Origin of the sequence: Pseudomonas sp. NPDC089996 (assembly GCF_044748405.1) — a bacterium.
GTDB lineage: Bacteria > Pseudomonadota > Gammaproteobacteria > Pseudomonadales > Pseudomonadaceae > Aquipseudomonas.
The window spans coordinates 1-94438 of sequence record NZ_JBIVGA010000017.1 but is presented as its reverse complement, the minus strand read 5'-3'; the positions used below and the strand labels follow the sequence as shown (position 1 = coordinate 94438).

84 protein-coding genes are annotated in these 94438 nt (G+C 62.9%); 34 read left to right on the top strand and 50 right to left on the bottom strand.

Features of this window, described 5'->3' with window-relative positions; genetic code table 11:
• Positions 1 to 293 precede the first annotated feature (293 nt).
• The 7 genes from ACIPW4_RS23940 to ACIPW4_RS23910 all read right to left on the bottom strand — a co-directional run bounded on the left by ACIPW4_RS23940 (position 294) and on the right by ACIPW4_RS23910 (position 11408).
• Positions 294 to 1622, bottom strand: a complete 1329-nt coding sequence (locus tag ACIPW4_RS23940) for a sigma-54-dependent transcriptional regulator (RefSeq protein ID WP_400662232.1) — start codon at positions 1620 to 1622, stop codon at positions 294 to 296.
• Positions 1619 to 3523, bottom strand: coding sequence for an ATP-binding protein (locus tag ACIPW4_RS23935; protein ID WP_400662230.1), 1905 nt, complete (start codon positions 3521 to 3523; stop codon positions 1619 to 1621). The genes ACIPW4_RS23940 and ACIPW4_RS23935 overlap by 4 nt, the downstream gene beginning before the upstream one ends.
• Positions 3524 to 3592: 69 nt before the next feature.
• Positions 3593 to 4327 carry an amino acid ABC transporter ATP-binding protein gene (locus ACIPW4_RS23930; protein WP_400662228.1) on the bottom strand — a complete coding sequence of 245 codons (735 nt, stop codon included), beginning with the start codon at positions 4325 to 4327 and terminating at the stop codon, positions 3593 to 3595.
• Positions 4324 to 4995, bottom strand: coding sequence for an amino acid ABC transporter permease (locus tag ACIPW4_RS23925; protein ID WP_400662225.1), 672 nt, complete (start codon positions 4993 to 4995; stop codon positions 4324 to 4326). Before ACIPW4_RS23925 ends, ACIPW4_RS23930 begins: the two co-directional genes overlap by 4 nt.
• Entirely contained in the window at positions 4996 to 5742 is a 747-nt protein-coding gene (locus ACIPW4_RS23920; RefSeq protein WP_085675218.1) for an amino acid ABC transporter permease, read from the bottom strand. It abuts the gene before it with no gap.
• Positions 5743 to 5884: 142 nt separating this feature from the next.
• The gene (locus tag ACIPW4_RS23915) at positions 5885 to 6802 is read right to left on the bottom strand and encodes a glutamate/aspartate ABC transporter substrate-binding protein (RefSeq protein WP_400662222.1); all 918 of its coding nucleotides are present in this window, start codon (positions 6800 to 6802) and stop codon (positions 5885 to 5887) included.
• A 166-nt stretch (positions 6803 to 6968) separates the two neighbouring features.
• The gene (locus tag ACIPW4_RS23910) at positions 6969 to 11408 is read right to left on the bottom strand and encodes an NEL-type E3 ubiquitin ligase domain-containing protein (protein ID WP_400662220.1); all 4440 of its coding nucleotides are present in this window, start codon (positions 11406 to 11408) and stop codon (positions 6969 to 6971) included.
• Between the two features lie 151 nt (positions 11409 to 11559).
• Here ACIPW4_RS23910 and ACIPW4_RS23905 point away from each other — a divergent pair, with 151 nt between their 5' ends.
• The gene (locus ACIPW4_RS23905; RefSeq protein ID WP_400662217.1) at positions 11560 to 15861 is read left to right on the top strand and encodes an NEL-type E3 ubiquitin ligase domain-containing protein; all 4302 of its coding nucleotides are present in this window, start codon (positions 11560 to 11562) and stop codon (positions 15859 to 15861) included.
• Positions 15862 to 15884: 23 nt separating this feature from the next.
• On the opposite strand, the gene glpD is transcribed toward ACIPW4_RS23905, so the two are convergent.
• The 4 genes from glpD to ACIPW4_RS23885 form a co-directional block, all read right to left on the bottom strand.
• Positions 15885 to 17414, bottom strand: a complete 1530-nt coding sequence (gene glpD / locus ACIPW4_RS23900) for a glycerol-3-phosphate dehydrogenase (RefSeq protein ID WP_400662215.1) — start codon at positions 17412 to 17414, stop codon at positions 15885 to 15887.
• Positions 17415 to 17666: 252 nt separating this feature from the next.
• The gene (locus ACIPW4_RS23895; RefSeq protein WP_400662212.1) at positions 17667 to 18422 is read right to left on the bottom strand and encodes a DeoR/GlpR family transcriptional regulator; all 756 of its coding nucleotides are present in this window, start codon (positions 18420 to 18422) and stop codon (positions 17667 to 17669) included.
• Positions 18423 to 18521: 99 nt separating this feature from the next.
• The gene (glpK, locus tag ACIPW4_RS23890) at positions 18522 to 20021 is read right to left on the bottom strand and encodes a glycerol kinase GlpK (protein WP_400662209.1); all 1500 of its coding nucleotides are present in this window, start codon (positions 20019 to 20021) and stop codon (positions 18522 to 18524) included.
• 40 nt (positions 20022 to 20061) lie between these two features.
• The gene (locus tag ACIPW4_RS23885; protein ID WP_400662207.1) at positions 20062 to 20913 is read right to left on the bottom strand and encodes an MIP/aquaporin family protein; all 852 of its coding nucleotides are present in this window, start codon (positions 20911 to 20913) and stop codon (positions 20062 to 20064) included.
• Positions 20914 to 21215: 302 nt separating this feature from the next.
• Here ACIPW4_RS23885 and ybaK point away from each other — a divergent pair, with 302 nt between their 5' ends.
• Complete coding sequence (gene ybaK, locus ACIPW4_RS23880) at positions 21216 to 21686, top strand: Cys-tRNA(Pro) deacylase (RefSeq protein ID WP_400662204.1); 471 nt, start codon at positions 21216 to 21218, stop codon at positions 21684 to 21686.
• A 124-nt stretch (positions 21687 to 21810) separates the two neighbouring features.
• Here ybaK and ACIPW4_RS23875 read toward each other — a convergent pair whose 3' ends face one another.
• Positions 21811 to 22920, bottom strand: coding sequence for an ABC transporter ATP-binding protein (locus tag ACIPW4_RS23875; RefSeq protein ID WP_400662201.1), 1110 nt, complete (start codon positions 22918 to 22920; stop codon positions 21811 to 21813).
• Complete coding sequence (argF, locus tag ACIPW4_RS23870; protein ID WP_400662198.1) at positions 22917 to 23837, bottom strand: ornithine carbamoyltransferase; 921 nt, start codon at positions 23835 to 23837, stop codon at positions 22917 to 22919. Before argF ends, ACIPW4_RS23875 begins: the two co-directional genes overlap by 4 nt.
• Positions 23838 to 24220: 383 nt before the next feature.
• Here argF and ACIPW4_RS23865 point away from each other — a divergent pair, with 383 nt between their 5' ends.
• Positions 24221 to 26329, top strand: a complete 2109-nt coding sequence (locus tag ACIPW4_RS23865) for a molybdopterin-dependent oxidoreductase (protein ID WP_400662195.1) — start codon at positions 24221 to 24223, stop codon at positions 26327 to 26329.
• A gap of 91 nt (positions 26330 to 26420) precedes the next feature.
• The gene (grxD, locus tag ACIPW4_RS23860; protein ID WP_103449407.1) at positions 26421 to 26756 is read left to right on the top strand and encodes a Grx4 family monothiol glutaredoxin; all 336 of its coding nucleotides are present in this window, start codon (positions 26421 to 26423) and stop codon (positions 26754 to 26756) included.
• 56 nt (positions 26757 to 26812) lie between these two features.
• On the opposite strand, the gene bfr is transcribed toward grxD, so the two are convergent.
• Together bfr and ACIPW4_RS23850 are read right to left on the bottom strand one after the other, a co-directional pair.
• Positions 26813 to 27286 carry a bacterioferritin gene (bfr, locus tag ACIPW4_RS23855; protein WP_400662192.1) on the bottom strand — a complete coding sequence of 158 codons (474 nt, stop codon included), beginning with the start codon at positions 27284 to 27286 and terminating at the stop codon, positions 26813 to 26815.
• 201 nt (positions 27287 to 27487) lie between these two features.
• On the bottom strand, positions 27488 to 27709 hold the full coding sequence (locus tag ACIPW4_RS23850) for a bacterioferritin-associated ferredoxin (RefSeq protein ID WP_346614433.1): 222 nt from the start codon (positions 27707 to 27709) through the stop codon (positions 27488 to 27490).
• A 215-nt stretch (positions 27710 to 27924) separates the two neighbouring features.
• Between ACIPW4_RS23850 and ACIPW4_RS23845 the strand changes: the two genes are divergently transcribed.
• Positions 27925 to 28527 carry a peroxiredoxin gene (locus ACIPW4_RS23845; RefSeq protein WP_027918971.1) on the top strand — a complete coding sequence of 201 codons (603 nt, stop codon included), beginning with the start codon at positions 27925 to 27927 and terminating at the stop codon, positions 28525 to 28527.
• A gap of 187 nt (positions 28528 to 28714) precedes the next feature.
• Here the strand turns inward: ACIPW4_RS23845 and rnt are convergent, their stop codons facing one another.
• Both rnt and pyrC read right to left on the bottom strand, forming a co-directional pair.
• Positions 28715 to 29326 carry a ribonuclease T gene (rnt, locus tag ACIPW4_RS23840; RefSeq protein ID WP_371922801.1) on the bottom strand — a complete coding sequence of 204 codons (612 nt, stop codon included), beginning with the start codon at positions 29324 to 29326 and terminating at the stop codon, positions 28715 to 28717.
• A 59-nt stretch (positions 29327 to 29385) separates the two neighbouring features.
• The gene (pyrC, locus tag ACIPW4_RS23835) at positions 29386 to 30432 is read right to left on the bottom strand and encodes a dihydroorotase (RefSeq protein WP_060484000.1); all 1047 of its coding nucleotides are present in this window, start codon (positions 30430 to 30432) and stop codon (positions 29386 to 29388) included.
• 130 nt (positions 30433 to 30562) lie between these two features.
• Between pyrC and ACIPW4_RS23830 the strand changes: the two genes are divergently transcribed.
• Together ACIPW4_RS23830 and ACIPW4_RS23825 are read left to right on the top strand one after the other, a co-directional pair.
• Positions 30563 to 31525, top strand: coding sequence for an OmpA family protein (locus ACIPW4_RS23830; protein ID WP_400662188.1), 963 nt, complete (start codon positions 30563 to 30565; stop codon positions 31523 to 31525).
• A gap of 168 nt (positions 31526 to 31693) precedes the next feature.
• Positions 31694 to 32911, top strand: coding sequence for an argininosuccinate synthase (locus tag ACIPW4_RS23825; protein WP_400662185.1), 1218 nt, complete (start codon positions 31694 to 31696; stop codon positions 32909 to 32911).
• A gap of 71 nt (positions 32912 to 32982) precedes the next feature.
• Here ACIPW4_RS23825 and ACIPW4_RS23820 read toward each other — a convergent pair whose 3' ends face one another.
• Entirely contained in the window at positions 32983 to 33423 is a 441-nt protein-coding gene (locus ACIPW4_RS23820; protein WP_400662182.1) for a hypothetical protein, read from the bottom strand.
• Positions 33424 to 33728: 305 nt separating this feature from the next.
• On the opposite strand from ACIPW4_RS23820, the gene ACIPW4_RS23815 reads away from it, so the two are divergent.
• Positions 33729 to 34355 carry a response regulator gene (locus ACIPW4_RS23815; RefSeq protein WP_400662180.1) on the top strand — a complete coding sequence of 209 codons (627 nt, stop codon included), beginning with the start codon at positions 33729 to 33731 and terminating at the stop codon, positions 34353 to 34355.
• Positions 34356 to 34399: 44 nt separating this feature from the next.
• On the opposite strand, the gene ACIPW4_RS23810 is transcribed toward ACIPW4_RS23815, so the two are convergent.
• The 7 genes from ACIPW4_RS23810 to metG form a co-directional block, all read right to left on the bottom strand.
• Positions 34400 to 34576, bottom strand: coding sequence for a PA3496 family putative envelope integrity protein (locus ACIPW4_RS23810; protein WP_400662177.1), 177 nt, complete (start codon positions 34574 to 34576; stop codon positions 34400 to 34402).
• A 103-nt stretch (positions 34577 to 34679) separates the two neighbouring features.
• Positions 34680 to 35318 (bottom strand): endonuclease III, encoded by a 639-nt coding sequence (gene nth / locus ACIPW4_RS23805; protein WP_400662174.1) that lies wholly within the window; start codon positions 35316 to 35318, stop codon positions 34680 to 34682.
• 4 nt (positions 35319 to 35322) lie between these two features.
• Positions 35323 to 35841 (bottom strand): Rnf-Nqr domain containing protein, encoded by a 519-nt coding sequence (locus ACIPW4_RS23800; protein WP_400662171.1) that lies wholly within the window; start codon positions 35839 to 35841, stop codon positions 35323 to 35325.
• Positions 35834 to 36436, bottom strand: coding sequence for an RnfABCDGE type electron transport complex subunit G (locus ACIPW4_RS23795; protein ID WP_400662169.1), 603 nt, complete (start codon positions 36434 to 36436; stop codon positions 35834 to 35836). The genes ACIPW4_RS23800 and ACIPW4_RS23795 overlap by 8 nt, the downstream gene beginning before the upstream one ends.
• Complete coding sequence (locus ACIPW4_RS23790) at positions 36433 to 37410, bottom strand: RnfABCDGE type electron transport complex subunit D (RefSeq protein ID WP_400662167.1); 978 nt, start codon at positions 37408 to 37410, stop codon at positions 36433 to 36435. Before ACIPW4_RS23790 ends, ACIPW4_RS23795 begins: the two co-directional genes overlap by 4 nt.
• Entirely contained in the window at positions 37407 to 37955 is a 549-nt protein-coding gene (locus tag ACIPW4_RS23785) for an Rnf-Nqr domain containing protein (protein WP_400662164.1), read from the bottom strand. Before ACIPW4_RS23785 ends, ACIPW4_RS23790 begins: the two co-directional genes overlap by 4 nt.
• An 88-nt stretch (positions 37956 to 38043) precedes the next feature.
• Positions 38044 to 40086: a methionine--tRNA ligase gene (gene metG / locus ACIPW4_RS23780; RefSeq protein ID WP_400662162.1), complete on the bottom strand. Its 2043-nt coding sequence runs from the start codon at positions 40084 to 40086 to the stop codon at positions 38044 to 38046.
• Between the two features lie 156 nt (positions 40087 to 40242).
• Between metG and apbC the strand changes: the two genes are divergently transcribed.
• Positions 40243 to 41337: an iron-sulfur cluster carrier protein ApbC gene (gene apbC / locus ACIPW4_RS23775; RefSeq protein ID WP_400662159.1), complete on the top strand. Its 1095-nt coding sequence runs from the start codon at positions 40243 to 40245 to the stop codon at positions 41335 to 41337.
• Between the two features lie 232 nt (positions 41338 to 41569).
• On the opposite strand, the gene ACIPW4_RS23770 is transcribed toward apbC, so the two are convergent.
• The gene (locus ACIPW4_RS23770; protein WP_003254922.1) at positions 41570 to 41779 is read right to left on the bottom strand and encodes a cold-shock protein; all 210 of its coding nucleotides are present in this window, start codon (positions 41777 to 41779) and stop codon (positions 41570 to 41572) included.
• Positions 41780 to 42107: 328 nt separating this feature from the next.
• Here ACIPW4_RS23770 and dcd point away from each other — a divergent pair, with 328 nt between their 5' ends.
• Together dcd and ACIPW4_RS23760 are read left to right on the top strand one after the other, a co-directional pair.
• Positions 42108 to 42674 (top strand): dCTP deaminase, encoded by a 567-nt coding sequence (gene dcd / locus ACIPW4_RS23765; RefSeq protein WP_012313046.1) that lies wholly within the window; start codon positions 42108 to 42110, stop codon positions 42672 to 42674.
• A 97-nt stretch (positions 42675 to 42771) separates the two neighbouring features.
• A complete protein-coding gene (locus tag ACIPW4_RS23760) occupies positions 42772 to 43002 on the top strand; it encodes a hypothetical protein (RefSeq protein ID WP_400662156.1) in 231 nt (76 codons plus the stop codon).
• On the opposite strand, the gene pdeM is transcribed toward ACIPW4_RS23760, so the two are convergent.
• The 5 genes from pdeM to ACIPW4_RS23735 all read right to left on the bottom strand — a co-directional run bounded on the left by pdeM (position 43003) and on the right by ACIPW4_RS23735 (position 50053).
• Entirely contained in the window at positions 43003 to 43662 is a 660-nt protein-coding gene (pdeM, locus tag ACIPW4_RS23755; protein ID WP_400662154.1) for a ligase-associated DNA damage response endonuclease PdeM, read from the bottom strand.
• The gene (locus tag ACIPW4_RS23750) at positions 43659 to 46109 is read right to left on the bottom strand and encodes a ligase-associated DNA damage response DEXH box helicase (RefSeq protein ID WP_400662151.1); all 2451 of its coding nucleotides are present in this window, start codon (positions 46107 to 46109) and stop codon (positions 43659 to 43661) included. Before ACIPW4_RS23750 ends, pdeM begins: the two co-directional genes overlap by 4 nt.
• Before the next feature lie 68 nt (positions 46110 to 46177).
• Positions 46178 to 47293 carry a succinylglutamate desuccinylase/aspartoacylase family protein gene (locus tag ACIPW4_RS23745; RefSeq protein WP_400662148.1) on the bottom strand — a complete coding sequence of 372 codons (1116 nt, stop codon included), beginning with the start codon at positions 47291 to 47293 and terminating at the stop codon, positions 46178 to 46180.
• Between the two features lie 88 nt (positions 47294 to 47381).
• Positions 47382 to 49040, bottom strand: coding sequence for an ATP-dependent DNA ligase (locus ACIPW4_RS23740; RefSeq protein WP_400662145.1), 1659 nt, complete (start codon positions 49038 to 49040; stop codon positions 47382 to 47384).
• A complete protein-coding gene (locus tag ACIPW4_RS23735) occupies positions 49037 to 50053 on the bottom strand; it encodes a ligase-associated DNA damage response exonuclease (protein ID WP_400662143.1) in 1017 nt (338 codons plus the stop codon). Before ACIPW4_RS23735 ends, ACIPW4_RS23740 begins: the two co-directional genes overlap by 4 nt.
• Before the next feature lie 73 nt (positions 50054 to 50126).
• Between ACIPW4_RS23735 and ACIPW4_RS23730 the strand changes: the two genes are divergently transcribed.
• Positions 50127 to 50306: a hypothetical protein gene (locus ACIPW4_RS23730; protein WP_400662140.1), complete on the top strand. Its 180-nt coding sequence runs from the start codon at positions 50127 to 50129 to the stop codon at positions 50304 to 50306.
• A gap of 49 nt (positions 50307 to 50355) precedes the next feature.
• Here the strand turns inward: ACIPW4_RS23730 and ACIPW4_RS23725 are convergent, their stop codons facing one another.
• The 5 genes from ACIPW4_RS23725 to ACIPW4_RS23705 form a co-directional block, all read right to left on the bottom strand.
• The gene (locus tag ACIPW4_RS23725) at positions 50356 to 52797 is read right to left on the bottom strand and encodes a penicillin acylase family protein (protein WP_400662138.1); all 2442 of its coding nucleotides are present in this window, start codon (positions 52795 to 52797) and stop codon (positions 50356 to 50358) included.
• Positions 52798 to 52971: 174 nt separating this feature from the next.
• Positions 52972 to 53172, bottom strand: coding sequence for an SEC-C metal-binding domain-containing protein (locus ACIPW4_RS23720; RefSeq protein WP_400662136.1), 201 nt, complete (start codon positions 53170 to 53172; stop codon positions 52972 to 52974).
• A 7-nt stretch (positions 53173 to 53179) separates the two neighbouring features.
• Positions 53180 to 53656 carry an LEA type 2 family protein gene (locus ACIPW4_RS23715; RefSeq protein WP_400662236.1) on the bottom strand — a complete coding sequence of 159 codons (477 nt, stop codon included), beginning with the start codon at positions 53654 to 53656 and terminating at the stop codon, positions 53180 to 53182.
• A 2-nt stretch (positions 53657 to 53658) separates the two neighbouring features.
• The gene (locus ACIPW4_RS23710; protein WP_400662133.1) at positions 53659 to 54135 is read right to left on the bottom strand and encodes a YchJ family protein; all 477 of its coding nucleotides are present in this window, start codon (positions 54133 to 54135) and stop codon (positions 53659 to 53661) included.
• A 2-nt stretch (positions 54136 to 54137) separates the two neighbouring features.
• The gene (locus ACIPW4_RS23705; protein ID WP_400662130.1) at positions 54138 to 54632 is read right to left on the bottom strand and encodes a DUF6231 family protein; all 495 of its coding nucleotides are present in this window, start codon (positions 54630 to 54632) and stop codon (positions 54138 to 54140) included.
• A 159-nt stretch (positions 54633 to 54791) separates the two neighbouring features.
• Between ACIPW4_RS23705 and ACIPW4_RS23700 the strand changes: the two genes are divergently transcribed.
• From ACIPW4_RS23700 to ACIPW4_RS23685, 4 genes are all read left to right on the top strand, one after another.
• Positions 54792 to 55481 carry an OmpA family protein gene (locus ACIPW4_RS23700; RefSeq protein ID WP_400662128.1) on the top strand — a complete coding sequence of 230 codons (690 nt, stop codon included), beginning with the start codon at positions 54792 to 54794 and terminating at the stop codon, positions 55479 to 55481.
• Positions 55482 to 55569: 88 nt separating this feature from the next.
• On the top strand, positions 55570 to 56283 hold the full coding sequence (locus ACIPW4_RS23695) for an OmpA family protein (RefSeq protein WP_400662126.1): 714 nt from the start codon (positions 55570 to 55572) through the stop codon (positions 56281 to 56283).
• A gap of 99 nt (positions 56284 to 56382) precedes the next feature.
• Positions 56383 to 56658, top strand: coding sequence for a DUF1145 domain-containing protein (locus ACIPW4_RS23690; protein ID WP_400662123.1), 276 nt, complete (start codon positions 56383 to 56385; stop codon positions 56656 to 56658).
• Positions 56651 to 57409, top strand: coding sequence for a collagen-like protein (locus ACIPW4_RS23685; protein ID WP_400662121.1), 759 nt, complete (start codon positions 56651 to 56653; stop codon positions 57407 to 57409). Before ACIPW4_RS23690 ends, ACIPW4_RS23685 begins: the two co-directional genes overlap by 8 nt.
• Positions 57410 to 57559: 150 nt before the next feature.
• On the opposite strand, the gene ACIPW4_RS23680 is transcribed toward ACIPW4_RS23685, so the two are convergent.
• Positions 57560 to 58024 carry a CopD family protein gene (locus tag ACIPW4_RS23680; protein WP_400662118.1) on the bottom strand — a complete coding sequence of 155 codons (465 nt, stop codon included), beginning with the start codon at positions 58022 to 58024 and terminating at the stop codon, positions 57560 to 57562.
• A gap of 98 nt (positions 58025 to 58122) precedes the next feature.
• Here ACIPW4_RS23680 and dinG point away from each other — a divergent pair, with 98 nt between their 5' ends.
• The 6 genes from dinG to ACIPW4_RS23650 all read left to right on the top strand — a co-directional run bounded on the left by dinG (position 58123) and on the right by ACIPW4_RS23650 (position 66306).
• Positions 58123 to 60267 (top strand): ATP-dependent DNA helicase DinG, encoded by a 2145-nt coding sequence (gene dinG, locus ACIPW4_RS23675; protein WP_400662116.1) that lies wholly within the window; start codon positions 58123 to 58125, stop codon positions 60265 to 60267.
• 81 nt (positions 60268 to 60348) lie between these two features.
• Positions 60349 to 62586, top strand: coding sequence for a beta-galactosidase (locus ACIPW4_RS23670; RefSeq protein ID WP_400662114.1), 2238 nt, complete (start codon positions 60349 to 60351; stop codon positions 62584 to 62586).
• A 144-nt stretch (positions 62587 to 62730) separates the two neighbouring features.
• Complete coding sequence (locus ACIPW4_RS23665; protein ID WP_400662111.1) at positions 62731 to 63876, top strand: serine hydrolase domain-containing protein; 1146 nt, start codon at positions 62731 to 62733, stop codon at positions 63874 to 63876.
• A 99-nt stretch (positions 63877 to 63975) separates the two neighbouring features.
• Positions 63976 to 64953 (top strand): OmpA family protein, encoded by a 978-nt coding sequence (locus ACIPW4_RS23660; RefSeq protein ID WP_400662108.1) that lies wholly within the window; start codon positions 63976 to 63978, stop codon positions 64951 to 64953.
• A gap of 19 nt (positions 64954 to 64972) precedes the next feature.
• The gene (pdxH, locus tag ACIPW4_RS23655; RefSeq protein ID WP_400662106.1) at positions 64973 to 65620 is read left to right on the top strand and encodes a pyridoxamine 5'-phosphate oxidase; all 648 of its coding nucleotides are present in this window, start codon (positions 64973 to 64975) and stop codon (positions 65618 to 65620) included.
• A 221-nt stretch (positions 65621 to 65841) separates the two neighbouring features.
• A complete protein-coding gene (locus ACIPW4_RS23650; RefSeq protein ID WP_400662103.1) occupies positions 65842 to 66306 on the top strand; it encodes a glycine zipper 2TM domain-containing protein in 465 nt (154 codons plus the stop codon).
• A gap of 165 nt (positions 66307 to 66471) precedes the next feature.
• Here the strand turns inward: ACIPW4_RS23650 and ACIPW4_RS23645 are convergent, their stop codons facing one another.
• The 7 genes from ACIPW4_RS23645 to ACIPW4_RS23615 form a co-directional block, all read right to left on the bottom strand.
• Positions 66472 to 68079 carry an NAD(P)/FAD-dependent oxidoreductase gene (locus ACIPW4_RS23645; protein WP_400662100.1) on the bottom strand — a complete coding sequence of 536 codons (1608 nt, stop codon included), beginning with the start codon at positions 68077 to 68079 and terminating at the stop codon, positions 66472 to 66474.
• A gap of 103 nt (positions 68080 to 68182) precedes the next feature.
• Complete coding sequence (locus ACIPW4_RS23640; protein WP_400662098.1) at positions 68183 to 68857, bottom strand: COG3650 family protein; 675 nt, start codon at positions 68855 to 68857, stop codon at positions 68183 to 68185.
• Positions 68858 to 69072: 215 nt separating this feature from the next.
• A complete protein-coding gene (locus tag ACIPW4_RS23635; RefSeq protein ID WP_003254879.1) occupies positions 69073 to 69774 on the bottom strand; it encodes an ABC transporter ATP-binding protein in 702 nt (233 codons plus the stop codon).
• Positions 69775 to 70542 carry a high-affinity branched-chain amino acid ABC transporter ATP-binding protein LivG gene (livG, locus tag ACIPW4_RS23630; protein ID WP_003254878.1) on the bottom strand — a complete coding sequence of 256 codons (768 nt, stop codon included), beginning with the start codon at positions 70540 to 70542 and terminating at the stop codon, positions 69775 to 69777.
• The gene (locus ACIPW4_RS23625; RefSeq protein ID WP_400662095.1) at positions 70539 to 71795 is read right to left on the bottom strand and encodes a high-affinity branched-chain amino acid ABC transporter permease LivM; all 1257 of its coding nucleotides are present in this window, start codon (positions 71793 to 71795) and stop codon (positions 70539 to 70541) included. Before ACIPW4_RS23625 ends, livG begins: the two co-directional genes overlap by 4 nt.
• Positions 71792 to 72715 (bottom strand): high-affinity branched-chain amino acid ABC transporter permease LivH, encoded by a 924-nt coding sequence (livH, locus tag ACIPW4_RS23620; protein ID WP_110639633.1) that lies wholly within the window; start codon positions 72713 to 72715, stop codon positions 71792 to 71794. Before livH ends, ACIPW4_RS23625 begins: the two co-directional genes overlap by 4 nt.
• A 186-nt stretch (positions 72716 to 72901) precedes the next feature.
• A complete protein-coding gene (locus ACIPW4_RS23615; protein WP_008097477.1) occupies positions 72902 to 74017 on the bottom strand; it encodes a branched-chain amino acid ABC transporter substrate-binding protein in 1116 nt (371 codons plus the stop codon).
• Positions 74018 to 74377: 360 nt separating this feature from the next.
• Between ACIPW4_RS23615 and ACIPW4_RS23610 the strand changes: the two genes are divergently transcribed.
• On the top strand, positions 74378 to 74689 hold the full coding sequence (locus ACIPW4_RS23610; RefSeq protein WP_400662092.1) for a DUF2288 domain-containing protein: 312 nt from the start codon (positions 74378 to 74380) through the stop codon (positions 74687 to 74689).
• Positions 74690 to 74849: 160 nt separating this feature from the next.
• A complete protein-coding gene (locus ACIPW4_RS23605; RefSeq protein ID WP_400662090.1) occupies positions 74850 to 75737 on the top strand; it encodes an NAD(P)-dependent oxidoreductase in 888 nt (295 codons plus the stop codon).
• On the opposite strand, the gene ACIPW4_RS23600 is transcribed toward ACIPW4_RS23605, so the two are convergent.
• Both ACIPW4_RS23600 and rapA read right to left on the bottom strand, forming a co-directional pair.
• Positions 75637 to 77901, bottom strand: a complete 2265-nt coding sequence (locus tag ACIPW4_RS23600; protein WP_400662087.1) for a putative bifunctional diguanylate cyclase/phosphodiesterase — start codon at positions 77899 to 77901, stop codon at positions 75637 to 75639. The two genes, ACIPW4_RS23605 and ACIPW4_RS23600, sit on opposite strands and share 101 nt — an antisense overlap.
• 194 nt (positions 77902 to 78095) lie before the next feature.
• Complete coding sequence (gene rapA / locus ACIPW4_RS23595; RefSeq protein ID WP_400662084.1) at positions 78096 to 80942, bottom strand: RNA polymerase-associated protein RapA; 2847 nt, start codon at positions 80940 to 80942, stop codon at positions 78096 to 78098.
• Between the two features lie 132 nt (positions 80943 to 81074).
• On the opposite strand from rapA, the gene ACIPW4_RS23590 reads away from it, so the two are divergent.
• The 7 genes from ACIPW4_RS23590 to ACIPW4_RS23560 all read left to right on the top strand — a co-directional run bounded on the left by ACIPW4_RS23590 (position 81075) and on the right by ACIPW4_RS23560 (position 85886).
• On the top strand, positions 81075 to 81770 hold the full coding sequence (locus ACIPW4_RS23590) for a M949_RS01915 family surface polysaccharide biosynthesis protein (RefSeq protein ID WP_400662081.1): 696 nt from the start codon (positions 81075 to 81077) through the stop codon (positions 81768 to 81770).
• 72 nt (positions 81771 to 81842) lie between these two features.
• Entirely contained in the window at positions 81843 to 82172 is a 330-nt protein-coding gene (locus ACIPW4_RS23585; protein ID WP_400662078.1) for an aspartate-semialdehyde dehydrogenase, read from the top strand.
• Positions 82173 to 82239: 67 nt separating this feature from the next.
• Positions 82240 to 82401, top strand: a complete 162-nt coding sequence (locus ACIPW4_RS23580) for a hypothetical protein (protein WP_165837386.1) — start codon at positions 82240 to 82242, stop codon at positions 82399 to 82401.
• A gap of 135 nt (positions 82402 to 82536) precedes the next feature.
• Positions 82537 to 82653: a cytochrome c oxidase subunit CcoM gene (gene ccoM, locus ACIPW4_RS23575; protein WP_027918924.1), complete on the top strand. Its 117-nt coding sequence runs from the start codon at positions 82537 to 82539 to the stop codon at positions 82651 to 82653.
• Positions 82654 to 82823: 170 nt separating this feature from the next.
• Positions 82824 to 84812 (top strand): FUSC family protein, encoded by a 1989-nt coding sequence (locus tag ACIPW4_RS23570; RefSeq protein ID WP_400662075.1) that lies wholly within the window; start codon positions 82824 to 82826, stop codon positions 84810 to 84812.
• Complete coding sequence (locus ACIPW4_RS23565; RefSeq protein WP_400662073.1) at positions 84799 to 85005, top strand: DUF1656 domain-containing protein; 207 nt, start codon at positions 84799 to 84801, stop codon at positions 85003 to 85005. The genes ACIPW4_RS23570 and ACIPW4_RS23565 overlap by 14 nt, the downstream gene beginning before the upstream one ends.
• Before the next feature lie 11 nt (positions 85006 to 85016).
• Positions 85017 to 85886: an efflux RND transporter periplasmic adaptor subunit gene (locus ACIPW4_RS23560; RefSeq protein ID WP_400662070.1), complete on the top strand. Its 870-nt coding sequence runs from the start codon at positions 85017 to 85019 to the stop codon at positions 85884 to 85886.
• Between the two features lie 127 nt (positions 85887 to 86013).
• Here ACIPW4_RS23560 and ACIPW4_RS23555 read toward each other — a convergent pair whose 3' ends face one another.
• Positions 86014 to 86772 carry an SDR family NAD(P)-dependent oxidoreductase gene (locus ACIPW4_RS23555; RefSeq protein WP_400662067.1) on the bottom strand — a complete coding sequence of 253 codons (759 nt, stop codon included), beginning with the start codon at positions 86770 to 86772 and terminating at the stop codon, positions 86014 to 86016.
• Positions 86773 to 86885: 113 nt separating this feature from the next.
• Here ACIPW4_RS23555 and ACIPW4_RS23550 point away from each other — a divergent pair, with 113 nt between their 5' ends.
• Positions 86886 to 87827 carry a LysR substrate-binding domain-containing protein gene (locus ACIPW4_RS23550; RefSeq protein WP_400662065.1) on the top strand — a complete coding sequence of 314 codons (942 nt, stop codon included), beginning with the start codon at positions 86886 to 86888 and terminating at the stop codon, positions 87825 to 87827.
• 86 nt (positions 87828 to 87913) lie between these two features.
• Positions 87914 to 88234 carry a DUF2025 family protein gene (locus ACIPW4_RS23545; RefSeq protein WP_400662063.1) on the top strand — a complete coding sequence of 107 codons (321 nt, stop codon included), beginning with the start codon at positions 87914 to 87916 and terminating at the stop codon, positions 88232 to 88234.
• Between the two features lie 6 nt (positions 88235 to 88240).
• Here the strand turns inward: ACIPW4_RS23545 and ACIPW4_RS23540 are convergent, their stop codons facing one another.
• The gene (locus tag ACIPW4_RS23540; RefSeq protein ID WP_400662060.1) at positions 88241 to 90811 is read right to left on the bottom strand and encodes an EAL domain-containing protein; all 2571 of its coding nucleotides are present in this window, start codon (positions 90809 to 90811) and stop codon (positions 88241 to 88243) included.
• 55 nt (positions 90812 to 90866) lie between these two features.
• Positions 90867 to 91940 carry a diguanylate cyclase gene (locus tag ACIPW4_RS23535; protein WP_400662234.1) on the bottom strand — a complete coding sequence of 358 codons (1074 nt, stop codon included), beginning with the start codon at positions 91938 to 91940 and terminating at the stop codon, positions 90867 to 90869.
• Between the two features lie 130 nt (positions 91941 to 92070).
• On the opposite strand from ACIPW4_RS23535, the gene ACIPW4_RS23530 reads away from it, so the two are divergent.
• Positions 92071 to 93165, top strand: coding sequence for an MBL fold metallo-hydrolase (locus tag ACIPW4_RS23530; RefSeq protein WP_400662057.1), 1095 nt, complete (start codon positions 92071 to 92073; stop codon positions 93163 to 93165).
• 2 nt (positions 93166 to 93167) lie between these two features.
• On the opposite strand, the gene ACIPW4_RS23525 is transcribed toward ACIPW4_RS23530, so the two are convergent.
• Positions 93168 to 94052 (bottom strand): formate/nitrite transporter family protein, encoded by an 885-nt coding sequence (locus tag ACIPW4_RS23525; RefSeq protein WP_400662054.1) that lies wholly within the window; start codon positions 94050 to 94052, stop codon positions 93168 to 93170.
• Positions 94053 to 94438: the final 386 nt, after the last annotated feature.

Below are 94438 nucleotides of genomic sequence, written 5' to 3'. Positions count from 1 at the left end.
GCACCAGGCAGACTGGAAGCCAGAGGTGTACACCGGAGGTGCCAAACTCGCCAGCTAGAGCTGGATGGGCTGCTGCGCAGCCCACTTGAGGGTCCCGATGTTGCGCCCAAACACTTGGAAGAGGTTTCAAGTGCGATGCTTCACGCCTGAAGGCAACAGAAAACGCTGGGAGGCTGGCTCCTCAAAGAAATTGCCTCCTGCCATAGAATCTCCCACAGGAATAGTGCATTGTCCGAGGCCTGCACTATCCCTGTGGGAGCGGGCTTGCCCGCGAAGCAGGCGACGCCGCTCTGTCAGCCGAGCCCGTACTTCTTCACCTTGTCGAACAGTGTGGTCTTGGCCATCCCCAGCTCCTGGCTGGCCTGGCTAAGGTTACCTCCGGTGCGCTGCAAGGCATCGCTGAGCAAGTTGCGCTCAAAGGCCTCCACCGCCTCGGCAAATCCAAGCCCCTGGCTGGCGCCGCCGCTCGGTCCTTTCTTGAACGCCGGCAGCCCAAGGGCATAGCGCTCGGCCACGTTGCGCAACTCGCGCACGTTACCCGGCCAGTCATGGGCCATCAGCCGTGACAGGGTCTGGCTGTCCAGCGCCGGCGCCTCGCGGTCGAAGCGCAGCGCCGATTGCTGCAGGAAGTGTTCGAACAGTTGCAGGATGTCTTCCCGGCGCTCACGCAGCGGTGGCAGCTCAAGGGTCACCACGTTCAGGCGGTAATACAGGTCGCTGCGGAACTGCCCAGTCTGGCCGAGCGCGTCGAGGTCGGCCTTGGTGGCTGCGATCACCCGGCAATCGACCGCAATGCTCGAGTTCGAGCCCAGGCGCTCCAGGGTGCGTTCCTGCAACACGCGCAGCAGTTTGATCTGCAGGTTGATCGGCATGCTCTCCACTTCGTCGAGGAACAGTGTGCCGCCGTTGGCGTGTTCGATCTTGCCGATGCGGCGCTTGCCGGCACCGGTGAACGCGTTGGCTTCGTGGCCGAAGATCTCGCTTTCGAACAGGTTCTCCGGCAGCCCGCCACAGTTCAGCGCCACGAATGGCTGGCCCTGGCGCCGACTGAAGTCATGCAGGCAGCGGGCGACCAGCTCCTTGCCCGTGCCGGTTTCGCCTTCGATCAGCACGTTGGCCGAGGTATCGGCCACGTTGGCGATCAGTTCGCGCAGGTGCTCCATGGCTGGCGAGCGGCCGATGATGCGCCCCTCCAGGCTGCTCTGTTCGGCCAGTTGCCGGCGCAGGGCATGCACCTCGCGGGACAGCCCGCGCTGCTCCAGCGCACGGCGCACCACATCCACCAGGCGCTCGGGGGAGAAGGGCTTTTCCATGAAGTCGTAAGCGCCATTGCGCATGGCGCCGACCGCCATGTCGATATCGCCGTGACCGGTGATCAGCACCACCGGCAGGCTGCGGTCGCGGGCCTTGAGGCGGTTGAGCAGCTCCAGGCCATCGATGCCGGGCAGACGGATATCGCTGACGACGATCCCGGCAAAATCATCGCCGATGCGCTCCAGGGCCTGTTCGGCACTGCCGACACCCTCGCAGGCGATGTCCTCCAGGGCCAGCGCCTGCTGGCAGCCGAGCAGCACATGCGGGTCGTCTTCGACGATCAGGACGGTAAGTGGCGCTTGGTTCATGGTTGTTCTGCCGATTCGCTAGGAGGTGTGACCAAAGGCAGGGCGAGGACGAAGGCCGTGCCACCCGTAGCGGGGTGCTCGACGTTCAGGCTGCCTTTGGCGGCGGCGGCAAGGCTCGCCGACAGGGTCAGCCCCAGGCCCAGGCCGTGTTCGCCCGGTTTGGTGGTGAAGAAAGGTTCGAACAGGTGCTTGCGGGTCTCGGCATCGATGCCGTGCCCGTTGTCACGGACCCGCAGGCGGTACTTGTCGCTCTGCAGCTCGCCTTCCAGCCACAGCTCGGGCAGTGGCTGGGTCGCCATGGCATCGAGCGCGTTACCGATCAGGTTGACCAGAATCTGCTCCAGGCGAGTCTGGTCGATGGCCAGTTGCTGGTCGTCGAACTGGTTGTGCACCTGCAGATGGCAGCCCGCGATACGGTTGCCGAGCACCTGCAGCGACGCGTCCACGGCCTTGGCCAGCGATGCCTGGCCGCTGTCGTCGCCGCGCCGGGCGAACGAGCGCAGGCTGGCGGTGATGCGCCCCATACGGTCGATCAGGTCGTTCATGGTGCGCAGGTTGGTGCTGGCGGTGTCCAGTGCGCCGCGCTCGAGGAAGCGCACGGTATTGCCAGACAGGGTACGCAGTGCCGCCAGTGGCTGGTTGAGTTCGTGGGCGATGCTGGTGGACATCTGCCCGATCGCGGCCAGTTTGCCGGCCTGGACCAGCTCGTCCTGGGCATGGCGCAGGGTCTGTTCGGCATGCCGGCGCTCACGGATCTGGCCCTTGAGCCGTTCGTTGCTGGCGCGCAGGTCGGCAGTGCGGTCGGCGATGCGTCGCTCAAGCTGGCTGTTGGCTTCTTCCAGCGCTTCGCGGGCGGCCAGGCGCGTGGCAACGACCTTGCGCCGCTCGTTCCAGGCGATGCCGAGGATCGTCAGCAGGGCGAAGGCCACGCCGACCAGGATGCCCTGCACCATGGATTCGCGGCGCAAGTCCTGCAGGGGGGTGAGCAGGGTGAAGTGCCAGGGCGTATCGGCCAGGCGCCGGGTCTGCGCCAGGTAACTCACTTCGTGGGGCTTGCCCTGGGCCGTTTCGGCATTGGCCGGGAAGGTCAGTTTCTCCACGCCATCGGCCAGGGTTTCGCGGGCCAGCGGCTGCAGCTCGTTCAGTGGCCACCAGTAGTACTGCAGGCTGCGGGCCAGGCGCTCTTTTATCTGCGGGGTCAGCGGGCGCACCGACTTCAGGCGCCGCGCCGGGTCGCTGGAAAGGATGATGATGCCGTTCTCGTCGCTGACGAAGGCTTCCAGGCGGGCACGCTGCCATCGCTCTTCGAGGGTGTCCAGGCGCACTTTGATCACCGCCACGCCAATCACCTTGCCGTGTTCTTCCAGGCCATGGGCCAGGTAGTAGCCGGCCTCGCCAGTGGTGCTGCCGATGCCGTAGAAACGCCCCGGCTCGCCGCGCACGGCGGTCTGGAAATAGGCTCGGAACGACAGGTCCTCACCCAGGAAGGAGTCGGCATCACGCCAGTTGCTGGTGGCCTGCACCCGGCCGTTGGTGTCGAGCACGAAGATCGCCCGGCTGCGGCTGCGGCGGTTCAGGCCCTCGAGGTATTCGTTGACGGCCTGCCGGTTGGCGCCGTCAGGGTCGGTGAGCAGCTGCGAGACGCTGTCTTCCAGCTCCAGCAGGCTCGGCAGGTAAGTGTACTTGCTGATTTCGCTTTCGACCGTGCGCGCATGCAGTTCCAGTGCACGCTCGCCGTTTTCGCTGAGGGTGCGGATACCGTTACTCTCGCTGATCAGAAAGCCAGCCATGCCCAGCCCGACCATCAGCAGAATGATCAGGGGCGGCAGCAGCAATTGACGAATCAGGCGGGATTTCACGGCGGGCTTGGCAGGGAGAAGAAGCGAAGGATCGCATTTCATCACAGTGGCCTTGTCACGGCCAGCATCCGCTGCCGGGCTCACCCTGGCAGCGGTGCCGTTGTTGCCGAATCAGTGTTGCAGGATCTTGCTGAGGAAGTGCTGGGTGCGTTCGTGGCGGGCGCTCGGGTCACCGAAGAAGGCTTCCTTCTGGCAGTCCTCGATGATGTTGCCCTTGTCCATGAAGATCACCCGGTTGGCCACCTTGCGGGCGAAGCCCATTTCGTGGGTCACGCACATCATGGTCATGCCTTCGTGGGCCAGTTCGACCATCACGTCCAGCACTTCGTTGACCATCTCCGGGTCCAGCGCCGAGGTGGGTTCGTCGAACAGCATGACGATCGGGTCCATCGACAGCGCACGGGCAATCGCCACGCGCTGCTGCTGGCCGCCAGACAGCTGGCCTGGGTGCTTCTTGGCGTGGGCGCTGAGGCCTACGCGTTCGAGCAGGGCCAGGCCCTTCTTGGTCGCTTCCGCCTCGCTGCGCCCCAATACCTTGCGCTGGGCGATGGTCAGGTTCTCGGTGATGGTCAGGTGCGGGAACAGCTCGAAGTGCTGGAACACCATGCCCACCCGCGAGCGCAGTTTTGGCAGGTTGGTCTTCGGATCGGCGATCGAGGTGCCATCGACCACGATGTCGCCTTTCTGGAACGGTTCCAGGGCGTTGACGCACTTGATCAGGGTCGACTTGCCCGAGCCCGACGGGCCGCAGACGACCACCACTTCACCCTTCTTGACCTCGGTGCTGCAATCGGTCAGCACCTGGAAGTCCCCGTACCACTTGTTGACGTTCTTGATGGAAATCATACGGCGATCCTTTTTTGCAGGCGCTTGACCAGCCACGAAGCGGAGAAGCTGATGACGAAGTACACGACCCCGGCGAAGATCAGGAACTCATGGGAGCGCCCGATGATGTCGCCGTTGGAGCGTGCCGAATTGAGGAAGTCCACCAGGCCCACGGTGTACACCAGCGAGGTGTCCTGGAACAGGATGATGCTCTGCTGCAGCAGCAGCGGGGTCATTTTGCGGAAGGCCTGGGGCAGGATGATCAGGCGCATGGTCTGGCCGTAGGTCATGCCCAGGGCCTGGGCGGCGCCCATCTGGCCCTTGGAGATCGACTGCACGCCGGCGCGGACGATTTCGCAGAAGTACGCGGCCTCGAACATCATGAACGCCACCACGCACGAGGTGAAGGCACCCACCGGGGTGTCCTCGCCGGTGATCCAGCGCAGCACGAACGGTACCGCCAGGTAGAACCAGGTGATCACCAGCAGCAGCGGGATCGAACGGAAGTAGTTGACGTAGGCACCGGCCACACGCGACAGCAGCTTGCTCGACGACAGACGCATCAAGGCCAGGATGGTCCCCAGCACGATACCGCCTACCACGCCCATGACCATCAGTTGCAGGGTCATGACCATGCCGTCCCAGAGGGCGGGCAGGGCAGGGATGATTTCGCTGAAATCCATTTCCATTTACTTGCCCCCCACGGAGATCAGGCCAGGCACCGCGACTTTCTTCTCGACCATGCGCATCAGCAGCATCAGGCCCATGTTCAGGGTGAAGTAGATCAAGGTGGCCAGGGTGAAGGCCTCGAACAGGTTGGCCGAGAACTCGGCGGTCTGCTTGGTCTGCGCCAGCAGTTCCATCAGGCCGATCAGCGAGGCCACCGAGGAGTTCTTGAACACGTTCAAAAATTCCGAGGTGAGCGGCGGAATGATGATCCGGTAGGCCTGCGGCAGCAGCACGTTGTTGTAAATCTGCGGCAGGCTGAAGCCCATGGCGCGGGCGGCGGCTTCCTGGCCACGAGGCAGCGCCTGGATGCCGGTGCGCACCTGTTCGCAGACGCGGGCAGCGGTGAACAGGCCCAGGCAGATGACCACGCTGATCAGCGCCGAGGTGGTCGGGTTGAGGTCTTGCTTGAACCACTCCTGCAGGCCTTCGGGCAGCAGGTCCGGCACCAGGAAGTACCAGATGAACAGCTGCACCAGCAGCGGCACGTTGCGGAACAGCTCCACGTAGGCGGTGGCGATGCCCGATACCAGGCGGTTCGGCACGGTGCGCATGACGCCGAGGACGGAGCCCAGCAGCAATGCGATGATCCAGGCGGTGATGGCGATGGCGATGGTCCAGCCCAGACCGGTGATGTACCAGTCCAGATAGGTCTCGCTGCCCACGCCGGTGGACTTGAAGAACACGCCCCAGTCCCAGTTGTAATTCATCGGGATTTCCCCTCAGACGGTTGTTTCACGGGCACCTTCGAACATCCAAGGGCGCCGGGCGCCCTCGGATGAAAGGTTAGACACTAATGAGTGGCCTGCAGAATTGATTCGTGCGCTTGAGCACCAGGCCACTAACTGGAGGTCAGGACTTCTTCTCGTCTGCCGCTTTGTCGGTCGGCTCGGCGATCAGTTTTTTCAGCTCGTCGCTCATCTTGAAGCCCAGGTTCAGGCCTTTAGGCGGGATCGGCTGGGTGAACCACTTGTCGTAGCTCTTGTTGACTTCGCCCGACTTGAAGTAGCCGACGATGGCATCATCGACCGCTTTCTTGAAGGCGGCGTCATCCTTGCGCACCATGCAGCCGTAGATTTCGTACGATTGCGGGGTGCCGGTGATGACCCAGTCGGAAGGCTTGCGCGCCTTGGCCATTTCACCGGCGAGCAGGGCGTCGTCCATCATGAAGGCTACGGCGCGGCCGCTTTCGAGCATGTTGAAGGCTTCACCGTGGTCCTTGGCGGAAATCACGTTCATCTTCATCTGCTTGTCGGCGTTCATCGCCTTGAGCAGGCGCTCGGAGGTGGTGCCGGCGGTGGTCACCACGTTCTTGCCGGCCAGGTCCGGGAAGTCCTTGTAGGCTGGCTGACCATCTTTGACCTTGGTCAGCAGACGGGTACCGACTTCGAAGATGCCCACGGTGAAGCCGACCTGCTGCTGGCGCTCGACGTTGTTGGTGGTGGAGCCGCACTCCAGGTCCACGGTGCCGTTCTGCACCAGCGGGATGCGGGTCTGGGAGGTGACCAGGTTGTACCTGACCTTGATGTCGGTACCCAGTTGCTTCTTCAGGGCCTCGACCACGGCCAGCTGGATGTCATGGGAGTAACCCACGGGCTCGGGTTTGCCAGCCAGGTAGGAAAACGGAATGGAAGAGTCGCGGTGGCCCAGGGTAATGGTGCCCGAGTCCTTGATCTTCTTAAGGGTACCGGTCAGTTCTTCGGCCATGGCTGGCGAAGCGATGATCGCGGCGGCGATGGTTGCGCCCAACAGATGACGAACGATACGCATCAAATTTTCCTCGACGTGTTTGTTTTTTTTATGGAGCCGTTGGCGGACTCTTTCGTTCAACGAATACCGCAAGAAGCGAGAGCATTCGGCTACCAAGTGTAGAGCATGACTCGTGCCAAGCCTTGATGTCGACCCAATGCACCCGAATCTCGCGGGTTTGACGGTTTCAGGGAATTTCGCAGCCGTTCGGGTTTCCGAACGAATCATCCACACCCCTGTCGAGAATCCGAATGGATACCCAGCGCTGGCATGCCTGTTGTGCCAAGTCACGGGTCAGCTGCCGCTCGGCATTTTGCAATTCTGCCATCAAGGCCCCGGACCGCGTCAGAAACTCCGCTTCGGTGATCTTGCCGCTATCCACCAATGTTTGCTCAGCCTCGAGCCGCGCATGCACCGGGTCGGCCAGCAGTGTGAAGCGATCGGTATGCTGGGTATGTACATAGTTGTGCCAGAAGGGTCGCATGGCCAGCGAGTCGACCAGGTCGTTGAGGTGTTCCGCTTGCAGTACTTCACGCTCGGCCTCGCTGATATCGGCAGCTGTCACTCTGGCTGTGTGAGGGAAATTCATCCTGTGGGGCTGGCGGGGCAGATCGAGGCGATGTCGCAACTTGATCCGATAGTACAGCCGTGTTTCGTATTCATCCGCGGGCAACCGCGGCGGCTGCGCAGCTGTACGGTCCGCTTCCTCCAAGGCCCTGAAGCGACGAAGGGCGATGCTGTCAACGTGGTCGAGCCGGCTCAAGGCGCGCCCCAGGCGTACCAGCCGTGACTCGACAGCGCTCGGTGCACCCGTTGCGAACGCGTCCTGTGCCAGCACGCCAACTTCCAGTTGACTCAGGATGTAAAGCAGCCGGTCCTCGCATGACCGGACGCTGCCTGCTTCCTGGAAAACGAAATGGCGCAGCACCTCATGCTCCTGGCAGGCCTCGAGGATGTCCCAGACTCGGTCCTGATACTCCCAGGGTGCCTCGACGTATTCATGGGTACTCCTGAAGTCCGCGAGAAACTGGAACAAGTGCTCCGACCCGGGCTCGGCTTGCAAAAGGTCCCACAAATTTTCACGCTTGGTACGCAGTGCCTGGTTCGCACTGCCAACCCAGTCATTACGTACCGCCGTGGAAAGGGCGGTGTGCTGGTAGCCGTGACCCCTTCTGCCTGCCGAGGTGCCTGCGATCGACGTCAACGCGGAAAAGCTGTCGTCATCCAGAGGGTTATCGTGCAATGCCACTCTGTTCAAGCCTGCCCCCAGCTGACGTAGCTCGTCGCGAACATCTCGCAACTGATTGTCGCGAAAGTCCGCCAAGCCAGCCCAGGGCACCATCGCCGGTGGGTCAAGCAGGCTCTGCAGCCCAGCCCCCCGAACCAGAACCCTGCGCATGAACCTGAGGTGCCTGACCCGCGGTGGCTGGCCCAGCGGATTATGGCTCAGGTCCAGGGTGTGCAAGCGTGTCAGCGCACCCAATTGCGCCTGCCCCAGGTTGTTGAGGACAATGCTGTTAGCCGATAGATCCAGCTGCCTGAGCTGAGTCAGACGCTCGAGCCCCGACGGGATCTGCTCCAGCTGGTTGCCGCTGAGGTTCAGCTCGATCAGGTTGGGGAAGCGTTCGAGGAACTCCGGCTCCACCCGCTGCAGGTTCATCTTGCGCAAGGTGAGGCGGCGTACATGCGCGAAGCTTACACTGGCTGGCAATCTGGGTAGCTCATCGATGGCCTCGCCGGAAATCCGCAGCATGTATTCGCCATCGAGCCCAACCAGTTTGCGCCGCCAGCAACGACGTAGCGCATCTGCAACTTTCCTGCGGCGCCACGCATGCAAGGGGTTGACCGATTGCTGGCGCCATTCACGCAGGTTGCTCCGCAGCGCGGCCAACTGCCGCTGCAGGCCACGGTAGTGGTCCCACAGGTTGACCTCTTGGTTCAACAGAGGCAGCAGATACTGGTCCAGTTGAGTATCGTCAAGGGTGGGAAAGATCTGCTGGATACCCCGCCGGCAGGCCTGTCGACCTTGCCCCATGCGACCGCTCAACGGGTAGCCCAGGCGCCCATCGCCAAGGCGACGGGGCAATCGAATCCCTCGGCCGATGGGGGTCATGCCCAGCACGGCCGCAATGCGTTCGCGGTCACCGCTGGCGGTTCTTGACAGCAAATCGCGCAGTTGCCGTTCGTCGGTGCCGGCAACCCCAAGTGTGGCGCGCTGAGGGGCGTCGAGGCTCAGTTGCAGCGCGCGTAGCAGGCTGTCGCCATCGCTTGCCGAGGCCGCGCCTGGGCCATCGAGCAATCGATACCCCTGCGCGTTGGCGACGATACGCCTCACCTGGGTGGCTTGTTCGCCAGATGACTTGATCAGCACAGGGCCTTGCAGTGCCTCATCGCGCAACTCTACGCGCACCGTCGCAGGCCAGGGGGCGAGGTCTTCGATCAGGCCCATTGCCAGACGTTGGGTGTCGGCATTGACCGCTTGGGGCTGGCGCAAGCCAGCGCAGGCTCGGTCCAGGCGTGCCTCGCGCAGATGCCAGCGGGTGCGTTCGGCCAGGCTCAACGGTACCCGTCCGCGGCCGGAAAGCGTTGCCGCCTGCTCGGTACTGGTGTGGCTCAACAGTTCTCTGGCAGCGCGCAGCGTCAGGCCCGGGAAGTCACGCATCAATACGCCTTCATCAAGGTTTGCTGAAGCTTCGCTTGCACGCAGATGCGCCTCGAACGCGTCCCCCTTGAGCTCGGGTCTGGCTGCATGTGCCTGATGCCGCGCGTGTGCATCGAGCAGTCGTGCGGGCGCACTCGCGCCCTCGACATGCAAACCACGAAGCTGCTCCTCACTCAGGCCTGTAGTGAATAGCAGGTCATCCGCGGTGGCCTCGGAAACCATGGCCAACTTGCTGCTCAGGCGCTGCAACAGGTAGGCAGCCCCCTGCCAGTGCTGCGGCGCCTCCAGTTCATGCCACCAACCACCGCTGTCGTTATGCGCCAACCGTGGCGCATGGGCCTGGGCACGCTGTGGATGGACGATGTGCCAGGCCTCTTCGCTGGCGTCTTTGTTCACGATATAGGCGCCCTCATGCAGATTCAGGCGCCAACCGTCATCTCGCTGGGTTTTCTGCCCTGCCGGTAGATCGGTGGCATCGACCTGGTAAGCCTGCAGGTCCTGCCCAGTCAGTTTCACTGCACCCTCTCTGGTACAAATGGGCACCAGGTCGTCGACAAAGGCCACACGCCGTAACGAGTTGACTGCAACTTGACCGGCTTTGGCTATCACTGCCCCAAGCACAACGGATTCGGCCACGCCAAAAAGGTGGTCGAGCGCACCCTGGCGATCACCCAGGCGCCAGTCCTCGTAGCCTTCGTATACCTCATCGGCGATCTGCGCCGCGTTGACTGCCAGCATGATTTCACCCAGTACTGGCACGAACAGCGCTGCCAGCCCTGCAAGATCCAGCCCGGCGGTCAGGTAACCTCGCAGGCGTGTGCGCCGATCGTTTTCGTCTTCAGCGTCCGTGGAAACGGCTAGCACCCTCGCATCATCGATCAATGTATCGATCCGTTGCTTGCGCAAGTGCTCGAACAGCGGCAGCTCCAGCGCCATGTTGCGGCCATCGAGTTCGACGCTGGCGGGGGCCGCGGTGGCTGCCAGTAACCCATTGAGGGTGGTGAAGAATACTGGCTGGTCACGCATGCTGACGAAGCGCTGGAAGAAGCGCTGGTACGGGCGTTCGCGCAGTCGGCCGGCAAGCGCATCATACAGCGCCTGCCACGAGGCATAGCGGCTTGTCGGGCCGTGCGGGTCACCGGGAACCCAGGCAATGACCGCGTTCACCTCGGCACCTGCCTTCGGGCGCACCTCCACTGCCACAACACCACGTATTTGCTTGCCCAGCAGATACAACTGACGCGCCTGCGACACATCTGGCAATGGCGGGACGATGGCGGGTTGCGAGATCACTGGCAGCATCTGCAAATAGCTTCGCTCGTCGAGTTCGCCCTTGAGCGCGGCCAGGCGCACCGCGACTTCAAGATGCGCGCTGAAGCTTTGCTCGAACAGACGCTCCACGGCTCGCTTGCGTTGGTTAGGGGCATCGCCGGGCTGGTCGCTTGGTTGCAGCAGCCCCAGGAGCACAGCCTGGTAGCCACCCCCGAGGTCCAGGGTGCGGCACAGTTCAGCGAATTTCTCGAACGATAAGGGTAGTGGTGTCCCATCCGCTGATTCCAGCCATCCCTGGCGAGAGGCCGAGGGGGTGGTTTCGCGAAGGTGAAAATTGTGCAGTGCCGAACTCAGCAAGTTGCTCCTGTGGATGAGCCGGTAACTCGATGGTGGCACACCTGCTGAAATCGGGGGGCGTATCACGAGCTCTGAAATCACCAGCTGGCTGGACTGCTCATCGATGTCGGCAAGCGTGTTGGCTGCCAGCGCTTGCTTGAGCAACGGGCTGGCGAAGGCTTGCGGGGTCGGTATGGCGTTCAGTACGGCCCCTAACTGGTCAGTCGCTGTGTTTTGCCGTTTCAAGGCTTGATGCAAGGCGCGCAAGTGGGCGGGGGACGCGCGGCATAGCCAGTCGGGAAGGCGATTGGCAATCAGGCCGTCGATCGAGTCTGCAGCGAAAGTGATATCGGGCATCGGGATAGGTCCTGGTAACGGGAGCCCTTAGTGCACTACCGACAAACCTTCACCAGGCAGTAGATAGTTACATGGCTTGCGGGTGGCATTTATCCAGCGCCCTGCCAGACCTGCCGCATGGTCCTCTAGGCGTTCTACCTGAGGACCCGCAATGACCGACATTCACACCACAGACGACACCATCGACGAGTTGATCGCCAGCCGGTTGCCCCGCTGGCTGGTCGATCATCACCAGCAAGACCGGCTGCATGCCCTGCGCCTGGCGCTTCGTCGTCAGGAGGAGCAGACCCGCAGGCTCGATCTGGTGTTCAGCCACATACCGCCGTTGCGGGCGTTCGCCGAGCAGTGCTTGCAAACCGAGCTGGAGCGCATTGGCCACGGCCATATCGATGTAGCCCGCAGTTGGGTATGCATTACCCGGCGGGCCATTCTTCCCTCCGGTTCGCCGGTACTTTACATGCCCACCCACCTGCGCCGCTCGAAACAGACGTTACTGTCTGCCGCGCTGCATAATTTCAAGATCGGCGAGACCCGTCCCTCGATCAACCGCTCCGGTGAGTTGGTTGACCGCAAGGGCAAGCGCTTGTTGTTGAGTTTCACCGCATTCGCTGCGGTCTGCCGACGGATCGATGTGGGAGGGCGCTACCAGGCTCTGCTCAACGCACAACTCAGCCCGGAGGATGATGCGGGGCAGGCGCACTTGAACGCGCTGATCGATGCCAATCTGCGGACCAACATGGAGGTCGCGGTGCGGATCGCGGCGATGAAAGGCGAGATCGACGAACACGCCTATCTGTCTGTACTGCCCATGCTTGCTACGCAAGCAGTCGTACCGTCAGTGAGGACCAGGGTCATTGCTCGACAGCCATACCTGCTCGGGCGCTGCATGCGGGGGATCTTGACGGTGGAGTTGCACCCGACGCCTGATCAGCCGCTGACCTCGGTGATGCTGTGGATCCCGGGCGACCCCAGCGCTGCAGTGACCTGTCATGCCGGTTGGGATGCACTCTATGGATTTCTAGGGCGGCGTCTGCTCGACCCAGCGTACCGCAGGTTCTTCACGCGATTCGTCAGTGAACGTGACCGTAACGATTTTCACCGTCTGCTGGCCGAGCGGGTCAAAGAAGCTTCTGCCCAAGGGGCGGAGCTCGATGGGCGCCATGTAGCGGTAGACAAACCTGCTTTCGAGCACATGCGCGACCTGTACCTCGCGAAAATCTTCGATGATGCCAAAGTGCTGGCTGTGTCCACGGAAGATGAAGACGAACAGGAGCGATACGCTCGTCTGCAGGGCTACATCGAACTGGGCTTCAACCTGGCCAGCCTGGCGGGTTTGTTCGTACCGGTGCTTGGCGAGGTAATGATGGTCACCAACGGGGTACAGATCGCCAGTGAGGTATACGAAGGCTATCAAGATTGGCGCATCGGTGACCGCGAAGGGGCGATGAACCACCTGTTCGATGTTGCCGAGAATCTGGTCGTGGGTGCATTGATCGCCAAAGGTAGTCAGCTTGCCGTGCAATCGCTTCGGCGGGTGGCCTTTGTCGACGAACTGGTGCCAGTGCGTGCCACGGGTGGAAAGATCAGGTTGCAGGCAGCGGACTTGCACGGTTACCAGGCAGAGCCACGGGATGTTGGCGGTGCCCACGAATGGCTGTGGCATGTGGAAGAAACCCGCTATCGGGTAGTCGATGCCCCAGAAGATGGGACATCGCGAGTCGAGCATCCACGGCGCCCCGAGGCGTACAGACCCAGGGTTCAGGGAAACGGCAGCGGCGGTTGGCGCCATGAGCTGGAGTCTCCACAGCATTGGAACGGGGCGGGTAACCTGGTACGCAGGCTGGGTGCTCAGCTGGCCGACTTGCCTGATGCTACCTGTGAGTACCTGTTGCAGGTAATCGGGTCTGGCGAAGACCAGATACGTCGTCTGCATGTGGAGAACGTGGGGGCCCCGGCTCGTTTGCTGGACGCCCTGGAAATGTATCAGGCTCACGAGCTGTATCCCGACCTGGATGCGGCGGGGCTTGCTCGCCACGTCGCCTCCCGGCAAATCAGGCCCAACGCTACAGAGCGGCTTCTGCGCCGATCGTTCGCCGGCTTGTCGATGCGTTGCACCCGTGAATTGCTGAGCCAGTGCAGCGGTGAACAGTTGGACATGCTGACTGAGAAACTGCGCATTCCGCTGGTTGTCGCAGAGCGTGCACGCTGGTCTTCTCGGCAAAGCCGGCTGGACCGTGCCTGTGCAGGTTTGCGGCTTGATCGGTGGGTCAATGCCGATACCGAACGCCTCGCGCTGGGCTTGCTCGAGCGGGAGGTGGCGTGGCCATCGACCACACGCGTTGAACTGCGCGAAGGCACCGCCGGCGGGCGGTTACTGGCCAGCATCGGCACACAGTCGAGTGAGGACGTACGCTGCATCGTGCGGCTCGAAGACGGCTACCGGCATGTCCAGCAAACAACCCCTGGTTCATACCTGCGGGCACTGTTGGCGGCGCTGGATGATGAGCAAAAAGACGGGCTGGGTGACGCAGCTCTGAGTCCTCGGGCATTGGGTGAGCGCTTGGCAGAGGTAGCGTGCCAGAACCGCCCTCAAGCGGCGCGAATGTGTGGAATGGCTACTCAAGGCGTGGGTTTGCGGCCGCCGCTACGGCTAGGGGACGGGCGCCTGGGGTATCCGTTGAGCGGGCGTGGGCCAAGCGGTGGCAGAGCCTTGGCGCGTGCGATTCATCAAATATTCCCGACCTTGGACGACTACGGGCTCGATGCCTACCTGGCCGATTTGCGAAGCCGCGGGGTAGGTGTATGGGAGCATTTCACCGCGCTGCAGGAGCAGCTTGCGGATTTGCGCCGAACCTTGCGCGATTGGCGCAGCGACAGCAGCAACCCGCTGGACAGCATGCGCCGACGCCGCGTCGCAACCGCATTGCGACGGAGCTGGAGACGCAAGCTCACCGATGTCAACGGTGATTATATTCTGGTCATCGAGGGCGAACGGATAGGCCGCTTGCCCGAGCTGCCCCAGGCCATACGCTTCGACCATGTCCAGCGCCTGGTATTGCGCGATTTGCACCTGACGGAGGTCACGGGTGCATTCCTCGAGCGTTTTCCGAACCTGGTGGAGCTGGACCTCTCCGACAACCAGTTGACGACTATCCCCAGCGGGCTCGCACAGATGTCCAGGCTCCGGGAATTGAATTTTCAGGGCAACCGAATCGTCATGGATGACGTTGCAGAGCGGCGGCTGATCGAGTTGAGGTCACTGCAATGGCTGGACCTTGGCAACAACCCCCTGGGGCGAGCACCGATACTGACCAGCCTGAACTACTTGCGCCATGTCAGCTTGAACGCCACTGCGTTGCAGGAACTTCCAGGCCGGGTATCGTTGCGTGCGCACGTCGACCTGCGTAACAACCGCATAGCGCAACTGCGTCGGGATGTGCAGCAACTGCGTCTGCAAGTGCAGCGCTTTTCGCTGCATGACAACCCGCTGGACGAGGCGGACGAGGCCTTGCTCGATGAAGCCCGCGGCGTGGCATCCGGTGCACGCGGTTCCGCATCGGCGCGGCACTACCCGGTGGACGATCGGCTGTTCGAGGACTGGGCGGGTGTGCCAGTAGGCAGCGACCACCAGCGCCGAAGGGCGATCTGGAACAGCCTGCGAGACGAACCGCAGTCCACCGGACTTTTCCGTTTCCTCGCCGATTTTGCGCGCACTGATGACTTCAGCCGGCATTCCGGGCATTACCGGGGGCGGATCTGGCGGGTGCTGGAAGCCTGCGAGCAACATGAACAAGTACGCCAGCAGTTATTCCTGGAAGCATCGGGGCCACGCACCTGCGAAGACAGGCTGCTGTTGATCCTCGAACAACTGGAAATCGGCGTGCAAGTGGAGCGTGCAGTCGAGGACGCGGCGGGCAGCGAGGTCGAACTGCGCTTGCTGAGATTGGCACGTAGTTTGTTTCGGCTGGACGAAGTGGACCGTCTGGCCACGCTGCATATACAGCAGATGCACAGCCGTCCAAGTGCACAGGTCGATGAAGTGGAAGTCAGATTGTTCTACCGATTGCAACTGGCGCGAGCACTCGCGCTGCCGGTCGAAGTGGACGACATGCATTATCCGACGGAGGCCAACGTGACGGTCAGCGATCTATTGCAGGCCCAGGACCAGGTGCTCCAGGCTGAAACGGCCGAAGCACTGATCGCGTCCTTGGCGCAGCGGCCATTCTGGGCGCGTTTTGCCCGTAGCTACTACAACGAACGCTTCGAGGAAGTGCTGCAGCCGCTTCATCGGCGTATGGAGGGCCTGCAGGCTCAAGCCGATGAAGGTGTGATCGATGACTGGGCGTTCGTCCAGCGCTGTGAAGGGATTACGCAGGACTTCAATCGGACTGAGCGCGGGCTGATCGAGCGCCTGGCGCAGGAAGCCTACGAGCGCTGGAGCAAGCCGGGCTGAAGCCTGAGCACGCCAGGCGCCGCTCAGGCTGCGCGGGTCGCCGCGCTTGCAGTCTGCAGATAGTTGGCCAGTGCCTGCTGCTCCTGGTCTGTGGTGAAAAGGCCCAACTTGCTGCGACGCCACAGAATGTCGGCCGCGTACTGCGCCCACTCTTCGCGCACCAGGTAGTCCACTTCGCGTGCAAAGAGCCCGGCACCGATGGCCTGGCCAAGGTCGTCGGGGCCTTGGGCGCCTTCGAGCAGCCGCCAGACCCGGGAACCGTAGGTTTGCGCCCAGCGTTTGGCAATGGCCACGGGTAGCCAGCCGTGACGAGCCAGCAATGCATCGACCAGGGCCTGCACGCTGCTCATGTCTTCGCCGCCCGGCAATGGCGCAGTGGCGGTCCAGCTGCCGCGCTGGTGCTCGAAGAATGGCTTCAGCTCGGCCATGGCCGATTCGGCGAGCTTGCGGTAGGTGGTGAGTTTGCCGCCGAACACCGATAGCAACGGTGCCTCGCCTTCGCCAGCGGATAGTGCCAGGGTGTAATCGCGGGTCACCGCCGACGGGTTGTCCGATTCGTCGTTGCACAGTGGGCGCACGCCCGAATAGGTATGCAGGATATCGCTGCGGCTCAGCTGGTGATTGAAGTGCTCGTTCACCACCTTCAGCAGGTAATCGGTTTCCTGCTCGGTGATCGCCACCTTGGCCGGATCGCCGCTGTATTCGCGGTCGGTGGTGCCGATCAGGGTGAAGCGGTCCAGGTACGGAATGCAGAATACGATGCGCTGATCTTCGTTCTGCAGGATGTAGGCCTGTTCGCCTTCGTACAGGCGCGGCACGATGATGTGGCTGCCCTGGATCAGGCGGATGCCGTAGGGCGCACTGAGTTTGAGGTCGTCCTTGATGAAGCTGGCCACCCAGGGCCCGGCGGCGTTGACCAGCGCGCGGGCACGGATTGTTTGCAGGCTGCCATCGGCATGCTGCAGTTCCACCTGCCACAGGCCATCCACACGTTCGGCGCGCAGGCAGCGGGTGCGGGTGTGGATGTGGGCGCCATGCTCGCGGGCAGCCATGGCGTTGAGTACTACCAGGCGGGCGTCATCGACAGCGCAGTCGGCGTATTCGAAGCCACGGGTTATTGCCGGCTTGAGCGGGTAGCCCGGGCCGAAGCGCAGGCTGCGCGAGGCGCCCAGGCGCTTGCGCTTGCCCAGGTGGTCGTAGAGAAACAGGCCAGCGCGGATCATCCAGGCAGGGCGCAGGTGCGGGCGGTGTGGCAGCACGAAGCGCATCGGTTTGACGATATGCGGCGCCTTGGCCAGCAACACCTCGCGCTCGGCCAAGGCTTCGCGCACCAGGCGAAATTCGTAGTGTTCCAGGTAGCGCAGGCCGCCGTGGATCAGTTTGCTGCTGGCGGAGGAGGTGTGCTGGGCCAGGTCGTCCTTTTCGCAGAGGAAAACTTTGAGGCCGCGGCCAGCGGCGTCTGCAGCGATGCCCACGCCATTGATGCCACCGCCGATCACGGCAAGGTCATAGCAGTCGGCGACTGGGGGCTGGGACGAAACGGGCTGGGACACGGGCAAGGCCTCCTGGTGCTGTTCGAATCGAATATGAACATTTATGTTCGTTTTCGAAAATACTAGCGCAACAGCAAGCCGTTATCCAGTCAGTCTTTATAGAAAAAACTGATCAGATGACATGGAAGTGAACATTTATGAAAATTCTGGGTGGTCGGCTCGAGTTTTGTAGCGCCTGTGAGATCGAGCGCCGCGCGGGCGGCGCTCGATCTTATCGGCGCTGCAAACCTGTCGGCGGGGACCTGCCAGCCCTCACACCACCTCAAGCCGAATCTTGTGCTGATTCAGCAACTGGCTCAGGCCAAGTGAAGGCGCCTGGTCAGTCACCAGACAATCGACCAGGCTGATCGACCCCAGGCGCACCATGGCATTGCGCCCGAACTTGCTGGAGTCGGCGGCAAGCACCACCTGGCGGGCATTGGCGATGATCGCCTGGGACACTCGCACCTCCTGGTAATCGAAGTCGAGCAAGCTACCGTCTTCGTCGATCCCGCTGATGCCGACCAACGCAAAATCAACCTTGAACTGATTGATGAAGTCGACACTGGCCTGACCTACCACGCCACCATCTCGGCGTACCGTGCCACCGGCCACCAACACCTCGAAGTCGTCCTTGGAGGCGAGAATCGCGGCCACGTGCAGGTTGTTGGTAATCACCTTCAGGTGACTGTGGTTGAGCAGCGCCCGGGCAATCGATTCGGTGGTTGTGCCGATGTTGATGAACAGCGAGGCATGGTCGGGAATCTGCTGCGCAATGGCTTCGGCGATGCGTTGCTTCTCGTCGCGCATCTGGTCCGCACGCATGGCGTAGGTGGTGTTCTCGACACTCGAATCATAGGCAGCGCCGCCGTGGTAGCGGCGCAGCAGATTGAGTTCGGCGAGCTGGTTGATGTCGCGTCGGATGGTTTGCGGGGTAACGACGAACAGCTGCGCCATTTCTTCGATACTGACGTAGCCGCGATCGCGCACCAGTTCGAGGATTTGTTGTTGGCGTGGGGGCAGATTCATGGGCGGTCCTTTGGGGCTGCCGGACAAATTCTGCAATGATGCCGTAGGAAGGGGACTACGGCCAGTAGGCGATGGGGCCGCATTGCGGCCCCCTTTGCTTCACACCTCGTGATCTTCCCAGTCACGGGTGCGGTCGACGGCCTTCTTCCAGCCGGCATACAGTTTCTCTTTCTGCGCTTCATCCAGTTGCGGGCTGAACTCGCGCTCGATGATCGCCTTGTCGCGCAGTTCCTCCAGGCCGCTCCAGAAACCGCAGGCCAGGCCAGCCAGGTAGGCGGCGCCGAGGGCGGTGGTTTCGCGCATCTGCGGGCGCTCCACGCAGGTGCCGAGGATGTCGGCCTGGAACTGCATGAGGAAGTTGTTGGCCACCGCGCCACCGTCAACGCGCAGTTCCGACAGGCGTTCGCCACAGTCCTGCTGCATGGCGTCGAGGACGTCGCGGGTCTGGTAGGCGATCGATTCCAGCGCGGCACGAATGATATGGTCGACCTTCACACCGCGGGTCAGGCCGAACAGCGCGCCCCGGGCGTACGGGTCCCAGTACGGGGCACCGAGGCCAGTGAAGGCCGGGACCAGGTACACGCCGTTGCTGTCCTTGACCTTGCTGGCGAAGTATTCGGTGTCCAGGGCGTCATTGACGATCTTCAGCTCGTCACGCAGCCATTGTACGGTGGAGCCGCCGTTGAAGACCGCGCCTTCCAGGGCATAGGCCACCTCGCCTCGCGGGCCGCAGGCGATGGTAGTGAGCAGGCCATGGGAAGACTTCACGGCCTTGTCGCCGGTGTTCATCAGCAGGAAGCAGCCGGTGCCGTAGGTGTTCTTGGCCTGGCCCGGCTCCACGCACATCTGGCCGAACAGCGCCGACTGCTGGTCGCCGGCGATACCGGCAATGGCGATACCGCTCTTGGTATGACCGTACACTTCCGAAGAAGGGCGCACTTCAGGCAGCATCTGCCGCGGGATGCCGAGGATTTCCAGCAGCTTGTCGTCCCACTGCAGGCTGTGGATGTTGAACATCAGCGTGCGCGAGGCATTGGTGTAGTCGGTGACATGCACCTTGCCGCCGGAGAACTTCCAGATCAGCCAGGTATCGATGGTGCCAAACAGCAGTTCGCCGCGCTCGGCGCGTTCGCGGGCTCCTTCGACATTGTCGAGGATCCACTTCAGCTTGGTGCCGGAGAAGTACGGGTCGGTGACCAGGCCGGTGGCTTCACGAATGTACGCTTCATGGCCATCACGCTTGAGCTGGGCGCAGATCTCGGTGCTGCGGCGGCACTGCCAGACGATGGCGTTGTACACCGGGCGGCCGGTTTCCTTGTCCCACACCACGGTGGTTTCACGCTGGTTGGTAATGCCCAGCGCGGCAACCTGGGCATGGCTGATGCCGGCCTGGGCCAAGGCCTCGACCATGGTCGCGCTCTGGGTGGCGAAGATCTCCATCGGGTCGTGCTCGACCCAGCCAGCTTGCGGGTAGTGTTGGGCGAACTCGCGCTGCGAGGTGCCCACCACATTGGCATCGCGGTCGAAGATGATCGCCCGCGAGCTGGTGGTGCCCTGGTCCAGGGCGATGATGTAGTTCTTATCCTGGGTGTCTGTCATGGTCTTAGGCCTTGCAAAAGAGGAGTTCAGGGCGCCAGCATCAGTTGACTTGAGTATCGCCCTGGCGATTGTCGGTTGTCTCGGCGCTGGCGTTTTGCGCCGCCGGCAGATTGCGCGCGATCAGGCCGCGATAGGTCGCGGCCCCCAGGCAAGCGCCGAGGATGGGTGCGAACACCGGAACCAGGAAATACGGAATGTCCCGACCGCCAGTGAAGGCGATTTCGCCCCAGCCGGCCAGGAAGGTCATCAATTTTGGCCCGAAATCGCGGGCTGGGTTCATCGCAAAGCCGGTCAGCGGGCCCATGGCGCTGCCGATCACGGCAATCAGCAGGCCGATCAGCAACGGCGCCATGGCGCCCCGCGGCAGGCCATTGTTGTCATCGGTGAGGGCCATGATCACGGACATCAGGATCGCGGTGATCACCACTTCGACCAGAAACGCCTGGCCAGTGGAAAGCGACGGGTGCGGATAGGTCGAGAATACCGAGGCCAATTCGAGGCTCTCGGTGCTGCCGCGGAGCATGGCATGGGCCTGTTCGAAATCGAAGAACAGGCTGCTGTAGAGGGTGTAGACCAGTGCCGCCCCGCAGAACGCGCCGCAGATCTGGGCCAGCGCATAGAACGGCAACTTGCGCTTGTCGAAGCCGGCGAACAAGGTGAGTGCGATGCTCACAGCCGGGTTCAGGTGCGCGCCGGAGATGCCGGCAGTGAGGTAGATCGCCATGCTCACGCCGACGCCCCAGATGATGCTGATTTCCCAAAGGCCGAAGCTGGCGCCAGCGACTTTGAGCGCGGCGACGCAACCGGTACCGAAGAAGATCAGCAAGGCGGTGCCGAGGAACTCGGCCAGGCATTGGCTGGACAGTGTGGGTTCGCGTAGAGCAGTCGTCATGTATGACCTCGTTGTTTTTGTTGTGAGGCGCAAAGCGCTCGACAGCAAAGCCTGGTGTCTTTCCCCGGTGACCTCAGGCGGATATTAAAAAGCGCACCTTAAAAGGGCACCATTTATTCAGAAACGAAAAAATATAGACAAGAAACGCTGATGTCAAAGGTCGAAAGTGAACGGGTAGTCACGTTTTGGTCGCGTGTATCAATGCCTGATGCCCGAAGTAGAGGGCGGCGTAAGTCATCGGCTGGCTGGGATGTAGGAATTGCCCTAAAGTAGCCGCGACCTGTCCCAGACCGGAGCACTGCATGACCCCCGCACTCGACCTGCTGAAAAAAGCCCGCGCCGAACATCGCGTGCACAGTTACGAACATGACCCCAAGTCAGCGTCATACGGGCTGGAAGCAGCGGAAAAGCTTGGGCTCGATCCGCAGCAGGTATTCAAGACCTTGCTGGCGAGCAGCGAAAAGGGCGAGTTGCTGGTGGCGGTGGTACCGGTAGTGGGAACGCTGGACCTGAAGGCCCTGGCCCATGCAGCTGGGGTGAAGAAGTGCGAAATGGCTGACCCGGCTGCGGCTCAGCGGGCGACGGGTTACCTGGTGGGCGGGATCAGCCCGTTGGGGCAGAAGAAGCGCCTGCGTACCTTCATCGATGATTCGGCGCAGAATTTTGCAACCGTTCATGTCAGCGCCGGGCGGCGGGGGCTGGAGGTCGAATTGGCGGCGGTGGTGCTGGCGGAGCATACCCAGGGCAAGTTTGCCGGGATTGGTAGAGGCTGAACTAGCTGGGGCCGCTCTGCGACCCTTTCGCGACGCAAGGCCGCTCCCACAGGAGTATTGCGATCACCTGTGGGAGCGGCCTTGCGTCGCGAAAGGGCTGCAAAGCAGCCCCAGGGTTGTGCAATCAGGTCGCCGAGCTGTAGCGGCGAACCCCGTTCTCCTGGCGCGCCAGTTGAGTCGCGACACTGCCCGGTACCGGGAACAGCACCAGGTGATCGGCCTTCACCGCAATCCCCACATGCTCACCCACCTGGTGGTCGATATGGCTCGGGAAGATTGCTTCGAGCTGGCTGCCAGTGGGCAGCTGCAAACGGTACAGCGTCGACGCGCCAAGGAAGCTCTTGCCCACGATGTTTGCCTGCAGCGCGCTGCCCGGCGCCGGCACGATGTCATCGGGGCGCAGCAGCACATCCACCGAGCTGCCCGGCGCCATGGTGTAGGCACGGTTGCCACGCAGCTCGCCCAGTTCGGTACTGACCGCTTCGTGGCTGCTCATCTGGCCACGGATGAAGTAGCCTTGGCCGACGAAACTGGCCACGAACGGCGTCTGTGGTTCGTGATACAGGTTGTAGGGCGTGTCCCACTGCTCCAGCCGGCCTTCCTTGAACACACCGACGTGGTCGCTGACCGCAAACGCTTCTTCCTGGTCATGGGTGACCAGGATGGCGCTTGTGCCACGGCTCTTGAGGATGTCGCGCACTTCGTGGCTCAGGCGTCGGCGCAGTTCCACATCGAGGTTGGAGAACGGCTCGTCGAGCAGCAGCAGTTGTGGCTCAGGTGCCAGCGCACGCGCCAGGGCGACACGCTGTTGCTGGCCACCCGACAGCTCGTGCGGGTAACGCCCGCCGAGGCCGCCGAGTTTGACCAGGTCGAGCATCTCTTCGATCACCTGGGCCTGGCGCGGGTGTTTGGCGATGCCGAACGCGATGTTCTGCGCCACGGTCAGGTGCGGGAACAGGGCGTAGTCCTGGAACACCATGCCGATGCGGCGTTTCTCCGGCGCCAGGGTGAAGCCCGCGCGGGAAATCACTTCGCCGGCCAGCTGGATCTCACCCTCGTGCACCGGCTCGAAACCGGCGATGGCGCGAAGGGTAGTGGTCTTGCCGCAACCCGAGGAACCCAGCAGGCAACCGATGTCGCCTGCGTTCAGGTGCAGGTTGAGGTTCTGGACGATGCGCTGGTCGCCATAGCCGCAGGCGAGGTTGCGCAGGTTGAGCAGTAGGGGTTGACTCATGCGTGGTGGTAAGCCGGTTCTACAAGGAATTCGAGAAGGGCCTTCTGTGCATGCAAGCGGTTTTCAGCCTGGTCCCAGGCGACCGAACGAGGGTCGTCGAGCAGGTCATGGCTGATTTCCTCACCCCGGTGGGCGGGCAGGCAGTGCATGAACAGGGCGTCGGGTGCCGCCAGGTCGAGCAGCGCGCGGGTGACCTGGTAAGGCGCAAAATGCGCCAGGCGCCGTGCAGTTTCCTCTTCCTGACCCATGGAAGTCCAGACATCCGTGGTGACCAGGTGCGCACCACGCACGGCTTCCTGCGGATCGCGGATGATCTGCACGCGGTCGCCACCCAGGGCCATGAAGCGTGGATCGGGCTCGTAGCCTTCGGGGCAGGCGATGCGCAGCTGGAAATCGAACTGCCTGGCCGCTTCGATGTAGGAGTTGCACATGTTGAAGCCGTCGCCGATCCAGGCCACGGTCTTGCCCTGGATCGGGCCGCGGTGCTCGAGGAAGGTCTGCATGTCGGCCAGCAGCTGGCACGGATGCGACTCGTCGGACAGGGCGTTGATCACCGGTACCCGGGATTTGGCGGCGAACTCGGTCAGGGTGCTGTGGGCGTGGGTACGGATCATCACCACGTCGAGCATGCTCGACAGCACGATGGCGCTGTCACCGATCGGCTCGCCACGGCCCAGCTGGGTATCGCGGGGCGAAAGGAAGATGGCCTGGCCACCGAGCTGGATCATGCCGGCTTCGAACGACACGCGGGTACGGGTCGAAGACTTCTCGAAAATCATGCCCAGCACACGGTTCTTCAGGGGTTCGAACAGCACGCCTCGCTTGCGCAGGTCCTTCAGCTCGATGCCTCGGCGGATCACACCGAGCAATTCGTCGGCGGTGAAATCCAGCAGGGAGAGAAAGTGCCTAGCGCTCATGATTGACTACCTTATCTGCAACGGTATGCAGGTCGACCGTATGGTTTTTTTTGACAACGGGAGTGACCTGCGGCGTAAGCCGCACGGGGCGGACGAAATGGGGAAAGGCGCAATACTATAATTAAATGTCGCCTGAAACCAAGAGGGGAAACAGCGGCTCGTCTCCAAGGATGTTGCAAAGGGTGTCTTGACCCCGAGCCCGAGCTGTTTTTTATTTGCTACAGAAGGTTGTACACGGCTTGTCGGCAATTTGGCAAATGCCTGTGGTGAATCGTGCGCCTGATGTCGCGGGATTCACGCCGCGAAGCGCGCTGGCCGGGGGCAAGGGCTGCGGGCATAGTCGTTGCTCGAAGACTCCTGACAACAACAAGGCAGAGGCGGCCATGACCAAGACCCTGCATCACCGTGCCTGTCACCTGTGCGAAGCGATCTGCGGCCTGAACATCGAAGTCAGCCATGAAGACGATGGGCGGGCGCTGATCAGTTCGATCAAGGGCGACCCCGAGGACCCGTTCAGCCGGGGGCACATCTGCCCCAAGGCGGTGGCCCTGCAGGACATCCAGAACGATCCCGACCGCCTGCGACAGCCTCACCGGCGCGTAGGCGGCGAGTGGCAGCCGATCGACTGGGACGAGGCCTTTGCCCTGGCTGCCGACAGGCTCTGGGCGGTCCAGCAGGCCCACGGGCGCAATGCGGTGGCTGTCTATCAAGGCAATCCGAGCGTGCACAACTATGGGCTGATGACCCACAGCAACTACTTCCTTGGCCTGCTCAAGACCCGCAATCGCTTCTCTGCCACGTCGGTCGATCAGTTGCCACAGCACCTGACCAGCCACCTGATGTACGGCCACGGCCTGCTGCTGCCAATCCCGGATATCGACCACACAGGCTTCATGCTGATCCTCGGCGGCAACCCGCTGGCCTCCAATGGCAGCATCATGACCGTGCCAGATGTGGAGAAGCGTCTGAAGGCCCTGCGCGGGCGCGGTGGTCGCCTGGTGGTGGTCGATCCCCGGCGCAGCGAAACCGCCGCCATGGCCGACCAGCACCTGTTCATCCGGCCCGGTGGTGATGCTGCCTTGCTCTGTGGCCTGCTCAACACGCTGTTCGACGAGGATCTCGCGCGCGGCTCGCATTTACCGGTGAGCGGCCTGGAGCAAGTGCGAGAGGCGATCCTGCCGTTCAGTGCGGAGTTGATGAGTGCACACTGCGGCATTGCCGCAAGCCAGATACGCCAGCTGGCACGGCAGTTTGCCGCTGCAGACCGGGCGGTCTGCTATGGACGCATGGGGGTCTCGACCCAGGCGTTCGGCACGCTGTGTCACTGGCTGGTACAAGTGATCAACCTGGTGACCGGCAACCTTGACCGGGAGGGTGGGGCGCTGTGTACCGAACCTGCGGTCGACCTGGTGGCGACCACTTCAGGTGGCCATTTCAATGCCTGGCAGAGCCGGGTATCGGGCCTGCCCGAGTATGGCGGGGAACTGCCAGTGGCAGCCCTGGCCGAAGAGATGCTGACCCCCGGGGAGGGCCAGGTGCGCGCCCTGGTGACGGTAGCCGGCAATCCGGTGCTGTCCACGCCCAATGGTCGGCAGCTGGATGCGGCGCTGGAGGGGCTTGAGTTCATGCTCAGTATCGACCTCTACATCAATGAAACCACCCGCCACGCCGACCTCATCCTGCCGTCGACTTCGGCGCTGGAAAACGACCATTACGACAGTACCTTCAACCTGCTGGCCGTGCGCAACGTGACCCGGTTCAATCGTGCCATCCTGGCCAAGCCTGAGGGCGCATTGCACGACTGGGAGATCTTTGTCGGCCTGGCGCAGGCACTCGCCAAACGCGCCGGACTTGAACTCAAACCGACCTGGCCACCGGCACAGATGATCGATCTGGCCCTGCGCAAGGGGCGCCATGGCGAAAGCACCGCCTGGAATCTGTCGCTGAAAACCCTGGACGAGCACCCCCACGGACTTGATCTGGGGCCGCTACGCGCCAACCTGGAAGCGCGCCTGGCCACCGCCAGCAAAACCGTCGAGGCTGCGCCACAGGTGCTGCTGGATGACCTGCAGCGGTTGGCCCGGCAGTCGCCACCCGCGCCGGGCGAGTTGCTGCTGATCGGCCGCCGTCATGTGCGCAGCAACAACTCGTGGATGCATAACTTCCATCGCCTGGTCAAAGGCAAGCCGCGGCATCAACTGTTGATGCACCCGCAGGACTTGCAGCAGCGCCAGTTGCAGGATGGCCAGCGTGTGCGTATCCACTCGCGCACCGGCATGCTGGAGGTCGAGGTGCAGGCCTGTGAAGACATGATGCCCGGTGTGGTCAGCCTGCCCCATGGCTTCGGTCATGGCCGCCAGGGCGTGCAGTTGCAGGTCGCCCAGGCGCAAGCGGGAGTGAGTGCCAACGATCTCACGGATGAACGCTTGCGTGACCAGGTTTCCGGCAATGCAGCGCTCAATGGCGTACCCGTGCAGGTCGAGGCGGCCTGAGCAACGGTAAGGCCGAGCACGCTGCTTGCCTTTCCGATACAATGCGTCACCGTGCCGACGACCGCGTCGGAAAGTTCAGCTGAGGTGCTACATGGATATCATCGATACGATCAAAGAGCAGATTGCCAACAACACCATTCTGCTTTACATGAAAGGCTCGCCGAATGCCCCGCAGTGCGGGTTCTCGGCCAAGGCATCGCAAGCTGTGATGGGTTGCGGCGAGAAGTTCGCCTACGTCGACATCCTGCAGAACCCGGAAATCCGCGCCAACCTGCCAAAATACGCCAACTGGCCGACCTTTCCGCAACTGTGGGTAGCCGGTGAGCTGGTTGGCGGCAGCGACATCATGCTGGAAATGTTCGAGAAGGGTGAGCTGCAGACCCTGATCAAGGACGCGGCCGCCAAGGCCAAGGCTTCCGAAGCCTGACTTTCAGTCAGCCAAAAAAAACCCGCTGATCGCGGGTTTTTTTATGGCTCGAATATTTATTCTTCGCCCATCTGCGACTGCAGGTAGTTTTCGATACCGATCTTGTCGATCAGGCCGAGTTGGGTCTCCAGCCAGTCGATGTGCTCTTCTTCGGACTCTAGGATGTCTTCGAGCATGTCGCGCGAGCCGAAGTCACCGGCGGTTTCGCAGTGGGCGATGGCTGCTTTCAGGTCGACCAGGCCCTTCTGCTCGAGCTTCAGGTCGCACTCGAGCATTTCTTTGGTGTGCTCGCCAATCAGCAGCTTGCCCAGGTCCTGAACGTTGGGGATGCCTTCGAGGAAGAGAATACGCTTGATCAATTTGTCAGCGTGCTTCATCTCGTCGATGGACTCTTTGTACTCGTGCTTGCCGAGCTTGTTCAGACCCCAATCTTCATACATGCGTGCGTGCAGGAAGTACTGGTTGATCGCGACCAGCTCGTTTCCGAGGATCTTGTTGAGATGCTGGATGACGCTTACGTCGCCTTTCATTGCGGGTTCCTGCCCTGTAGAAGTGTGCCAATACAGAGAAGTTTGAGCCTGATACTTAGGGCTGTCAAACCTAAGTTCTTGAATAATAAGTGAAAATTAATAGGAATAAGAATGTTTGTGAACCGCGTTGGAGCGCTAACTTGTTGAATTTTAGGCATAAAAAAACCGGACACGAGGTCCGGCTCTTCAAATTCGGCGATATCAAGCGGCAGTAAATTCTACCGGATAGGGCAGGGCGGCCTGCTGGCTCACCTGGAGCTTGGTGAGGGTCTCGCGGACCACCTCTTTAGCCAGGCATGCGCATTTGCCGCATTGGCTGGCGACATTGGTGGCGGCTCGAACTTCCTTGTAGCTGCAGCATCCTTCATAGATCGCATCGCGGATCTGTCCGTCGGTAACGCCGACACAAAGACACACATACATAAGGGCTGACCATCGCTGGTTGAGTCGATGGTTGGAGAGTAATGGTAATGAGAATGCTTGTCAAAACACTTGATGCAAAGGGGCGTGCTTGAGCGACCGGCGGTTGGAATTCGGCCTGTCATCAGAAGCCGTGTATGATGGTCGGCCTTTGTTGGATGTCGGGCAGGCCTGCCTTGGCCCGGCAAACATTTCTTCACCCTCATCAGGAGATTACAATGAGCGTACTCGTTGGCAAACAAGCCCCCGACTTTACCGTCCCAGCCGTCCTGGGCAACGGCGAGATCGTCGACAGCTTCAACCTGGCTTCGGCCATCAAGGGCAAGTACGGCCTGGTGTTCTTCTACCCACTGGACTTCACTTTCGTCTGCCCGTCCGAGCTGATCGCCCTGGACAACCGCATCCCTGACTTCCAGGCGCGCAACGTTGAAGTGATCGGCGTTTCGATCGACTCGCACTTCACCCACAACGCATGGCGCAACACCCCGGTCAACGCCGGCGGTATCGGTCAGGTCAAGTACACCCTGGCAGCCGACATCACCCACGAAATCTGCAAGGCCTATGACGTCGAGTCCGAAGGCGGCGTAGCCTTCCGTGGCGCCTTCCTGATCGACACTAACGGTGTTGTCCGTTCGCAGATCGTCAATGACCTGCCACTGGGTCGTAACATGGACGAGCTGCTGCGTCTGGTCGACGCCCTGCAATTCCACGAAGAGCACGGCGAAGTTTGCCCTGCCAACTGGAAAAAAGGCGACCAGGGCATGACCGCTTCGCCAGAAGGCGTTGCTGCTTACCTGAGCGAGAACGCTGGCAAGCTGTAATTGCCACGCGCATGAAAAAACCGGCCCATGAGGCCGGTTTTTTTGTGCCAGCTTGTGCCGGCCTCTTCGCGGGCACGTCGGATCGCCGCACCGCCGCTCCCACAGGTACACCACAGGCCTTTGGCATTGTGCGATCCCTGTGGGAGCGGCGGTGCGGCGATCCGACGTGCCCGCGAAGCTTTTCAGGTCAATCGTTGAAGTCGCGCCAGCCGCCCATTTCTTTCCAGCGGTTGACGATGCCGCAGAACAGCTCGGCCGTCTTCTCGGTGTCATAACGCGCCGAATGCGCCTCACGCCCGTCGAAGTCGATATCGGCACTCTGGCACGCCCGCGCCAGTACGGTCTGGCCATACGCCAGGCCAGCCAGGGTGGCGGTGTCGAAGCTGGAGAACGGATGGAACGGGTTACGCTTGATATCGTTACGCGTTACCGCAGCATTGAGGAAGCCAAGGTCGAAGCTGCTGTTGTGGCCGACCAGGATCGCCCGTTTGCAGCCGTTGGCCTTCAGCGCCTTGCGCACACCGCGGAAGATGTCGGTGAGCGCGCTTTCCTCGCTCACCGCCATGCGCAGCGGGTGGTCCAGCTTGATGCCGGTGAACTCCAGCGCGGCCGGCTCGATGTTGGCCCCTTCGAACGGTTCTACCCGGAAGAAGTAGGTGTGCTCGGGGAACAGGAAGCCTTTCTCGTCCATGCCGATGGTCACCGCGGCGATTTCCAGCAGGGCGTCGGTGGCGCTGTTGAAGCCGCCGGTCTCGACGTCCACCACGACTGGCAGGTAGCCACGGAAGCGCTCGGCCATCGGGTGGCGCGAGCCGCTGCCGCCCTGACCGTCCTGGTCGTCTTCGTAGAGGTCTTCGCTCACGCGTTGTCCTCCAGCAGGCGCCAGCGCAGTTTCTCACCGGCGCGCAGCGGGATCACGGTCTGCTCGCCAAACGGCAGGCTGTCCGGAGCGGTCCATTCTTCGCGGACCAGGGTGATGGTGTCGGTATTCGCGGGCAGGCCATAGAAAGCCGGGCCATGCAGGCTGGCGAACCCTTCCAGCTTGTCCAGCGCATTGCGCTGCTCGAACGCTTCGGCGTACATCTCGATCGCTGCGTACGCGGTGTAGCAGCCTGCGCAACCGCAGGCGGCTTCCTTGGCGTGGCGGGCGTGCGGTGCCGAGTCGGTGCCGAGGAAGAATTTCGGGTTGCCACTGGTGGCCGCGTCCAGCAGTGCCACCTGGTGGGTGTTGCGCTTGAGGATCGGCAGGCAATAGAAGTGCGGGCGGATACCGCCAACCAGCATGTGGTTGCGGTTGTACAGCAGGTGCTGGGCAGTGATGGTGGCGCCGACGTTGGCCGGGGCCTCGGTGACGAACTGCGCGGCATCGCCGGTGGTGATGTGTTCGAACACCACTTTAAGGGTCGGGAAACGTTCGACCAGGCGACGCATGTGCTCGTCGATGAAGCGTTTCTCGCGGTCGAATACATCGATCTCGCTGCGGGTCACTTCACCGTGCACCAGCAGCGGCATGCCGACTTCTGCCAGCGCCTCGATGGCCGGGAAGATGTTGTCGATGCTGGTAACGCCGGAATCGGAGTTGGTGGTGGCGCCGGCAGGGTACAGCTTGGCTGCGTACACGATGCCGCTGGCCTTGGCCGCGCGGATGTCCTCGGGGCTGGTGCGGTCGGTGAGGTACAGCACCATCAGCGGTTCAAAGCGGCTGCCTGCCGGGCGGGCAGCAAGGATGCGCTCGCGGTAGGCGCTGGCTTCGACGGCATTGCGCACCGGCGGTACCAGGTTGGGCATGATGATGGCACGGGCGAACGTACGCGCCACATCGCCAACGGTATGGGGCAGGACGGCACCATCGCGCAGATGGATGTGCCAGTCGTCGGGGCGCAGGAGGGTCAGGCGATCGGACATTGGGAATTCCAGGCGGGTCGAACTCAGGCCCCAATGCTACCGGAAAACCCCGGGCCGAGCACGGCTATCAAGTTTTTCGGCAAGCGTCCGATAGCCTGCCTGTAAGCCGTCAGAATTTGTGGAGCCGCCTGTGCGCCAGCGTTACCTAGCCCTGTTGACCCTTGTCGCCAGCCTGCCGGTGGGTGCATTGACCTTCCAGACCCGCATGGAGAATGTCGCCTGGAAGGTCGAGGGTGACCAGTTCGAGTGTCGGCTGATCCAGCCGATCGACGGTTTCGGCAGTGGAGAGTTCGTGCGCAGGGCCGGTGAGCAGCCGGTATTCCAGCTGCGCTCGAGCAGCAACGTGCTGGGCTCGGGTTCTGCCACTTTGCTGGCGGCCGCCGCCCCTTGGCAGCCGGGTCGTGGTGATGTGAACCTCGGCGCCGTGCGCATGGCCCGTAGCGGTGTACTGTTCAGCTCGTCGCAGAGCCAGGCCAGCCGGCTGATCAATGGCTTGCTCGATGGCCGCAGCACGGTGGTGCGCAATTACACCGGGGAAGGTGGGCGGGCGATGGAGGTCCGGGTGTTGCCGGTCAGCTTCGCCAAGGCCTACAGCGATTATCAGGCCTGTGCCGGCAAGATGCTGCCGATGAACTACGACCAGGTGCGCCAGACCCAGGTGGGCTTCCCCAGCGGTGGCTTCGACCTGGACGCTGATGCACGTGCGCGGCTGGATGTGATCCTCGATTACCTCAAGGCCGACCCGACGGTGAACCACATCGAGCTCAACGGCCATTCCGACAACAGCGGCAATCGCTTGACCAACCGCGACGCTTCGCGGCGCCGCGCCTTGGCTGTGGCGGACTACTTCAAGGCCCATGGTGTGCCGGAAGAGCAGATGGTCGTGCGCTTCCATGGCGAGCGGTATCCGCTGGTGAAGAACAACAGCCCGGCCAATCGGGCGCGGAACCGGCGGGTGAATATCGAGCTGGATCGGGTGGCGCAGGTGGAGAAGCCCGCTGCTCAGCCGGTGCAACAAGCGGCTCCGGTGGCTCCGAGCGCGCCTGCTAATCCGCCGGCTGCTTCCGCCGCACCGGGGGCGAAAGCGCTCTGAAGACGTTGTGGCGAACCCCTCACCGCAAAAGCCGTGTGGTAATCTTCCCCGCGTCGCGCCGCTGACACTAACTGTCGCTTTGTCGTCACAAGCTGTCGCCCCACTGTAAATTTACGCGCAAGGCCGGTAGAATCGACCCCTTTCCGTACAACCCCGTGGAGTGATGGCATGGCGGACGTAAAAAAGGTCGTACTGGCGTATTCCGGCGGCCTTGATACTTCGGTGATTCTCAAGTGGCTGCAGGATACCTACGACTGCGAAGTGGTGACCTTCACCGCTGACCTGGGTCAGGGCGAAGAAGTCGAACCGGCTCGCGCCAAAGCTCAGGCGATGGGCGTAAAAGAGATCTACATCGACGACCTGCGCGAAGAGTTCGTGCGTGATTTCGTCTTCCCGATGTTCCGCGCCAACACCGTCTACGAAGGCGAGTACCTGCTCGGTACTTCCATCGCTCGCCCGCTGATCGCCAAGCGCCTTATCGAAATCGCCAACGAAACCGGCGCCGATGCCATTTCCCATGGCGCTACCGGTAAAGGTAACGACCAGGTGCGCTTCGAGCTGGGTGCTTACGCGCTCAAGCCTGGGGTGAAGGTCATCGCCCCATGGCGTGAGTGGGACCTGCTGTCCCGCGAGAAACTGATGGACTACGCCGAGAAGCACGGTATCCCGATCGAACGCCACGGCAAGAAAAAGTCGCCGTACTCGATGGACGCCAACCTGCTGCACATCTCCTACGAAGGCGGTGTCCTGGAAGATACCTGGACCGAGCACGAAGAAGACATGTGGCGCTGGAGCGTCTCTCCAGAGAACGCCCCGGACCAGGCTACCTATATCGAATTGACTTACCGCAATGGTGACATCGTCGCCATCGACGGCGTCGACATGAGCCCGGCCACCGTGCTTGCCGAGCTGAACCGCATCGGCGGCGCCAACGGTATCGGCCGTCTGGATATCGTGGAAAACCGTTATGTGGGCATGAAGTCCCGCGGCTGCTACGAAACCCCTGGCGGCACCATCATGCTCAAGGCCCACCGTGCCATCGAGTCGATCACCCTGGACCGCGAAGTCGCTCACCTGAAAGACGAGCTGATGCCGAAGTACGCCAGCCTGATCTACACCGGCTACTGGTGGAGCCCGGAGCGTCTGATGCTGCAAAAGATGATCGACGCTTCGCAGGTCAACGTGAATGGTGTCGTGCGCCTGAAACTGTACAAGGGCAACGTCATCGTGGTCGGCCGCAAGTCGGACGATTCGCTGTTCGATGCCAACATCGCGACCTTTGAAGAAGACGGCGGCGCCTACAACCAGGCCGATGCCGCTGGCTTCATCAAGCTCAATGCGCTGCGCATGCGCATCGCTGCCAACAAGGGCCGTGGGATGCTCTGAGCATCTGGTTGAACTGGCAAATGAACCCCGGCTCTGGCCGGGGTTTTTTTTTCTTTTCGAACCTGCTCCTATCAATGCCCATGGCGTGATTCCTCAGGTAAGCGGGTGGTCGAAAGAACGACGCATTGATGCAGATCCAGATCGCACAAGCGCCAGTGCCTGTTCTCGCTATGTGGCTGGGCAATGGCTTGCATCACTTGTTGTCGAATTAGGCTCTGCGCATCAGGGCCGGAAAACATCATGGTTACGGTTTCCTGCGCGCCGGGATGCGTCGCGTGTTCGGGCGTTCTTTTCTGCTCGGCCGGGTCAGGCTTGTAGAACGACTTGTAGTTGAAATTCAGGGTGAGAAAGAACAGAGCAGTCAGGAAGAATGGAAACCCTACCAGGAACCATGTGTAGTAGGTCTGACTTTTCTCGCTGAGAAAAGGCAAGGTTGCCAAGGCTGAAGCTTCGATGATGCCAGCGAAGATGGCGATTATCGTTAACGGGGCTACAGGTTGGTTATCGGTCATGTTGATGCCTCCTGCATGTTTTGCCTATCAATAACCGACTGAGCGCCTCAACTAAACTGCGGACTTTTTCCGGGTCAAGGCATCTGGCAACGGGTTGATGAATTGAGCGAATCGATCGTTGCCCACTTCCATGCTTTTAATCAAAATTGCTGAGAAGGCTGTAAATTTTTTTTTGTAGGAAAATTCCCAAACCGACGTAGGGTTCATCTATTCGGCTATTTGCGCGGGTAAACGACGCGCCATTGAGTGTTCTGCTCGGTTATGGTGAGCGTCGTCAAAGCAGAATAACGAATGATGGATATCGCATGAATAAAGTCCTTATCGTGGATGATCATCCGGTCATACGCTTGGCAGTACGCATGCTGATGGAGCGGCACGGGTACGATGTTGTCGCGGAAACCGACAACGGCATAGCGGCCTTGCAGCTCACCCGAGAGCACCTTCCCGATGTCGTCGTGCTCGATATCGGCATCCCCAAACTCGACGGGCTGGAGGTCATTGCTCGCATGGCTGCGGCCAGCCCTGGTAGCCGAGTTCTGGTACTGACTTCCCAGGCGCCCGGGCATTTCTCCATGCGCTGCATGCAGGCGGGAGCTTCAGGCTATGTGTGCAAGCAGCAGGAGCTTACCGAACTGCTCAGTGCCATCAAGGCTGTGCTCTCTGGTTACAGCTACTTCCCGAACCAGGCACTGCACAAGTCACGTGGCCGGGTGGGGGGGGCAAGCGAGGCGGAAATGGTCGATCGCCTGTCGGCAAGGGAGATGATGGTGCTGCAGCAGCTTGCACGAGGGCGGTCCAACAAGGAGATTGCCGACAGCATGTACCTCAGCAACAAGACGGTCAGCACTTACAAGACTCGCCTGCTGCTGAAGCTGAATGCCCACTCGCTGGTGGACCTGATCGAACTGGCCCGGCGTCATGGCCTGAACTGAAACAGCAATCCACCAGGCCTCCGTGAAGGCGGCCTGGCGTGACGTCAAAGGTCGTAGTCGAAATCGGCAAGTTGCCGTTGCAGGCGCCGCTCTTCGAGGAGGTTGTCTATGGTGCGACGCTTGCTCAGGTTGGTCTTCGCGGTTTCCACCTGGGGCTCTGCTTCGTCGTCAGCGGTGGCAAAGTCATCTTCGATCGACAGTTCGTCTTTATCGGTACTCATGAGTCGCTCCAAGCCAAAGGGCCATTGGCCGTCCTTATAGCGAGAAAGCGGAGTGCGGTAAAAAAGATTTTTTCAATCACATGCCGCTGTTTTTGCTATCGGCTCAATCGTCGGAGGTCTTGTGCTTGTATTCGCACAGGTCTTCGATTCGGCAACTGCCGCAACGTGGCTTGCGTGCCTGGCAAACGTAGCGCCCGTGCAGGATGAGCCAATGGTGGGCGTCGAGCAGGTAATCTTTGGGAACGAACTTGAGCAGCTTCTTCTCGACTTCGAGCACGGTCTTGCCAGGTGCGATGCCTGTGCGGTTGCTGACCCGGAAGATGTGCGTGTCCACGGCCATGGCCGGCTGGCGGAAGGCGGTGTTGAGCACCACATTGGCGGTCTTGCGACCGACGCCTGGCAGCGCTTCCAGTGCTTCCCGGGTATCTGGGACTTCGCCGTCATGGCGCTCGATCAACAGCCGGCACGCTTCGATCACATTCCTGGCCTTGCTGTTGTAGAGGCCAATGGTCTTGATGTATTCGCTCAACCCTTCGACACCGAGCGCATGGATGGCCTGCGGTGTGTTGGCAACCGGGAACAGGCGCGCGGTAGCCTTGTTGACGCCGACATCGGTGGACTGCGCGGAGAGCGTCACGGCAACCAGGAGCTCGAAAGGGGAGGTGTAAGCCAATTCCGTTTTCGGGTCGGGATTGTCTTCGTGCAGCCTGCGAAAGATCTCCAGGCGTTTGGCGGCATTCATGGGGTCAACGCTTTCCTTGACGGCGAGTGAGGGCGGGACGTAGCCGATTGTACAAGGCCAGCAGCCCGCCGAGCAGTAGCAGCGCACCTGAAGGCAGGTTGACCAGGTGCATGCCTGCGACCTGGTCCAGCCATTGGCGACTGGCGCCCAGCAGCAGGCAGGCGAGCAGCAGGCCAGCCAGATGAAGCAACAGCTTCCGCCAGCGCCCTTCTCTTGGCAGCAGCGTGTCGATGGCAAGGCATTGCAGACAGACCAGCGCCGGGAAATAGCCAAGCGTCAGCGCCAATGGCAATGCCCAGGCACGCAACGCCAGTTGCAGGCATGAGGCAAGCGCAGCGAGCAGCAGGAGGCTTGCCAGCCAGTATCTGACGCCGCTGAGTGTGGCCCGCAGCGGGCTTAGCAAGCCCTGGTGAAGCAGAGGCAGCACGAGCATGCACAGGCCGATGGCGGCAGCCTGGGAAAAGGTTCGGGTCGCGCCGAGCAGCGGAGCCAGGCTGGTTATCAGCAGGCAGAATCTATTCATGGTCGGGAGCTCCGAGCAGTTCGCTGCGATGCTGGTCGAAATAACGCAAGGCTTCCTGCTGGGCTTCGATGACTGCCCGAGAGGTAACGGTAGCACCGGCCAGCTGGTCGAAGTCGCCATGATCGCGCCTGATCGCCCAGTGATCACCAAGGCCATGCGTGGCGAACTGTGCCAGCCAGCCAGACTGCGGGTCGGCAACCTGGCCGCCCAGCCCAGGGCTTTCCTGCTGTTCGAGTACTCGAGTACCGATCAGGCGGCCATCGGCGTCGATGGCAATGGTCAGCCTGATAGGGCCCGCATAGCCTTGTACCTGGCTCACCAGTACGACGGCGGTGGGCGAAGTGCCGTGGGTTGCGCGGTAGGCAGCGAGTACCTTGCTATGTAGTGGCTGATCGGCTGGCAATGGCAATGCAGTGTCCAGCGGTTGGTTGTCGTAGCTTTGCGGCGGCAGGGCTGCGAGAAACCGGCTTGCCTGCAACTGGCGCTCGGCATCGGCAATGGCCGGGCCGGTCCAGTGCTGCCAGGCCAAGCTCAGCGCTACAGCCGATCCACCGATGGCCACCAGCAGCAAGGTGCTGCGAATGGGCGCAATCATGGCAAGACCTGGTGGTCGCGCAAGACCAACCGATCCAGAGCGGGCGTCGCCAGGTTCATCAACAGGATGGCGAAGGCCGTGCCGTCCGGGTAACTGCCCCAGGTTCGAATCAGGTAGATGAGCGCGCCAGCGCCAAAACCGAACAGCAGCCTGGCCAGGTTGGCCTTGGGGCCGGATACCGGTTCCGTGGCGATGAAAAACGCCGCGAGCATGGTTGAGCCACTGAACAGATGCAGCAGTGGCGAGCCGTTGGAGTCGGAGCCTGCGCCATTCCAGGCCAGCAGGCTGAACAGCAACAGACCGCTCAGCAAGCCTGCCGGGGCATGCCAGCTGATGACCTTGCGCAACCACAGAAACAGCCCGCCGAACAGCAGCGCCAGGTTGACCCACTCGCTGCCGCGGCCGCCAACGCTGCCGAAGCCTGGGTGGCTTGCGAATAGCTCGTCGATGGTCAGGCTGCGATTGTGGCGCAGGCCATCGAGAAGGGTCGGCCCGGCCCATGCATCGATCTGGGGGCCATCGCCGAACACCAGATGAAGGCTGTCGACAAAGCCCAGGGCCTGACCGGGCCAGTGGGTCATCTGCAATGAAAAATTCAGCAGTACAAAGGCGTAACCGACCATCGCCGGGTTGAACAGGTTGCGACCCACGCCGCCGAATGCCTGCTTGCCGACGCCAATGGCAATGCCTGCCGCAGTGACCGGCAGCCACCAAGGCGCCGCGGCCGGCAGGGCGATGGCCAGCAGCACGGCAGTCACCAGGGCACTGCCATCGTTCAATGCCGGCAGTACAGGCTGGCGACGCACGGCCAGTAACGCCGCTTCACAGGCCAATGCGCTGCAGCTGCACAGCAAAAGGCTGAACAGCACGCCCCAGCCCTGCGTCCAGAACGACACGAGCAAGCCGGGGGTAGAGGCCAGCAGCACGAGGCCCATCGCGTTGCGCAAGCGTGGATCAGATTGAATCAGCTTCATTGCGTGAAAAGCCCATTGAAACCCGAGAACGCCAGGGCCATGACACCCGTACCGATCAAGGTAATGGGCAGGCCGCGCAGCACGGCTGGTACTTCAGCATGCTGGCTGCGCTGGTGCAGGTCGTCGAACAGCACCAGCGCAAGCCAGAAGCCCAGGCCGGCCAACAGTCCCCCGCTCAACGTCGCGCTGGCGGTGGCGCCCTTCTCCGTCGCTTGCAGCGCCAGGCCCAGCAGCAATGCATTGCCCAGCAATGGCAGCGCAAGGCGCCCGGTGGGCCACTGCGGGCGTAGCCTTGCCAGCACCTGCGGCACGCCCCACGCCAGCAACGCCAGCCAGGGCAGCAGCAGGAACAGGCGCAAATTCTGCAGATGCCAGGGCGCTACGATCAGTCGTTCGAGTGTTTGCCCGCCGGCGACCCCGAGCGCAATCGACAGGGCACCTGCTAGGCCGCACACGTGCAGGCGCAGCCGACTCAAGGGTTGTTGTTGCAAGAGCAGGTGGCTGACCAGCGCAGCGCTGGCCAGGATCAGCACATAGTCGTTCATGTGAATGACGATAGCCGGGAATCGCCTTGACCGTCCGGCATTGGCGCAGCAGAGGGAACTGCCCCGGCGTCAGGGCCGGGGCAGTGGGTTACTTGATGCGCTGACCTGGCTTGGCGCCACTGTCTGGGCTGAGCAGGTAGATTTCTTCGCCGCCAGGGCCGGCCGCCATGACCATGCCCTCGGAAACGCCAAAGCGCATTTTCCGTGGCTTGAGGTTGGCTACCATCATGGTCAGGCGGCCTTCAAGCTTGGACGGGTCCGGGTAGGCCGACTTGATGCCGGAGAACACGTTGCGGCGCTCGTCGCCGATGTCCAGGGTCAGCTGCAGCAGCTTGTCGGCGCCAGGCACGGCTTCGGCCTTGACGATCAGTGCGACGCGCAGGTCGACGGCGGCGAAGGTGTCGAACTCGATCTCCGCCGACAGCGGGTCCTTGTTCAGCTCGCCGTTGCCGGCCGGGGCCTGCTGGGCTTCTGCCGCCAGCAGGTCTTCCTTGCTGGCGGCGACCATGGCTTCGACCTTGGCCGGTTCGATACGGCTCATGAGTGCCTTGAACGGGTTCAGTTGGTGGTTTTCCAGGCGCGACTGGTGGTCGTTCCAGGTCAGCGGCGCAACGTTGAGGAACGCCTCGGCGTCGGCAGCGAGCAGCGGCAGCACCGGCTTGAGGAAGATCACCAGCTGGCGGAACAGGTTGATTCCCTGAGCGCAAATGGCCTGGACTTCGTCCTGCTTGCCTTCCTGCTTGGCCAACGACCAGGGCGCCTTGTCGGCGATCCAGGCGTTGGCACGGTCGGCCAGGGCCATGATTTCGCGCATGGCGCGGCCAAAGTCGCGGCCTTCATAAGCCTCGGCAATCGACGGGGCGGCAGCGAGGAAGGCCTCGGTCAGCTCCGGCGCAGCGTCGCCCGCGACCATCACGCCAGCATTGCCCTTGTGGATGAACCCGGCGCAACGGCTGGCGATGTTGACCACCTTGCCGACCAGGTCGGAGTTGACCTTCTGCACGAAGTCTTCGAGGTTCAGGTCGAGGTCATCGACGCCACGGCCCAGCTTGGCGGCGTAGTAGTAGCGCAGGTATTCCGGCTGCAGGTGGTCCAGGTAGGTGCGTGCCTTGATGAAGGTGCCGCGCGACTTGGACATCTTGGCGCCATTGACGGTGAGGTAGCCGTGCACGTTGACCGCAGTCGGCTTGCGGAAGCCCGCGCCTTCGAGCATGGCGGGCCAGAACAGGGCGTGGAAGTTGACGATGTCCTTGCCGATGAAGTGGTACAGCTCGGCTTTGGAGTCTTCGTTCCAGAATGCGCCGAAGTCCAGTTCGGGACGACGTGCACAGAGGTTCTTGAAGCTGGCCATGTAGCCGATCGGCGCGTCCAGCCAGACGTAGAAATACTTGCCCGGCTCGCCCGGGATCTCGAAGCCGAAGTACGGCGCATCGCGGGAGATGTCCCACTCTTGCAGGCCGGAATCCAGCCATTCGGCGAGCTTGTTGGCCACGGCATCCTGCAGGGTACCGCTACGGGTCCACTGCTGCAGCATGGCCTGGAAGTCCGGCAGCTTGAAGAAGAAATGCTGGGAATCGCGCAGTACCGGAGTGGCACCGGAGATCGCCGACTTGGGGTTTTTCAGCTCGGTCGGGGCGTAGGTGGCGCCGCACTTCTCGCAGTTGTCGCCGTACTGGTCTTCAGCCGCGCATTTCGGGCAGGTGCCCTTGATGAAGCGGTCGGCGAGGAACATGCCCTTTTCAGGGTCGAAGTACTGGGTCACCGAACGGGTGGCGATGTGCCCGGCATCACGCAGGCGGCCGTAGATCAGGCTCGACAGCTCACGGTTTTCGTCGCTGTGGGTGGAGTGGAAGTTGTCGAAGTCCACCAGGAAGTCGGCGAAGTCGCCGCTGTGCTCGGCCTGGACATTGGCGATCAGCTGCTCCGGGGTGATGCCTTCCTTCTCGGCACGCAACATGATGGCCGAGCCGTGGGCATCGTCGGCGCAGACGTAGATGCACTGGTTGCCGCGCAGCTTCTGGAAGCGCACCCACATGTCCGTCTGGATGTACTCCAGCATATGGCCAAGGTGGATGGATCCATTGGCATAGGGCAGGGCGCTGGTGACGAGAATCTGACGTGGCTCGGACATGGTGGCTCGGCTACTTATCTGGCTCGGGTAAAAATGAGGGTGATCGGCCACTATAAAGGGCCGGCGAAGATATTTCACCCCAAGCGCGCATCTGCTGACGATTGACGGGTTAGGATAGGCGTTTGTTTCGTACTCAGTTTGCCAATGGGAGTGTCCATGAGTGCCGTCACCCGTGCCGCCGTCGAAGGCGTGCTTCGCCAGTACACCGACCCCTATCTGAACCAGGACCCGGTCAGCGCCGGCTGCGTGCGCGCGATCGACATTCAGGCTGGGCAGGTCGTTGTGCAGTTGCAGCTGGGCTATGCCGCCGGCCTGTTCAAGAACGGCTGGGCCCAGGTGCTGCAGACCGCGATCGAAAACCTCGACGGTGTCAGTTCGGCCCAGGTGTCGATCGACTGCCAGGTCGCCGCGCACAAGGCCCAGGCCCAGGTGCCGGCCCTGGCCAACGTCAAGAACATCATTGCCGTGGCCTCGGGCAAGGGCGGGGTCGGCAAGTCGACCACCGCCGCCAACCTGGCCCTGGCCCTGGCCCGTGAAGGTGCCCGCGTGGGCATACTCGATGCCGACATCTATGGCCCCAGCCAAGGTGTGATGTTCGGTATCCCTGAAGGTACCCGGCCGCAGGTCCGCGAGCAGAAGTGGTTCGTGCCGATCAAGGCTCATGGCGTGGAAGTCATGTCCATGGCGTTTCTCACCGATGACAACACGCCGATGGTCTGGCGTGGGCCGATGGTGTCCGGTGCGTTGCTGCAACTGGTGACCCAGACTGCCTGGGACGATCTGGATTATCTCGTCATCGACATGCCGCCGGGTACCGGCGATATCCAGCTGACCCTGGCGCAGAAAGTGCCGGTGGCTGGCTCGGTGATCGTTACCACCCCACAGGACCTGGCCCTGCTGGATGCCAAGAAAGGCGTGGAAATGTTCCGCAAGGTCAACATCCCGGTGCTGGGCGTGGTGGAAAACATGGCCGTGCACATCTGCTCGAACTGCGGCCATGCCGAACACCTGTTCGGCGAGGGCGGAGGCGAGAAGCTGGCGGCGCAATATGGTGTCGAGTTGCTCGCCTCGCTGCCGCTGTCGATGCTGATCCGCGAGCAGGCCGACAGTGGCAAGCCGACGGCGATTGCCGAGCCGGAAAGCCAGATTGCCATGGTCTACCAGGAACTGGCTCGCCAGGTGGGTGCACGGATCGTGCTGCAGGAAGCGGCGGCGCCGGCGATGCCGAGCATTACCATCAGCGAAGACTGACGCGGTACTTGTATTCTTTAAAAGCCGGCGCGATCCCTTGTGGGAGCCGCGCTTGCCGGCGATGGGTCGCGAAGCGGCCCCACGATTTCAAGGTTGTTGCATAAACTGCCGGGGCCGCTTCGCGGCCCATCGCCGGCAAGCGCGGCTCCCACAAGGACGCAGAAGATTTTCGGCCATAAAAAAACCCGCCAGAAGGCGGGTTTTTTTTGAAAGCTAGAAAGCTGAGATCGACTTAGGCGATCTGAACTTCTTCAGCCTGCATGCCTTTCTGGCCGCGGGTAGCGACGAAAGTAACAGCCTGGCCTTCTTTCAGGGTTTTGAAGCCGTCAGCTTGGATGGCTTTGAAGTGCACGAACAGGTCGTCGCCCGACTGAGGGGTGATGAAGCCGTAGCCTTTCTCATCGTTGAACCACTTAACAACACCGGATTGACGGTTGGACATTTTTCTGTCTCCTTGGACAATTTGATAACGGTCAGGAAAAACCCTGGCCGGGACTGAGCGCAAAGAGAGCAGAAAATTCAGCGATGGGCCGATCAGGATCGTGCATCAAACTAGAGATTCTCGGTGTCACGTGCAGCACAGTGGCGCCACCTTACCCCACTTTCCACGAGCTGCCAATGGTCTGTGAACGCTTTAGGCAAATTCGGATCGACGGCGGCTGCAGCCCCCGTCCGGCGCGGGATGAGGCAGTGGAACTTTAACCCGGGCGCCGGGACCGGTAATATGCGCGTCTGGATTTTCCCCTCGCAACTCTTCAGGACACCCCGCCATGAGCATCAAATCGGACAAGTGGATTCGCCGCATGGCGCAGGAACACGGCATGATCGAACCGTTCGTCGAGCGCCAGGTGCGCGGCGAGCACGACAGCCGGGTCATCTCATTCGGCGTTTCCAGCTATGGCTACGACGTGCGCTGCGCCGATGAATTCAAGGTGTTCACCAACATCAACTCGGCCACTGTAGACCCCAAGAACTTCGATGCCGGCAGCTTCGTCGACGTCAAGAGCGATGTCTGCATCATCCCGCCGAACTCCTTCGCCTTGGCGCGTACCGTCGAGTACTTCCGCATCCCGCGCAACGTGCTGACCATCTGCCTGGGCAAGAGCACCTATGCCCGTTGCGGCATCATCGTCAACGTCACGCCGCTCGAACCGGAGTGGGAAGGCCACGTGACCCTGGAGTTCTCCAACACCACCACGCTGCCGGCGAAGATCTACGCCAATGAGGGCGTGGCGCAGATGCTGTTCCTCGAGTCCGATGAAGAGTGTGAAGTGTCTTATAAGGATCGCGGCGGCAAGTATCAGGGCCAGCGTGGCGTTACCCTGCCGCGCACCTGATCCGACGAGCGCAGGGAATTAGTTTCCCTGGCGGCACTCCAAAATTGTGAACAGTGCCGGCATGCATGAAGTGTGTCGGCCCTCGCCAGGAGCTGCCATGAAACTCAACCCCGCAATCAGTGCCAAGCTGGCTGTACTGCAGCAGCCCAACCAGATCGGGCTGCTGGCGTGGTCATTGCTGGCGCATCCCCTGCCAATCCAAGCCGGTGGTGTTCCGCACCAGCCTGACCCTGATACGCCGCAACCGCCACAGCCAGGCGAAAACCCGTTAAAGGAACCTGGTGAGCCAACCCTGCCGGACGAGCCGCCACCCGCTCCCGTAGCCTGACTAATCGGCGAGCGCCCATACCTGATCGCCCCCGGCGACGAATATGCGGGCGCTCAAGCCCGGCTCGATCGACCACCCCCCGGTAAATTCACCGAACGCTGGCAACAGGCTGACCTGAGCATCGATCAGGAAGCAAGGCAGCCTGAGCCGTTGTCGTGCCCGCCCGCGTAGCACGTAGACCGGATGCACGTGCCCGGCCAGCACCGGGTGGCTGCAGTGCGGCACCGGCTCATGCTGCAACGCGAATGGGGGCAACAGCAAAGGCTCGTTGCACACCTCGATATCCAGCTCTGCGGGTGGGTCACCCGCATGGCGATCATGATTGCCACGCACCAGCACCACCTTCACGGCGCCCTGACGGCTTTTCCATGCACGCAGACTGGCCAGCGTCGCGGGCGCATGGGCAGCACGGGCATGAAGAAAGTCGCCGAGGATGATCAGTTGCTCACAGTCATAGTGGCCGAGCAAGGTATCCAGGCGTGCCAGGGTAGTGGCAGTGGTGCCACGCGGAACGGGTTGATGCAACGCCCGGTAGCTGGCCGCCTTGCCGATGTGGACATCAGCCACCAGCAGCGCACGGCGGGCGGGCCAGTAGATGGCCTTGTCCGGCAGTAGCCAGAGGGTTTCGCCGCAGTGCTCGATCGCCAGATGGACACTCATGGCCGACCTGCCGCTTTTTCCAGGTCTGCCACCATCCGCGCAATGCGGTCCGCCAGTTTTTCCGTGCTCAGGGTCTCGCGCATGCCTTCGACCAGCAAGGCGAACGCCAGAGGGCCTGGCCGTTGCAGCGTACGCAGGTCCAGTTGCAAGCCCTGCATCTTCAACAGTTGCTGGTGCAGGCGTTCGATTTCCAGCTCCTCGCTCAGCACTTCATCACGGGCCTGGCCGAGCAGCATGTTGCCAGCATCATGTTTGCGGAACACCTCATAGAACAAGCCGCTGGAAGCCTGAATCTGCCGCGTGCTCTTTTGCGCTGCCGGGTATCCGCCAAATACCAGCCCGGCGATCTGGGCAATTTCGCGGAAACGCCGCAGGGCCATTTCGCCAGCGTTCAGGCTGGCCAGCACATCCTCCAGCAGCTTGTCGCCCGACAGCGCCGCTGGCAGGCAGCTGGCCCAATCGACACTGCTGGGGCTGAGCAGCTCGAACCCATAGTCGTTGACTGCAATGGACACCGAAAGCGGCTGTACCCGGCTCACCCGCCAGGCAATAAGGTTGGCCAGGCCCAGGTTGGCCATGCGCCCGGCAAACGGGTAAAGGAACAGGTGCCAGCCTTGGCGTGTGCTCAGCGTCTCCGCCAGCAGCGTGCTGCGGGTGGGCAAGGCAGACCATTGTGACTGCAGCGCCAGCAGTGGCCGCATGGCCTGCATCTCTGGGCCGAGGTACTGCTCGTGGGCGGCTGCATCGAGTCGCTCGACAAGTGCGTCGGCCAGTTCGCTGGACAGCGGCATGCGCCCGCCATTCCAGCGCGCCACGGCGGCCTTGCGTGCCGTGCTGCGGCGCACATAGGCGGTCATCCCTTCTACCCGGACCAACTCCAGCACGCGCCCTGCGAACACCAGGGTATCGCCTGGACGCAGGCGGGCAATGAAAGCTTCCTCGACACTGCCCAGGTGCTTGCCGCCACCGCCCTTGCTCCAGTACTTGAGCTGCAGGCTGGCGTCGCTGACGATGGTGCCGATGCCCATGCGGTGGCGCCGCGCCAGTCGCTCGCTGGCCACCCGCCATACGCCATCGGGGTGCGCTTCGACACGCTGGTAATCAGGGTAGGCAGTCAATGCATGACCCCCGTGATTGACGAAATCCAGTGCCCATTGCCACTGGTTGTCGCGCAGGTCACGGAACGCCCAGGTGCTGCGGACTTCCGCGAGCAGTTCAGCTGGGCGGAAACCACTGCCCAGCGCCATGCTGACCAGGTGCTGGACCAGCACGTCCATACTCAGGCGCGGTGAGCGGCGCGCTTCGATATGGCCGGCAGCCAGTGCCGAGCGGGCTGCGGCAGCTTCCACCAGTTCCAGGCTGTGGGTCGGCACCAGGGTGATGCGCGAGCGGCGCCCCGGCGCATGGCCAGAGCGCCCGGCGCGCTGCATGAGGCGGGCAATACCTTTGGCCGAGCCGATCTGCAGTACCCGTTCGACGGGCAGGAAGTCCACGCCCAGGTCCAGGCTGGAGGTGCAGATGACGGCCTTGAGCGTGCCCTGCTTGAGGCTGAGCTCGACCCAGTCGCGGGTCGCCCGGGCCAGCGAGGCATGATGCAGGGCAATCTGGCCGGCCCAATCGGGGCGGGCGTCGAGCAAGGCCTGGTACCAGAGTTCGGCCTGGGCACGGGTGTTGGTAAACACCAGGCTGCTGCTGCTGGCGTCGAGCTCATCTGCCACCTGGCCGAGCATCTTCAGGCCCATGTGCCCGGCCCAGGGGAAGCGTTCGATGGCATCGGGCAGCAGGGTGTCGACCACCAGCTGCTTGTCCTGGCGGCCTTTTACCAGCTGGCCACCTTCCGGAAGCAACACCTCGAGCGCGTGCGGCAGATTGCCAAGCGTGGCCGACAGGCCCCAGGTCATCAGGCCTGGATGCCAGCGGCGCAGGTGGGCCAAGGCCAACTGCAACTGCACGCCGCGCTTGTTGCCGAGTAGTTCGTGCCATTCATCCACCACCACCAGGCGCAGGCTGGCAAAGTCATCCGCAGCCTGTGCCCGGGTCAGCAGCAGGGTCAGGCTTTCCGGAGTAGTGATCAGGGTGCTTGGCAGGCGCCGGGCCTGGCGGGCGCGCTCGGCGCTGCCGGTGTCGCCGCTGCGCACGCCAACCGTCCAGTTCAGGCCCAGTTCATCGAGTGGCATCTGCAGAGCACGTGCGGTATCAGCTGCCAGCGCACGCATGGGCGTGATCCACAGCACCTGCAACGGTGCCGGCTGGCGTCCTGGACCTGGAGAGGCCAAGGCTCGCAGGCCGGCCAACCAGACCGCATAGGTCTTGCCCGCGCCGGTACTGGCATGCAGCAGCCCCGACTCGCCACGGCCAACTGCCGCCCAGACCTGGCGCTGGAAGGCGAATGGCTTCCAGCCACGGGCGGTGAACCAGGCATTGGCGAGGTCGGGAGAGGCGGGCATAGGGGCGAGCAGTCCTGAGAAGGCTGTGCTTCTACAGACCACTCGCCGCACGCATTGGTTTTAACCGATCAGTTGGCCAGCAGGTAGCCGCTGCGCAACACCTGCTCGCCGGCAACATGGGCGATGACCATGCCGGCCGTGGCCATGCGCCTTACGCTACGGGCATAGAGCAGGCCGGGCTGGCTGTTGCGCACGGCCGTCACCCGGTCGCTGAGCGGGTCGATGACTTCGGCGATCAATTGTCCGGCTTCCAGGTGCTGACCAGGGCGGGCGTGGTACACCAGCAGGCCGCCAAGTGGAGCTGCCACGGGTTCGACGGCGGCCAGCGGCGTGGCCGGGCGTGGTAGTTTTGGTAACGGCGCGGCGACACCTTCGATGACGCCGGCGTGAGTCAGGTAGTCGAGGATCGCCTGGCAATCCTGGCTCGCCAGGTCGTGGCTGACGTCGGCTTGGCCACGCAGTTCTACGGTGACCGATACGCTGCCCAGCGGGATTGGATAATGCTTGCCAAAACGTTGCTGCAACTGCCACCAGACCAGGCTGAAGCATTCGTCGAACGATTGCCCGCCGGAGTCGGTCGCCAACAGGCTGGCCTGGGCGCCCAGGTAGCGTGCCAATGGCTCGACCTGCGGCCAGGCTTCCGGGGTGGTGTAGAGGTGCTCGACGGCTTCGAAATCGCAGTGCAGGTCCAGTATCAGGTCGGCATCGCAGGCCAGCCGTTGCAGGGTCAGGCGCTGGGACTGCAACGGCGTGCGCGCAGGGTGGGCGTCCAGGCCACGACGCAGGTATTCGCGGATCAAGGCCAGGTTGTGGTCCGGGTCCTGGCTCAGGTGGCCCTCGATCTGGTCGCCGATGCTGTCGGACAGGTCGACGAAGTTGCGGTTGAAGTTTTCGCCGCTTTGCAGTTCGAAACGGCCCAGCGGCGCATCCAGCATCACCTGCTCCAGGCCGACCGGGTTGGCCACCGGCACCAGGATGACCTCGCGCAGCAGGCGCCCCTGCTGTTCAAGGTCGGCCAGACGCCGCTTGAGATGCCAGGCTACCAGCATGCCGGGCAGTTCGTCGGCATGCAGCGAGGCCTGGATATACACCTTGGCGCCACCCCGTGGGCCGAAGTGGAAGCTGTGCAACTGGCGGGTGATGCCCGGCACGGGCGAGAGCAGGTCGTGAGTCGAATGGTGCATGATGGTCCTGGCTGCGTGGCGAAAACGGTCTGCGACACGGGTCGGCACAAAGATAGAAGCATATTTTCTGTCACTGCGCTGGCTTCTTTCAGGCCAGCAAAGCCTGCAATGTCGCCAGGTCATCGGCTTCATCGACCGGCTTGTCCAAGCGCCAGCGCAACATCCGCGGAAACCTCACGGCAATGCCGCTCTTGTGGCGCCTGGACAGCGCAATGCCCTCGAAGCCCAGCTCGAACACCAGCGTGGGCGTGACGCTACGCACCGGCCCGAAGGTTTCCACCGTGGTCTTGCGGATGATCGCATCCACCTTGCGCATTTCTTCGTCGCTGAGCCCCGAATACGCCTTGGCGAAAGGCACCAGTGCACGGTCGGGAGTGCCGAGTGGCGCGTTCCACACGGCGAAGGTGTAGTCACTGTAGAGGCTGGCCCGGCGGCCATGGCCACGCTGGGCGTAGATCAGCACGGCATCGACGCTGAACGGATCGATCTTCCACTTCCACCACAGGCCCATGTCCTTGGTGCGGCCCACGCCATACAGGGCATCGCGCTGCTTGAGCATCAACCCCTCCACCCCCAGGTTGCGCGACTGTTCCCGTTGACGGGCCAGGTCGTTCCAGTCGCTGCCATCGAGCAGCGGTGAAAGCAGTAGCGGAGCCAGGGGATAATCGGCCAGCAGACGCTGCAACTGCTGGCGCCGTTCATGTTGCGGGCGGTTGCGCCAATCCTCGCCTTGCCATTCCAGCAAGTCGTAGGCCAGCAGCACCACCGGGGCGTCAGCCAGCAGCTTCTTGCCCAGGGTCTTGCGGCCAATGCGTTGCTGCAGCACGGCGAACGGCTGCACTGCTGGCATGCTGGCATCGGCGCCTGGTTTCCAGACCAGGATCTCGCCGTCGAGCACCGTGCCATCCGGCAGGCTTTCGGCCAGGCCATGCAGCTCGGGAAAGCGCTCGGTGACGAGCTCTTCGCCACGTGACCAGACCCACAGCTGACCCTCGCGCTTGACCACCTGGGCGCGTATGCCATCCCACTTCCATTCGATCTGCCAGCCAGCGGGCGGACCGAGCAGGGCCTCGAACTGCTCTGGCGGGGCCTGCAGGGCGTGAGCCAGGAAAAACGGGTAAGGTTGGCCGCCGCGCTGGCTATGTTCATCAGCGGATTCTTCAGCGATCAGCTTGTGGTAACTGGCGGCCGTCGGGCGATGGCCAATATCGGTATAGCCGACCAGTCGCTGGGCCACGCGCTTGGCATCGAGGCCAGCCAGCTGAGCCAGGGCGCGGGTGACCAGCAGTTTGGAAACGCCGACGCGAAAGCTGCCGGTGATCAGCTTCAGGCACAGCATCAGGCTGGCGCGGTCCAGTTGTGCCCACAAGGGCGGCAGGCGTTGGCGGATTTCTTCTGCAGGCAGGCCACGCAAGGGCAGCAGGTGAATTTCGACCCAGTGGGCCAGGCCGTCGTCGCTGGCATGGGCGCTTTCCGGCAACAGTAGCGAGATGGTTTCGGCCAGGTCGCCCACAGCCTGGTAGCTTTCTTCGAACAACCACGCGGGCAAGCCCGTCAGTGCCGTGGCCAGCTCGCGTAGCACGCGGGTCGGTACCAACTGGCGCGGTCGCCCACCCGCCAGGAAATAGACGGCCCATGCGGCATCCTCGGCGGGTGCTGCGGCAAAGTAATCACGCAGGGCTTCGAGCTTGGCATTGCTGGAGGTGGTGGCGTCCAGGCGCAGGTACAGGTCGGCGAAGGCTTTCATGCCTCAGGCTCCGTGGCCGTGATGTCATCCTCTTCTCCGTATTCGGTGACGAAAGCGCGGGCATCCAGGCCTTGCTCGTTAAGGTAGCGCACCAGCACGCTCACCGAACCGTGGGTAACCATCACCCGCTCTGCCCCTGTCTGGCCGATGGCCCACAGCAGCCCCGGCCAATCGGCGTGGTCGGACAGCACGAAGCCACGGTCCACGCCGCGCCGCCGCCGGGTGCCGCGCAGCAGCATCCAGCCGCTGGCAAAGGCATCGCTGTACTCGCCGAAACGGCGCATCCAGGTGCTCCCCGCAGCAGACGGCGGCGCCAGGATCAACGCCTGACGCATCAGCGGGTCGTTGCGCGGGACATCACCGGCATAGCGGGTGGCCGGCAGGTGCACACCGGCTTCGCGGTATACCCGGTTCAGCGGTTCGACGGCGCCATGCACGAGAATCGGCCCGATGTCCGGGTCCAGGCCATGGAGAATCCGCTGAGCCTTGCCGAAGGCATAACAGAACAGCACGCTGGCCTTGCCTTGTTCACGGTTGCTCAGCCACCAGGCATTGATCCCGGCAAAGATGTTCGCCTGGCTCGGCCAGCGGTAGATGGGCAGGCCGAACGTGGACTCGGTGATGAAGGTGTGGCAGCGCACCGGTTCGAAGGCCGCGCAGGTGCCGTCCGGCTCGACCTTGTAGTCCCCCGAAGCGACCCAGACTTCGCCCTGGTACTCCAGACGCACCTGTGCCGAACCCAGCACGTGCCCGGCCGGGTGCAGGCTGAGGGTGACGCCGTGATGGCAAATGCGTTCGCCATAGGCCAGGGTCTGCAGGTCGATGTCCTGGCCCAGGCGGCTGCGCAGGATGCCGGCGCCGAGGGCGGCAGTCAGGTAGTGGCGGTTGCCGGTACGAGCATGATCGCCATGGCCGTGGGTGATCACGGCCCGCTCGACCGGGCGCCACGGGTCTATGTAGAAGTCGCCGGGCGGGCAGTACAAGCCTTCAGGGCGGGCGATGACGAGGTCCATGGCTTGGGCGCGCTGGTGTGGGGTTACCAGTTAGGAGCCTTGGTGGACGGTGGAAGTTCGGATGGTGTTTGGGATGCCGGATGCCATGGTCGAGCAGAGAGTGAGTAAAACAGAGATGGCGCGGCGGCTGGGTGTAAATCGTCCCCAGGTCGATCGTTTGGTGGATCTGTTGCATCGCTCCAAGATCGAGCAGGTCGAGCACGCTTTACATGTGCTCGGTCAGCGAATCGAACTCGCTGTCGTAACGGCTTGACGCTGTCATGAAAGAAAAAGCCGCCAGTCCCGGCGGCTTTTTCACATCACTAACGCCCCGGCACCAGCGTCAACCGTTGGCTCCCGTAAGCCCGTCCGAAGTTCTGCGGCTGCAGCGGCAAATTCATGAACCGCCCTTTGAACCAGGCATCCAGCCCGTCGCTGTAATGCCCGCTGGCCGGGTTGCCTGACTGGCCGTTGCTGGTGAGCACCTGCAGCGGCTCGGCCTGGCCGAAGTCGACGATCATCCGCGCCGAGGCTGGCAGGCGGGTATCGAAATTACTGCCCCAGGCGTAAGGGGTCAGGGCCAGTGTGGTGAAATCGCCACCGGCGGCCAGTGGCGAGCGGCTCAGTGCATCGCCCAGGCCGTGATAAGCCGGGGCTGGCCAGCGGTACTGGTGCAGCTTGCCCCACTGCCAGGCGCGGCTGTCACTGCCCAGTTGCGCGGTGCCGGTATCGACGGCAGCCGCCAGGCTGCGGGCGAGGATGGCAGGTTTGTCTTCTTTTTGCGGCGTGTTGCGATCATCCCAGAACGGGCTGTCATCGCGGCCCAGCAAGTGGTCGGCCTGGGCCGAGTACGACAGCCGGGCGTTGCTGACGAACGCCTGCCAGGCAGGGCCCGATTCCGGGCCAAGTTCGTCGAGGAAGGTCTGCCGGGTGATTTCCTGAAGGAACAGCTCGTACAGCGCCGCATCCGCCGACACCGGGCTCAGGCGGCCGTCGAAGGCCTTCAACCGGGCAAGTGCACCGCGAGCCTTGTCACGCTGGCCCGCAGGCAACGCGTCGATCGCCTGCTTGAGGGGCTGGGCCATGCCGGGGGCGTCGAACATCTGCTTGAGCTTGTCGGCCAGCAGCGTCACCTGGTCGTTCTGCAAGGCCATCAGGCTGCGGCTGTCGTGGCGGCCGTTGCCGGCCAGCTGGCCCAGGCGCTCGGCGCGCTCGGGGTAGTACCAGGTGCTGGAAAGCTGCATGCCATAGCCACGCGGCAGGCTGCGTTGATTGGCGTGGGCGATCCAGCCGGCCGGTGGGTCCTGGTCATACGGGTGCAGCATCGGGTCGGCATAGCCATCCCAGTCATAGCGGCCGTCCCAGCCAGGCGACGGCAACAGGCCTTGGCCTTCCCGGCGGTTCGGGTAGCGTCCACTGACTTGCCAGCCGATGTGTTCGGGCTCGGCGAATACGAAGTTGAGCGCTGCGGTAGCGACTTCTCGGGTGCTGTCGAAGGCGCGTTCGATATTCTGGGCGCGGGTCAGGTCGAACAACGCATCGAGGCTACGGTCGCCCTTGAGCTGGGGCAGGCTCAGGGCCAGGCCCAGGCTGGCGTTGCCCGCCTGGGGGAGCAGGGTGCCGTGGCGGGTGTCGTACATCACCTCGCGCTGTGGGCGCTGGCCGCGAACAAAGAAGGTCTCGCTGCGGGCCCGGGCCGGCTGCCATTTGCCGTCGGCCAGGTAGCTCACCTGGCTGCCGGCATGGCGCAGTTGCTCCAGGTACAGGTCCTGGTTGTCGGCCATCACCGCGCTGCTGCTCCAGGCCAGCTTGCCGTTGTAGCCGGCCAGCACGATGGGCAGGCCAGGCAGTGACAGGCCGGCAACCTGGTACTTGCCGGTGTGGATCTGCACCGGGCTCAGGGCCCAGGCTGCGCGGCCGTCGCTGGCCAGCAGGCTCTTGCCGCTGCGGCTGCGTTGCGGGCCCAGTGCCAGGTTGGCCGAACCGGGGCTGCCGAGCAGGTCGAGGTCGGCGAGCTTCTGGCTGGCCGCTGCCAGCGCCGGCAGACCGGGCAGCTGGCTGCTCAGGTTCAGGCCCTTGAGTTTGTCCACTTCGGCTTCGGCCAGGGGTTCGTCCGGTGCGCCGGGCAGCAGCCAGGGCAACTTGTCGTTGCCGACTTTCTGCGCCAGGGTCAGGGCGCTGAGTTCTTCCTGCAGGTTCACCGACTGGCTGAACGCGTACAGGCTGAAGATCAGTGCCGAATCTTCAGGCTTCCAGTACTCCGGGCGGTAACCACTGCTGGCCAGGTTGGCCGGCAGCTTGTCGCGGTAGCGGAACAGGTAGGCGTTGACCCCACGGGCATACACTTCGAAGAAGCGTTTCAGGCGTGGTGAAGCGTCTGCGTATTGCTGGGCGGCGCTCTGCTTGAGGTTGGCGGCGCGCATCAGCCGGTCGATGTCCAGTGCTTCGCTGCCGGCCAGCTCCGCCAGGCGACCCTGGGCGAGCAGGCGCATGGCGAGCATCTGCTCGATGCGATCGCCTGCATGCACATAGCCGAGGGTGAACAGTGCGTCATGGAAGTTGCTGCTCTCGATCAGCGGCGCACCCATGGCGTTGCGCCGGACCGAAACGTTCTGCGCCAGGCCCTTGAGCGGTTGCACGCCGCTGGTCGGTGGCACGCTGTCCTGATAGCCACCCATCTGGCAGCCGGCGAGCCCGAGCATGCCGAGCAAGGTGGCGGCGGCGGTCAACCGCAGGCGGAAGGGGGGAAGGACGGGGGCGGCCATGACAAGGGCTCCTGCAAGGCGTGGCGAGGGTCGAAAGGCGCTAAGGTAGTGAGCGCGCTGGCGCCATGCAAGATGCGGTGGAGCTTTATTTACGAGCGGTTGCCAGCTGCAAGCGTCAAGACAGAATCAGATCTGCTTTTACTTGCAGCTTGCAGCTTGCAACTCAAGTCTCGATCAAGCGCCGTGGCACTTCTTGAACTTCTTCTGGCTGCCGCACGGGCACGGGTCGTTGCGGCCAACGTCCTTCAGGGCGTTGCGCACCGGCTCCTGGTGGCCGTGGTTGCAGTGCGGGCCGTGTACATGGCCGTGGTCGTGATCATGATGATCGTGATCGTGGTTGCAGTCCGGGCCATGTACATGGGGTTGCTGGGTCATTGCAGGGTTACTCCGGTAAGAAATCGCCGGGGATTATCTCACCACTGCGCGACAAGTGCAGGTCCTGATGGACGATCAGCCCGGTCGCCAGCTCGCCCTGCAGGCGGTAGCGCAGCGGCTGCCCGCTCTTGAGCAGCTTGGCCAATGGCTTCAGGTGCTGCCACAGGTTGGTCCGCGCAGTGATCTTGAACGTGCGCCGCGCATGCCCGCCGACACTGCGCCAGAGGCTGACGTCTTCCTGCGCCAGCAGCAGGTCGTCGAGCCACACCGAATAACTCAGGTTGCGAATGAACAGGCGGCTGTCGTTGGGGTTGTCGATACGCAGGTGCAGGACGAATTCCTGTTGCAACAGCCGGGCCTTGGTCGTTTCGACTTTGTCCAGGTGCATCTCTGGCTCGCGCCAGTCATCGTCGCCCCAGATCGCGCAGCCCGCCAGCAGCGACAGCATCAAGCTGAGCAAGAGCAGGCGCGAGGCGGCAATCATGCTCAATGACCGACGTAGCTGGCGCAGCATTTCTTGAATTTCTGCCCGCTGGCGCAGGGGCAGGGGTCGTTGCGGCCGGCCTTGAGCTCGACGGTGGGGTCGATGAAGTACCAGCGCCGCTCGTGCTGCACGAAAGCAGAACGCTCGCGGTGCTGATGGTCGCCCTCCTGGTCATGCCAGCGCGCGGTGAAGGTCACGAAGGCGTGTTCGGGCTGGCCGCCAAGCACTTCGGCGCCCTCCACCTCCAGGCCCAGCCAGGTGCTCTGGGCGCTCCATGCCGCCATGGCAGCGCGGTCCAGCTCGGCCTGCTGGGCCGGCAGGGTCGTGGCGACCAGATAGTCGACCAGCCCCAGCACGTAGGCGCTGTAACGCGAGCGCATCAGCGTCTGGGCGTCGGGAGCCGGGGTGCCGGCGTGGTAGTGCCCGCAGCAGGCGTCGAGCAGATTGCCGCTGCCACAAGGGCAAACCGAGACACTCATCATCACCACCAGTATTTGCCGAAGTTTTCAGGGTTGGCCCAGAACCTGGCATTGAGCCAGTCCGGGACCTGCTTGTAGTCATGTAGATCATAGGTGAACAAGCTCAACACCTGCTCATCACGGCGGAATTTCTCGCTGGCCGACAGCGCCAGGGAGAAGAAATCGGTGTCTTGCCAACCGCAGGCGGGCAGGTCGGCCAGCACGGCAACCCGGCTTGCGTTGAGGTTGCGGATGCCGCCCAGCAGTTGCAGGCCGGAGCGTTTGGACAGGTGCTCCAGGCAGTCCACCAGCACCGCCAGGTCGAAGCGCTGCGCAGCCAGCCCTGCTGGCAATGGCCCCGGCGCACAGGTTTCGATGGTCACCTGGTGGTGAGCCTGGGCAAAGGCATCCAGAGCCGGGAAGCGGGTGCCCACCAGCAGCAGACGCTGCGGGGTGAAGCGCTCTAGCAGGGCAGCCAGGGCTTGTTGCGGGGTGCGCTGGGAAAAACCGTCGGTCATTGCCAATCCTCGTTCAAGTCATCCAAGACTAGCGGGCTGCTGTCCGCTGGCATAGAGGCAAGTGGCCGCGTCGTGGCTTATTGCTGGCAGGGATGAGGAGTGCGGTCTTTACTCCCAGAGATCGGTCTTGTGCCGATTCCCCTAGGAGAAGCTACGAAAATGAGCATAGTACGCACAGCGTTACCCCTGGTACTGCTCACCAGTGTGTTGACTGGTTGTGCAGGTTTGCAAAAAACCGACTGGCCTAAGTGTGCTGCCGTCGGGGGTATTACCGGTGCCGGCCTGGGTGCCATCGAGAGTTCCAGCTGGGCTGGCTGGGGCGCGTTGCTTGGTGGTGGCCTGGCAGCAGGCTACTGCTGGGCTCATGGCGATGGCGACGAGGACGGCGATGGCGTGCCGGACAGCCGTGACAAGTGCCCGGGCACCCCGCGCGGCGTGCAGGTCGATGCCAATGGCTGCCCGCCGCCGCCACCGGTTGTCGAGGAAGTGGTGGTGCAGAAGGAAGAAGTGATCGTCATTCGCGATGTGCACTTCGAATTCAATTCCGCACGCCTGACCGCTGCCGACAAGGAACGCCTGAACACCATTGCCACTCGCCTGAAGCAGGAAGCGCCGAGCGCCCGCCTGTCCGTGACCGGCCATACCGACAGCGTGGGTTCCGACAGCTATAACCAGAAACTGTCCGAGCGCCGTGCCCACTCGGTCACTGACTACCTGACTGAAAGTGGCGTGCCTCGCGCCAGCTTCGTTTCGGTGGGCGGTGCTGGTGAAACCCAGCCTGTGGCAGACAATGCCACGGCCGATGGGCGTTCCATGAACCGTCGCACCGAGATCAAGATCCAGCGTTGACGGCCTGGCGCCCGCGCCTTGAGAAGTGGCGCGGGCGCGTCTTTAATCCTGTTAGCCGGTTGCGGCCGATGACACAGGAGCATTCATCATGAGTGTAATGTCGAAGGCGGCGATGCCGTTGCTGTTGGTTACCAGCCTGCTTGCAGGCTGTGCCACCCACAGTGACGGCAGTGCGCCCCTCAATCAAAGGACTTGGCCCATCTGCAGCCTGCTCGGTGGTGCGGTGGGTGGTGGCCTTGGCGCCATCGAAAACTCGAGCTGGGCGGCTGGCCTGGGTGCCCTCGGCGCGATCGCCGGTGGGCTGATCTGTTATGCCCAGGATGGCGACGAAGATGGTGACGGGGTGTTCGACCGTCGCGACCGTTGCCCCGATACCCCGGCCAACACAGCGGTTGACCACATGGGCTGCCCGCTGCCGCAGTATCCGCCGTCCCAACCCGCACCAGAGCCCAAACCCGAGGTGATCACCCTCGACGATCAGGGCCAAGTGATGTTCGCTTTCAATTCCGCTGACCTCACCCCAGGAAGCGAGGAGCGCCTGAAAAGCCTGCTGCCGCGCCTGAACGAGCTGGGGGTCACGCGCATCAAGGTGGTCGGGCATACCGACAACGTCGGCTCCGACAGCTACAACCAGACCCTTTCCGAACGCCGCGCCGCCAGTGTCGCCGAGTATCTGATCAGTCAGGGCATGGCGCCGCAGAAGGTGACCAGCGAAGGGCATGGCGCCCAAGAGCCAATCGCCGACAACGCCACCGATGAGGGGCGTGCGCACAACCGACGGGTGGACCTGCATCTGAACTGAGCGCGCTGGCGTGCACCGGTGCATGCAGGTAGTTTTGGCTGCGCGGCCCGTTCCCGGGCCGCGTCGGCATGACAATAAATAGAAACGTAGGGGCGGGGTATGAAATTCATCCTGGGCCTGGGCAAGGTCCTGACCGTGGCGTTCTGGGGCGTGGTGCTGTTCAACCTGATGATGCCGCAGCCATTGCCGTTGAATCTGCTGATCAATGCGCTGGGCATTTTCGTGCTGGGCCTGCACTTTCTTGAAGTGCTGTTCTTCAACGGCAGCCTGCGCGGTCGCAGCCATCGCTGGTTCGACCGGTTGCAGATCCTGCTGACCGGCATCTTTCATGTCATGTCCATACCCCGTGCGCAGGAGGCGCCTCGCCATGCGTAAATTGATGTTGCTGGCGGCATTGGTCGCGCCCATGGCCCAGGCGCAAAGCCTGGAGGTTGCCGCCCATTCCATGCTGCGCCTGCCGAACAAGTCGGCCAACGTGCACCTGGAGCAATTGCGCGTGGCGGATTCGGCGACCCTGCTGTTGCCGGCCACATTGACCGAGCTGAAGATCGACCATTTGCAACTGGGCCGCGATGCGCGGATTGCCATTGCACCCGCCGAAGCACCGCTGGTTATCGATGCGCGCAGCGCGGTGCTGGGCGAGGGCAGCGAGTTCAGCGCACCGGGGGCGCCCGGCACTTATGAACGGGCTGCGCGCTCCCCTCGTAGGCTGGAACTGAAGCTCGCTGAAGTCGATGCCGAGCGCCTGGCCATCGATGCCCGCGGAGGCGCCGGCGCACCGGGTTACAGCGGCCTTGATGGCGCCAATGGCCAGGCGGGTGGCTGCACCTGGGGCCAGGCAGGCAAAGGGGCGAATGGCGATGACGGGGGCAACGGCCATGATGGTGCGCCAGGCGGGCACATTCGCCTGAGCCTGCCGCAGGGATTCGCGCAGGAGCGTATCGTGGTGCGGCTGGAGGGCGGTGCCCCGGGCAAGGCGGGCGCTGCCGGCAAGGCGGGCAAGGGCGGGGCGAGCAAAGGTTGCCTGGTGTATCGCACCGATGCCGGAGCCAACGGACGGCCGGGGCAGGAGGGCCAGCCTGGGCTGGCAGGGGCCGAGGGTGAACTGATCCTGCAGCGCCTCTGAAGGACCCTGCGCACCCCCTGCAGGAGCGGCCTTGTGTCGCGAAAGGGTTGCGCAGCAGCCCCTATCTATATGCATCACCGCTCAGATTGCTGGGGCTGCTGCGCAGCCCTTTCGCGACACAAGGCCGCTCCTGCAGGTCTGCGGAAACCATTACATCAGCAGGCGCGAACTGGCCACTGCAACCACCGCCAGGCCCAGCAGCAGGTTGACCCCCACCATCCGCCGGATCCGCCCCAGTACCGCGGCCCCTGCCGGCCAGTCCTCGGCCTGTACCGCCGCCTTGAGTTCCGGCAACAGCAATGCCTGAATGCGCATGAACAGCGCGAACATGGCAATGCCGCCGCCAATCATCACGTGCACATATTTAGGCGCAGTCTCGAAGCCGCTGAAGCGCATGTGCAACATGCCGATACCACTTATCGCCAGAATCGCCACGGCCAGCCAGACCCAGACGAAGAAGCGTCGGAAAACTTCCACCCACAGGCGCAGGCGGGCAGGCCCTTCAAGGGCTGCAACCGTTGCCGGGCGCAGTATCAGCCAGGCGAAGAACATGCCGCCGACCCACACAAGGGCGGCAAGGACATGCAACGTATAGGGCAAGGCAAAGGCAAGCATCCGGATCTCCATGCGGCACAAAGGGCAATAGCGGGGTATGATAGCCGCCCCATGCGAAACACTGAAAATATATCCAGCCCTTCGGGCGCCTGCAGACCATGATCAGCAACGAACTCAAAGCTACTATCCAGGGCGCCTACACGCGTTTTCTCGAAGCCAAGAGCCTCAAGCCGCGGTATGGCCAGCGCCTGATGATCGCCGAAGTGGCCAAGGTGCTCGGCGACATCGCCTGTGACGACGAAGGCCGCCGCGCTGGCGAGCCCGCCGTGGTCGCGGTGGAGGCGGGCACCGGTACCGGCAAGACGGTCGCCTACGCGCTGGCCGCGATCCCGGCCGCCAAGGCCGCTGGCAAGCGCCTGGTGATCGCTACTGCGACGGTGGCCTTGCAGGAGCAGATCGTCATCAAGGATCTGCCGGACCTGATGCGCAACAGCGGCCTGAACTTCAGCTTCGCCCTGGCCAAAGGCCGTGGCCGTTACCTGTGCCTTTCAAAGCTCGACATCCTGCTGCAGGAGGGCCACGCGCAGTCGGCTACTGCCCAGCTGTTCGAGGAAGAAGGCTTTCATATCGAGGTCGACGAGCGCAGTCAGAAGCTGTTCAACAGCATGATCGAAAAGCTTGCCGGCAACCGTTGGGACGGCGACCGCGACAGCTGGTCAGAGGCCATCGAGGACCAGGACTGGGCGCGCCTGACCACTGACCACAGCCAGTGCACCGGCCGCCACTGCCCGAATTTCCAGCAGTGCGTGTTCTACAAGGCCCGCGAAGGCATGGGCAAGGTCGATGTGATCGTCACCAACCACGACATGGTCCTGGCTGACCTGGCGCTGGGCGGTGGTGCAGTGCTGCCCGACCCGCGTGACACGATGTACGTGTTCGACGAAGGCCACCACCTGCCAGACAAGGCCATCGGCCATTTCGCCCATTACTCGCGCTTGCGCTCCACCGCCGACTGGCTGGAGCAGACCGCCAAGAACCTGACCAAGCTACTGGCCCAGCACCCGTTGCCGGGCGACCTGGGCAAGTACATCGAACAGGTGCCGGAGCTGGCGCGGGAAGTGCGCACCCAGCAACAGTTCATGTTCACGCTGTGCGAGCAGGTGGCCGACTTCCGCCCGAGTGAGGACACCGAAGGCCGTGAGCGCCCGCGTTATCGCTTCGAGGGCGGTGTGGTGCCAGAGCAGATGCGCGAAGTCGGCATCGAATTGAAAAAGGGTTTCGCCCGCCTCAATGACCTGTTCACCCGCCTGGCCGACCTGCTGAAGGAAGGCATGGACGGGGAGGTCAGCATCGGCATCGCCAGCCACCAGGCCGAGGAGTGGTACCCGCTGTTCGGCAGCCTGGTCACACGTGCCCAGGGCAACTGGGAGCTGTGGACTGCGTTCACCGCCGAAGACCCGGAAGACAGCCCGCCCATGGCGCGCTGGCTGACCCTGGCCGAAAGCGGTGCGCTGTTCGACATCGAAGTCAATGCCAGCCCCATCCTGGCCGCCGAGATGCTGCGCCGCAGCCTCTGGAGCGTCGCCCATGGCGCCCTGGTGACCTCGGCCACGCTGACCGCGCTGGGCAAGTTCGACCGCTTCCGCATGCGCTCGGGGTTGCCCCGCGATGTCGTCACGTGCGTGGTCCCCAGCCCGTTCGTGCACGGCGATGCCGGCCTTTTGCGGGTCCCCGATCTCAAAGCCGACCCGCGTGACGCGGCGGCACACACTGCGGCCATCATCCGCGAACTGCCGAACATCGTCGAAGATGCCCGTGGCGCGCTGGTGCTGTTCTCCTCGCGCAAGCAGATGCAGGAAGTGTTCGACGGCCTCGATCGCGACTGGCGCAAGCTGGTGCTGATCCAGGGCAACCTGTCCAAACAGGAAACCTTGAACAAGCACAAGGCGCGAGTCGACGATGGCCAGCACAGCGTGCTGTTCGGCCTGGCCAGCTTCGCCGAAGGCGTCGATCTGCCTGGCGCCTATTGCGAACATGTGGTCATCGCCAAGATCCCCTTCGCGGTACCCGACGACCCGGTCGAAGCGGCCCTGGCCGAGTGGATCGAAGCGCGTGGTGGCAACCCGTTCATGGAAATTGCCGTGCCCGACGCCTCGTTGCGCCTGATCCAGGCCTGCGGTCGCCTTCTGCGTACCGAGCAGGATCGCGGCGTCATTACCTTGCTGGACCGGCGTCTGGTTACGCAGCGCTACGGCAAGGCTATCCTCAACGCGCTGCCGCCTTTCCGGCGGGAAATTTCCTGACGGCCGGAGCACGAGGCGCCGGCCCGTTGTCCATTACTCAGTCGCGGGCTCATGAGGGCCTGGAAGGAGAGCCCCAGCCCTATGATCCGCCACACCTTGCCCGTGGTATTCACCCTGCTGTTCAGCACGCCTTTGCTGGCCGGGCAGCAGACGCTGTTCAGCTTCGTCCGCCCGGCCTCGGTGGTCAATGTGGCGACCGAAGGCACCGGCATGCCACAGTACAATGCGGAACAGACGGCCGAAGGCGAGGTGCTCAGGCGAGTGGTGTTCAATCCGGTCGAACGGCCGACCTTGCGCCTGAGCCCGCAGAGCGGCGTGTGGGACTGGTCGGCCGCGCAGTTTCTCACCCTGCGCATGCAAAGCGCCCAGGACTGGGCCTTGACCGTTGACGTTACCGTACTCGGCAGTGATGGGCGCACGCTGACCAGCCGTGTCGACCTGCCCGCTGGGCCTGCGCAAACGGTCATGGTGCCGCTCAAGGCCACTTCGCCGCTGAGCCAGGGCATGCGTGCCGGGCCGCCCATGCCGTGGCTCTACGAAGGGCAGCGGGTGCTGCTGACCGGCAGCGCCGGTGATGTCGAGCTCAAGCAGGTCGTGTCTGTCAGCCTGACCATACCCAACCCGAAAGTGGCGCAGAACCTGTTGATCGAGAAAGTGGGGCTGCAGGACGACGACCTTGCTTACCAGGCCGCTTACCACGAGTTGATCGACGCCTACGGCCAGTCCACTCGAGGGCACTGGCCCGAGAAGATCGCCAGTGACGATCAGCTCAAGGCCGCCGACGGTCGCGAACAGCAGCAGCTCAAGAGCTGGCTGGCTGAGTATCAGAAGCAGCCACTGGACAACTACGGTGGTTTGCTGACCGGGCCGGCATTCGAAGCCAAGGGCTTCTTCCGCACCCAGAAGCGCGATGGCCGCTGGTACCTGGTCACCCCGCAAGGCCATCCGTTCTTTTCGCTGGGCGTCAATGCCGTGGCCGCCGATGGGGGGCGCACATACGTTGCGGGCCGCGAGGGTATGTTCAAGGCACTGCCAGGTGAAGGCGACCCATTGACGGCCTTCTATGGTGAAGGCAACAACGACGATGGCAATCCCTCGTCACATGGGCGCAGTTTCAAGCAGGGGCGGTGGTTCGACTTCTATGCCGCGAACATCCAGCGCACCTATGGCAAACCTTGCCCACCTGCCGTGGAAGGGCAAGCCGCAGCGCAGTGCCCAGCGCTGGCGCTGGATGCCGAGCGCTGGCAAGGGCACACGCTGGACCGGCTGCAGGCCTGGGGCTTCAATACCCTGGGCAACTGGAGCGACCCGGCTTTTGGCCAGGCCAAACGCATGCCTTATACCTTGCCCCTGTCGATCGTCGGTGACTATGCCAGCATCAGCACCGGCATGGACTGGTGGGGCCGCATGCCAGACCCGTTCGATCCGCGGTTTGCCATGGCCACGGAACGCGCCGTGGCCATTGCCACACGCGATCACCGCGACGACCCCTGGCTGATCGGCTATTTCGCCGACAACGAGCTGGCCTGGGCCGCGCCCGGCAACGACCCCAAGGCTCGCTATGGCCTGGCCTACGGCACCTTGCGCCTGACCACCGACGTGCCAGCCAAGCGCGCCTTCCTCAAGCAGCTGCGTGACAAGTACCGCAACCAGCAGGGGCTGTCCAAGGCCTGGGGCATCGACCTGCAAGCCTGGGAGCTGATGGAGGACCCGGGCTTCGAGGCGCCACTGCCGAATCCCGAGCACCCGGAGATCGAGCGCGATTACCAGTATTTCCAGCAGGTATTCGCCGAGACCTACTTCAAGACCATTTCCGATGCGCTGAAATGGCACGCGCCCAACCACTTGCTGCTGGGCGGCCGCTATGCCGTGAGCACGCCGGAAGCCGTCAAGGCGTGCGCCGAGTTCTGCGATGTCCTGAGTTTCAACTTCTATACCCTCAAGCCCGAGGATGGCTATGACTTCGCCCGCCTGGCCGAACTCGACAAACCGGTGCTGGTGTCCGAGTTCCAGTTCGGTTCACGCGACCGTGGGCCGTTCTGGCCAGGGCCGATGGAGGTGGCAAGGGAAGAGGATCGCGGGCCTGCCTATGGCAACTTCCTCAAGGCCGCGCTGGCCCAGCCGATGATCGTCGGCGCGCATTGGTTCCAGTACCTCGACCAGCCGGCCAGCGGGCGTCTGCTTGATGGCGAGAATGGCCACCTCGGCTTGGTGGCCATTACCGATGTGGCGTATCCGGGGTTTGTCGAGGCGGTGCGCAAGAGCAACCTGCAGGCCGTTGGTCAGTTGCGTGGCGAGCTGGAGAAAAAGGCCCCCTGAAGGTCTACCGGGGGCGCTCTGCGCCCCAGGCACGGATGACATCGTTGCCCGGCAGCAGACCATCCGGCCTTGCCCGGTAGGCAAAACCACCAACTACTGAAACAATGCACACCTTTGTCAGCAAGGTCGTACGGAGAACAGCGGGTGCAGATCCAGGGTCACTATGAGCTGAAGTTCGAAGCCGTGCGCGAGGCGTTCGCGGCATTGTTCGAGGATTCCCAGGAGCGTGGCGCCGCGCTGTGCATCCAGGTCGGTGGCCAGACCGTGGTCGACCTGTGGGCGGGCAGCGCCGACAAGGACGGCCAGCAGGCCTGGCACAGCGATACCATCGCCAACCTGTTCTCCTGCACCAAGACCTTCACCGCCGTGACGGCGCTGCAGCTGGTGGGCGAGGGCAAGCTTGCCCTGGATGCCCCTGTGGCGCGTTACTGGCCGGAATTCGCCCAGGCCGGCAAGCAGAACATCACGCTGCGTCAGTTGCTCAGCCACCGTGCCGGCCTGCCGGCCATCCGCGAGCTGCTGCCGGCTGAAGCCCTGTACGACTGGCAGGCCATGGTCGACGCCCTGGCCGCTGAAACGCCCTGGTGGACCCCCGGCACCGAACACGGCTATGCCGCCATCACCTACGGCTGGCTGATCGGCGAACTGATCCGCCGTGCCGATGGCCGTGGTCCGGGTGAGTCGATCGTCGCCCGTACAGCCCGGCCACTGGGGCTGGACTTCCATGTCGGCCTGCCCGACGAAGAGTTCCACCGTGTGGCACATATTGCCCGTGGCAAGGGCAACGCGGGTGATGCCGCAGCCCAGCGCCTGCTGCAGGTGACCCTGCGCGAACCCGAAGCGCTGTCGACCCGCGCCTTCACCAACCCGCCGGCAATCCTGACCAGCACCAACAAGCCTGAATGGCGGCGCATGCAGCAGCCGGCGGCCAATGGCCACGGTAATGCGCGCAGCCTGGCAGGCTTCTACGCAGGCCTGCTCGACGGCAGCTTGCTCGAATCCGAACTGCTCGACGAACTGACCCGTGAACACAGCCTTGGCCAGGACCGTACCCTGTTGACCCAGACCCGTTTTGGCCTGGGATGCATGCTCGACCAGCCCGATGTGGCCAACGCCACCTTCGGCCTCGGCGCTCGTGCTTTCGGTCATCCAGGCGCCGGTGGTTCGGTCGGCTTCGCCGACCCGGAGCACGACGTGGCCTTCGGTTTCGTGGTCAATACGCTAGGCCCTTACGTGCTCATGGACCCAAGAGCCCAGCAGCTGGTACGCGTGCTTGGCACTTGCCTTTGATCGGGTAACGCGGGTATTACGCAATCCCTTTGACTATCCTCAATGCCAACGCCTGAACTGCGTTGGCAAAATATCTTTCAATTTCATGGTGTATCGCTGATGTCTTCACATAAAACCTTAGCTCTCGCCCTGTGCCTGGCCGCCATCACCGGTTGCGCCAGCCATTCCCAGGACGCTTCCAACGAAGGCGGCAGCAGCTGGTGGCCATTCGGCTCGGACCAGGTTGCCGATAAGGAAGTGAAAGCAGCGGTCACCGAGAAGGTCGCCAAGGCCGACGCCAAGTCCGAGAGCGCCAGCCGCTGGTGGTGGCCGTTCGGTGGTGATGACAAGCAGGCCAAAGGCCCTGTGGTACCGAAAATAGACGAAAAGGCCACTCAGGCCTGGCTGGACCAGTACGAGCCGAAGCTGCGTGAAGCCCTCAAGGACAGCAAGCTGGAGCTGGAGCGCCGCGACAACGTGCTGGTGGTGACCATCCCGGTCGACAGCTCGTACAACCCGGATCGCCCGAACATGCTGCTGCCGATGACCCTGGGCCCGATCACCCGCGTGGCCAAGGCCGTCGAGGGTGACTCCAAGACTGCCGTGCTGGTACTCGGCCATGCCGACACCAGCGGCGTGGCCGCTGCCAACCAGAAGCTGAGCCTTGAGCGCGCCGCTTCGGTATCGGCGATCTTCCGTCTGAGTGGCCTGCAGCGCGACCGCCTGTCGCTCAAGGGCATGGGCTCGGAAATGCCGCGTGCCGCCAACGACAGCCCCGAAGGCCGCGCCCTGAACCGTCGCGTGGAAATGCTGCTGACGCCGCAGAACACCATGCTTGCCTTGCTGGCCAAGTATCAGCAAGCCGCCCCGGCCCCGGCCCCGGCTTCCATGGTTGCCGTTCAGGATGCCAAGGCACCTGCCGCCAAGGTTGCCGAAACCAAGAAACCGGCCGCCAAGCCAGCTGCGAAAAAAGCCGCTGCCAAGCCTGTGGCGAAGACCGCTGCCAAGAAAAAAGCTGCGCCAGCCAAGCCTGCCGCCAAGAAAGCCGCTACCACCGACAAGAAAGTAGCTGCCAACAGCCCTGCGAAGACCAACTGATCGTCAAGGAAACGCAGCCATGACCCAATCCCTGGCCGATATGCGCCGCGACTACACCCGTGATGGCCTGGCTGAAGCCCAGGCACCGGGTGAGCCGTTCGCCTTGTTCCACCAGTGGTTTGCCGATGCAGTGAAGACCGAGCAGCCTCCGGTGGAAGCCAACGCCCTGACCCTTGCTACGGTCGATAGCGAGGGCCGTCCGCATTGTCGCGTGCTGCTGCTCAAGGGCCTCGATGACCGTGGTTTTACCTTTTTCACCAACTATGACAGCGCCAAGGGCCAGCAGCTGCTGGCCAACCCGTTCGCTGCCATGACCTTCTTCTGGCCGGCCCTGGAGCGCCAGGTGCGGATCGAAGGGCGGGTGGAAAAGGTCACGGCCAAGGAGTCGGATGACTATTACCAGGTGCGCCCGCTGGGCAGCCGCCTGGGGGCTTGGGCCTCGCCGCAGAGCCGGGTGATTGCCGATCGTGAGGAGCTCGAAGGGTTGGTCAAGGCCACCGAGGCGCGCTTTTCCGATACCCAACCGCATTGTCCGGACCATTGGGGTGGTTACCGTTTGCTGCCAGAGCGGATCGAGTTCTGGCAGGGACGGGCCAGCCGCCTGCATGACCGGTTGAACTACCGGCTGGTCGACGGGCAGTGGGCGCGTGAGCGCCTGGCGCCTTGATACCCTTGGGGCTGCCAGGCAGCCCCATTCCCTCCTCAAGCCACACTTCTTCCCACATGATGAAGTAATCCGTGGCTATCCTTGGTCTGAGCTGTAACGCCCACATTACTGTCCACCAAGGCTGTACAGGGGCTGAATGGAAATAATTTTTTTGCGTTCGCGCCGTGACAGCCGTCATTGCGCAGCGTCTAATGGACACCTGTTTTATGGAGATTGTACCCATGCGTAAATCCGCTTTGCTGGTGGCGACTTTCACCGCCATGTCGCTGCTGCTCGGTGGCTGTGCCTCGAGCCTGACCGGTGACAGCTACTCCCGTGATGAAGCCCGTCGCGTGCAGACCGTGCGCATGGGTACTATCGAATCCCTGCGTCCGGTCAAGATCGAAGGCACCAAGACCCCGATTGGCGGTGGTGCTGGTGCCATTGTCGGTGGTGTGGCGGGCAGCGCGGTTGGCGGTGGCCGTGGCAGCATCGTAGCTGCCGTGATCGGTGCAGTGGCCGGTGGCCTGGCAGGTTCGGCCGCCGAGGAAGGCATTACCCGTACCCAGGGCGTGGAAATCACCGTGCGTGAAGACGATGGCAGCATGCGCGCCTATGTGCAGGCCGTGCAGGAGAACGAAATCTTCCGCGTTGGCGACCGCGTGCGCATCATGACCGTTGACGGTACCAGCCGCGTTTCGCACTGATCGCCGCGGCAATTAAAAACCCCGAACGGGCCAGGCCTGTTCGGGGTTTTTTGTTGTCCTGCACCGGCCTCTTCGCGGGTAAACCCGCTCCCACAGGGACCGCACAACCCTTGAAACTGTGCAGTACTTGTGGGAGCGGGTTTACCCGCGAAGAGGCCAGTAGCTTTAAAGGCCGAGGATGTCGCGAGCCACGGCCTCGGCGATACGGATACCATCCACACCTGCCGAGAGAATGCCACCGGCATATCCCGCACCTTCACCCGCCGGGAACAGCCCTTTCATGTTCAGGCTCTGGTAATCCGCACCACGGGTAATGCGCAGTGGCGACGAGGTGCGCGTTTCGATCCCGGTCAGTACCGCATCATGCAGGTTGTAGCCTTTGATCTGACGGTCGAACGCCGGCAGCGCCTCGCGAATTGCCTCGATGGCGAAGTCCGGCAGGCTCGGCGCCAGGTCACCCAGGGTCACTCCCGGCTTGTACGACGGCTCGACGCTGCCCAGTGCGGTGGACGGTTTGCCAGCGACGAAGTCGCCCACCAGCTGCGCCGGTGCCTGGTAGTTGCTGCCACCCATGACGTAGGCATGGGCTTCCAGGCGCTCCTGCAGTTCGATGCCGGCCAGAGGGCCACCCGGGTAGTCGCGCTCGGGGTCGATGCCGACGACGATACCGGAGTTGGCATTGCGCTCATTGCGCGAGTATTGGCTCATGCCATTGGTGACGACGCGGCCAGGTTCGCTGGTGGCGGCGACCACGGTGCCGCCCGGGCACATGCAGAAGCTGTACACCGAACGGCCGTTCTTGGCGTGGTATACCAGTTTGTAGTCGGCGGCGCCGAGTTTCGGGTGGCCGGCGTACTTGCCCAGGCGCGCCTTGTCGATCAGCGTCTGTGGGTGCTCGATACGGAAACCCACCGAGAACGGCTTTGCTTCCATGTACACGCCCTTGGCGTGCAGCATGCGGAAGGTGTCGCGGGCGCTGTGGCCCAGGGCCAGGACTACATGGCGCGAGTGCAGCTGTTCGCCGCTCTCCAGCACCACTCCGGTCAGTTGACCGTCTTCGGTGAGCAGGTCGGTGACCTTTTCCTGGAAGCGCACTTCGGCGCCGAGGGCGATCATGTCCTGACGCATCTGCTCGACCATGCCGGTCAGGCGGAAGGTACCAATATGCGGTTTGTTGATGTACAGGATTTCGTCTGGCGCACCGGCCTTGACGAACTCTTCCAGGACCTTGCGGCCGTGATGGTTCGGGTCCTTGATCTGGCTGTAGAGCTTGCCGTCGGAGAAGGTCCCGGCGCCGCCTTCGCCGAACTGCACATTGGACTCGGGGTTGAGCACACTTTTGCGCCACAGGCCCCAGGTGTCCTTGGTGCGCTGGCGCACTTCCTTGCCGCGCTCGAGGATGATCGGCTTGAAGCCCATCTGCGCCAGCAACAGGCCGGCGAAGATACCGCACGGGCCAAAGCCGACCACGATCGGGCGTTCCTGCAGGTTGACCGGGGCCTGGCCGACGAACTTGTAGGTGACGTCGGGTGCCACGCCGATATTGTGATCGTCGGCGAACTTGCTGAGTAGCTCGGCTTCGTTGCTGGCTTGCAGGTCGATGGTGTAGATGAACAGCAGCTCGCTGTTCTTCTTGCGCGCATCGTAGCTGCGCTTGAACAGGTTGAAGCTGAGCAGTTGTTCGTCGCGGATGCCCAGGCGCTGGACGATGGCTTCACGCAGGGCTTCGTCGGGATGGTCCAGGGGCAGCTTCAGTTCGGTGATTCGTAGCATGGCAGGGTCCAGTATCCCGGCCATGGGCGGCCGGCGGCTTTACACAAACCGCCAAGTATAAGCTGTTAGCCGCCCCGACTGGCAGGATAAAAGCACCCGGCGATCAGTTGTCGCGCGCACCGCCGTAGTAACCGCAACCGCGCAGGGTCTGGCCGTCGATGCGCAGCTCTGCGCGCAGGTGACGCACGGCGCCGGTGGCGCCATCGACGCAGCGTTGCGGGGCGACCCATAGTTCAACGTGCTGGCCGTTGGCTTCGCTGGTCAGGGTCAGGCCGCCGCCGGGCACTTCTTCTTCGAGAAATGGCAGGGGCAGCGGGTCCTTGCCGATGCGGTTGAGCACCATGCCCTTGCCGCTGGCCTTGATGTCCCAATCCGGTTCATGGCCATTGGCGCGCAGGGTCAGTTGCTTGAAGTTGGGGTCGTCGCAGGCGCGGGTGGAAGGCTCCAGGCGGTACAGGCGGCTGACCTCCAGCTGGCCATCGTTGTCGGCCTGCTTGCTGCCGGTCAGGCGGCCGCGTACGTCGGCGAACAGTTTGGCGTTGGCGTCCTTGGCCAGGTTGACGGACTCCTGGAGGATGCCGGTGCTGGCGACATCGTTGATCACGAAGTGTCGGGTTTCACCGCAGGGTTTGAACAACAGCCGGCCGCCACCTGCGCTCAGCTCGCCCTGCATGCGCGTGGTACCGATGTTCGGGTCGCGAGGTTGCTCGGCCAGCAACTGGCAGCCGGCGAACAGGGGCAGCAGGGCGGTGAGCAGCAGGGTAGGGGTGAGGCGCATGGGGCGGGCTCCGGGGATCTTCAAAGAGCTGGCCACGTTACTCAGGCTGGCAGCGGATCTCAAGTAAATGGTTGCCTGTGCCGGCCCCTTCGCGGGTAAACCCGCTCCCACAGGTACTGCATAACCTGTGGGAGCGGGTTTACCCGCGAAGAGGCCGGTGCTGCCGATACATTTCTCACAGGCAGAAAAAAAGGCCCGAAGGCCCTTTTTCCGGATCACCCCCCAAGGTACGCGTCGCGCACTTTCGGGTCGGTCAGCAGTGCTTCACCGGTGCCCTGCATCACCACCCGGCCGTTCTCCAGCACATAGGCCCGGTCGGCAATCTTCAGCGCCTGGTTGGCGTTCTGCTCCACCAGGAACACCGTCACGCCATCGCGGCGCAGCTGTTCGATGATGTCGAAGATCTGCTGGATGATGATCGGCGCCAGGCCCAGCGAAGGCTCGTCGAGCAGCAACAGCTTGGGCTTGCTCATCAGCGCCCGGCCGATCGCCAGCATCTGCTGCTCGCCACCGGACATGGTGCCGCCACGCTGGATGTAACGCTCCTTCAGGCGCGGGAACAGCTGCAAGACCTTGTCCAGCTGCTCCTGGTAGTCGCCCTTGTCGGTGAAGAAGCCGCCCATGGCCAGGTTTTCCTCGACGGTCAGACGGGCGAACACGCGGCGGCCTTCCGGCACCACCGCGATGCTTTTGCGCATGATGTGCGAGGACGGCTGGCCGACCAGTTCTTCACCGAGGTACTTGATGCTGCCGCTGTGCGCCTGCGGTGAGCCGCACAGGGTCATCAGCAAGGTCGACTTGCCGGCGCCGTTGGCACCGATCAGGGTGACGATCTCGCCCTGGTTGATCTCCACGTTGACGCTGTGCAGCGCCTGGATCTTGCCGTAGAAGGTGGAAACGTTCTCGAACTTCAGCATTTACGCTTCCCCCAGGTAGGCTTTGATCACATCAGGGTTGTCGCGGATCTCCTCCGGGGTGCCGTGGGCCAGCGGCGTGCCCTGGTTGATCACGACGATGTGGTCGGAGATGCTCATCACCAGCTTCATGTCGTGCTCGATCAGCAGCACGGTGACGTTGTGCGACTCACGCAGGTAGGCGATCAGCGCCTTGAGGTCCTCGGTTTCCTTCGGGTTCAGGCCGGCGGCCGGTTCGTCGAGCATGATGATGCGCGGCTGGGTCATCATGCAGCGGGCGATTTCCAGGCGACGCTGCTGGCCGTAGGCAAGGGTGCCGGCGGTACGGTTGGCGAACTCGGTCAGGTTGACCTTCTCCAGCCAATACTGCGCGCGCTCCATGGCTTCCTTCTCGCTGCGGCGGAAGCTCGGGGTCTTGAACAGGCCGGCGAAGAAGTTGGTGTTCAGATGACGGTGCTGGGCGATCAGCAGGTTTTCCAGCGCGGTCATTTCCTTGAACAGGCGTACGTTCTGGAAGGTCCGCACCACGCCCTTGCGGGCGATCTGGTGGCCGGCCAGGCCCTGGATCGGCTGGCCGTCGAGCAGGATGGTGCCGCCGCTTGGCTTGTAGAAGCCGGTCAGGCAGTTGAACACCGTGGTCTTGCCGGCGCCGTTCGGGCCGATCAGCGCCACCACCTGTTTTTCCTTGACGGTCAGGGCTACGCCGTTGACCGCCAACAAGCCGCCGAAGCGCATGCTCAGGCCGCTGACTTGCAGAATTTCACGGCTCATCGATGCAGCTCCATATGGGGACGTTGCATAGGCAGCAGGCCTTGCGGACGCCAGATCATCATCAACACCATCAGCGCACCGAACATCAGCATCCGGTATTCGCTGAACTCACGCATCAGCTCTGGCAGCAGGATCATCACGATGGCCGCGAGAATCACGCCCAGTTGTGAGCCCATGCCGCCGAGCACGACGATGGCGAGGATGATCGCCGACTCGATGAAGGTGAACGACTCCGGCGTCACCAGGCCCTGGCGCGCAGCGAAGAAGCTGCCGGCGAAACCGGCGAAGCAGGCACCCAGGGTGAAGGCCGAGAGCTTGATGATGGTCGGGTTCAGGCCCAACGCACGGCAGGCGATCTCGTCTTCGCGCAGCGCTTCCCAGGCGCGGCCGATCGGCATGCGCAGCAGGCGGTTGATCACGAACAGTGCCAGCAGGGCCAGCAGCAGGGCGACCAGGTAGAGGAAGATGACCTTGTTGATCGAGTTGTATTCCAGCCCGAAGAACTCGTGGAAGGTCTGCATCCCCTCGGCGGCGCGGCGTTCGAAGGTCAGGCCGAAGAACTCCGGCTTGGGGATGTTGCTGATGCCGTTGGGGCCGCCGGTCCAGTCGGTGAGGTTGCGCAGGAACAGGCGGATGATCTCGCCGAAGCCGAGGGTCACGATCGCCAGGTAGTCACCGCGCAAGCGCAGCACCGGGAAGCCGAGCAGGAAACCGAAGGTGGCGGCCATCAGGCCGGCGATCGGCAGGCAGACCCAGAAGCTCCAGCCCAGGTAGTGCGAGAGCATCGCGTAGCTGTAGGCGCCGACGGCGTAGAAGCCGACGTAGCCCAGGTCGAGCAGCCCCGCCAGACCGACCACGATGTTCAGGCCCAAGCCCAGCAGCACGTAGATCAGGATCAGCGTGGCAATGTCGACCGCCCCGCGCGAACCGAAGAACGGCCATACCAGCGCCGCGACGATCAGGCCCACGATCACATAGCGCTGGGTTTTCGGCAGGGTCAGGTAGTTGCTGACGGCCGGCGGGATCAGTTTGCGATCCGAGCGACGGCCCATCACCGAACTCCACTGCTTGTCGAACAGCACGCGCAGGAACATCAGCACCGAGCACACGGCGATGATGCTGATGGTGAACGAGCCTTGGCTGTGCACGATCAGGCTGATGCCGTCGATGCTCAGCTTCAGGCCCAGCACCGGGAAGGCCACGGCCCAGACCAGCAAGGCGCTGAAGAACGCCTGTTTGAGATTTCTGTTCATACTTTTTCAACCTCCGGGCGGCCGAGGATGCCGGTCGGCCGGAACAGCAAGACAAGAACCAACAAGCCGAATGCCACCACGTCCTTGTACTGGTCGCCGAAGATGTCGGCACCGAAGGCTTCGGCAACGCCCAGCACCAGCCCGCCGAGCATGGCGCCCGGAATGCTGCCGATGCCGCCCAGTACCGCCGCGGTGAAGGCCTTCAGGCCCACCAGGAAACCGGCGTTGGGGTTGATCACCCCGTACTGCATGCTCAGCAGCACGGCCGCCACGGCCGCCAGGGCGGCGCCGATGACGAAGGTCAGGGCGATGATGTTGTTGGTGTTGATGCCCAGCAGGTTGGCCATCTTGATGTCCTCGGCGCAGGCGCGGCAGGCGCGGCCCAGGCGGGAACGGGAGATGAACAGGGTCAGGCAGGTCATGGCCACCAGGGTGACCACGAACACCAGGATCTGCATGTAGCTGATCAATACTTCTTCTGCACCACCGGGCCCGAAGGAGATGCTCCCAGGGATCAGGTTGGGGATGGATTTGTCCTTCGAGTCTTGCGACAACAAGACCGTGTTCTGCAGGAAGATCGACATGCCGATGGCAGAAATCAGCGGGATCAGGCGGTTGCTGTTGCGCAGGGGGCGGTAGGCAACCCGTTCGATGCTGTAGCCATAGGCACTGGTAACGCAGATCGTCGCGACGAAGGCGACGGTCATCAGGATCGGCAGCGAATGGATGCCCATCATGGCCAGGCCCGCCAGGGCGATGAAGGCCACATAGGAACCGATCATGTACACCTCGCCGTGGGCGAAGTTGATCATGCCGATGATGCCGTACACCATCGTGTAGCCGATGGCGATCAAGGCATAGGTGCTGCCGATGGTCAATCCATTAACCAGTTGTTGGAAGAAATGGTAGATCTCAGGCATTACAGCGCTCCTAAAAACCTGATTTGCATTTCACTGGCCGGGGTACGGCCAGGAAACCGCGGGTGACGGTTTTAAGATTTTCAGGTGGGTCGGCCCCCGGATCGCGGGGATCAGGCCCATGAACCTCGTAAAACAAAGCCCACTGCTCGCACAGTGGGCTTCTACGGTCAGCTATTAGTCACGCAGTTACTGAGGGGAGACTTCGGTCTTCGGCTTGCCGAAGTGCCATTCGTAGACCACGAACTTGAAGTCTTTCAGGTCGCCTTTCTCGTCGTAGGTCAGAGTGCCGGTTGGCGTCTTGAAGGAACCGGCGTGGATGGCTGCCGCCACCTTGTCGGTGTCTTCGGACTTGGCCGCTTCGATCCCTTTGGCGATCAGCTCCACAGCCGAGTAGGCCGGGAACACGAACGGACCGCTCGGGTCCTTGCCGTCTGCCTTGATGGCGTCGACGATGGCCTTGTTCTCAGGGTCGGCGTCGAACGACTTCGGCAGGGTGACCAGCAGGCCTTCGGAGGCGTTCTGGGCGATCTGCGAGATGGAGTCGTTACCCACGCCTTCCGGGCCCATGAACTTGGCTTTCAGGCCTTTTTCCTGGGCTTGGCGCAGGATCAGGCCCAGTTCCGGGTGGTAGCCGCCGTAGTAGACGAAGTCGACGTTGTTCTGCTTGAGCTTCTGGATGATCGAGGAGAAGTCCTTGTCACCGGCGTTCAGGCCTTCGAAGACGGCAACCTTGGTGCCTTTCTTCTCGAGGGTCTGCTTGACCGCGGTGGCGATGCCTTCACCGTACTGCTGCTTGTCGTGCAGCACGGCGACCACTTTCGGCTTGACGTGGTCGGCGATGTAGTTGCCGGCAGCCGGGCCCTGGGCGCTGTCCAGGCCGATAGTGCGGAAGATCAGCTTGTAGCCACGGGCGGTGATTTCCGGCGAGGTGGCGGCCGGGGTGATCATGATCACGCCTTCGTCTTCGTAGATGTCGGACGCTGGCTGGGTGGAGCTGGAGCACAGGTGGCCGATGACGAACTTGACGCCGTCGTTGACCACTTTGTTGGCGACTGCCACGGCCTGTTTAGGGTCGCAGGCGTCGTCGTATTCCTTGGCTTCGAGCATCTTGCCATCGACGCCGCCCTTGGCGTTGATGTCCTTGATGGCCTGTTTGGCGCCGATGAACTGCATGTCGCCGTACTGGGTCACAGGGCCGGTTTTAGGGCCCGCGATCCCGATCTTGATGGTATCGGCGGCAAACGAATGGCTGGCTACCCCGGCCAGTACCATTGCGGCGAACAGCTTGGAAATCTTGATCATAGTGCTCCACTCATTCTGTTGTAATTCTTATAGTCCTGGCGGCCAGGGCTACAGACCGGGCGGGATTTGCGGCATGGCCACGCCACACTGCATGCCCACCTTCCCCCGGAACATGTCCCGGAACTGTACCGGTACAGTGTAGAGCGCTGTCCGCGCGCTTGAAAAGCGGGCAAAAAGTGCCTGTTCTACGGGTTGTCGCATGGTCGACACAAAGATACAGAAAAGCGCCATCACTTTGCCTGTATTCAGGGCTCCACCCCACAACTTCGGAGCCAATCGACCAAATTACATATTTGAAACCGGGTTTTTCTGCAAAAATGCCGGCCATTTTTCATTGGCGGAATTTGCGGGTACAAACCCATGACTGATCAAACAAGCACCCTCTATGCCAAATTGCTTGGCGAGACGGCGACAATCGAGTGGACGGCTTTGGAGCGTTTCTGGGCCAAAGGTGACCTGATTTGGGTCGACCCCAGCCTTGACCTGATCGAAGTTGCCGCGGCGATGGCCGAGAATCGCAGCGAGATCTTCGCCAAGTGGCGCAGTGATGGCACTGTCGGGCCGGTCACGGCCGAACAGGCGCTTGACCTGCAAAGCCGCGATCCAGAGATCTGGGCGGTGGTGGTTTCGCCGTTCATCGTGATCCAGGCGAAGCGGCCGCCGGTGGCGTGATCTCTTTTGGTGCGTAAAAATACGCAGCGGCTTCGTTGCAGTGCTCGAGGCCGTTCAGAGCGGGTAGAGCTAAGTAACAATTCGGCGTGGCGGTAACAGTTTACGGGATGCGTAATGTGACGCGCAGTGGAACCGGTCATTGAATAGTCAGGAGTCATCGATGAGTCATGCACTACCTTCGCTTGGATTCGCCGGCATCGGCCTGATGGGCCTGCCCATGTGTCGGCGTCTTTTGGCAGCCGGTTACCCGCTGACCGTATGGAACCGCAGCCCGGACAAATGCGCCGCGTTGGTGGCTGCAGGTGCGCGGTTGGCTGCCAGCCCCGCCGAGTTGTGCCGTCACAGCGACATGGTGTTGCTGTGCCTGGCCGACACCGCAGTCGTGCGCGAAGTGGTGTTTGGCGAGCAGGGCATCGCCGAAGGGGGGCGCAGCGGCCAGTTGCTGGTGGACTTCTCCAGCCTGGAGCCGACCGCTACTCGGGAAATGGCAGCCGAGCTGGCTGCCCTGTGCGGCATGGCCTGGCTGGATGCCCCGGTATCCGGCGGCACGCCAGGCGCCGAGGCGGGCACCCTGGCAATCATGGTAGGGGGCGAGGCCGCTGACCTGCAGCGTGCGCGTCCGGTGTTGCAGGTGCTTGGCCAGCGCGTGACCCATATGGGCGGTGTAGGGGCAGGGCAGGTGACCAAGGCCTGCAATCAGATGATCGTGGCCTGCAATGCGCTGGTGATCGCCGAGGTGGTGGCGCTGGCCGAGCAGTCAGGTGTCGATGCCACCTTGATCGCCGAAGCCCTTGCCGGTGGCTTTGCCGATTCGAAGCCGCTGCAGATCCTGGCACCGCAGATGGCCGAAAGCCGTTTCGAACCCGTCAAATGGCACGTGCGCACGCTGCTCAAGGACCTCGACGGCGCCGTCAAGCTTTCGCGAGAGCAGGGCGCCGCAACGCCGCTCAGTGGCCTTGCCGCGCAGTTGATGCGCCTGCACGGTAGCCAGGGGAATCTGCAAAAAGATCCGGCGACCCTGGTAGAGCTGTATCGCAACAAGGGCTGATGACCGCTTCGTGGCGGTCGAGCAGGTCGAGTACAGGCCGTAGTTCGGCCAACGGTACCGGGCGGCTGAGCAGGTAGCCTTGCAGGTAGTCGCAGCCGTTGCTGGCCAGAAACGCGTACTGCTCGACGGTTTCTACCCCCTCGCTGACCACCTGCAGGTGCAAGGTGTGGGCCATGGCAATGATGGCCTGGATGATCTCGCGATCCTTTTGGTTGCCAGGCACATCCTGCAGGAAGCTGCGGTCGATCTTCAGTACGTCCAGCGGCAGGCGCTTGAGGTAGGCCAGCGAAGAGTAGCCGGTGCCGAAGTCGTCGATCGACAGGCTGACACCTTGGCCACGAATGCGCTTGAGCAGGCTGACCGTATGCTGAATATCGCCCATCAGGGCGTTCTCGGTGACTTCCAGCTCCAGGTGGCGCGGCGCCAGGCCGGCCTGGAACAGCGCAATCTCCACTTCGTTGGGCAGGGCTTCGTGTCCCAGGGTCAGCGCCGAGCAATTGACGGTGACCCTGAGGCTGGTAAAGCCGTTGCGGTGCAGCTGGGCCAGATCCTGGCAGGCGTGGCGCAGTACCCACAGGTCGAGGTCGACAATCAGGCCGTTGGCTTCGGCGATGCCGATGAAGCGATCAGGCCCCAACATCCCATGCTGCGGGTGCTGCCAGCGCACCAGTGCTTCGAGTTTGGCCACTTGGCCGGAGCGCGGGTCGAAGATCGGCTGGTAGTGCACGCAAAGCCCCCGCTCTTCCAGCAGGGCGATGCGCAGTTCCTCTTCCAGCTGCAGCTCCAGGCTGGCGCGGCTTCTCAGGCTGCTGTTGAAAAAATGCAGGCTGTTGCGGCCACTGCCTTTGGACTGGTACAGCGCTAGGTCGGCATGCTTGAGCAGTTCTTCGGCGGTTACGCCGTCATCCGGGTAGATACTGATACCGATGCTGGTGGTCATGACCATGCGCCTGCCACCCAGGTCGATCGGCTCCTTCATCCGTTGCATGATGCGTTGGGCCAGATGACGCGCCTCCTCGCAGGTGTTGAGGCTGGTGACCACGCAGAATTCATCGCCACCGAAGCGCGCAACCAGGTCCTGACTGCGGGTGGCTGCCTTGATGTGGTTGGCGATGACCTTGAGCAGTTCATCACCGGCGTCATGGCCAAGGCTGTCGTTGATCCGCTTGAAATGGTCGATGTCGAGGAACATCACGGCCAGGTGGCTTTCACTGGCATCCTGTTCGGCCAAGCGTTCGGCGAATATCTGGTTGAAGCCACGGCGGTTGACCAAATTGGTCAGGGCATCGTAATGAGCCGCCTGCTGCAGTGACGCGCGGGCCTGGTCGAGTTGGCTGAGCAGCACACCGTAACGGCGCAGGTCGTCTTCTTTGCTTTGCAGCTTTTTATCCGCCAGCGCGGCGCTGATGCTGCTGCCGCTGATCAGCAAGGTGATGAAGGCCACGGTCAGCCCCAGCTGCAGGCTGTTGTTCGTGGATGGCAGGCTCAGGGCAGTCGAGACCGGGATCACCAGGGTCATTGCGGCCATGGCGGTGAAATGAGTGGCGACGATACCGCCGGCCATCAGCAGGCTGGCGCCATATTTCATCACTTGATGCAGGGGACCGCTGCCAGTGCGGAAATAGCGGGCCAGCAGCAGGGCAGCGAGGCTGGTCAGCAGCGCGATGGCAGCGCTGACGAGCAACAGACCGGTCTGGTAATACTGCTGGGCGCCGGTCTGCAGCGCGGCCATGCCGACGAAATGCATCAGGATGATGCCCAGGCCAATCAGCAGGGCGCTTTGCAAGTAGTGGTGCAGGCGCATTTCGACGCGGTCGAGGCTGGTCATCGCCATCCAGGCCGCCACCAGTGCGATCAGCAGCGACAAGCCGGTCAGGGATGCGTCGTAGTGCATTTCCACCGGCGCCTCGAACGCCAGCATGCTGATGAAGTGCATGGCCCAGATACCCCCCGCCAGGCAGCAGGCACCGAGCATCCGCCATTGCCGCCGTGCGGCGGGGTGTTCGCTCTGGGATTGGCGTTCGGCCATGTCGAGGGTGGCAAAGCAGGCTGCGCTGGCCACCGCGAAGGCGATCATGATCAGCAGCGGTTCATGGCGGCAGTCGATGACGATGCGCCCGTTAACCGGCAGTTGGGTGAACAGTTGCAGCCCCAGCCATTCCATTGCTTGCCCTTTGCTCGAGTTTTCACTCGTCTCCGTTCAAACCCGGCGGAGACTGTTCTGGGGCAGTATAGAAGAGGTGGTTAAGCCTTCCTGAATAATGGCACTTTGGTACCAATGATTTGGTTCTGAAGCCGATAGCCAGCCGGTATAAAGAATCGGGGCCACCATGCGGCCCCGGTAATTTGGCGAGTGAATCAGCCCGCGACCAGCACGCGAATCGCTTCGAGGCGCAGCGCGGCCTTATCCAGCATGGCCAGCCCCTGTTCACGCTGCTTGCGCAACGCGTCGATCTCGCTGTCACGCACGCTCGGGTTGACCGCCTGCAGAGCCGTCAGGCGCGCCAGCTCTTCGTCGGCTTCGGCAGCCAGCCGGCGCTGGGCTTCGGTCACGCGCTCGACGTGGACCGGCATGACCTTGGCTTCACCCCCGCTGATGCGCTGGGCCAGCACGTCACGCTGGGCCTGGACGAACTTGTTGGCGCTGGCACGCGGCACGCTTTCGAGCTGCTCATTGAGCGTTTCGAAGGCCACCCGCGAAGCCAGGTCGTTGCCATTGGCATCCAGCAGGCAACGCAGTGCCGCCGGCGGCAGGTAGCGGCCCAGTTGCAGGCTGCGCGGCGCCACCACCTCGCTGACGAACAGCAGTTCGAGCAGTACGGTGCCGGGCTTGAGTGCCTTGTTCTTGATCAGTGCCACCGCCGTATTGCCCATCGAGCCGGACAACACCAGGTCCATGCCACCTTGTACCATCGGGTGTTCCCAGGTAAGGAACTGCATGTCCTCGCGCGACAGGGCCTGGGCACGGTCGTAGGTGATGGTCACGCCCTCGTCGTCGCCCAGCGGGAAGCTGGCGTCGAGCATCTTCTCGCTCGGTTTGAGGATCAGGGCATTTTCCGAATGGTCTTCGCTATCGATGCCAAAAGCATCGAACAGGGTTTCCATGTAGATCGGCAAGGCGAACTGGTCGTCCTGCTCGAGGATGGCCTCGACCAGCGCCTGGCCTTCGCCGGCACCACCGGAGTTGAGCTCCAGCAGGCGGTCACGGCCGCTGTGCAGCTCTGCCTCCAGGCGCTCGCGTTCGCCACGGGCCTCGTCGACCAGTGTGGTCCAGGCCTTGGCGTCACCGCCTTCGAGCATTGGCAACAGGCGCGGGCCGAACTGATGCTGCAGGGCATTGCCGGTCGGGCAGGTATTGAGGAAGGCATTGAGGCCTTCGTGGTACCACTGGAACAGGCGCTCCTGCGGGCTGTCCTGCAGGTACGGGATGTGCAGTTCGATGGTGTGCTTCTGGCCGATCCGGTCGAGGCGGCCGATACGCTGTTCGAGCAGGTCCGGGTGGGCCGGCAGGTCGAACATCACCAGGTGATGGGCGAACTGGAAGTTGCGGCCTTCGCTGCCGATCTCGGAGCAGATCAGCACCTGGGCGCCGAATTCTTCGTCGGCGAAGTAGGCGGCGGCGCGGTCGCGCTCGAGGATGCTCATGCCTTCGTGGAACACCGTGGCCGGGATGCCGGAGCGCACGCGCAGGGCGTCTTCCAGGTCCATGGCGGTTTCGGCGTGGGCACAGATCACCAGGACCTTGGTGCGCTTGAGCATCTTCAGGGTGTCGATCAGCCAGTCGACCCGTGGGTCGAAGCGCCACCAGCGCTCGTCATCGCTGACTTCACCTTGTGCCTGGAACGCCACCTCCGGGTACAGCTCGGCGTGTTCGCCGGCTGGCAAGTCGTGGTAGGGCTCGGGGTTGGCCAGCGGATACGGGTGCAGCTTGCGCTCGGGGAAGCCCTGCACCGCCGCACGGGTGTTGCGGAACAGCACGCGGCCGGTGCCGTGGCGGTCGAGCAACTCCCGGATCAAGCGGGCGCTGGCCTGGGTATCGCCATCGTTGACCGCCGCCAGCAGGGCCTCGCCTTCGGCGCCGAGGAAGCCCTGAATGGTGGCATGTGCCTTTGGTGAGAGGCGGCCCTCTTCGAGCAGTTCCTGCACGGCCTCGGCGACGGGGCGGTAGTTTTCGCTCTCGGCGCGGAACGCCGCGAGGTCATGGAAACGGTTAGGGTCGAGCAGGCGCAGGCGGGCGAAGTGGCTGTCCTGGCCGAGTTGCTCGGGGGTAGCGGTCAGCAGCAGCACGCCCGGGATTACCTGGGCCAGCTGCTCGACCAGGCCGTATTCGGCGCTGGCCTGCTCTTCATGCCACACCAGGTGGTGCGCTTCGTCGACCACCATCAGGTCCCAGCCAGCGGCGAACAGCGCGTCCTGGGCCTTTTCGTCATCGACCAGCCATTCCAGGGCGACCAGCGCCAGCTGGGCATCCTCGAACGGGTTGCTGGCGTCGCTTTCGATGAAGCGCTCGGCGTCGAACAAGGCGACCTGCAGGTTGAAGCGCCGGCGCATTTCCACCAGCCACTGGTGTTGCAAGTTTTCCGGGACCAGGATCAGCACGCGGTTGGCGCGACCGGACAGCAGCTGGCGGTGAATCACCAGGCCAGCTTCGATGGTCTTGCCCAGGCCTACTTCGTCGGCCAGCAATACGCGCGGGGCGCTGCGGTCGGCGACTTCGCGGGCGATGTGCAACTGATGGGCGATCGGTTGCGCGCGGCAGCCACCCAAGCCCCACAGCGACGACTGCATCTGCTTGCTGGTGTGGTGCAGCGTGTTGTACCGAAGGCTGAACCACGACAGCGGGTCGATCTGCCCGGCGAACAGGCGGTCGCTGGCCAGGCGGAACTGGATGAAGTTCGACAGCTGGGTTTCCGGCAGGGTGCGGGGCTGGTTCTGGCCATCCAGGCCGTGGTAGACCATCAGCCCGTCGATGTCCTCGACTTCGCGCACGGTCAGCTTCCAGCCTTCGAAGTGGGTGATCTGGTCACCTGGCGAGAAGCGCACGCGGGTCAGCGGCGCATTGCGCAGGGAATACTGGCGGGTGTCGCCAGTGGCCGGGTAGAGCACGGTCAGCAGGCGGCCATCCTGCGCCAGGATGGTCCCCAGGCCTAGCTCCGCTTCGCTGTCGCTGATCCAGCGTTGCCCCGGTTGATACTGCTGCGCCATACTGCCTGAACTCCCGCGATGAAAAAGCCGGCTATGTTAACGGATAGGCCGGGCGGACCATAGACCAGAAGTCCATCAGTCTAGCTGTTTCATCGCAGAACACCGTCTTGCTGACGAGGGCTACGCACCGATATGCCGCTCAAGCACCGCTGGTTGCACACCTCCCTGGCCATGGGCAGCATGCTGCTGCTGGCCGCCTGTGAGCAGAAAACATTCGAAACCCTGCCTGCGATCCCGGTCGAGCAGCTCGAGGTGCTGGGCGTGCAGACGCCGATCAAGAGCGTGCACTTTCGCGACCGCGACGGCGAAGGGCTGCTGGTGCTCAGCCGCAGCGATGGCCAGGCCGTCGATGCCGATTCCGAGCAGGAAGTCGACAAGGTGGTGCTCAAGGCCACCCTGTACGGGCGGGCCGCCGAGGGTGACGCGTTCAAGCCGCGCTGGCAGATCGAGCAGGAAACCACCTGCCCGGGGCTGGACCTGGATGTCGACTTCTACACCGATGTCAGTGACGTGAGTGACCTGAACAAGGACGATGTCGCCGAAGTGACCGTTGCCAGCCACGCCTTCTGCGGCGGCGGCATCGACCCACACGACATCGCCATTGAAATGCGCGAGGGGCAAAACGCCTACACGATCACTGGCCAGTCGCTGATCACCCCGGCAGGCGAAGACCCTGTCGGTGGCGAGCGGGAAGACAGCGCTTCGCTCAAGAATGCGCCACAAATGCTGCGCGAGCATATGGATTCGGTCTGGCAGCAGGTCTACAAGCGGCCTTGGAGCGAAGCCAGCCCGCCGTCCGACGACGACCCTGAGGACGATGCCGAATGACTGCTGTCCATACTGCCAAGACGCTCAAGCTGGCGAGCGGACGGCCGATACAGTAGGCACAGGAGAACGCCCATGCTGCCGCCGATCATCCCGCTCAGTGCCGCCCCGGTGACCTCGCAACTGGACCCGGTCAAACAGGCCCCCGACATCAAGCCGGTGGTGCCTGTGCAACCTTCGTCCAATGAAAGCGCCATCGACCTGAAGCAGCAGCGCGACCCGCAAGAGCAGGTGCTGTTGCTGCGCGAGGAGCAGCGTCGCCAGCAACGGCGCAAGAACAAGGGCGAAGCGGCGCTTTACAGTGCCCTGCCGGGTGACGAAGTCAACGCTGACAACACCGTGCCGGTGGCACCGCTGATGGGTGAGAACCCGCGCCAGGGCCTGCTGGTGGATATCGAAGTCTGACGCAGGGCTGGTCACGACCCGCGCCGGGCTTCATGATGCAAGTCTCTGTAGACCGTCGAGCCCACCCATGAGCCAAGACAACCTCATCGACTTCGATGCCGAGCGCGCCAAGCGCATCCATGACCTCAAGGAAAAACGCCTGAACGAAGTGCGTCAGGCCTTCGAGCAGGCCATGCCGCTTGCCACCGCGAAGAAAAAGAAGCCCAAGGGCAAGCCCAAGAAGCGCTGAAACTTGACGCAGGTCAACCCTGCACCCGCCTCGCGTGCCCGGTCCCGGGCAATATTGACCCTGATCAATTTTCCCCGCCCCCGCATTCGTTACCTTGCATCCATCGGACAACGGCAAACGAATCGGGAGGCCAGCATGTTCTTCGACAACGTGGTTATCGCGGGTGTGGTAACGGTCGGGTTGATGTTTGCATTCTTTGCCGGTCTGGGCATTTTCATCTGGAAGGACTCGCACAAGCGCAAGCCGCGCTGACCCTTCGCAGGCACGAGCACGCAAGGCATTTAGGGCGACTTCGGTCGCCTATTTTTTTGTCTGCGATTTTTGTCAATAAAGATGATTAGCTAGCTAATTAATAGTTTCCGCAGTATCCTGCTGCCCCATTGTCTATCGTTTAACCAACCATCCCCCGCAAGGTCCGATTCGTGCCCATCACCTTCCAGGCCCTGTTCGCACCCAGCAGCCTCGCCATCAAGTTTGCCCTCAAGACCCTGCTCGGGGCGGGCTTGGCGCTGTGGCTGGCCATGCGCTGGGGGTTGGAGCAACCGTCCTGGGCATTGATGACCGCCTTCATCGTCGCTCAGCCGTTGTCGGGGATGGTGGTGCAGAAAGGCCTGGCGCGTTTGGCCGGGACCTTGGTCGGCACCATCATGTCGGTGGTGTTTCTCGGCCTGTTCGCCCAGACCCCATGGCTGTTTCTCATCAGCCTGGCGTTGTGGCTGGCCCTGTGCACGGCGGCTTCCACGCAATTGCGCAGTGCCTGGGCCTATTCGTTCGTACTTGCGGGCTACACCGCCGCCATCATTGCCTTGCCCGCCATCAATCATCCCTTGCAGGTATTCGACCAGGCGGTGGCGCGATGCACGGAAATATGCCTGGGGATCTGCTGCGCCACGGCCAGCAGTGCCTTGATCTGGCCGATGAGGGTCGAGCAGCAGCTCGCCGGCCAGGCGCGCCAGGCTTGGCAGAACGGTCTGCAGGCGGCCAGTGCCATGCTCGGTGGCGAGGATGAAGCGCGCAAAGGGCTGCTGGACAGCCTGGGCCGTATCGTCGCCATCGACACTCAGCGCGAGCACGCCTGGTTCGAGGGCCCGCGCGGCCGGCAACGGGCCAGGGCCATTCGTGGGTTGAGCCAGAAACTCATGGTGCTGTTGCGTATTTCACGCTCGGTGCGCCGGCAGTGGCGGCAACTGGACGAGCACGAAGCCATGCGCCTCGCGCCTTGGCTGGAAGAGGTACGGGCGCAGTTGGTGAACCCGGATCAGCCGAGCTTGCTGGTGCTGCGTCAGCGTATCTGGGACGCCGCGCATGATGAGCACATCAGCTCTGCAGAGCACTTCTGCCTGGCGCGCATGGCCTTGCTGCTGGACTATGCCATGGCAACTACCCAGGCCCAGGACGACGTCGAGGCGGGCAGGGCGCCGAAGGATGTGGTCCAAGGGCTGGCGGTGCACCGGGACTGGTCGCTGGCGTTGTTGTTCGGTTCGCGCAGTGCCTTGGCGTTCCTGGTGATGAGCAGCTTCTGGCTGGCCACTGCCTGGCCATCGGCACCTGGCGGCCTGGTGCTGACCTGCGTGGTGTGCAGCCTGTTCGCCAGCCGCGAGAATGGCGCGCAGATTGGCCTGAGCTTCCTGCGCGGCATCTTCCTGGCGATCCCGGTGGCGTTCCTGGTCGGGCAGATCATCCTGCCGCAGTGGAGCAGCTTCGCCATGCTCTGCCTGGGCATGGGCGTGCCACTGTTCTTCGGCGCGCTGGGCATGGCCCATCCGCGCACCGGCGCCACGGCGACCTCCTACTGCCTGCATTTCATCGTGCTGGTAGCGCCGCTCAATGCCATGTCATTTGGCGTGGCGACCCTGCTCAACAGCGCCCTGGCCATGCTGATGGGCGTGGGCGCCGCAGTGCTGGCGTTCCGCTTGCTGGTGTTCCGCCACCCGGCCTGGCTTGGCCGGCGGCTGCGCGCCGCGACCCAGGACGACCTGGTGCGCCTGACCCGGCGCGACTTGCGCGGTGCCGACAGCTGGTTTGGCGGGCGCATGGCCGACCGCCTGATGCAGCTGGCCCGGCATGCCAGCGAGTTGCCAGGCACCGAGCGCAAACGCTGGGACGATGGCTTGCATGGGCTGGATATCGGTGACGAGCTGGTGCACTTGCGCATGTGCCTGGCGGTGGCCCAGGTGCCTTTGGGTGCCGCCGAGCGTGACTACCTGCAGCAGGTCGAGGCGGTGCTTGCCAAAGGCCCGGGAGCTGGCCGCGGGCAACGTCTGGATGCCGCCAGCGAGCAGTTCATTGCCGCCCTGCAGCAGGCACCGGCCAGCGACCCGTTGCGCCTTGCCCACGGTGCGGTGCTGCAGCTGCAGAAAAGCTGGGGTAAATGGTGCCGCGCGCAGGAGGATGCCCATGGGCTTGCGTGAGTGGGCGCTGGGCGGTGTGCTGCTCAGCCCGTTTCTGATTTATGTGCTGATGGCGCTGGCGCTGACCGGGGTATTGCGCCTGCTGGTACAGGCCTCGCCGCTGGGGCGCTGGATCTGGCATGAAGCGCTGTTCGACACGGCGCTGTTCGTTTGTGTGCTGTACCTGGTCGTTCGCCTGCTGGGGCCTTTGTAAGGAGTGATTCAATGCGTGCTGTCGTCCGTATCCTGGTGACCTTGTGTGTGGTCGCCATTGCCGTTCTGGCCGGCTTCAAGCTCTGGCAGTACTACATGCTCACGCCGTGGACGCGTGATGCCCGGGTGCGTGCCGATGTGGTGGTCATCGCCCCGGACGTGTCTGGCTGGGTGCGTGAACTCATGGTGCAGGACAACCAGCAGGTCAAGGCTGGCGATTTGCTGATGAGCATCGATCGCGAACGCTTCAAGGCTGCTTTCGACCAGGCCAGCGCGGTGGCCGAAACCCGTGCCCAGCAGTTGCACCTGCGTGAGCGTGAGGCAGCGCGGCGCACGGCCCTGGGCCCGGAGGCGATCAGTGCCGAGCTGCGCGAAAACGCCCAGATCAATGCAGCTGTCGCCCGGGGCGAACTGCATGAAGCCGAAGCTCAGCTGCAGGTGGCGAAGATCGACCTGGCGCGCAGCGAAGTACGAGCACCGCGCAGCGGGCATATCACCAACCTGCGCCTGGCCCAGGGCAACTATGTGAATACTGGCGAGTCGGTGATGGCCCTGGTGGATGATTCGACCTTCTATATCCAGGCCTACTTCGAGGAGACCAAGTTGCCGCGTATCCGTGTCGGCGATGAGGTGAAAGTCTGGCTGATGGGCGCGGGCGATGCGATGCAAGGCCATGTGGAGAGCATCAGCCGCGGCATTACCGACAGCAACAGCAATCCGGACAGCCAACTGTTGCCGGTGGTGGAGCCGACCTTCAACTGGGTGCGGCTGGCACAGCGGATACCGGTGCGGATCAGGCTGGACCAGATTCCTGAAGGCGTGCACCTGAGTGCAGGGATGACCGCCAGCGTGCAGGTGCATGAGGACCAGGCAGCACAGTGACGGCCATTGGGGCTGTTTTGCAGCCCATCGCAGGCAAGCCAGCTCCTACAGCTATTGCACCGACCTTGAGCCCTGTAGGAGCTGGCTTGCCTGCGATGGGCCGCAAAGCGGCCCCAGAATTTCTGCCCTACAGGAACATCCCGCCAGACACCTCCAGCCGCTGCCCGGTAATCCAGCCATTGCCTTCTTCCAGCAGCAGCGCGATGGCCGCGCCGATATCGTCGGGCAACCCGACCCGCCCCAGCGCCGTATTGCCGGCAATGAAGTCATTGACCTGCTGATTGTCGCGCACCACGCCGCCACCAAAGTCCGTCTCGATCGCCCCCGGTGCAAGGATATTGACGCGAATGCCACGCGCACCCAGCTCCTTGGCCTGATAGCGGGTCAACACTTCCATCGCCCCTTTCATGGCCGCATAGGCGGCATACCCGGGCAGCGCAAAACGCGCCAGGCCGGAGGAAATGTTGACGATGCGCCCGCCATCGACCAGCAAGGGCAGCATCCGCTGGGTAAGGAAGAATGGCCCCTTGAGCTGGATGCTCATCAGCTGGTCGAACTGTGCTTCGCTGGTTTCGCTGAACGGCACGTTCAAGCCGATACCCGCATTGTTCACCAGGAAATCGAAGCGCTCGCGGCCAAATTGCTGTTGCAGGGTTGCGCCCAGGCGTTCGGCAAAGCCGGCAAAGCTGCTGCTGTCGCTGACATCCAGTTGCAGCATTGCCGCCTTGGCACCCGCCGCTTCGAGGGTCTTGGCCACCTGTTGAGCTTCGTCGGCCTTGCTGTGATAGGTACCGATGATGTCGATACCGCGTGCTGCCAGATGCTCGGCAGCATTACGTCCCAGGCCGCGGCTGGCGCCGGTGATCAATGCGATCTTGCGAGTCATGTCGAATCCCTCGTGGGTGGTGGATGCGTCACAGGTTATTGATCGTCAGGTGGCTGTTAAATCCAGCCAGATCGGAAATACTGTTCGCTTGAACCGAACAGTCGAGGGGTGCCATGAACAAGCTGGAGCTGCTACGCACGTTCGTTCGCGTCAGTGAGCTGAGCAGTTTTACCCTGGCGGCAGATCGCCTGGGCCTGCCGCGCTCGACGGTATCCGAGCAGGTGAGGGCACTGGAGCAGTTGCTCGGCACGCGCTTGTTCAACCGCACCACGCGGCGCGTCCAGGCGACCCAGGACGGTGCGTTGCTGTATGAGCGTAGCAAGGACCTGCTGTCGGGCATGGACGAGATCGAAAGCCTGTTCCGCGCGGACGATGCCGAACTGGCCGGCTGCCTGCGGGTCGACATGCCGACCATGATGGCCCGCCGAGTGATCATTCCGGCCTTGCCACAGTTCCTGGCGCGGTTTCCCAGGCTGGAAGTGGAGATCAGTTGCACCGACCGCCAGGTCGACCTGCTACGTGAAGGTTTCGACTGCGTCATGCGCATCGGTGCGCTGAGTGATCTGGATGTGGTGGCGCGGCCTGTCGGCCAGTTGAGCATGCGCAATTGCGCCAGCCCGGGGTACCTTGCCCGTTACGGGGTGCCGCAGAACCTGGACGACCTGGCCGGGCACCGCCTGGTCCACTACGTGCGCAACCTGGGAGCGCGCAGTGCAGGCTTTGAATACGTGCAGGCCGGCCAGGTGTGCTGTCAGCCCATGGCCGGCGAGGTCACGGTCAACAATGCCGAGGCCTATTCGGCGGCGTGCCTGGCGGGCCTCGGCTTGATCCAGGTGCCTGCGGTCGGCGTGGCGCACCATCTGGCAAGCGGCGAACTGGTGGAGGTGATGCAAGGCTGGCAGGCGCAGGCCATGCCGGTGTCCTTGCTGTATGCCCGGCAACGGCATGTGCCACGCCGGGTCCAGGCCTTCATGAGCTGGCTGGGCGGGTTGCTGACCTCGCAGGTCGACCCTGTGCCAGATGATGAAAGTCTTGGCACAACGATGATCACATGAGCTAGGCTGCCACTGCGCGTCGCCCAACAGAGGCGACCGTTATCTGCCTGGCGTGCGTCACTTCCGTTCATTTGCGAGGTTACGTCATGGCCATCACTTCTCAGGACATTTGCAGCGCTGCCGACCAGCTCAATGGTTTTGTCGGCTTCCACGGCAAGCGCGGCGTCCATATCGTGCGGTTTTCCGAGGATGCGTTCGGCATGGACGTGGCGGATGACAGCATCACCCCCTGCAGCGAATTCGTCTGGCGGCCACAACAGGGGGCGCGCATGGCGCTGTGCCGGGAGCGCCTGGCGCTGTTGCTGGAGCAGCATGTGGATGACCGCCTGAACATCGGCGAGCCGTTGCGCGTTTACCTGCAGCGTCGCGATCTGCCCGAGATCGTGGCTGAGCGCTCGCTGCGCTGAGCAGGTTCAGGAGGCATCTGCAGAGCAACCTGGCTTGCGTTGCAACAATTGCTCGAAGCCGGCCCTGTCCAGTGGCCGGCTCAGGTAAAAGCCCTGCACTTCATGGCACTTGTCGCTTTCCAGGGTTTGCAGTTGTTGTTCGGTTTCCACGCCCTCGGCGGTCACGGTAAGGCCCATCGCCTCGCCCAGGTTGATGATTGCCTGCACCACCGCCCGGTCGTTGCCGGTGGCATTGCCCAGGCCGGCGATGAAACGCTTGTCGATCTTGATGCTGTCGAACGGGTAGGTCCGTAGATAGCCCAGCGAGGAGTAGCCTGTGCCGAAGTCATCCATGTTCAGGCGCACGCCCAATTCCTTGAGCGCGAGCATGGTGGCCAGCGCGCCTTCGATGTCGTTGAGCATCACGTTCTCGGTAATCTCCAGCTCCAGTCGCTGGGCGGGGAAGCGCGTCTCCAGAAGGATTTCGCGAATGTCGGCGACCACGTCGCTGCGCATGAACTGGGCTGGTGACAGGTTTACCGACACCAGAAGGTGCTCCGGCCAGTCGAGCGCGCTCCGGCAGGCTTCGCGCAACACCCAGCGGCCCAGGGTGACGATCAGCTCGCTTTGCTCGGCGAGCGGGATGAAGGTGTCTGGCGCAAGCAGGCCTTCTTGCGGGTGTTGCCAGCGCAGCAGGGCTTCGACCGACACGATGCGCAAATCGCCCAGTCGGTAGCGTGGCTGGTAATGAAGAACGAATTCATTGTTCTGCAATGCGCGGCGCAGGTCATTTTCCAGCTGACGGCGATACTGGATCTGCTGGTTCATCTCAGCGCTGAAGTAGCGCCAAGTGCCCTTGCCATCCGCCTTGGCCTGGTACAGGGCGATGTCTGCGCAGCGGATCAGCTCGCCAGCATCGAAGCCTTGATTGCGGGTTTGGGCGATGCCGACGCTGGCCCCGATGTGCAGCAGGTGGCCATCAAAGGCAATGGGCTGTTGCAGCAGCTCGATGAGCCGCCGGCACAGCTTGTCGATCTCGCTGCGGTTATCCATGCCGGCGAGGGTCAGGACGAATTCGTCACCCCCCAGACGTGCCACCAGGTCGACGTCGCGCGTGGTGTCACGCAGGCGCGCGGCGACCTCCTGCAGGACCGCATCGCCCGCTGCATGGCCAAGGGAATCGTTGATGGGCTTGAAGTTGTCGAGGTCGAGCAGCATCAGGGTCAGCGGCGGCGAGTCGCTGCCGCGCAGCAGTGCCTGTTCGAGGTGTCGGGCCAGTTTGTTGCGGTTGGCCAGGCCGGTCAGTGGGTCGTGCAGCGACAGGTGCTGGATGCGCGCATGGGCCTCGACCTCGTCGGTAATGTCGCTGGCGGTGCCGCGAAAGCCCGCGAGCTTGCCGTCGAAGCGGATCGCCCGGGCCGAAATCCGGCAATAGCGGCTCATGCCATGATGGTCGCGGTAGGCGCAGCGCAGGTTGGCCGGTTGCTCCGAATCGGCCTCGACCTGGGCGTCGAGCCATGGCGAGAGGGGCGTGGTTTCACAGCTGAGCAACTGGTTGAGCGGCAGGCCCAGCCAGACATCGACCGGGTCGCCGGTGACCTTGACGAATCGCTGCGACAGATAAGTCAGCCGTTGCTGTCGGTCGGTCTCCCAGATCCAGTCGGACGCGGCCTCGGCGACCGCGCGAAAACGCTGCTCGCTGGCCTCCAGCGCCAGGTTGCTCTTCTGCAGGCGTTCGAGGCTGAGGTCGATGGCGTGGGAGCTGCGCAGGGCATGGCGAAACAGATAGAGCATCACCAGGGCCAGTACCAGAAGGGCGCAGAGCAAGGGCGGCAACACGGCCCACAACAGTTGTCGCCCGGGCTGCGGGCTGGCCCAGGCCAGGTGGTAGCCGGTGTCGCCCAAGGCGATTTGCTGGGGGGTGTGGCCGTTTTCCCCGTTCTTTTCGAGGTGCATGTGGGCAAGGCCGGCACCCGCCCCCAGGCGCTCGAGTTTGGCTTCGGTAAGCTGGTCGACGAACAGCATGACCGGCGCCTGACTCACCTCCTGCGCGGAAACATCCCGGTCCGGGCGAACGGCGGCAGCGCTGAGCACCGCTGGCCAGTTATTGAACATGACGAAGCGGGTAATCTGCTCGCGGGCGCTGGCGGCCCCGCGTGCAGCGTCGATGACTGCTACCAGTGGTGCATCGATGAAGCTGCCGGCATCCGCCTGGGTAGGCGCCCCCTTGAACAGCGCATAGGTGGTGCGTTGGTCTTCGATCACGAATACCCCTTCGTAGCCGCTGGCGCTGTACAGCGACTCGCCTACGTTCTTTTCTTCATAGGCCCACTGCCAGTCAACCTTGCCTGCCAGGTGTTCGAAGGCCGCGTCCCACACCGCGTAACTGGACAGAAACTGCCGGGAAGCGAGCAACCGTTGTTCCAGTGCCTGGGTGGCATGGAACGCACTGCGTTGCTGTTCCTGTTCATCGAGTGTGGCTGCGATATTGAACAAGGCGCCCAGCGTGACAAGGCAGGCGAGGCCGAAAACTGCGCAGAAGCCGGCAATCAGATGACGGACTTGGAGGCGGGGGAGGGGGCTGGCGGTCCTGGCCATGCGCGAACAACTCCTTGTTGACTGCAGTCCCCTGCCGGTCAATCAGCAAGGAGGTTCAGTCAGGATAGGCCAGCCTGAGCGGGGCGGCCTCGCCCTGGGCGAAATTGACCTGGTCGCGGCCGCAGCGCTTGGCGCTGTAGAGCGCCTTGTCGGCCAGTTCCAGCCAGTGCTCGGCAGACTCGAGGTCGGCATGGAAGGCCGCGAGGCCAATGCTCAGGCTGATGCGCAGATGCGGCAGCTGTGGGTTGCGGTAGCTGGCGACCTGCTCGCGCAGACGCTCCATGGCCTGGCAGGCCTGAGCTTCGCTGGTGGCGGGGAGGATCACGCAGAACTCATCGCCGCCATAGCGCCCGGCCTGGTCGGATTCACGCAGGTTGCGCTTGAGCTCCTCGCTCATCTGGCGCAGTACGCAATCGCCGACCACATGGCCGAAGGTGTCGTTGATGGTTTTGAAGTGATCGATGTCGATCAGCGCGATCACGGCGGATGACTGTTGCTGACGGCAGGCATGGAACCCGAGCAGCAGCAGGTCTTTCCAGGCGCCGTGGTTGAGCAGGCCTGTCAGGCTGTCGGTCAGGCTCAGGGCGCGGAGGCGACGCTTGTGCTCGCCCAGTTTGATCGCCAGGCGGTAACAGACCCAGCCCAGGGCCAACGGATAGAGGGTCAGCATTGGCAGGCAGGCGTAGATCTGTAGCGCCGTGGCATTCAATTGCAACCCGGTGCCCAGCAAAGCGCTGGCCAGCAGCATGCCGGCCAGCTGCGCCATTACCCCGCGAACGATCAGGCGCTTGCCACCCGCAGCCACGTTGTTCATGGTCATCATTGACAGCACGGTCACGGTCGGCAGCGGGTTGAAGTGCATCGCCGCAGTCCAGAAGCCGCCCAGCAGCGAGTCCAGCAACAGGTTGCGTTGTTCCGCCTGATAAGGGGCCGCCGAACGCGATGCCCACTGGTAGGCGACATGTGGCCAGAACAGGCCATTGAACAGCAACAGCACCCAGACCCAGGATGGCGGTGATAGCGGCGCCACGCCAGCGGCTACGCTGAACAGGCCGATCCCCATGCCGATGATACGCGGCAGGTAGATGCGCTTGACGAAAGAAAGTCCCTTGCCGCTGCGATTGTCCATCATGGTCGTTGGTCTTCTGCTGGGGTGCCGTTTATCGCATAACTCACGTGAATATTGTTGAACAGTGTTTCATCGACGAAAAATGACCTTACAAGCCAATTCACAGTTGATGTGATCCCAGTGGGGTAACATGAAGCCCTTCCTCTTGCTTGGAGTGTTGCTGCTCATGGCTCCCATGGCTAATTCTGGCGACCAATCGGCGCCACAGCGGGACGGGCGTTTTCACAACCAGGCCAGCCTGCCCCAGGATGGCGTATTGAAGAAGCTGCGCATCGGTCTCAAGTACCTGTTGCTGCGCAAGCCGCCGGAAACCCGCCCGGCGGTGGCGATCAGCGTGCAGCCCATGACCCGTCAGCAGGTGCTCGATGCACCGGATCACAGCCTCTGGCGGCTGGGGCACTCCACTGTATTGCTGAAACTGCGCGGTCGCTACTTCATTACCGACCCGGTTTTCGCCGAGCGCGCCTCGCCGGTGCAATGGGCCGGGCCGCAGCGCTTTCATGCCCCGCCACTGGCGCTGGACGAACTGCCGCCACTGACGGCGGTCATTCTGTCCCACGACCACTTCGACCACCTCGATGAGCAAGCGATACGCCAGCTGGCGCCGCGAGCCGAGCGCTTTCTGGCGCCGCTCGGCGTGGGTGACCTGCTCATCGAGTGGGGTGTGCCCGCTGCAAAGGTGACGCAGCTGGACTGGTGGCAGGAAGCCGAGGTCGAAGGGGTGCGCTTGGTCGCCACTCCCGCGCAACACTTCTCTGGGCGCGGGCTGTTCGACAGCAATCGCACCTTGTGGGCCTCCTGGGTGGTGATAGACGACCAGACACGTGTGTTCTTCAGCGGGGACACCGGCTATTTCGCAGGCTTTGCCGAAATTGGCAAGCGCTTCGGCCCGTTCGACCTGACGTTGATCGAGACCGGCGCCTACAACGTGGCCTGGCCCAACGTGCATATGCAGCCGGAACAAAGCCTGCAGGCACATCTGGACCTGCATGGGCGCTGGATGCTGCCGATCCATAACGGCACGTTCGATCTTTCCACCCATGGCTGGCAGGAGCCGTTCGAGCGCATCGTCACCCTGGCCGCAGCGGCCCAGGTGCGGCTGAGCACGCCGCAGATGGGGGAGCGGGTCAGCATCGATTCACCACACGAGGGGCAGAACTGGTGGCATCCGCACCCGGCACCCCAGCGGGGCAGGGCGGTCGAGCGAGCGTTGGCGGCACGTTGAGATCAGTCGCGGCGCCGTGGCTGAGCCTCTTCTTCTTTTAATAGTTGCGACGGCGGCTTGCCACTGTCGCTGCGTACCTGGGCATGGCTGATCAGGGCGAAGATAAAACTGCCGCCGATGATGTTGCCGCCCAGGGTCGGCAAGGCAAATTCCAGCCAGAAGCTGCGCCAGGTTTCATCGCCGGCCCATACCAGGTAAGAGACTTCAACCGAGCCGACGACGATATGGGTGAAGTCACCCAGCGCCATCAGGTAGGTGATCATCAGGATGATCCAGATCTTGGCCTGCTCCATGGACGGGATCATCCAGACCATGGTGGCGATCATCCACCCCGACACGATGCCTTTGGCGAACATCTGGCTGATGTCGTTCTTCATCACCTTGCGCCCGACTTCGAGGAAGGCCACATCGGTCTTGCTGTCGAATATCGGCAGTTCAAGCATGACCCAGGCAACCATCAAGGTGCCCGCCAGGTTGCCCAGCAACACCACGCCCCACAGTCGCAGCAGGCGACCGAGGTTGGCGAGCGTCGGCGTGGTCATGACGGGTAGCACGGCAGTGAGGGTGTTTTCGGTGAACAGTTGCTGGCGTGCCAGGATCACCGCAAGAAAACCGGCGCTGTAGCCGATGCTGGCGATGACCTGGGCACTGTCGCCCTCAGGCAGGCGGGCGTAGAACAGCCCCATGGCCATCAGCGACAGCCCCATCGTCAGGCCGGCGGCGAGGGCGGACCACCACAACGCCGCGAGCGTGCGCTCCAGTTCCTGGTCGCCCTGGGAACGAATGATCTCGTGCAATACCGCAGCCCGCGGCGGCTGGTTATGGCTGACTTCCTTTTCTTCGTCCGCCGACAGACCGGGGGTTTTATCGCTCTGCGCATCGCTCATGGCCGTTACGCTCCTCGGGTTGTTTCTCTACAGAGCGGTGCTTCGTCCATTTAGTTGCCAAGTGGCCCCAGACGTAGAACGAAAGTTTTTTCAGATCAAGGTGTTGACTCTGATTTCAAAGCGCGTATTATTCGCCTCCTCGCAGCGTTGAACGCCACGAGGCAAGCGGTAAGTTGTTGAGGTTGAACGCTTTTGAAAGAAAGCAGCTTCTAAAAAACTTCAAATTAACGCTTGACAGCAAATGAGGAAAGCGTAGAATGCGCGCCTCGGTTGAGACGAAAAGCTCTTAATCAAACGCTCTTTAACAAATCGAATCAAGCAATTCGTGTGGGTGCTTGTGAGTACGGACTGATAGTCACAAAGATTATCAGCATCACAAGTGACCA

Coding starts and splice junctions, on each gene's coding strand:
- ACIPW4_RS23865 (WP_400662195.1), top strand. CDS start 24,221: ATGACCAAGACCCTGCATCACCGTGCCTGTCACCTGTGCGAAGCGATC.
- pdeM (WP_400662154.1), bottom strand. CDS start 43,662: ATGAGTGTCCATCTGGCGATCGAGCACTGCGGCGAAACCCTCTGGCTA.
- ACIPW4_RS23680 (WP_400662118.1), bottom strand. CDS start 58,024: ATGCTTGCCTTTGCCTTGCCCTATACGTTGCATGTCCTTGCCGCCCTT.
- ACIPW4_RS23875 (WP_400662201.1), bottom strand. CDS start 22,920: ATGAGTCAACCCCTACTGCTCAACCTGCGCAACCTCGCCTGCGGCTAT.
- ACIPW4_RS23585 (WP_400662078.1), top strand. CDS start 81,843: ATGCTGCCGCCGATCATCCCGCTCAGTGCCGCCCCGGTGACCTCGCAA.
- ACIPW4_RS23710 (WP_400662133.1), bottom strand. CDS start 54,135: ATGAGTGTCTCGGTTTGCCCTTGTGGCAGCGGCAATCTGCTCGACGCC.
- dinG (WP_400662116.1), top strand. CDS start 58,123: ATGATCAGCAACGAACTCAAAGCTACTATCCAGGGCGCCTACACGCGT.
- pyrC (WP_060484000.1), bottom strand. CDS start 30,432: ATGTCCGATCGCCTGACCCTCCTGCGCCCCGACGACTGGCACATCCAT.
- ACIPW4_RS23815 (WP_400662180.1), top strand. CDS start 33,729: ATGAATAAAGTCCTTATCGTGGATGATCATCCGGTCATACGCTTGGCA.
- ACIPW4_RS23745 (WP_400662148.1), bottom strand. CDS start 47,293: ATGCACCATTCGACTCACGACCTGCTCTCGCCCGTGCCGGGCATCACC.
- ACIPW4_RS23925 (WP_400662225.1), bottom strand. CDS start 4,995: ATGGAAATGGATTTCAGCGAAATCATCCCTGCCCTGCCCGCCCTCTGG.
- ACIPW4_RS23725 (WP_400662138.1), bottom strand. CDS start 52,797: ATGGCCGCCCCCGTCCTTCCCCCCTTCCGCCTGCGGTTGACCGCCGCC.
- ACIPW4_RS23610 (WP_400662092.1), top strand. CDS start 74,378: ATGACTGATCAAACAAGCACCCTCTATGCCAAATTGCTTGGCGAGACG.
- ACIPW4_RS23735 (WP_400662143.1), bottom strand. CDS start 50,053: ATGGACCTCGTCATCGCCCGCCCTGAAGGCTTGTACTGCCCGCCCGGC.
- ACIPW4_RS23720 (WP_400662136.1), bottom strand. CDS start 53,172: ATGACCCAGCAACCCCATGTACATGGCCCGGACTGCAACCACGATCAC.
- ACIPW4_RS23635 (WP_003254879.1), bottom strand. CDS start 69,774: ATGCTGAAGTTCGAGAACGTTTCCACCTTCTACGGCAAGATCCAGGCG.
- ACIPW4_RS23700 (WP_400662128.1), top strand. CDS start 54,792: ATGAGCATAGTACGCACAGCGTTACCCCTGGTACTGCTCACCAGTGTG.
- ACIPW4_RS23785 (WP_400662164.1), bottom strand. CDS start 37,955: ATGAACGACTATGTGCTGATCCTGGCCAGCGCTGCGCTGGTCAGCCAC.
- nth (WP_400662174.1), bottom strand. CDS start 35,318: ATGAATGCCGCCAAACGCCTGGAGATCTTTCGCAGGCTGCACGAAGAC.
- ACIPW4_RS23565 (WP_400662073.1), top strand. CDS start 84,799: ATGGGCTTGCGTGAGTGGGCGCTGGGCGGTGTGCTGCTCAGCCCGTTT.
- argF (WP_400662198.1), bottom strand. CDS start 23,837: ATGAGCGCTAGGCACTTTCTCTCCCTGCTGGATTTCACCGCCGACGAA.
- ACIPW4_RS23920 (WP_085675218.1), bottom strand. CDS start 5,742: ATGAATTACAACTGGGACTGGGGCGTGTTCTTCAAGTCCACCGGCGTG.
- ACIPW4_RS23525 (WP_400662054.1), bottom strand. CDS start 94,052: ATGAGCGATGCGCAGAGCGATAAAACCCCCGGTCTGTCGGCGGACGAA.
- dcd (WP_012313046.1), top strand. CDS start 42,108: ATGAGCATCAAATCGGACAAGTGGATTCGCCGCATGGCGCAGGAACAC.
- ACIPW4_RS23740 (WP_400662145.1), bottom strand. CDS start 49,040: ATGAAAGCCTTCGCCGACCTGTACCTGCGCCTGGACGCCACCACCTCC.
- ACIPW4_RS23850 (WP_346614433.1), bottom strand. CDS start 27,709: ATGTATGTGTGTCTTTGTGTCGGCGTTACCGACGGACAGATCCGCGAT.
- ACIPW4_RS23615 (WP_008097477.1), bottom strand. CDS start 74,017: ATGATCAAGATTTCCAAGCTGTTCGCCGCAATGGTACTGGCCGGGGTA.
- grxD (WP_103449407.1), top strand. CDS start 26,421: ATGGATATCATCGATACGATCAAAGAGCAGATTGCCAACAACACCATT.
- rapA (WP_400662084.1), bottom strand. CDS start 80,942: ATGGCGCAGCAGTATCAACCGGGGCAACGCTGGATCAGCGACAGCGAA.
- ACIPW4_RS23705 (WP_400662130.1), bottom strand. CDS start 54,632: ATGACCGACGGTTTTTCCCAGCGCACCCCGCAACAAGCCCTGGCTGCC.
- ACIPW4_RS23750 (WP_400662151.1), bottom strand. CDS start 46,109: ATGCCCGCCTCTCCCGACCTCGCCAATGCCTGGTTCACCGCCCGTGGC.
- ACIPW4_RS23825 (WP_400662185.1), top strand. CDS start 31,694: ATGGCGGACGTAAAAAAGGTCGTACTGGCGTATTCCGGCGGCCTTGAT.
- ACIPW4_RS23940 (WP_400662232.1), bottom strand. CDS start 1,622: ATGAACCAAGCGCCACTTACCGTCCTGATCGTCGAAGACGACCCGCAT.
- ACIPW4_RS23580 (WP_165837386.1), top strand. CDS start 82,240: ATGAGCCAAGACAACCTCATCGACTTCGATGCCGAGCGCGCCAAGCGC.
- ACIPW4_RS23800 (WP_400662171.1), bottom strand. CDS start 35,841: ATGAATAGATTCTGCCTGCTGATAACCAGCCTGGCTCCGCTGCTCGGC.
- ACIPW4_RS23910 (WP_400662220.1), bottom strand. CDS start 11,408: ATGCCCGATATCACTTTCGCTGCAGACTCGATCGACGGCCTGATTGCC.
- ACIPW4_RS23555 (WP_400662067.1), bottom strand. CDS start 86,772: ATGACTCGCAAGATCGCATTGATCACCGGCGCCAGCCGCGGCCTGGGA.
- ACIPW4_RS23550 (WP_400662065.1), top strand. CDS start 86,886: ATGAACAAGCTGGAGCTGCTACGCACGTTCGTTCGCGTCAGTGAGCTG.
- ACIPW4_RS23845 (WP_027918971.1), top strand. CDS start 27,925: ATGAGCGTACTCGTTGGCAAACAAGCCCCCGACTTTACCGTCCCAGCC.
- ACIPW4_RS23915 (WP_400662222.1), bottom strand. CDS start 6,802: ATGCGTATCGTTCGTCATCTGTTGGGCGCAACCATCGCCGCCGCGATC.
- ACIPW4_RS23690 (WP_400662123.1), top strand. CDS start 56,383: ATGAAATTCATCCTGGGCCTGGGCAAGGTCCTGACCGTGGCGTTCTGG.
- ACIPW4_RS23545 (WP_400662063.1), top strand. CDS start 87,914: ATGGCCATCACTTCTCAGGACATTTGCAGCGCTGCCGACCAGCTCAAT.
- ACIPW4_RS23685 (WP_400662121.1), top strand. CDS start 56,651: ATGCGTAAATTGATGTTGCTGGCGGCATTGGTCGCGCCCATGGCCCAG.
- ACIPW4_RS23820 (WP_400662182.1), bottom strand. CDS start 33,423: ATGACCGATAACCAACCTGTAGCCCCGTTAACGATAATCGCCATCTTC.
- ACIPW4_RS23560 (WP_400662070.1), top strand. CDS start 85,017: ATGCGTGCTGTCGTCCGTATCCTGGTGACCTTGTGTGTGGTCGCCATT.
- ACIPW4_RS23600 (WP_400662087.1), bottom strand. CDS start 77,901: ATGGAATGGCTGGGGCTGCAACTGTTCACCCAACTGCCGGTTAACGGG.
- livH (WP_110639633.1), bottom strand. CDS start 72,715: ATGCCTGAGATCTACCATTTCTTCCAACAACTGGTTAATGGATTGACC.
- ACIPW4_RS23760 (WP_400662156.1), top strand. CDS start 42,772: ATGAAACTCAACCCCGCAATCAGTGCCAAGCTGGCTGTACTGCAGCAG.
- ccoM (WP_027918924.1), top strand. CDS start 82,537: ATGTTCTTCGACAACGTGGTTATCGCGGGTGTGGTAACGGTCGGGTTG.
- ACIPW4_RS23810 (WP_400662177.1), bottom strand. CDS start 34,576: ATGAGTACCGATAAAGACGAACTGTCGATCGAAGATGACTTTGCCACC.
- ACIPW4_RS23695 (WP_400662126.1), top strand. CDS start 55,570: ATGAGTGTAATGTCGAAGGCGGCGATGCCGTTGCTGTTGGTTACCAGC.
- ACIPW4_RS23895 (WP_400662212.1), bottom strand. CDS start 18,422: ATGAATCTGCCCCCACGCCAACAACAAATCCTCGAACTGGTGCGCGAT.
- ACIPW4_RS23730 (WP_400662140.1), top strand. CDS start 50,127: ATGCCGGATGCCATGGTCGAGCAGAGAGTGAGTAAAACAGAGATGGCG.
- ACIPW4_RS23530 (WP_400662057.1), top strand. CDS start 92,071: ATGAAGCCCTTCCTCTTGCTTGGAGTGTTGCTGCTCATGGCTCCCATG.
- livG (WP_003254878.1), bottom strand. CDS start 70,542: ATGAGCCGTGAAATTCTGCAAGTCAGCGGCCTGAGCATGCGCTTCGGC.
- ACIPW4_RS23640 (WP_400662098.1), bottom strand. CDS start 68,857: ATGCGCCTCACCCCTACCCTGCTGCTCACCGCCCTGCTGCCCCTGTTC.
- ACIPW4_RS23885 (WP_400662207.1), bottom strand. CDS start 20,913: ATGACGACTGCTCTACGCGAACCCACACTGTCCAGCCAATGCCTGGCC.
- ACIPW4_RS23930 (WP_400662228.1), bottom strand. CDS start 4,327: ATGATTTCCATCAAGAACGTCAACAAGTGGTACGGGGACTTCCAGGTG.
- ACIPW4_RS23715 (WP_400662236.1), bottom strand. CDS start 53,656: ATGATTGCCGCCTCGCGCCTGCTCTTGCTCAGCTTGATGCTGTCGCTG.
- bfr (WP_400662192.1), bottom strand. CDS start 27,286: ATGAAAGGCGACGTAAGCGTCATCCAGCATCTCAACAAGATCCTCGGA.
- ACIPW4_RS23935 (WP_400662230.1), bottom strand. CDS start 3,523: ATGAAATGCGATCCTTCGCTTCTTCTCCCTGCCAAGCCCGCCGTGAAA.
- ACIPW4_RS23645 (WP_400662100.1), bottom strand. CDS start 68,079: ATGCTACGAATCACCGAACTGAAGCTGCCCCTGGACCATCCCGACGAA.
- ACIPW4_RS23650 (WP_400662103.1), top strand. CDS start 65,842: ATGCGTAAATCCGCTTTGCTGGTGGCGACTTTCACCGCCATGTCGCTG.
- ACIPW4_RS23535 (WP_400662234.1), bottom strand. CDS start 91,940: ATGGACAATCGCAGCGGCAAGGGACTTTCTTTCGTCAAGCGCATCTAC.
- apbC (WP_400662159.1), top strand. CDS start 40,243: ATGAGTGCCGTCACCCGTGCCGCCGTCGAAGGCGTGCTTCGCCAGTAC.
- ACIPW4_RS23590 (WP_400662081.1), top strand. CDS start 81,075: ATGCCGCTCAAGCACCGCTGGTTGCACACCTCCCTGGCCATGGGCAGC.
- ACIPW4_RS23905 (WP_400662217.1), top strand. CDS start 11,560: ATGACCGACATTCACACCACAGACGACACCATCGACGAGTTGATCGCC.
- ybaK (WP_400662204.1), top strand. CDS start 21,216: ATGACCCCCGCACTCGACCTGCTGAAAAAAGCCCGCGCCGAACATCGC.
- ACIPW4_RS23670 (WP_400662114.1), top strand. CDS start 60,349: ATGATCCGCCACACCTTGCCCGTGGTATTCACCCTGCTGTTCAGCACG.
- pdxH (WP_400662106.1), top strand. CDS start 64,973: ATGACCCAATCCCTGGCCGATATGCGCCGCGACTACACCCGTGATGGC.
- ACIPW4_RS23770 (WP_003254922.1), bottom strand. CDS start 41,779: ATGTCCAACCGTCAATCCGGTGTTGTTAAGTGGTTCAACGATGAGAAA.
- ACIPW4_RS23660 (WP_400662108.1), top strand. CDS start 63,976: ATGTCTTCACATAAAACCTTAGCTCTCGCCCTGTGCCTGGCCGCCATC.
- glpK (WP_400662209.1), bottom strand. CDS start 20,021: ATGACAGACACCCAGGATAAGAACTACATCATCGCCCTGGACCAGGGC.
- ACIPW4_RS23790 (WP_400662167.1), bottom strand. CDS start 37,410: ATGAAGCTGATTCAATCTGATCCACGCTTGCGCAACGCGATGGGCCTC.
- ACIPW4_RS23605 (WP_400662090.1), top strand. CDS start 74,850: ATGAGTCATGCACTACCTTCGCTTGGATTCGCCGGCATCGGCCTGATG.
- ACIPW4_RS23625 (WP_400662095.1), bottom strand. CDS start 71,795: ATGAACAGAAATCTCAAACAGGCGTTCTTCAGCGCCTTGCTGGTCTGG.
- ACIPW4_RS23795 (WP_400662169.1), bottom strand. CDS start 36,436: ATGATTGCGCCCATTCGCAGCACCTTGCTGCTGGTGGCCATCGGTGGA.
- metG (WP_400662162.1), bottom strand. CDS start 40,086: ATGTCCGAGCCACGTCAGATTCTCGTCACCAGCGCCCTGCCCTATGCC.
- ACIPW4_RS23540 (WP_400662060.1), bottom strand. CDS start 90,811: ATGGCCAGGACCGCCAGCCCCCTCCCCCGCCTCCAAGTCCGTCATCTG.
- rnt (WP_371922801.1), bottom strand. CDS start 29,326: ATGGCCGAGCGCTTCCGTGGCTACCTGCCAGTCGTGGTGGACGTCGAG.